Genomic DNA, 113812 nt, shown 5'->3' with positions numbered 1-113812 from the left:
CGCCAGCTTTTGCTCAAGCTGCTTGTGGCTGTCCTGCGTACCGCAGATAAAGCGAACGGAGGCCATACCGAAACCGTGGGTGTCCATGCCGTTTTTCGCCGCGGCAATTAGCTCAGGGTGATTCGCAAGACCTAAGTAGTTGTTCGCGCAAAAGTTGATCACATGGCTGCCGTCGGCAACGGTGATGTCCGCCTGCTGGGCAGACGTGATAATACGCTCTTCTTTGAACAACCCTTCCGCACGTGCGGTGTCGAGGTCGCTGTTTAACTGTTTGTAAAAATCACCACGCATTGCAATTCTCCAGACTCGGCAAATTTTGGCACATATTACCCAAACCAATAGTTCATGACGAGATGACGCAGTATCTCTTCTCGTTTTTGCAGCATAAATCACGCGTACCCCTGCTGCATATCGGTGAATGGCTGAAGCCTGAGCATTGTGATGATATGATAAAGAGATTAGCGTTCGGGATATTCCCCGACTCATACTTCAAAGGTTACAGTTATGATCATCGTTACTGGCGGCGCGGGCTTTATCGGCAGCAATATTGTTAAGGCCCTCAATGACAAAGGCATCACCGACATTCTGGTGGTGGACAACCTGAAAGACGGCACCAAGTTCGTGAACCTGGTGGATCTGAACATCGCTGACTACATGGATAAAGAAGACTTCCTTATCCAGATTATGGCGGGTGAAGAGTTCGGCGAGATCGAAGCCATCTTCCACGAAGGTGCGTGCTCCTCCACCACCGAGTGGGACGGCAAGTACATGATGGATAACAACTATCAGTACTCCAAAGAGCTCCTGCACTACTGCCTGGAGCGTGAAATTCCGTTCCTGTACGCCTCTTCCGCGGCAACTTACGGTGGGCGCACTTCAGATTTCATCGAATCCCGCGAATATGAGCAGCCGCTGAACGTTTACGGTTACTCCAAATTCCTGTTTGATGAGTACGTACGTCAGATCCTGCCAGAAGCGAACTCGCAGATTGTCGGCTTCCGCTACTTCAACGTCTACGGGCCGCGCGAAGGCCACAAAGGCAGCATGGCGAGCGTGGCGTTCCACCTGAACACCCAATTAAATAACGGCGAAAGCCCGAAACTGTTCGAAGGCAGCGACGGCTTCAAGCGTGACTTCGTCTACGTGGGCGATGTGGCGGCAGTAAACCTGTGGTTCCTGGAAAATGGCGTGTCCGGCATTTTCAACCTGGGCACTGGCCGCGCGGAATCCTTCCAGGCGGTGGCAGACGCGACGCTGGCGTACCATAAGAAAGGCAGCATCGAGTACATTCCGTTCCCGGATAAGCTGAAAGGCCGCTACCAGGCATTCACCCAGGCGGACCTGACTAACCTGCGCGCCGCAGGCTACGACAAGCCGTTCAAGACCGTTGCCGAAGGCGTAACGGAATATATGGCCTGGCTGAACCGCGACGCATAAGCATGAAAATTCTGGTGATCGGCCCGTCATGGGTGGGCGACATGATGATGTCGCAAAGTCTCTATCGCACGCTCAAGGCGCGTTATCCCCAGGCGATAATCGACGTGATGGCACCCACATGGTGCCGTCCGCTGTTATCGCGTATGCCGGAAGTGAACGAGGCGATCCCGATGCCGCTCGGACACGGGGCGCTGGAAATCGGTGAACGCCGCAAACTCGGCCACAGCCTGCGCGAGAAACGCTATGACCGCGCGTACGTGCTGCCTAACTCCTTCAAATCCGCCCTTGTGCCCTTCTTTGCGGGCATCCCGCACCGTACCGGCTGGCGCGGTGAAATGCGCTACGGCCTGCTGAACGACGCCCGGGTGCTGGATAAAGAGGCCTGGCCGCTGATGGTGGAGCGCTACGTGGCGCTGGCCTACGACAAAGGCGTGATGCGCAGCGCGAAAGATCTGCCGCAGCCGCTGCTGTGGCCGCAGCTCCAGGTAAGCGATGGGGAGAAATCCCACACCTGCAACGCATTTGGCATTTCGTCCGAACGCCCGATGATTGGGTTCTGCCCTGGCGCAGAATTCGGTCCGGCAAAACGCTGGCCGCACTATCACTATGCAGAGCTGGCGAAACAGCTTATCGATGAAGGCTATCAGATTGTGCTGTTTGGCTCGGCGAAAGATCATGAGGCGGGCAATGAAATTCTCGCCACGCTGAGCACCGAGCAACAGGCATGGTGCCGCAACCTGGCCGGGGAAACGCAACTCGAGCAGGCGGTTATCCTCATTGCCGCCTGTAAGGCCGTGGTCAGTAACGACTCTGGCCTGATGCACGTCGCCGCCGCGCTGGACCGCCCGCTGGTCGCGCTGTATGGCCCAAGCAGCCCGGACTTCACGCCGCCGCTGTCGCACAAGGCGCGCGTGATCCGTTTGATCACCGGCTACCACAAGGTGCGCAAAGGCGATGCCGCAGAAGGTTACCATCAGAGCCTGATCGACATTACCCCGCAGCGTGTTCTCGAAGAACTCAACGCACTGCTGTTGAGCGAAGAAGGATAACGGATGCGGGTATTGATCGTTAAAACCTCCTCAATGGGTGATGTTCTGCATACGCTGCCGTCGCTGACGGACGCCATGCGGGCCATTCCCGGCATCCGTTTTGACTGGGTGGTGGAAGAAGGCTTCGCGCAGATCCCCACCTGGCATGAAGCGGTTGATCGCGTGATCCCGGTGGCCATTCGCCGCTGGCGCAAAGCGTGGTTCTCCGCACAGATTAAAGCCGAACGCAAAGCCTTCCGCGAAGCGGTGCAGGCCCGGCGTTACGACGCGATCGTCGACGCCCAGGGGCTGGTGAAAAGCGCCGCGCTGGTCACGCGTCTGGCGCACGGCGTAAAGCACGGCATGGACTGGCAAACCGCCCGCGAACCGCTGGCGAGCCTGTTCTATAACCGTCGCCACCATATTGCGAAGCAGCAGCACGCCGTGGAACGTACCCGTGAGCTGTTCGCTAAGAGTCTCGGCTATGCAAAACCCGACCTCCAGGGTGACTACGCCATCGCACAGCATTTTCTGCGCGAAACGGACAAGGATAGCGCGCCCTATCTGGTCTTCCTGCATGCCACAACGCGCGACGATAAGCACTGGCCGGAAACGCACTGGAGAAGGCTGATTGAACTAATGCAACCTTGCGGTATCCATATTAAACTCCCGTGGGGCGCTGAACATGAGCGGCAGCGAGCGGAACGTCTGGCAGCAGGTTTTTCCCACGTCGAGGTGTTACCCAAACTCACGCTGGCGCAGGTTGCCGCACAGCTGGCGGGCGCTAACGCCGTCGTTTCTGTGGATACAGGGTTAAGCCATTTAACCGCCGCACTGGATCGTCCTAATATCACGATTTTCGGCCCGACCGATCCGGGGTTGATCGGGGGTTACGGTAAAAACCAGCATCAGATGGTCAGCCCTACGCAACAAACGAAGGATATTAGCGCAGATGCTATTTTTTCATTTTTACAGGGCAGCCATCGGCTTTCCAACAGGGATATTTAACCCATGAGTTATGTATTTCTGCTGATTTTACTCTTTCCGGTGAAACTCATCCGGAAGCTGTTTCGAAAAGACACGGGCAAGAACCTTGTCATTCAGACAGCCAAAATCGGTGACTTTATTAATGCGACGCCTCTTCTGGCATATCTGCAAAAAAGCGATGTGTTGATCAGTCGCAGCGTTGGCGCGCTGGCGAAGCATGATGAGACTATTGAGCAGATCTATTTTATTGAGCAGCATAAGCGCAACCTGTGGCGTAAACTGTGCTTCGCGTGCAGGATCATGAACCGCTACGACAACGTCTACCTGCTACAGCCCAACAGCGTGAACCTCTTTTTTGCCGCCGTCTGCAATGCCAAAAACAAACAATTTTTAAGCATTTACACGCGCAGGTGGTATCACGGGATTTTCTATCTCGCAGCCGACGGCACCGTTGAGCATGGCAAAAAAACGCTTTCGGTGACGAACTACCTGAAACTGGCCGACCGCTCGCTCACGTGGCAAGACTCTCCCAAGCACGCCACAAAGCCACTCTTCAAGCCGACGACCTGGCCGGCCATTCTTGATAAACCTGGCGTTATCCGCATCGGCATCAGTATTGCGGCGGGCAATAAAGCCAAAACCGTCCCTCCGGTTATCTGGAAGCGGATTGTTGATCAACTTGCTGATTTACCCTGCGAGTTTTATGTCTTCGGCGCGCCAAACGAACAGTCGTGGATGGACGATATCACCCGTCTTTACGGTGACATCCCCAATTTTATCAATCTTATTGGCAAAATTTCGCTGGAAGAGCTTCCCTGGGCCATTTCTAAGATGGACTGCTATATCGCGTCTGACTCGGGGAATGTCTACATCGCAGACGCCGTCGGCGTGCCGGTGGTCCTGCTGTTTGGACCGTGTTGTCACTATGAACAGCGTCCGCTTGGCAATGTGATGCTGATCGGGAATGACGATAACATTTGTTCTTATGTGTTTGAAACGCGCTATTACTTCCCGCAAGAACGGGAAGCGCTATTCTCTGTCACTGACTCCGCGTTACACGATCTTCAGCAGTTTATCCGTACATTACCAAAAGCCCGCTCACTGGCTAGCGCTACCGACGCTCAAGGAAACTAATTTTTATGGCTTTTTTAAGCGTCATTATTGCTGCGCATAACGCTGAAGCTACGCTGCACGCCACGCTTTCAAGCCTGCTGGCAGCAACCGATCAGGATACTGAAGTCATTATTTTCAATGACAGTTCTGAGGATGCCACGCAGGCAATAATTGATGAGTGGTCGCCGAAATTTCCTCAGATCATAACGCGCACCGTGAACTTTCGTAACGTTGGCCGGGTAAGAAACAGCGCTGTCGCACTGGCATCGGGTGAGTATATTACGATGCTCGACAGTGATGATTGCTTAAAGCCTGGCAGCCTCAGGGACGCAATGGCCTTCCTGAAAGCGCAACGTCCGGACATGTTACTGACTCGTTTGCTTGAGATTCGCGATCCCCGGAAAATGACTTCAGACTGGCAGGGATTTAAGCCTGTGCCATTGTCACAACATGAAGCAATTGCTCGTTTCTTACGTCATAAAGACTTTCAGGCACATCTCATTGGCCAGTTTATTCATCGTAGTCTTTACGAGAAAAATCCCATACCTCCGATGTTATGTTATGAGGATTTCGCTGTCTTCCCGGGAATGTTGATGCAATCGAGCAAAATAGCCTATCAACGCCAGGGGCATTATTATTACATCAAGCGTCGCGACAGTTTGTCGAGCAGTCTGGACGCCAGCAAAATTTCAACGCTTGTCGAATGCACGTTACAGATGGAAAGAACATTTCCGTCACGCTACAAACATCTCGTCAATTGCCACTGGTTTGATATTTACAGCAACCATCGGTCCTGTCTGACAGACCAACAATTGCAGCTCGTGAAACAACGCGTAAAGACCATGTATACATTGTCTTTTTTCCTGTCCACCGATGTTCGTTTTAGCTACAAAAAAAGGGTTATTGAGGCGTTATGGAAAAAATAAAACCACGGCTATATCAACTGACGATCGCTTTAAGCCTCATCTCCTTGATACTGGCTTTAGTCAGTTCTGGGAAGCAAAGAGAATTTTTCTATATCGCTATTTACGTCAGTATTATTGGCCTGGCTTTCGAATATAAAAAAATCACTCTGCGACCTTTTACTATAGCACTGCCCATTCTGCTGATTGGGTTACTTAACCTCGGCTGGTACTTACTCTATGAGTATCATAACGAGGGTCTCAACCTTTACAGCGACTACCTCGGTGCCAGCAAAAAGTTAATTTTAGCGAGTGTCCTGATTTTCTATATCGACCGCTTTAAGTTTTATATCGATAAGGATACCTTCAGGAAATTCTTCTTCTTCGCAACGGCCCTGGGGTTTGTGCTCGCCACAGGGTATGGCTTGTGGCAGGCCTCGCAAGGTATGACTCGCGTTGAGATGGCAATTAACCGTGCCACCGTTTCAGCTTATGTTTATTCTGTCCTGTCACTGGCTTTCGTATACAGTCTTTACCTTCAACAGAACGTGAAGCTGTATGTTGTTGCGGGCTTCACTATATTAATCTCTTACTTCGTCATACTGTTGACGGGGACCCGCGCTGCGATGGGTTTATATCTGCTTCTGGCAATTGTGCTCACGCTTTATCATTTCAGAAAGATTCATCTTAAATCAGCCCTCATCTTTTTATGCATTGTTGCAGGCGTTGTAATCGTTAGCTACAAACCATTGATTTCGCCAAAAATACAACAAACCCAACGTGAGGTTGAACGTTATCAACAAGGTTTTGACCGCACCTCACTCGGCGCACGTTTTTCGATGTGGACTATCGGGATCGAGAATGGTCTTGCCCATCCGTTAGGGCAATCGCTGGAAGAGCGTGAAGCGTGGACACGGCAGTATATAAAAGACGGCCATCCACATCTTGCTACCGCGCTCGTGTACATCAAAGTCCACCTGCATAATGAATTTATTGAGAAATACTCTTTGCAGGGGATCCCCGGCGTAGCGGTAATGCTCTTTTTCTTCGTTTCGATGATTGTGTATGCCTTACGAAACAGAAACGCACTGCTGCTGACGTCGATGCTTCTTTTGCTTTTGTATGGACTGACAGATGTCATACTGCTCAGTTCAGAAGCCTTAATCTTCTTTATGATTTTGTTTGCGCTAAGTACACCTTTCTCACAAACAAAACAGCAATAACAAATATGCCCGCCTGGCGGGCATAACTATTTTTTGTACTGGTAAAACTCCGCCAGCGTCATCCCAACGGTCTTATCTGATAACCAGGTAAAGAGCTGCTCCAGATCCTGATACAGCCCCTCAATCGCGACCTCGTCTTTAAAAGTAGGGCTCCCGCCAGGCATAAATTCCGACGAATGCAGCATGAATTCCACGTAGTCATTCCCCTGAGCCAGGCACTGCTGCGCAACCTTAATCATCTCCGCCGCATTTCCTCCGGACGGACGTAACCAGTTAACTGACGGAGAACGGTATTTACCGCGCAGACGATCATAACCCTGCTTCAGGGAATTCAGCCATGCCGGGTGTTTATACTGGATGCTCATCGGCACTTCGAGGAGAGGGCTGTTTCCCGGCCGGGAAATGTCGTCTACGTCCAAAAAGTAGGCACTATCGGGAAAATGCTGGTAATTCGTTCCGCCATTACCCTGCGGGGCACCTTTCGCGTTGCGCCAGTTCACGCGCGGCGTAACGGAACAATCTACCTGATACCCCAGCTCAATCAGCAACTGGGCGTAACGGCTGTCGAATGCCCAGCGCCCGGCGCGATGGCTGAGCATTTTTGTCTGGAAAGTCTCTTCCAGTAAGCGGGTCATGAAGAGCACTTTCTCACGCATGACCTCGTCTGAAAACTCAATCAGATAAGGCTGCCAGCGCCAGTCATCACCGGTCAGATCGTGCTCCGGAGGGCTGTTCCAGGCATGGAGATGCATTCCCACCTCACCCTGGCCGCGGGCTATGACCTCTTTCGCGAACTCAATGAATACCGGTTCGACGGCCATCTCGTAGTTGGTCAGCCAGACGGGCTTAAAGCCGAAACGTTCACAAAGCGCCTGAAACCGCGCCAGGTAGCGCGCGTTTTCCGTTTTGATCACCCGGTGGTTCTGCCAGAGATTATCCCCTTCGGTATCGATCGTGATGATAAACGCTGGTTTTTTCATAATGAGCCCGCAAGACAAAATAGTTAGCGCTATGTTACGCACGCCCGAAAGCAGGAGTAAACCCTTCCAGGGAAATTCCTGACATTATGGAGAAAGAGTGCAAGTCGTTACCAGGTCTATTAGAATTGCCAATAGTACAACGCCGATAAGATGATGATGAATAACTTACCTGACACGCCTGATTTGCGCATTTTACTGATCAAACTTCGCCATCATGGTGACATGTTACTCACCACCCCCGTCATCAATTCATTACGCCAGAAATGGCCTGACGCCCAAATCGACGTGCTTCTCTATGAAGAGACGCGAGACATGCTCGCCGCGCACCCGGCAATCGGGACGATCTATGGTATCGATCGTAAATGGAAGCAGCTGGGGACGCTGAAGCACCTGCAAAAAGAGTGGCAGTTGCTTCGTGCTTTACGTGCTCAGCATTATCATCTGGTGATCAATCTTGCCGATCAGTGGCGCAGCGCGATTGTCACCCGCTTCACCGGCGCACCGGTTCGACTCGGGTTCGCCTTTAACAAGCGCAATAACGCCTTCTGGCGTTTTTGTCACAGTGAACTGGTCTCGGTCGCCAGCCATCAGTCGTTGCACACCGTTGAACAAAATCTCTCCATACTGTCAGCGCTGCCGGTAATGGCCAACCCTACCGTGACCATGGCTTACAGCGCGGATGACTGGCGCCATGCTCACCAAAAGCTGTCGCAAAAGGGCGTGGGAGACCGCTACATCGTTATTCAACCCACTTCACGCTGGTTCTTTAAGTGCTGGGACGAAGGCAAAATGGCGCAAACTATCGCCGCGTTGCAGCAGGACGGCCACACTATCGTCCTCACGGCGGGACCGGACAAGAAAGAGCTGGCGATGATTGACCGCATTCTTGCCGCCTCCCCGCAGACGGGTGTTGTATCGCTGGCAGGGCAGTTAACCCTGCGCCAACTGGCCTCGCTAATCGATCACGCGATCCTGTTCATTGGCGTTGACTCCGTACCCATGCACATGGCCGCCGCTCTTCAGACGCCCTGCGTGGCGCTGTTTGGCCCGTCAAAATTGACGTTCTGGTCGCCATGGCAGGTTAACGGAGAGGTCATCTGGGCAGGTAACTACGGCCCGCTTCCCAACCCTGACGCCATTGATACAAAAACGACGGAACGTTATCTCGACGCCATCCCCGTTGATGCTGTCGTCTCCGCCGCAAGGAGATACCTGCAATGAAGCTTCATCGTCTGGCCATTGTGCGCCAAAAATATCGTCCGGATGGGGGAGCAGAACGTTTTGTCTCCAGGGCACTTACCGCGCTGAGCAATCAAAATCTTGAGCTCAACGTCATCACCCGCGAGTGGCAGGGCGAAAAGCAGGACGACTGGCATATTCATATTTGCGATCCACGAAAGTGGGGCCGCATCAGCCGTGAGCGCGGCTTTGCACACGCCGCGCGCACGCTGTGGCAGCAACAGCAGTTTGATATTGTCCAGAGCCACGAACGTATTCCGGGCTGCGATATTTACCGCGCCGGGGATGGTGTACATCGACGCTGGCTGCTACAGCGTACGCGTATTCTCCCCGCCTGGCGCGCGAAGCTGCTTATGCACGATCGCTATCACCGCTACGTGATGCACGCAGAACGTGAAATGTACCAGGCTCCCGAGTTGAAAGCCGTTATCTGTAATGCGGAGATGATCAAGCGCGAAATCGTCGAAGACTTTGATATTGACGCAAAAAAGATACATGTGATTTATAATTCAATAGATTCCAGCCGCTTCGTTCCGGCAGAAGAGAGACAACGCGCTGTACTGCGTCAGCAATTTGGCTTACCCGCTGATGCCGTCATTTTCTGCTTCGTGGGTTCAGGGTTTGAACGCAAGGGGCTGGCAAGCGCTATTCGGGCTATAGCAGGAACCTCGGCGTGGCTGGTTGTGGTCGGTCAGGATAAAGCGGAAAGCCGTTATCGCGACCTCGCCCGTTCATTAGGCTGTGAGGGGCAAATCCGTTTCCTGGGGATGCAAAAAGAGACGCTGCCATTTTATCAGCTTTCTGATGGTTTACTGCTGCCGACGCTGTATGATCCTTTCCCTAACGTCATACTTGAAGCAATGGCCTGTGGATTGCCCGTCATTACGTCAGAGAGTTGCGGTGGTTCAGAATTTATTGAGCAAGGCCAGAACGGGTTTTACTGTGATGCACTTGATATCCACACATTGAAGGAGGCCGTCATGTCCATCCCTTCACTGGAAAAAAATAACAATATGGGGCTTGCGGCGCGTGAACGCGTCAGAGAAGCAACCCCTGAAAAACTATCAAGTCAGCTTATTTCGCTTTATCAAAAATTACTGGATTAATAATGCGCATCCTAATGATTATTGATGGTTTACCCGGTGGAGGAGCCGAAAAGACGGTTCTTACCCTCTCCAGCGGACTGACAGAACTGGGGCATCAGGTCACCCTTTTCTCCTTACGGAAGGTGTGCGACTACGCCATTCCGGAAGGCATCGATTTTCAGGTTGTGCAGGATACCTGTAAAAAACCCTGGCGGAAGCTGACCGAGATCCCGCGTCGCGCCCGTTTGCTGGATCGCGCCATCGAGCAGGCAGAACGCAGCGGTAAATTTGATGTCGTGTTCTCACATCTGCATAAAACCGACCGTATCGTGGCGCACAGCCGCGTGCTGGATCGGGATAAGGTCTGGTTCTGCGTACACGGAATGTTCTCCTTCTCCTATTTGCGCCATCGCAGCGGGCTTTCTCGCTGGTTTAAGCATTATAAAATTCGTCATACCTATGAAAACCGCAACGTGGTGGCGGTTTCTGGCGCCGTGCTGCACGATCTGTCTGAAGTACTCGCGATCCCCCTGCGGCGCAAAGCGGTTATCCATAACCCCTTTGATATCCCTGAAATTCAGCGTCTGGCGGAAGCGCCCTTTGAGATGCAGGGGCAGGATTACATTATCCACGTTGGCCGTTTTCATGAACACAAACGTCACGACAGGCTGCTGCGGGCGTTTGCGCTGAGCAAGATCGACGCATCGCTGGTGTTGATAGGCAAAGGTTCTGACGCGAAAATAAATCAGCTCAAACAGCTTGCCGCTAAGCTGGGAATTGAAAACAAGATCGTCTTCCGCCCGTTCGAAACCAACCCCTACCCGTGGATCAAAGGGGCACGCCTTTTAGTGTTAAGTTCCGACTGCGAAGGTTTTGGTAATGTACTGGTAGAGTCCATTATCTGTCAGACCCCACCGGTGAGTACAAACTGCCCTGGCGGCCCTGCAGAGATCCTTACTGGCCCCCTGGCGCGTGGTCTGACAGCGTTAACCGACGAATCACTGGCGAAAACACTGGCAGAACTGTATGCCTCTCCGCCGGTTGTTGATCGCGAAACGATCGCATCGTTCGGTATCAACGCCATTTGCCAGCAATACATTGCTTTGGTCGACAACCAAAAATAATCAGGTTTCATATGCAAAATTCAGCGCCTTTATTAAGCGTGGTGGTGGCCGTTTATAACGGTGAAGCTTTTCTCGATCAGTTCTTTACCTGCCTTGTAAATCAACACATCGACAGTATGGAAGTCATCATCGTGAATGACGGTTCCACTGACCGCTCGATGCAGATTGTCGAAAAATGGCGCGAAAAGCTGCCACAGATGCAGGTTATTGAACAACCTAATCAGGGCGTGTCCATCGCGCGTAATACTGGCCTGGCCGTTGCGACCGGGCAGTATCTCTCTTTCCCGGATATTGATGATGTCTTCAAACCCGGCATGTACCAGCGTCTGCTGGATATGGCCGTCACGCAGAACCTGGATGTCGCCACCTGCAATGGCAACTACGTCTGGGAAAATAACAAAAAACCGTCTCGCCCTATTTTCCCTGAAGATAAGCTCGCCTCAACGGGCGTCATGAATGGCGCGGCATGGTTAAAAAAGGCGCTGGATTCACGTAAGTTCCTGCATGTGACCTGGCTGAATATCTATCGTCACGATTTTATTCGTCAGCACGGCTTCCGTTTCGAGCCAGGCCTGCGCCATCAGGATATCCCGTGGACGACTGAGGTGCTGCTTGCCGCGGAACGCGTTCAATACACCAGCGAACGCTTTTACGACTACTACATTCACTCCGCCTCGGTATCGCACACCCCGGATAATGACGACACGCTGATTCGCTCTGCGCGCCATTATATGAAGATCCTGAAGATGCTTGATGCCATTAACCAGCGCTACCCGGATAAAGTGAAAAATATCCCGGCCTGTTACTGGCAAATCGCTAAAGAGGGTCTGGGAATTATTCATACCTTCGACAACATGAAGGATGAGGCGAAGAAATCAATGATAATCAAAGAGTTCTTCGACACCGGGATCTGGAAGCTCATCTGGAAAAGTGCCAAAAGCCCGCGTTTGCGCTGGCGCCTGGGCCGGCGCTACTTCCGTTTAAAACGGTATCTGGCATAAGAGATAGCTTTAGCACGCTTAAATGCTTAGAATTTCCCGGCCGAAACTAAAAAAACGGATAATCGCTTGGAATTGTTGTATACCGCCCTGCTCTACATCATTCAGCCACTGGTGTGGCTGCGACTGTTGCTTCGTAGCCGTAAAGCGCCTGCGTACCGTAAACGCTGGGCCGAACGTTATGGCTACTGCCGCAATAAAGTGGCGCCGGACGGTATTCTGCTGCATTCCGTGTCAGTCGGGGAAACGCTGGCCGCCATTCCACTGGTGCGTGCCCTGCGCCACCGTTATCCGTCACTGCCCATCACCGTCACCACGATGACGCCAACCGGCTCAGAGCGCGTGATGTCTGCCTTCGGTAAAGACGTGCATCACGTCTACCTGCCGTACGATCTCCCCTGCGCCATGAACCGTTTCCTGAATACCGTGCGCCCAAAACTGGTGATCGTCATGGAAACCGAACTGTGGCCGAATATGATTTCCGCCCTGCATGCCCGTAAAATTCCTTTGGTTATCGCCAACGCGCGTCTGTCGGAACGCTCGGCGAAAGGGTACGGCAAGCTGGGTAAATTTATGCGTCGCCTCCTCAGCAAAATCACGCTGATCGCCGCGCAGAACGAAGAAGATGCCGCGCGCTTTATCGCCCTCGGCCTGAAGCGCAACCAGCTTGCGGTCACGGGTAGCCTGAAGTTCGATATTTCCGTCACCCCTGAACTCGCCGCCCGTGCGGTAACACTGCGTCGTCAGTGGGCGCCGCGTCGCCAGGTCTGGATTGCCACCAGCACCCATGATGGCGAAGAAGCCATTATTCTTCAGGCTCACCGCCAGCTGCTGGAAAAATTCCCTGATTTACTGCTGATTCTGGTTCCTCGCCATCCTGAGCGTTTTAAAGATGCCCGCGAGATGGTGCAAAAAGGCGGTTTCAGCTTCACCCTGCGCAGCAGCGGCGAAATCCCCTCTGGCAGCACGCAGGTGGTGATTGGCGATACGATGGGCGAACTGATGCTGCTGTACGGGATCGCCGATCTTGCTTTCGTTGGCGGAAGCCTGGTGGAGCGCGGTGGTCATAACCCGCTGGAGCCAGCAGCCCACGCCATTCCCGTGCTGATGGGGCCACACACGTTTAACTTCAAAGATATCTGCGCGAAATTGCAGCAAGCCGATGGCTTAATCACCGTGACCGACGCGGATTCGGTGGTCAAAGAGGTCTCTACCCTTCTGACTGACGAAGATTACCGCCTGTGGTACGGTCGTCACGCCGTTGAAGTCCTGCATCAGAACCAGGGGGCGCTGACCCGTCTGCTGCAACTTCTGCAACCTTACCTGCCGCAGCGGAGCCACTAATGTCAACGCGTCTGTCGGTCGTGATGATCGCCAAAAACGCCGCCGACCTGCTTCCGGATTGCCTGGCCTCTGTTGCCTGGGCTGACGAAATCGTCATTCTCGACTCCGGAAGTACGGACAACACGGCGGACGTTGCCCGTGCAGCCGGAGCAAAAGTCTTTACCGACACCGACTGGCAGGGCTACGGTATTCAGCGCCAGCGTGCGCAGGGTTACGCCACGGGCGATTACGTGTTGATGATCGATACCGATGAGCGCGTCACCCCGGAACTCCGACAGGCCATTCAAACGGTGCTTGCCGCGCCACAGCCCGGCGCGGTCTACAGTATCGCGCGTCGTAACTATTTCCTGGGCCGCTTTATGCGCCACAGCGGCTGGTACCCCGACCGCGTGATGCGCCTCTATGCGCGCGAGCGTTATCAGTACAACGACAACCTGGTCCATGAATCTCTGGCCTGCGATGGCGCTCAGGTCATCCCCCTGACGGGCGATCTGCTTCATCTGACCTGCCGCGATTTCGCCAGCTTCCAGCGTAAACAACTGAACTATGCCACCGCCTGGGCACAGGAGCGGCATACGCGCGGCAAGAAGGCCACGCTGACCGGCATCTTCACCCACACGCTGGGCGCGTTTCTGAAAACGCTGCTGCTGCGTGGCGGCGTGCTGGACGGCAAACAGGGCTGGTTACTGGCCGTAGTGAATGCCCAGTATACTTTCAACAAATACACCGAGCTGTGGGCGCTGAACCGCGGCTACTCAGAGAAAACGTGAGCCATGAGCACAAAAGCGATTTATCCGGGTACCTTCGATCCGATCACTAACGGTCATCTTGATATCATCACCCGTGCGGCGTGTATGTTCGACAAGGTGATTCTGGCCATTGCCGCCAGCCCGAGCAAAAAGCCGATGTTCGACCTGAACGAACGCGTGCAGCTTGCCACCGATGCGATTTCGCATCTGTCGAATGTTGAGGTCGTCGGATTCAGCGACTTGATGGCAAACTTTGCCCGTGACCGGCAGGCCAATATCCTGATCCGCGGTCTTCGCGCGGTAGCAGACTTCGAATATGAGATGCAGCTGGCACACATGAACCGCCATCTGATGCCGGAGCTGGAGAGCGTATTCCTGATGCCCTCCAAAGAGTGGTCCTTCATCTCTTCTTCGCTGGTGAAAGAGGTGGCGCGCCATCACGGGGACGTTACCCACTTCCTGCCGGTTAACGTCCACCAGGCGTTGATGGAAAAGCTAAAGTAACCCTACTTCTGGCACTGACGGCAGTAAAACGTGGCGCGCTGTGCGTGCTTCGTGGCAATAATCGGCGTCCCGCAGGCTCTGCACGGCTCACCCTTACGGCCATAAACCTGCAACTCCTGCGCAAAATAGCCCGGCTTCCCGTCGCTTTGCAGGAAATCCTTCAGCGTCGTCCCGCCCTGCTCAATTGAGCGCAGCAGTACCGCTTTAATTACTCTGACCAGCAGCTCGCACTCCTGCGCCGACAGCGAGGAGGCCAGCCGATCGGGATGGATCCCGGCGGCAAACAACGATTCGCTGGCATAGATATTTCCCACGCCCACCACCAGCTTGTTATCCATCAGCCAGGGTTTAATCGGGGTTTTCTTTTTCGCGCACTTCTCTTTGAGATAATCCGCGTTAAACGCCTCTGACAGCGGCTCAGGTCCGAGATGCGCCAGCACGTTGTGTCCTTCCAGCTCTTTGGTCCACAGCCATGCGCCAAAGCGACGCGGGTCGGTGTAACGCAGCACTTTGCCGTTACTCATCACCAGATCAACGTGGTCGTGCTTTTCCGCAGGCAACTCTTCGGTGAGGATGCGCAGGCTTCCCGACATGCCCAGATGGATAATGATCCAGCCGTCAGGCAGCTCCAGCAGCAGGTATTTCGCGCGGCGCTGCACGCTCAGGACGGGTTTGTCGCTTAACGCGTGGATCTCATCGGACACCGGCCAGCGCAGACGCCCGTTGCGAACGACAGCATGAAGAATAGTCGCGCCAACCAGATGGGGCTCAATGCCGCGGCGGCTGGTCTCTACCTCTGGTAATTCAGGCATGGTTCCTCCGTTGAGATGCAGAATGCAAAAAACCCCGCAGTTGCGGGGTTTTTCAATACAAGGAGACTAAAATTATTTGATTTTAGCTTCTTTGTACAGTACGTGCTGGCGTACAACTGGATCGAATTTTTTCAGTTCCAGTTTTTCCGGCTTAGTACGTTTGTTCTTCGTGGTGGTGTAGAAGTGACCTGTACCAGCAGAAGAAACCAGCTTGATTTTCTCGCGAATACCTTTAGCCATGATTTATTTCCTCTTTAAGTACTTAGTACTTTTCGCCACGGGCACGCAGTTCGGACAGAACTGTATCGATGCCTTTCTTATCGATTACACGCATACCTTTAGCAGATACGCGCAGGGTGACAAAACGCTTCTCGCTCTCAACCCAGAAACGGTGAGAGTGCAGGTTCGGCAGGAAACGGCGTTTAGTCGCGTTCAGTGCGTGGGAACGGTTGTTACCGGTCACCGGACGCTTGCCAGTAACTTGGCAGACTCGGGACATGTCTATTCTCCAAAAATCAAATTAGCTCGAGCTTCGTATGGGGTATCGGCGCCTCGTCAGGCTTTACAGCCCGGTCATCGCATAGTTCTATTGAACTCTCGATTGCCAGGCCCAAATGCCAAACCCGAGATTCTCAAAGGTGGCGTAGTATACGCTGACTCGGCGGTGTGCTCAAGTCCCGAACAGACAAAGATCCCGATGGATCGCGAGAAAAGGCCTAAATCCAGCCACGTTCGGCAAAAGAAATGTACTCTCCGCGGCCAATTATCAGATGGTCCAGCACACGAATGTCCATGAATTGACAGCATTTGATAATACGTTCGGTAATTGCTTTGTCAGCTCTGCTTGGTTCTGCACAGCCAGAGGGGTGATTATGCGCGAGGATCACGCCGGCTGCATTCACTTTTATCGCTTCCCGCACAATTTCACGCGGATGCACCTCAACGTGGCTCAATGTTCCCGAAAAAAGGCGGGTATGTTTCAGTACCCGGTTTTTGTTATCGAGAAAGATCACCATAAAGATCTCCCGCTCCAGATCGGAGAGCTGGCTTTGCAGAAATTCGCGGGTCATGTCGGGGGTGAGGATCGGGTCTTCTTCCTCCATACGCACGTTGTAAAATCGCCGGGCCAGCTCGGCAATGCCCCGTAACTGGGCATATTTCGCCACGCCAATGCCCTCAACGTGCGTAAACGCCTCCAGCTCAGCGGTCAGCAATCCATACAGTGAACCGAAATGGTCTATCAGTTCTTTCGCCAGCGTAAATACCGTTTTCCCCGGCGTGCCTGTGCGTAAAAAGAGCGCCAGCAGCTCGTCGTCCTTTAACAACGTGACGCCATGACGCAGCATTTTTTCACGCGGTAGCAGCAGTTCAGTCTCTTCCATGCCCGGCCTCCTTCTGTTTGCCATTATGCTGCCACAGGCAAATTCGGGGTTCGACGCTGGCATTTCGTTCTTGCGTAACGCCTCGCAAAGTGAATTAAGGACATCATCACCCCGTTTTAGGGATTGTGATAAAATGCCCGCTCTCTGGTGAAACCCAACAGGAAAGAATCATGATGAGCCTGGCCGGTAAAAAAATCGTTCTTGGCGTCAGCGGCGGTATTGCTGCCTATAAAACGCCAGACCTGGTGCGCCGTTTGCGCGAGCGCGGGGCCGACGTACGGGTCGCGATCACCGAAGGCGGCAAAGCCTTTATCACCCCGCTGAGCCTGCAAGCCGTCTCGGGATACCCGGTATCCGACAGCCTGCTCGACCCGGCAGCCGAAGCCGCAATGGGCCACATTGAGCTGGGGAAATGGGCCGATCTGGTTATCCTTGCCCCCGCCACGGCAGATTTAATTGCCCGCGTGGCAGCCGGTATGGCGAACGATCTGGTAACGACCATTTGCCTCGCCACGCCTGCGCCCGTCGCGGTTGTGCCGGCAATGAACCAGCAGATGTACCGCAACGCCGCTACCCAGCATAATCTGGACACGCTGGCCTCGCGCGGCCTGCTGATTTGGGGACCGGACAGTGGCAGCCAGGCCTGCGGCGACGTTGGGCCAGGGCGTATGCTCGACCCATTGACGATTGTTGATATGGCCGCCGCCCATTTCTCGCCTGTCAACGATCTGCAACATCTCAACATCATGATTACCGCGGGCCCCACGCGCGAGCCGCTGGATCCGGTGCGTTACATCACCAACCACAGCTCCGGCAAAATGGGCTTTGCGATTGCTGCCGCGGCAGCCAAACGCGGCGCGAACGTCACGCTGGTGAGCGGCCCGGTGTCGCTTACCACCCCTGCGTTTGTGCAGCGTATTGATGTAACGACCGCGCTGGAAATGGAAGCCGCCGTACAGGCACATGCTCAACAGCAGCATATTTTTATCGGCTGTGCGGCCGTCGCTGATTACCGCGCCGAAACCATTGCCGACGCCAAAATTAAAAAGCAAGGTGATGAATTAACAATAAAAATGGTGAAGAACCCGGATATCGTTGCCGGTGTCGCCGCATTGAAAACTCATCGACCTTACGTTGTTGGGTTTGCCGCAGAAACGAATAATGTGGAAGAATATGCCCGGCAAAAACGTACCCGCAAAAACCTCGATTTGATTTGCGCGAACGACGTATCGCTGTCCACGCAAGGATTTAACAGCGACAGCAACGCATTGCACCTTTTCTGGCAGGATGGAGATAAAGTCTTACCGCTTGAGCGCAAAGAACTCCTGGGCCAACACTTACTGGACGAGATCGTTACCCGTTATGATGAAAAAAATCGACGTTAAGATTCTGGACCCGCGCGTTGGCGAGCAATTTCCGCTGCCAACGTATGCCACCTCCGGCTCTGCCGGTCTTGACCTGCGCGCCTGTCTTGATGACGCCGTAGAACTGGCGCCAGGTGCAACGACCCTGATCCCGACCGGGCTGGCGATTCACATTGCTGACCCGTCACTGGCAGCGGTGATCCTGCCGCGCTCTGGCCTGGGCCACAAGCATGGCGTCGTGCTGGGTAATCTGGTCGGCCTGATCGATTCTGACTATCAGGGTCAGCTGATGGTATCCGTCTGGAACCGTGGCCAGGACAGCTTCACCATTGAGCCGGGCGAGCGTATCGCGCAGATGGTGTTTGTACCGGTGGTGCAGGCAGAATTTAACCTGGTGGCAGACTTCGACGCTACCGACCGTGGCGAAGGCGGCTTCGGCCATTCCGGGCGCAAATAACTGCCCGACAAACACGCATCTCACAGCGCCATAATGCAATAACAAACCGCAAACGTCAGTTTGCGGGTCGCTGTGTGGTTGCCAGCCTGACAAGTGCTTATTTTCAGGGGTATTTTGTAACATGGCAGAAAAACAAACCGCGAAAAGGAATCGTCGCGAAGAAATACTTCAATCTCTGGCTCTGATGCTTGAATCCAGCGACGGCAGTCAACGCATCACCACCGCAAAACTGGCGGCCTCTGTGGGCGTGTCAGAGGCGGCGCTGTATCGTCATTTCCCGAGCAAAACCCGGATGTTTGACAGCCTGATCGAGTTTATCGAAGACAGCCTGATCACGCGCATCAACCTGATTCTGAAGGATGAAAAAGACACCAGCACGCGTCTGCGTCTGATTGTGCTGCTGATTCTGGGCTTTGGTGAACGTAACCCGGGTCTGACCCGTATTCTGACCGGCCACGCGCTGATGTTTGAACAGGATCGTCTGCAAGGCCGTATAAACCAGCTTTTTGAGCGTATCGAAGCCCAGCTGCGTCAGGTTCTGCGCGAGAAGAAAATGCGGGAGGGCGAGGGATATAATACGGATGAAACCCTGCTGGCAAGCCAGATCCTGGCATTTTGCGAAGGGATGCTCTCCCGGTTTGTGCGCAGCGAGTTTAAATATCGACCAACGGACGATTTTGACGCCCGCTGGCCGTTAGTGGCTGCTCAGTTACAATAACGCCATCGCCGGATGGCGGCTTCGCCTTATCCGGCCTACGAACGGGTAGGCCCGGTAAGCGTAGCGCCGCCGGGCAATTGAATTATACGCCAAACTCTTCGCGGTATTGACGCACCGCCGCCAGATGATCAGCCATCTCAGGCTTCTCTTCCAGATACGCAATCAGGTCTTTCAGCGTGATAATCGACGTGACCTTGCAGCCATAATCGCGCTCCACTTCCTGAATAGCAGAGATGTCGCCGCGCCCGCGCTCCTGACGATCGAGCGAAATCAGCACACCCGCAAGCGTTGCGCCGTTAGCCTGGATAATCTCCATCGATTCACGGATCGCGGTACCTGCGGTGATCACGTCATCCACCAGCATCACACGCCCCTGCAACGCACTGCCTACCAGATTGCCGCCTTCACCGTGGGTTTTGGCCTCTTTACGGTTAAAGCAGTACGGTACGTCGCGGTCATGGTGCTCCGCCAGCGCTACCGCCGTGGTGGTTGCGATTGGAATGCCTTTGTACGCGGGGCCAAACAGCAGGTCGAAATCAATCCCGGAATCCACCAGCGCTTCGGCATAGAAGCGGCCTAACAGTGCCAGGTCGCGCCCGGTATTAAACAGTCCGGCGTTGAAGAAATACGGGCTTTTACGCCCGGATTTCAGCGTGAACTCGCCAAACTTAAGTACCTGCTTGTTAAGCGCAAACTCAATAAACTGGCGCTGATACGATTTCATGGATTTGCTCCTTTGTCTTTTCAGTCTTACAGGCAAAAAAAAGGCGACTCATTGGTCGCCTTAAAATCAATTTTCTAACGCCGCTTTCTGCGTCGCTACAATAGATTCGATTCCCCCTCGGGCCAACGCCAGCAAGGTGAGCAGTTCTTCGTGGGTGAATGGCTCGCCTTCTGCCGTACCCTGCACTTCAATGATGCGACCATCTTCGGTCATCACCACGTTCATGTCGGTTTCTGCGGCAGAATCTTCAACGTATTCCAGATCGCAAAGCGCCTCGCCGTTAACGATACCAACGGAGACAGCAGCAACCATCCCTTTCATTGGGTTGGTTTTCAGCTTACCGGCGGCAACCAGCTTGTTCAGGGCATCTGCCAGCGCCACACAGGCACCGGTAATAGAGGCCGTACGCGTGCCACCATCGGCCTGGATCACGTCGCAGTCCAGCGTGATGGTGAACTCACCCAGCGTTTTCAGGTCAACCGCGGCGCGGAGCGCACGCGCGATCAGGCGCTGGATCTCCATAGTACGGCCGCCCTGCTTACCTTTTGCCGCTTCACGGGCATTACGGGTATGGGTTGCGCGCGGCAACATACCGTATTCGGCGGTGATCCACCCCTGGCCCTGACCTTTCAGGAAGCGAGGCACGCCCTCTTCAATGGACGCGGTGCAAAGCACCTTGGTGTCACCAAACTCAACCAGCACGGAGCCTTCAGCGTGTTTTGTATAGTTACGGGTCAGGGTGACGGGACGCACCTGGTTGGCGCTACGACCTGCTGGACGCATGATGGATTCTCCGGCTTGAAACGAATGTGGCTGCGCATTATACGGATAAAGGACGCTTATTCCTATCCTGAGAAGCCCCTGAAAGCTATAATCCCCCCATCTCTCCTTTAAAAACGGGAATGTCTATGATCCGCAGTATGACCGCCTACGCCCGGCGTGAAATCAAGGGTAGCTGGGGTAGCGCTACCTGGGAAATGCGCTCGGTAAACCAGCGCTATCTGGAAACGTATTTCCGTATGCCGGAACAGTTCCGCAGCCTGGAGCCTGTGGTGCGTGAGCGTATCCGTACGCGTCTGACCCGCGGGAAAGTGGAATGTAATTTGCGTTTTGAGCCCGATGCCAGTGCACAGGGCGAACTGATCCTGAACGAAAAGCTGGCAAAACAGCTGGTTAATGCGGCGAACTGGGTCAAAATGCAAAGCGATGAAGGCGAGATCAACCCGGTTGATATTCTGCGCTGGCCTGGCGTGATGGCCGCCGGAGAGCAGGATCTGGACGCGATTACCGCTGAAATCCTGGCTGCACTCGACGGCACGCTGGACGACTTTATCGTTGCCCGCGAAACCGAAGGCCAGGCGCTGAAAGCGATGATTGAGCAACGCCTTGAAGGCGTGAGCGCCGAAGTCGCTAAAGTGCGCGCTCATATGCCAGAAGTGCTGCAATGGCAGCGTGAGCGTCTTGTCGCCAAACTGGAAGAGGCGGAAGTTCAGCTGGAAAACAACCGTCTGGAACAAGAGCTGGTGCTGATGGCGCAGCGTGTGGACGTGGCTGAAGAGCTGGATCGTCTGGAAGCGCACGTTAAAGAGACCTACAACATTCTGAAGAAGAAAGAAGCGGTAGGCCGCCGTCTCGACTTTATGATGCAGGAGTTCAACCGCGAGTCGAACACGCTGGCGTCTAAGTCTATCAATGCAGAGGTAACCAATTCAGCGATTGAGCTGAAGGTCCTGATTGAGCAGATGCGCGAGCAGATCCAGAATATCGAGTAATTCCTTTCAGGGTGGTGTTGCCTCGCACACCACCCATTACTTTTTCTAATCCTTATTTAGCCTTACTTTCTTTTCCTCCCGCCTTATCACAAGCCCGCCAGGCATGCGTTGATAAATTTCTGTAGGGCAAACCCCCTCGCCTTAGAAAATCTCAATCGTGATCTTCCGCACAAATCGCTAATCTCCTCCTCTTCATTCCGGAGGGTTTATGCTGCTTCACATTCTCTATCTTATTGGCATTACCGCAGAAGCCATGACCGGCGCGCTCGCTGCCGGACGTCGCCGTATGGACACCTTCGGCGTGATTATTATTGCCACGGCCACCGCGCTCGGCGGCGGGTCCGTGCGCGATATCCTGCTTGGCCATTATCCGCTCGGCTGGGTAAAAAACCCTGAGTACGTCATTATCGTGGCAACGGCAGCCGTGCTAACCACGATTGTGGCCCCGGTGATGCCTCATCTGCGCCGCGTGTTCCTGGTGCTGGATGCGCTTGGGCTGATTGTTTTTTCCATCATTGGCGCACAAATCGCTCTCGATATGGGTGAAGGCCCGGTTATCGCCATCATTGCTGCCGTGATCACGGGCGTGTTTGGCGGGGTGCTGCGGGATATGTTCTGCAAACGTATCCCGCTGGTTTTCCAGAAGGAACTGTATGCCGGCATCTCCTTTGCCGCGGCAGTGCTTTATGTCGCCTTGCAGCACTATGTCACCAGCCACGATGTGGTGGTTATCTCCACCCTGCTGTTTGGCTTCACCGCGCGTATGCTGGCATTGCGCCTTAAGCTGGGCCTGCCCGTTTTTCATTACAAACACAATGCGCATTAATGTCAGAACGGGCAGGCGCCGGATAATCAGTTACTCGAGTAGTTGTAACCGTAGTGATGGTAGCCGTAGCCGTAAGCGTTGCTTGCCCGCTTAACGACGCCGTTGAGAATCACCCCTTTGGTATTGACGCCACTCTGCTCCAGACGCTGTACACAGACCAGCATCTCCTTCACGCTGTTTATCCCGAAGCGGGCGACCAGCAGCGTGGTGCCTGCGCGACGACCGACAACAGCCGCGTCGGTGACCGCCAGGATCGGTGGCGTATCGATAATCACCAGATCGTAGCGTTCATTCGCCCAGTCCAGCAGCTGCTGGAAACGCGTATGCATCAGAAGCTCCGCCGGATTAGGGGGGATCTGCCCGCGCACGATGGTATCGAACCCGCCTTTATCGAAGGTCTGAACGCCCTGGGTATACTCCGCCTTACCGGACAACATCTCCGATAAGCCGCAGGTATTGTCGAGCTTAAACAGATCATGGGCATACCCGCGACGCATATCCGCATCAATATAGAGCACTTTCTGGCCCGCCTGCGCCACGACGGCCGCCAGGGTACTGCTGACAAAGGTTTTACCGCTGTCAGGCGTGGCGCCAGAGATCATCAGTATATTGTTCGCTGACTCCATCATCGCAAAATGCAGACTGGTGCGCAGGCCGCGAATCGCCTCCACGGAGAGATCGACCGGGTTATCCGCCGCCAGGAAGGGGATATGTTTGGTCTTATGGCGCAGCCCTGAGGACATAAAGTCTTTTTTGCGCAAACGCATCTTTTTAGCCAGCCATTCCGACAGCGGTACGGTGGCATAGACGTTAATCCCATGCTCCTCCAGCTGCTCCGGCGTTTCAATGCCCATACGCAGCATACTGCGCGCCAGGATCCAGCCCACAGAGACGAACAGACCCAGGAGAACCCCCAGAACGACGACCAGCGCTTTTTTCGGCTTGACTGGCTGCGGCCGGGTCACGGCCGGATCGATAATGCGGACGTTACCAATTGCGCTCGACCGGGCGATGCTCAGCTCCTGTTCGCGGTTAAGCAGCTGCTGGTAGATAACGCGTCCCGACTCCACATCACGGCTCAGGCGCAACACCTCCTGCTGGGTCGACGGCATGGACGATACCCGTTTATTCAGGCGGTTTTTTTCCTGCTCCAGCGTCTGGCGTTTCTCAATCAGCGCCCGGTAGGTGGGGTGATCTTTTTTGTAGAGCTGCGAAATTTCCGCTTCCCGGAAGGTCAGTTCATTGAGCTGATTGTCCGCATTTACAATCTGCTCCAGCACCGCTTTTGCCTCCAGGTTCAGGTCAACGGAGTCATTTTGCTGGCGATAGCGGTTGAGCTTCTCCTCGGCCTGGTCCAGCTCGCTGCGCACCTGCGGAAGCTGCTGCTTCAAAAATTGCAGGCTTTTCGCATCCTGCGCCGCCTGGCGAGCCACGTTCTGTTGTAAATAGTTATCGGCGATGCAGTTAAGCACGCGCGCCATCTCATCGGGATCTTCCCCCGTGATGGTCAGGCCAAGCATCCCACTGTCCTTGCTGCGCTCGCTCACGGAAAAACGCAGCTGTAGCGCGTCAATGGCCTCCAGCTCGCTCAGCTGTGTAATCGTAAATTGCGTACCCGGCTTCGCCTGGATAGCGGCAATGGTAATGGCGATATTCGCCGCGCTCAGCGGCTGTCCCACGACGCCCTGTAACGTCACGTTATCGCCTTCCAGCTGATAGTGGCCCTTCTCGCCGACGGTCAGCGTCAGCTTTTGCGCCCGACCCGCGACAGGGGGAAGATTGAGCATACGGATATCGACGATGCCAGGCTGTTGCCCGGTGAGTCGCGCCCAGCCGCGTCCGACAAGGGGAAAATAGTTTTCACTTACCTGCGTGCGCAGGTTCAGGTCATCAATCGTTTTACCGAGGATCATGCGCGACTGGAGAAGCTGAAGCTCCGGCGCCGACTCAGGCGAGGAGTCAGGGATGAACTCGCTAAGGTTACTGAGTAGCGCGTTGCCCTGCTTCTGTTCCACCTGTATCAGCGCATCGGCCTGATAAACTGGTGTGGCAAAGAGCGCATAAAGCAGTGCCGCCAGCGTGAACAGCGCGGTAAGGATGAGAATAAATTTTCGGTGGTCGAGCAGCTCACCCAACAGGCGCACCAAATCGATCTCGTTATTCGCGGCAGACGCATCATGGGCGTGAAGGTTATTTGTTGACATAAAACGTAACTATCCCGTGTGATTAACTGAGCCGTTTCGCCCATTCCAGACTGGCCTGCTCCAGCAGCCCATAAACATATTCAAATGCGTCCCGGTTTTTACGGTAGGGGTCCGGGATCTCTTTTCTGCCCGTCCAGTGACCAAAGAGCATCATTTTGCCGCGCGCCTCCGGTGCGATAGCCGTGACCTGCTCGATATGTTCCAGCTCCATCGCCAGAATCAGATCGTAGTCGCGCACCATGGCGGCGGTGAGCCTGCGCGCCACGTGGCCCTCAAGCAGGGTGCCGCGTTCGGCGGCGATCTCTGTCGCCTGTGAATCGGCGGTGCGCCCTTCCAGGCCACAAATTCCCGCTGAATCGACCCGGGCGGCGGGAAGCAGCCGGCGCAGCAGCCGTTCCCCAATGGGAGAGCGGCAGATATTGCCGGTACAGATCACCAGGATGGCGTTAAACGTTAGTTTGGCCATGTTCTGATATATCTCCCTGTTTCAGTCAGGTCATGTACGCCGGTAATGGTCGGCACAAGCTGAGAGATCACGCGGTTCCAGCGCACCAGCGGCGCGGTGGTGACATAGACGATGTCGTAAGGCTCAAGCTGAAATTCGGTGCTCAACACCATCGCGGTGGCATCCCGGGCGTTAAGCTGGTAGACGTTGGCGATTTTGCCGTTCTGCTTGCCCTGCAACGGACGAATCACAAAGATCCCCGTGGCGTCGGCCATATCCTGATTCACGCCCTGCGCATTACCCAGCGCTTCCGCCAGCGTCATGCCGCTACGGTCCATCTTCAGGGTGCTCTGTTTACCCACCTCGCCCATGACAAACACTTTCAGGTCGTCATTACGGGGAATGAAGAGAATATCGCCCGGATAGAGGAGTTTGTTCTGGGTGAGATCGCCGCGCTGCATCAGCGCGTAGAGCGAAATGTGCGTATCCTGGCCGTTATGGGTCAGCACCACGTGCCGCCAGTCCGCCTCTGACGTCAGGCCGCCTGCCGCATTGATCGCATCCATTATGGTCAGCGGAATGTTGGTGATGGGCTGCTGGCCCGACTTGGCCACTTCGCCCGTCACGTAGGCTTTTTGCGAGCGGAACGCCGCGACGCTGACATCCACCTGCGGGCTCTCAATCACCGAGTCCAGTCGGGCGGCGATCTCATCGCGCACCTGGGCCAGCGTTTTGCCGACGACGCGGATTTTGCCGATATAGGGGTAGAAGATCGTGCCATCGGCATTCACCCAGTTGCCCGTATCGCTGGCGCTACGGTACTGACCTGCGGGGGTGGTCAGCTCCGGGTGGTCCCAGACGGTAACCATCAGCACGTCGCCGACGCCGATGCGATATTGGTAGTTCTGAAGCTGGCGATCCAGTTCAGGATTCGCGCAGGAGTCGACTTTGCCAGGCAGCAACTGCTCCACCAGCCCCGGCGTGAGCGGATAGACGTTGACCATCTTATTCAGATCGTAATTGCTGTCAGGCAGATCGATAATATCTTTGCCCTGGGTGCTAAGTCCCTGGCCCGGTACGATAGTACAACCGCTTAACGCCATCATAGCCAACGCAAGCACGGAAAATTTAACGTTTTTCATTCAGGAAAATCATCTGGTTAAGTAATGCCTGTTTCATCCGGTACTACTGCCCTACCGGGGTTTCGCGTTCTGACGTCATGTCATAGAGCTGATATTTACGGCCTAACATCTGGCCGCCATCACGCGTGAGAGGCGTCCACGAGACCACCGCCCGGTTGCGATTTGGGCCGATCGTCATCAGATCAAGCGGGATCGAGATGTAGAAGCCTTTGCTAAAGCCACCTTCGCCATAATCCTCTTTCGAGACGTTGGTCAGCGCCGCCCAGACGCCTACCGTCACGCCGCTGTCGAATCGCTTCGCGACGTCGAGGGTGGCGCCTTTATCCTTCGCCAGGTACTGCCCGACGCTCAGCTTCATCAGCACGCTGTTGAGCTTCGCCGGGTTCCAGTAGGCGGTGATAAATCCGGTTGGCGCGCTGTAGTCGGTGAAGCGCATCATGTCGTCCCAGTCGCGCTGCTTGACGTAGTTCGCATCCACGCCCAGCGCCCAGTCGCTATCAAGCGGGCGCCAGAGCGCCTCTGCTCCCACGCCGCCGTACATGGTTTCGAGGTAGCCGCCATAAATCTGGGCATAGAAGCCGTGCCCCAGCGCATCGACATAGTTTGCCTGTAAGTTGTTGATGTAGACGTCATTGCTGACATAATCACGAATATGGGTTCTGACGCGCGGCAGGCTGGAGTCAGCGGGAAGCAGCGAGGATTTGAACTTGTCGTAGTTGTTATAGAGGTTGGCGAACACGCCGCCGTCGAGCAGCAGACGATCGGTCAGCCAGTAGCTGGCGCTGGCCATCACCCCCACCTGGAACATATAGAAATCTTCCGGACCGCCCAGCGACTGCGCCAGCGTCGGTTTGACGCTGTAGCTGAAGCGATCGGCGCGAATACGGTAGCCGCGCCCGAACGCTGTAGTATCCACAGGCTCGACGCGCTGCTGCCTGAGCGCCTCCTCCTGGCCGAGCGGCTCTCCCGCCAGCTGTTTGCGCAGGCTGGCGACGTCGGTTTGCGTCGTGACCAGCGGCAAATGGTCACGCCGCTGGGTGATAGCGATCGTGTCGACCCCGTCGGGCAGGTTATTGATCAGAATACGGTTGGCGCGATCCACCGCTTCGCGCGAATCGCGATAGCGATACTGTTCGCCGGTCATGTATAAGGTATTGCCGTGCTGAAGGATCTCCGGCGCATCGAAGCCTGCGTTGTACTTAAGCGCGGTGAGCTGGTTTGCCGCCGAGGTATAGTCCAGCGTCTCGCCTGCCGGTGCCGGTTGCCAGGCCGGTTTCGGGTTATCACGCAGCGCGGGGCGCAGATCGTTAAAGTTGGTCCGCAGGGTGAAGCCAAACATCAGCGTATTGCCGCGCTCGTAGCTGAGGTTGAGATCGGCCCAGTCGGCAACGCGATAGACTGCCCCCACGTTGATATGGCTCGACTGCTTAATGGAGCCGGCAAAATCATCGGCATAATTGTTGCCGTCATACTCGAGCTTCAGGCGCAGGGGCTGCCAGGGTGTCTGATACTGGAGGCCGCCAAACAGCGACGCCGGACCACGAAACATATCGCTAAAGCTGATATCCCCGGCATCATGTGATTCGCCGCGGGTGCAATACTTATTGTTGTCGTGGCACAGCGGGTTACCCACGTTGTCGCTATTACCGGGATATCCCCAGGCTATTCCAAAGGTAAAATCGACCGGTCCGGCCATTTTACTGGCAACCAGATATTCACCGTCGAACAGGCCGGTGCCCGCAATATCGCGCTTGCCGAGCGCCACCTGCGGCAGGCTATAGTCCTCTTCCCACAGACGAACCTTAAAATCGAACGACTTATCCTTGTAGCTTTGATCGCCGCTGAAATCCTCGTCGCTGCTGTATTTGCGGGTGCGGACGTCGGTATAACGAATCGTCCCTTCCAGCCACGGAAAGAGCACGACCGAAGAGGAGTAAAAACGATACTGGTCGTTATCGCGGTAGTTGACGCTGAATTCCCCTTCCCGACCAAAGCGCGCGTCGGGCATTTGCATCAGGCCGGTGCCGCCAAAGTCGGACTGTGAAGGTCCGGTCGGATCGGGCCAGGTACGCAGCTCCGCGTGGCAGGCAGAAGAGATAGCCAGAGCAAGGCCGCTCAGTAAAAAAAGTTTGTTCATCAGTCAGGTATCCGCCGCGTCAGGAGCGCAACGATTTGCTCATTCAGACCGGTAAAATCGTCCGGCACCGCCCGGGGATCAAACCCCACCCACAGAACAGCGCCCGGCTCTGCTTCAATATGGCGTGCGTTCCAGTACGCCACCGGCGCAACAACCGTACTGCCGTCAGGATCGATAACGGTCACGTTATTCCTGTCGGCGCCAGCCAGCCGCAGCTGCCCCTGTAAGTAATCCCTGATGCTTGCGCCCGGTCGCCAGGCCAGTTTCCCCGGTGTGGCGACCGCCCCCATCAGCGTGACGGTGCGGGGCGCAGGCGAGACCCACAGATCGTAACGGCCCTCAAGGGAACGATCGCCGCGGGCGTCGGTACGCACGGCGTCTGGATCGAGGCTGACAAACTGCCGCCCGACGATCCGCAGGGAGCGGATCTGTGCAGCGACAGCGCGAATGGTCGCGATCTGCTCGTCATCGGCACGATTCTGCCAGGCTGAAAGCGACGCCAGCACCTGCTGTTGCGTCTGTTGCGCTCGCCGCGTGGCGGAAGGGGTTGCGATGACAGCGCCCTGCCACCAGACGTTGTTCAGCTGCGGCTGGGTGACCAGCCGGGAGAGCGTATCGGCCTGTCCAGCAGACCACGTTTTGCCCGGCTGATGCACGGTAACGACGCTTGCACATAAGGCGGGCAGGCCGAAGAGAGATAGCCCTACGCCAGGTAACCATTTTCTGAGTCTGTTCATGGGGCGGGCTTCAACATCGTCATGGCGACAGGGAATACGCCCGCGCCGAGCATCTGTTCGCTCTGGCGTACCTGGCCGGTGGCGGAATCAATCCAGAAGGTGTTATGCCAGCGACGATCGAGGCCGTCGGCCTGCACCGTCTCCTGCCAGACCTGACAACGTAGCGTGTTTCCGGCAAGGGTCAGGTTTTCCGTCCCGCTCAGGGAGAAGCGCGAGGTCAGGTGTGCGGAGCGATACCGCCCCTCTTCCTGCCAGCGCACATCGCGCGACCACTGGCTGCCGTCGCGGAGCTGCGGCGTGTGGCGCAGCGGATCGTGCTCAAGGTTGGTTACCTCAAGCAGGTTATAAGGAAGCTTGAGCGTGTGGATAAGGCGACCGTTATGCGTGACGATCATCGCATTATCCTGCGATAACCACTTACTGTTTCCCTGTTCGATGTATCCGAGAACCACCAGGATCCTCGGGCCATTATCCAGACGCAGGTACATGGTTGAGTATGGGAGCACCTGAATCTGCCCGTCCGTTACCGTCACATCCTGGCGCCCGTCCAGGCTGGCGTTAAAGGTCTCAATAATGCTCTGCTGGCTCGGCGTACATCCCTGGATCAGCAGAGTCATAATGAGCAGAATAAACAGTCTCACCAGAAATCCTTGATTAAATAACATTGAAATCAATTAAATACCCGGCTTTGATATCGCCACCGGGTCAAGTCGTTGCGCTGTTCAGCGCAAGGCTATATCGCCTTGCGCACCAGCCTTAGCGGGTAACTGTCGTCGTGGAAGTACCATTGCCTGAGTCATCGCCACTGTCGCTTGCCGCGACAACGGCTAACGTCGCTACGCCGGCAATCGCAGCGGTGGTGACAACAGCGGTTGTCCCAATCGCGCCTGCCGCCAGTCCTCCCGTAGTGCCAGCGGTAGTTCCCACCGTTGCTCCGGTTGTTGTACCGGTTGTTGCTGCGCTGGTGCTACCTGCTTCGGTGGTAGCGCCTATAGCAGGCAGGGCAGTCGCCAGCGTGAGTGCCGTCAGCATTGTACAAAGCGTCCTTTTCATTTTTGGTCCTCATTCAAATGAAGGAAAATATGAGCACCTGGAAACCAGGTCCCGGTTAACGGGCATAAAGCCCGGGGCTGAATTCCGGCCCGACAGGGACGGAAAATCATCCATGTAAAAGCCCTGGGCTCTGAACACCAGCGCATATAAACCGCCAGGATATATTTCGGTACCCTTAATTGCTTCAATTGGAGTTCAGATAGTTAACTCCCTCACGGGGTGCAAAAAGAAAGGAAAACGCAGAAGTGATGCGAAATGCACCCCAGCGGTAACTACCTTAAAAATTTTGGATAAGATAATTCTTATAATAATTTGACGCAATGATTTCCGGCAGAATAAATATGACTAATTGTTAACCAGAAAACACTCAACATATTATTAATAAAATAGTTAAACAGCTGAAATTAAAAGCAAAAAAACGATCAACACTCAGGCTGCATCACCTATAACTCCTTCATTCCCGGCTATTGCTCTCGATTAATAGTGATTGAGATCAATTAAGCCGTTCTCTCAAAGAAAATAAAAACGCAAGCAGAGCAAATTCTGAAATTGGGTTCAGGGATAATATTTCCTCAAAATATATTTACCATGAATAATTCATTTATATTCATAATTATTGCGTATATAAACCGCGTCTCATAAATACGCTATTCACGGCAGCGGAAGTGTGCCCCCTCGCCAGTCTGTTCAGGAGCGCACGCAGATTAAAATCCACCGATGTGCTCTGCGGCCAGCCATTTTGCCAGGGCATCAATCTGAGGCTGATGCAGCCAGTTTACGATCTGGCGGGCCTTCTCCTGCCCGACACCCGGCAGCATCCGCCACTCCGCTTCGCTTCGCTGAATCAGCGCCTGCCAGGTGCGATCCCCTGCCGCCCTGAGCGTCGACCGGGCCAGCGGTATTCCCATCGCGGTGATCCAGCGGATAAAAGGTCGCTCCCGCGCCAGGTTAAACTGATGCCACAGCGCAGCGCCATGCGATGCCGATATCCCCGCCGTCGCGGTGAGCTGCGCCTGCGTGAGCTGTAGCCAGGAGAAGAGGTGCTCAAACCGATGCGCCTGATAGAGGGTCCGCCATCCTGATTCGCCCACTCCTTCGATATCTAACGCCTGCCTGGAACTTAGCCACGTCAGCCGGGCAAAAAATTGCTCCATGCACTCCGGGGAGGCATAGAAACAGGTTAAGCCGTTATAGCGCGATGAGGGCGGCTGCGGTTTACGGCGATCCACATTGCGCCACACCACGTTATCCAGCCGGGGAATACCTTGTCCCGCCAGGCTTACCAGCACCTGATCGCCGGGGGCAATATCCAGCCTCTGCCAGCGGTTAACCGACCCTAAGCTGACGCGCTGTACGCGTTTATCGTCGAGCATCAGCGGCTCAAGCTGCGCAATCGCGGTGATCCGCCCGGTACGGCCAACGGTAAAGTGAATCGCTTTGACTTCCGTCACCTGGGCCACAGGAAGGTATTTCCATGCGACGACCCAACTCCCTTCCCCCGGCAGCCATCGCTCGCCCGGCGGCTCTGCCGAGGCGCGAACCACAATGCCATCCGTGGCGAAAGGCAACGAAGCCTTAAACCAGGCCGTCCGCTGCGCTTCCACGTCAGCCGCGTTTTTAACCGGCAGGGTATAGCGGGCCGTCAGGGTAAAACCTGCCTCCGCCAGCGCGGAAAGGCGTGCTTTCATCGCTTTTGGGCCGTCCGGCCAGGCCCAGATAAAAATGCCTGTCTGCTTCAGCGCTGCGCGATCGGTCGCGCGCATCATCGCTCCCGCTACCTTCGCACGCGCGTTCATCCCTCCCATCCGCTGCTGGATATGCCCCTCGCGCAGCAGAAAAAGTTCACCCTGCAACACGCTGTTGGCAAGCGGCCCGGCCAGCGTTTGCGGAATAGCGGGGATCATTCGCGCCTGTGCCGTCCACTCTTCCCCCTGTAAGCCGTCGCCCCGGCTAATCGCCTGCACCAGCTTGCCGTTTTTGTAGACCAGGGTGACCGCAACACCATCCACCTTTGGCTGTACCCAGAGATCCTGCTTCGTCGCCATCCAGCGGCTAAGCGCCTGCTTGCTTTCTACCTTATGCACGCCGGTATGGGCGAAGGGATGTTTCACCGTCCCACTGGCAGCTGGAAGATCGTCGTGCAGCGGTTCATCGTGAAAACAGCGCTGCCACTGTTTTAAGCGGGCGTTAAGCCTGTCGTAAACGTCGTCGCTCACCTCGCTGCTGCCCTGCTTCCAGTAATCATCATTCCAGCGGGTCAGCTGCGCCTTCAGGGCCGCGATCTCCTGCCCGGCTTTAGCCGGTGACCAGACCGGGCAGATAGCCATCGCCCCGCTGCTTAAGAAGATCATCAGTATGCTTATCCATTTCACCATTATTACCCCTCCCTGTTTTGGAAGGGTATACCCTGCCCGGGAGCCGCAGACCAGCTGCAAAATTGCATTTTACGAGCGCGCTTCAGCGCATTGTTTTTATTGCAGCAAAAAGAAGGTAAAAGCTGAAAACGGCACGCAAAATTTAATCATCCAGGGGAAAAAGTGTGACAAAGGCTACGTCACACAGCGGCGACGTGTATAATAAGCCCGTATGTAGGACTTCTTCGTTAACACATACAAAAGACTCTCATGGCTCAAGGCACGCTTTATATTGTTTCTGCCCCTAGTGGCGCGGGTAAATCCAGCCTTATTCAGGCACTGTTAAAAACCCAACCGTTGTACGATACGCAGGTTTCTGTTTCTCACACCACGCGAGCACCGCGTCCGGGTGAAGTGCACGGTGAACACTATTTCTTTGTGAATCACGACGAATTCAGAGCGATGATTGGCAGAGACGCGTTTCTTGAACATGCAGAAGTTTTCGGTAACTACTACGGTACTTCGCGTGAAACCATTGAGCAGGTTCTGGCGACCGGCGTTAACGTGTTCCTGGATATCGACTGGCAGGGCGCGCAGCAAATTCGTAAGAAAATGCCTGATTCGCGCAGTATCTTTATTTTACCGCCATCGAAAGATGAACTGGATCGCCGCCTGCGTGGTCGCGGCCAGGACAGCGAAGAAGTTATCGCGAAGCGTATGGCGCAGGCAGTTGCAGAAATGAGCCATTACGCGGAATATGATTACCTTATTGTGAATGATGATTTTGATGCCGCGCTGAGCGATCTCAAAACTATCCTTCGCGCAGAACGTCTGCGTATGAGCCGCCAGAAGCAGCGACATGACGCATTAATCACCAAACTGTTGGCAGACTGAACCCACTTTCAGTATCATGCCCAGTCATTTCTTCACCTGTGGAGCATTTTAAGTATGGCACGCGTAACTGTTCAGGACGCTGTAGAGAAAATTGGTAACCGTTTTGACCTGGTGCTGGTCGCCGCGCGTCGCGCTCGTCAGATGCAGGTAGGCGGTAAAGATCCGCTGGTACCGGAAGAAAACGATAAAACCACCGTTATTGCACTTCGCGAAATCGAAGAAGGTCTGATCAACAACCAGATCCTCGACGTGCGTGAGCGCCAGGAGCAGCAAGAGCAGGAAGCCGCTGAATTACAAGCTGTTACCGCTATTGCTGAAGGTCGTCGTTAATTAAACCTGCGGGTCGCCCTTGTATCTGTTTGAAAGCCTGAATCAACTGATTCAAACCTACCTGCCTGAAGACCAGATTAAGCGTCTTCAGCAGGCGTATCTCGTTGCACGTGACGCTCACGAGGGCCAGACACGTTCAAGCGGTGAACCCTATATCACGCACCCGGTAGCGGTGGCCTGTATTCTGGCCGAGATGAAACTCGACTACGAAACGCTGATGGCCGCCCTGCTGCATGACGTGATTGAAGATACCCCTGCCACCTACCAGGACATGGAACAGCTGTTTGGCAAAAGCGTTGCCGAGCTGGTGGAAGGGGTCTCTAAGCTTGATAAGCTGAAATTCCGCGACAAGAAAGAGGCGCAGGCCGAAAACTTCCGCAAGATGATCATGGCGATGGTGCAGGATATCCGCGTCATTCTCATCAAACTGGCTGACCGCACCCACAATATGCGCACGCTGGGCTCACTTCGCCCGGATAAACGTCGCCGCATCGCCCGTGAAACCCTCGAAATTTACAGTCCGCTGGCGCACCGTTTAGGTATTCATCACATTAAAACCGAGCTGGAAGAGCTGGGTTTTGAGGCGTTGTACCCGAACCGCTATCGCGTGATTAAAGAGGTGGTGAAAGCCGCTCGCGGTAACCGTAAAGAGATGATTCAAAAGATCCTCTCTGAAATCGAAGGGCGTTTGCAGGAAGCGGGCATTCCGTGCCGCGTGAGCGGTCGCGAAAAGCATTTGTACTCTATCTACTGCAAAATGGTGCTTAAAGAGCAGCGTTTTCACTCGATTATGGATATCTACGCGTTCCGCGTCATCGTCCACGACTCAGACACCTGTTATCGCGTGCTGGGGCAGATGCACAGCCTGTACAAGCCGCGTCCGGGGCGCGTCAAAGATTACATCGCCATTCCAAAAGCGAACGGATACCAGTCTTTGCACACCTCCATGATTGGCCCGCACGGTGTCCCTGTTGAGGTGCAGATTCGTACCGAAGATATGGATCAGATGGCAGAGATGGGTGTCGCGGCGCACTGGGCTTATAAAGAGCACGGCGGCGAAAGCAGTACCACCGCGCAAATCCGCGCCCAGCGCTGGATGCAGAGCCTGCTGGAGCTGCAACAGAGCGCAGGTAGCTCGTTTGAATTTATCGAGAGCGTTAAATCCGATCTCTTCCCGGATGAGATTTACGTTTTCACGCCGGAAGGGCGCATTGTCGAACTGCCTGCGGGCGCGACACCAGTCGACTTCGCTTACGCCGTGCATACCGATATCGGCCATGCCTGCGTAGGTGCCCGCGTCGACAGGCAGCCTTATCCGCTGTCGCAGCCGCTTTTCAGCGGACAGACGGTGGAGATCATTACCGCGCCGGGGGCACGTCCTAACGCCGCCTGGCTGAACTTTGTCGTGAGCTCAAAAGCGCGCGCAAAAATCCGCCAGCTGCTGAAAAACCTCAAGCGCGACGACTCCGTTAGCCTGGGGCGTCGTCTGCTCAATCACGCGCTGGGTGGCAGCCGCAAACTGGCAGAGATCCCACCAGAAAACATTCAGCATGAGCTGGAGCGTATGAAGCTCGCCTCGCTGGATGACCTGCTGGCAGAGATTGGTCTCGGCAACGCCATGAGCGTGGTCGTGGCGAAGAATCTGCAACAAGGCGAAACGACAGCCGTTCCTACCACCACACAAAATCATGGTCACCTGCCGATCAAAGGCGCTGACGGGGTGCTCATCACCTTCGCCAAATGCTGCCGTCCTATCCCGGGCGACCCGATTATTGCGCACGTCAGCCCGGGTAAAGGGCTGGTGATCCACCATGAATCCTGCCGTAACATCCGTGGCTATCAGAAAGAGCCTGAGAAGTTCATGGCGGTCGAGTGGGATAAAGAGACGGCGCAGGAATTTATCACTGAAATCAAGGTGGATATGTTCAACCACCAGGGTGCCCTGGCGAACCTGACGGCAGCGATCAACACGGCCTCATCCAACATTCAAAGCCTGAATACGGAAGAAAAAGATGGCCGCGTTTATAGCGCCTTTATTCGCCTGACCGCCCGTGACCGCGTGCATCTGGCCAATATTATGCGCAAGATCCGCGTGATGCCGGATGTCATTAAAGTCACCCGTAACCGAAACTAGCATTATGAATTCAAAACGTTACGAGCGAATCTGCGAAATGCTCGCCAGGCGTCAGCCTGATCTGACGGTCTGCATGGAGCAGGTCCATAAACCTCATAACGTCTCTGCTATCGTCCGCACCGCAGATGCCGTCGGCGTGCATGAAGTCCACGCCGTCTGGCCTGGCGCACGTATGCGTACCATGGCCTCCACCGCCGCAGGCAGCAACAGCTGGGTATCCGTGAAAACTCACCAGACTATTGGTGAAGCGGTCTCGCACCTGAAAGGGCGTGGCATGCAGGTTCTGGCAACCAACCTCTCTGCTAAAGCCGTGGATTTCCGTGAGATCGACTACACCCATCCGACCTGTATTTTAATGGGCCAGGAGAAAACGGGGATCACGCAGGAAGCACTGGATTTGGCCGATCGGGACATCATCATTCCAATGATCGGCATGGTCCAGTCACTCAACGTGTCGGTCGCCTCGGCGCTGATCCTGTATGAAGCGCAGCGCCAGCGTCAGAATGCCGGAATGTACGAGCGCAGCAACAGCATGCTGCCGGAAGAGGAGCAGCAGCGCCTGCTGTTTGAAGGTGGCTATCCGGTGCTGGCTCGCGTTGCGAAGCAGAAGAAATTGCCTTACCCCCACGTCAACGCGCAGGGCGAAATTGAAGCCGATGCCGAGTGGTGGTCCACCATGCAGTACGCGGGGTAAATCATGAAAGGCCGCCTGCTGGACGCCATACCGCTCAACAGCCTGACGGGCGTGGGCGCGGCACAAAGCAGTAAACTGGCGAAGATAGGCCTGCACACCGTGCAGGATCTCCTGCTCCACCTCCCCCTGCGTTACGAAGACCGTACTCAGCTTTATAAGATTGGCGATCTGCTGCCCGCTATTTACGCCACCGTTGAAGGGGAAGTGCTGAACTGCAACATCACCTTTGGCGGACGCAGGATGATGACCTGCCAGATCAGCGACGGCACCGGCATTCTCACCATGCGCTTTTTCAACTTCAATGCGGCGATGAAAAATAGCCTTGCCACTGGACGACGCGTACTTGCGTACGGTGAAGCCAAACGGGGCAAATACGGCGCGGAGATGATCCACCCGGAATACCGCGTGCAGGGCGATCTCAGCTCACCTGAGCTACAGGAGACTCTCACGCCGGTCTATCCAACCACTGAAGGCATTAAGCAGGCTACGCTGCGCAAGCTCACCGACCAGGCGCTGGAGCTGCTCGATACCTGCGCCATTAACGAGCTGCTGCCGCCGGAGCTGGCGCAGGGCATGATGAGCCTGCCGGAGGCGTTGCGCACCCTGCACCGTCCACCGCCAACGCTTCAGCTTGTTGATTTAGAAAGCGGTAAACACCCTGCCCAACGGCGTCTTATCCTTGAGGAATTACTGGCTCACAACCTGAGCATGCTGGCCCTGCGCGCAGGTGCGCAGCGCTTCCACGCGCAGCCCTTAAGCCAGCGTGATGAGCTCAAAGATAAGCTGCTGGCCTCACTGCCGTTTAAACCCACCGGCGCCCAGGCGCGGGTGACTGCCGAGATCGAACGCGATATGGCGCTGGATGTGCCGATGATGCGTCTGGTGCAGGGCGACGTGGGTTCCGGGAAAACGCTGGTCGCCGCGCTGGCCGCTTTGCGCGCCATCGCCCACGGTAAGCAGGTGGCGCTGATGGCGCCGACGGAACTGCTGGCCGAGCAGCACGCCAACAATTTCCGGAACTGGTTTGCCCCGCTGGGAATTGAAGTGGGCTGGCTGGCCGGGAAGCAGAAGGGCAAAGCGCGCCTTGCGCAGCAGGAAGCCATTGCCAGCGGGCAGGTGCAGATGATTGTCGGCACGCACGCCATTTTCCAGGAACAGGTGCAGTTTAACGGCCTGGCGCTGGTGATTATCGACGAACAGCACCGCTTTGGTGTTCATCAGCGTCTGGCGCTGTGGGAGAAAGGTCTGCAACAGGGCTTCCACCCACATCAGCTGATCATGACCGCCACGCCGATTCCGCGCACCCTGGCGATGACGGCCTATGCCGATCTGGATACCTCCACCATCGACGAACTCCCCCCGGGTCGTACGCCGGTGACAACGGTCGCCATTCCGGACACGCGCCGCAGCGACATCATTGACCGCGTGCGCAACGCCTGCACCCACGAAGGACGTCAGGCTTACTGGGTCTGTACCCTGATTGAAGAGTCTGAGCTGCTGGAAGCGCAGGCTGCCGAAGCCACGTGGGAAGAGTTAAAGCTCGCCCTGCCGGAGCTGAACGTCGGTCTGGTTCACGGGCGCATGAAGCCTGCCGAGAAGCAGGCGGTGATGCAGTCGTTCAAACAGGGCGAGCTGCATTTGCTGGTCGCGACCACGGTCATCGAAGTGGGCGTGGACGTGCCGAACTCCAGCCTGATGATTATTGAGAACCCGGAGCGCCTGGGCCTGGCGCAGCTCCACCAGCTACGAGGCCGCGTGGGCCGTGGCGCGATCGCCTCTCACTGCGTGCTGCTCTACAAAGCCCCTCTGTCGAAAACCGCGCAGATGCGTTTGCAGGTATTACGCGACAGCAATGACGGCTTCGTCATTGCGCAAAAAGATCTGGAGATCCGCGGCCCGGGCGAACTGCTGGGCACGCGTCAGACGGGTAACGCCGAGTTTAAAGTGGCGGATTTATTGCGCGATCAGGCCATGATCCCCGAAGTACAACGCCTTGCGCGTCATATTCATGAACGCTACCCCGAACAGGCGGCAGCGTTAATTGAACGCTGGATGCCGGAAACCGAGCGGTATTCCAACGCCTGACGGTCAGCCAAACATCGGCAGCATCAGGTAGAGCTTAATGACCAGCGCGTTGACGATATCAATGAAGAATGCGCCCACCATCGGCACCACCAGAAACGCCATGTGCGACGGGCCGAACCGTTCGGTGATCGCCTGCATATTCGCGATGGCCGTTGGCGTCGCCCCCAGACCAAACCCACAGTGGCCCGCAGCCAGTACCGCCGCATCATAGTTTTTGCCCATCATGCGCCAGGTAACAAAGATGGCATACAGCGCCATGAACACGGCCTGCACCGCCAGGATCGCCACCATCGGCAGCGCCAGCGAGGCCAGTTCCCACAGCTTGAGGCTCATCAGCGCCATCGCCAGGAACAGCGACAGGCTGACGTTCCCCAGCACGGACACTGCGCGCTCAAAGACGCGGTAGAAGCCCATCTGCGCCAGACCGTTGCTCAGGATCACCCCGATAAAAAGCACGCAGACAAAGGTTGGCAGTTCGAAAGCCGTTCCCGCCAGCCATTGCGCAACGATTTTGCCCACGGTAAGGCAGATGGCAATCATGGCGATGGTTTCAATCATCACCAGCGAGGTGATGCTGCGGCCAACGTCCGGTTTTTCAAATGCGGTCGGCACCATTTCATCGTCTGGCCTGCCTTCCGGCGTGGTGGAGTGTTTCACCAGATAGCGCGCTACCGGGCCGCCAATCAGCCCGCCAAGCACCAGGCCAAAGGTCGCGCAGGCCATTGCCACTTCCGTTGCGTTTTCAAAGCCATAGCGTTCGATGAACAGCTTGCTCCACGCCGCGCCCGTTCCGTGGCCACCTGACAGGGTAATCGACCCCGCCAGCAGACCCATCAGCGGATCCAGCCCCAGCAGCGACGCCATACCGATGCCGATGGCGTTTTGCATCAGCAGCAGGCCCACCACAACAATCAGAAACACGCCCAGCACCTTGCCGCCCGAACGCAGGCTTGCGAGGTTAGCGTTCAGGCCGATAGTAGCAAAGAAGGCCAGCATCAACGGATCTTTCAGGGACATATCAAAATCGATTTCCCAGCCCATGCTTTTTTTCAGCACCAGCAGGGCCAGCGCCACCAGCAATCCACCGGCGACAGGTTCAGGAATGGTGTACTTTTTCAGAAAGGAAACACTGTGTACCAGCTTGCGACCAAGCAGAAGAACCAGCGTTGCGGCAACAAGGGTCGACAACGTATCGAGATGAATCATAAAAGGCTCCTGTTATGCGCGTGTTCCATACACACGCGGCGTTATCCTGGGCCGGGTGATGCTCGTCATGAGCCGCCGGCGCGAAAAGTGTAATTTTTTTTTCCTGTTCGTTGTAGAAAACCTGCTCACATCGGCAGATTTTCTCTCTTATTTTTGCTGGCAATCGTTTGCTTTTACCAGGTGGTCAGCTAAAATGCCCGCTTTTCCACCGTGGGATTGCCGCCGATGTCTGTTAACACTCTGGAGTCTGCTGATGCGCAACCGATTGCGCAGAAGCAAAACAGCGAACTGATTTACCGCCTTGAAGATCGTCCCCCGCTGCCTCAAACCCTGTTTGCCGCCTGCCAGCACCTGCTGGCGATGTTCGTTGCGGTCATCACGCCGGCTCTGCTGATTTGCCAGGCGCTGGGGTTACCGGCGCAGGATACGCAACACATCATCAGTATGTCTCTGTTCGCTTCCGGCGTGGCCTCCATCATTCAAATTAAAGCCTGGGGTCCGGTGGGCTCGGGTTTGCTGTCGATTCAGGGCACCAGCTTTAACTTTGTGGCGCCGCTGATCATGGGCGGTACGGCACTGAAAACCGGCGGCGCAGATGTCCCGACGATGATGGCGGCGCTTTTCGGCACCCTGATGCTGGCAAGCTGCACAGAGATGATCATTTCCCGCGTTCTGCACCTGGCGCGCCGGGTGATCACCCCGCTGGTCTCCGGCGTGGTGGTGATGATTATCGGCCTGTCACTGATCCAGGTGGGTCTGACCTCCATCGGGGGCGGCTACGCGGCAATGAGCGACCATACCTTCGGCGCGCCGAAAAACCTGCTGCTGGCAGGCGTCGTGCTGGCGATCATTATTCTGCTTAACCGCCAGCGTAACCCGTACCTGCGCGTGGCATCGCTGGTGATCGCCATGGCGGCCGGTTACCTGCTGGCGTGGGCGCTGGGCATGCTGCCGGAAAACACCACCCCAACCAACAGCGCGTTGATTACCGTGCCAACGCCGCTCTACTACGGCCTGGGCATTGACTGGAGTCTGCTCCTGCCGCTGATGCTGGTCTTTATGATCACTTCGCTGGAAACCATTGGCGATATCACCGCCACCTCCGACGTGTCCGAGCAGCCGGTCTCCGGCCCACTGTACATGAAACGTCTGAAAGGCGGCGTGCTGGCGAACGGACTGAACTCGTTTGTCTCGGCGGTGTTCAACACCTTCCCGAACTCCTGCTTTGGCCAGAACAACGGCGTGATCCAGCTGACCGGCGTGGCCAGCCGCTACGTGGGCTTCGTGGTAGCGCTGATGCTGGTGGTCCTCGGCCTGTTCCCGGCGGTGAGCGGGTTTGTGCAGCACATCCCTGAGCCGGTGCTGGGCGGCGCGACGCTGGTCATGTTCGGTACCATCGCGGCCTCTGGCGTGCGTATCGTCTCCCGCGAGCCGCTGAACCGCCGCGCAATCATGATTATTGCGCTGTCTCTCGCCGTAGGGCTTGGCGTCTCCCAGCAGCCGATGATTTTGCAGTTTGCCCCTGACTGGGTGAAAAACCTGCTCTCTTCCGGCATCGCCGCGGGCGGTATTACCGCTATTGTGCTGAATCTCATTTTCCCGCCTGAAAAGAACTGATCCCCACACGGCAGGCTGTCAATGCCTGCCGTGACATCTCTTTACACCATTCCCGCCTTGAGCATTGCGCATAAATCGTGCATAACACCCTTATGTGCGTTTCGCGGGAAGGAAGACCATGAAATTTATTGGAAAGCTGCTTATCTATCTTCTGGTAGCCCTGCTCATTGTAGTGCTCGCCTTTTATTTTCTGCTCCAGACCCGCTGGGGCGCATCGCAGGTCAGCAGCTGGATCACGGTGAATACCGATTACGAGCTCAACTTTGACCTGATGGATCACCGCTTTTCATCCCCTTCTCACATCCTTCTGGAAAACGTTACCTTCGGACGAGATGGCAAACCGGCCACGCTGGTCGCTAAAAAAGTGGATATTGGCTTAAGCAGCCGCCAGATCACCGACCCGCTGCATATGGATGCCATCACCCTGTTCGATGGCACGCTGAATTTATCGCCGCAGACGGCGCCGCTGCCGTTCCAGGCCGACCGTCTGCAACTGAATAACATGGCCTTTAACAGCCCGAATACGGAGTGGGATCTCAGTGCGCAAAAGGTGACCGGCGGCGTCAGCCCGTGGCAGCCCGAGGCGGGGAACGTACTGGGAAAAAATGCGCAAATCCAGATGAGCGCCGGGTCGCTCACGCTCAACGGCATACCGGCCAACAACGTGCTGATTCAGGGACAACTCAACGGCAAAGAGGTGGTGCTGAATACCATCGGTGCCGATATGGCGCGCGGCTCGCTGACGGGCTCGGCTCTGCGTAATGCCGACGGTGGCTGGGTTATCAACACCCTGCGTCTGAATGAGATCCGCCTGCAAAGCGACAAATCGCTGCTGGATTTCTTCGCCCCTCTCTCCACCCTGCCTTCGTTACAGATTGGGCGGCTGGAAGTGACCGATGCCCGTCTACAGGGGCCAGACTGGGCGGTAACCGACCTCGATCTCAGCCTGCGTAACCTCACCCTGAGTAAAGGTGACTGGCAAAGCCAGGAGGGACGGTTATCCATGAACGCCAGCGAATTTATCTACGGCTCGCTGCATCTGTTTGACCCTATCCTGAATGCGGAATTCTCCCCGCAGGGCATTGCGCTGCGTCAGTTCACCTCCCGCTGGGAAGGGGGCATGGTGCGCACCTCCGGCAACTGGCTGCGCGAGGGTCAGGCGCTGGTGCTGGACGACGTTGCCATTGCCGGGCTGGAATATACGCTTCCGGAAAACTGGAAAACGCTGTGGATGGACCCGCTTCCGGCATGGCTGAACAGCGTGACGCTAAAAAAATTCGGCCTGAGCCGCAACCTGGTGATCGACATCGATCCGGCGTTCCCGTGGCAGATCACCTCCCTCGACGGTTATGGCGCTAATCTGCGGCTGGCGCAGGATCACAAGTGGGGCGTGTGGGGCGGTAACGCAACCCTCAACGGGGCGGCAGCAACCTTTAACCGCGTCGACGTGCGTCGCCCGTCGCTGGCGCTGAATGCCAACGCCGCAACGGTAAATATTACCGATCTGAGCGCCTTTACCGAGAAAGGGATCCTGGAAGCGACCGCCACCGTGTCACAGCTGCCACAGCGACAAACCACCGTGAGCCTGAACGGGCGCGGTGTACCACTCAACGTTTTGCAGCAGTGGGGCTGGCCAGCGCTGCCGATTGCAGGCGACGGCAATGTTCAGCTCACCGCCAGCGGCAGCGTGCAGGCCAATGCGCCGCTGAAGCCGACGGTGAATGGGAAGCTGAGCGCGGTGAATATGGATAAACGGCAGGTACAACAGACGATGACCGGCGGGATGGTGTCGACGGTGGCTCCGGCACAGTAAATAGCCGGGTGGCGGCTTCGCCTTACCCGGCCTACGATCTAATGTAGGCCCGGTAAGCGAAGCGCCACCGGGCATTTTTCCAGCTCAGAGGTGAACCACCACCTCATCCCCCTCGGCTTTCACCACCACACCCCATTCGCTGCCCGCATGTGAACCGCCTTTTACGCCGCCGACCTTCTGCACGTTGCGCAAGCACACCGACCAGTTTTGCGCATCTCCCGCGCCGGTAAAGGTCACGACGTCGCCCTGACGTGACGCCTTCAGCGTAAACACCACAGAGCCTTCCGCCGCAGGCACTTCACTCACCGCCGTTGCGCCATCGCTCAGGTTAAAGAGCTGGAAGGCCGTCCCCTCGTGCCACGCATAGTCTGGCTTCTGGTTATTGTTACCCAGCGCCAGCAGCGTGTTGTCGCGCACATAGACCGGCAGGCTCTGGAAATCGTGCTGCTGCTTATGCCAGCGGCTACCCTCGATTTCATCGTTGTGCCACAGGTGCGTCCAGCGCCCTTCCGGCAGGTAGAACTGCACGTCGCCCGCCTCGGAGAACACCGGCGCCACCATCATTGAATCCCCCAACATGTACTGGCGGTCGAGGTAATCGCACGCCGGATCGTCCGGGAACTCCAGCATCATCGCCCGCAGCATCGGCGTGCCGAACTCGTGCGCCAGCGCCGCCTGACGATACAGGTACGGCATCAGCTGGCATTTCAGCTGCGTGAAGTGGCGCACCACATCGCAGGACTCGTCATCGTACGCCCACGGCACGCGGTAGGATTTGCTGCCGTGCAGGCGGCTGTGGCTGGAGAACAGCCCGAACGCGCACCAGCGTTTGTAGACGTGCGCCGGAGCGGTGTTTTCAAACCCGCCGATATCGTGGCTCCAGAACCCGAAGCCGGACAGCCCAATCGACAGCCCGCCGCGCAGGCTTTCGGCCATCGACTCATAGTTGGCGTAGCAGTCGCCACCCCAGTGTACCGGGAACTGTTGCGCACCCACGGAGGCAGAACGGGCAAACAGCACCGCCTCTTCATCTCCCACCGTCTCTTTCAGCACGTTCCACACCAGTTCGTTGTAGATGTAGGCGTAATGGTTATGCATCTTCTGCGGATCGGAACCGTCAAACCACTGGACCTCCGTCGGGATACGCTCGCCGAAGTCGGTCTTGAAGCAGTCGACGCCGATCTCCACCAGGCCTTTCAGTTTGTCCGCATACCACCTGCACGCGTCCGGGTTGGTGAAGTCGTAGATCGCCAGCCCCGGCTGCCATTTGTCCCACTGCCACAGGGAGCCGTCCGGGCGCTTCAGCAGGTAGCCCTTCTCTTTCAGCTCCCGGAAGATCGGCGATTTCTGGCCGATGTACGGGTTGATCCACACGCAGACCTTCAGCCCTTTCTCTTTCAGGCGGCGGATCATGCCTTCCGGATCGGGGAAGGTCACCGGGTCCCACTCGAAGTCGCACCACTGGAAGGCCTTCATCCAGAAGCAGTCGAAGTGGAACACGTGCAGCGGCAGGTCGCGCTCGGCCATGCCGTCGATAAAGCTGTTAACCGTGGCTTCGTCGTAGTTGGTGGTGAACGAGGTGGTCAGCCACAGGCCGAACGACCACGCAGGCGGCAGCGCCGGACTGCCGGTGAAGCGGGTATAGCGGTTCAGCACTTCTTTCGGCGTCGGGCCGTCGATCACGAAGTACTCCAGATACTCCCCTTCCACGCTGAACTGCACTTTGGAGACTTTTTCGGAGCCGACTTCAAACGAGACATTTTCCGGATGATTCACCAGCACGCCGTAGCCGCGGTTGGTCAGGTAGAACGGAATGTTTTTGTAGGACTGTTCGGTGCTGGTGCCGCCGTCGCGGTTCCAGGTTTCGACCGTCTGGCCGTTGCGCACCAGCGCGGTAAAGCGCTCGCCCAGACCGTAGACCGTTTCGCCCACGCCCAGATCCAGACGTTCGAACACGTAATTGCGGTCGGTATTGCTGTCCTGCACGTAGCCGTTGTTTTTCAGCTGGCTGCCGGTAATGCGCTGGCCGTTACGCAGGAAATCCAGCGCCCAGAACTCGCCTTTGGCGACGCGCACGCTGACGCTGCCGCTTTTCAGCTCGGCAAATTCGGCGTTGTTTTCAATCTCAACTTTTACATCCTTCAGAACGTTCAGCGGATAGTGCGGGCCGTTGTTCAGCGCACCCTGGAAGTGCTCAATGCGCACCCCGACAATCCCTTCCTGCGGGGCAAACAGGCGCACCGTGAACATCAACGTGTCGAGCTGCCAGGTGCGTTCGCGCACGTCACGCGGCGCCACATACACCACCAGGTCATTGCCCTGCTGCTCCACGTCGAACACCTGCACCGGATAGGTCACATTCAGGCCCGGTTGAATAAGCCAGTTTCCATCACTGATTTTCATGCTTACGTCCTCTTAGTTCTGCAATTCTTTGCTGACCGGCAGGTTTTCAAACTCCTGCTGATTGCGGCGCGCGCCCTGCGCCAGCTCGCGCAGAATTTTGGTCAGGAAGGGGGTTTTCAGCGTGTAGTAGCGTTTGGCGATGATGGCGCTCAGCACGTAACAGATCGCCGGTGCCAGGGTAAACAGGCCGATGATGATGCTGATGGTCGCGCTGTTCTGGGTTTTGGCTGCCGCGTCGTAGCCGCCGCCTGCCAGCATCCAGCCTATCATCGCCCCGCCCAGCGCCAGGCCGAGTTTCAGCACGAACAGCGTGCCCGCAAAGCTGATGCCGGTCAGACGTTTGCCGTTGGTCCATTCGCCGTAGTCGACGGTATCGGACATCATTACCCACTGAATCGGCGTCACCAGCTGGTGCAGCACGCCGATAACGAAGATGAAGCCGAACATCAGGACGGTGGCATGCATCGGCACGAAGAACATCGCCACGCTGACCACCGCCAGCGCGGCGTTGGTCCACCAGAAGATGCTGACCTTGCACTTCCAGTCGGTGAGCGGTTTCGCCAGCGCGGAGCCGATCAGGTTGCCGACGCAGTAGGTGGTGAGGAACGCGACGAACACTTCCGGCGAACCCATGATCCAGGTGCAGTAGTACATCATCGCGCCCCCGCGCACGCAGACGGCGAGAATGTTGAGGATGGTGAGCACGCCGACGATGCGCCACTGGTCGTTTTGCCAGATATCACGCAGATCTTCACGCATGGAGGTGGTGCTCGGCGGCACCTGGATGCGCTCTTTGGTGGTGAAGAAGCAGAACGCCAGCATCAGGAACGCGACCACCGACAGCACGGCGATCCCGCCCTGGAAGCCGAATGCCTTATCGTCGCCGCCAATCAGGTTCACCAGCGGCATCATCAGCACCGTGGAGAGCATGCCGCCCGCCGTCGCCAGCACAAAGCGCCAGGATTGAAGGGAGATACGCTGCGTCGGGTCGTTGGTGATCACGCCGCCCAGCGCGCAGTACGGGATATTGACCACGGTATAGAGCAGGGTCAGCAGCGTGTATGTGATGGCGGCGTAAACCATTTTTCCGTTAAGGCTGAGGTCCGGCGTGGTGTAGGCCAGCACGCAGACGATGCCGAACGGAATGGCGCCGAACAAAATCCACGGACGGAACTTGCCCCAGCGGCTGCGGGTGCGGTCGGCAATCAGGCCCATGCACGGGTCGGAGATCGCATCCAGCGCGCGGGCCAGCAGGAACATGGTGCCGACAAACCCGGCGGGAATACCAAAAATATCGGTGTAGAAAAACATCATATAAAGCATGACGTTATCAAAAATGATATGGCTGGCGGCGTCTCCCATGCCGTAGCCAATCTTCTCTTTTACTGACAGGACTTCGCTCATATTTTTATCCTTCACGCTGTAGGGGGCGCTGAGACCGGTTACCGTTTTTTAAACCATTGTTTCAGGAGCGGGTATTGCGTTTTCTGGTTAAGAGATTACGTTTCTTGTTTTTTGTGATCGGGATAAAAGTTGATGAGCACGAAATGCTAACCTGAGGATTTTCTTAAGAATTAGCTGAAACAGGGGGATTCAGGTCAAAAGAGAGGTGAAAAAAGTGGTGTGGGGTATGTGGTAAATGCCTGAAAGTAGCTATAATGCGCCCCGCCTCCATGTAGCAATGCAGGCGCGGAAGATCGTCATCTCCGGTGAGGTGGCTGGACTTCAAATCCAGTTGGGGGCGCCAGCGTTCCCGGGCAGGTTCGACTCCTGTGATCTTCCGCCAAAAATACAGCTAAATCTACTTTCAGAGTTAATAACATGTATAAATATCTTCCCTCAGAAAGAATCGATATACTTGAAAATAACTTAATATGTTTTAATAACCCTTTAAATTTTAACGACCCATTTGAATTCAATACTTCTTTTAACTTTAGTAGCTTTGAATCCAATTTATACGATTCGTTAAGCACTGTAGACCTTCTCAAAGAATTTCCAGCTGAATTATTAAATCAGATTGAAAAACTGCCTAAAGAAATTGTCAGTAATTTACTTAAAGATGCAAAAAAAACAATGCTCTCGATGTATAAAAAAGAAAGAGGAAATATAATAAGAGCAGCAGATACTACAATGCAAAGTTTTAACTCTAAGTTGATAGGAATAACGAGGATTCTATCATTAACAGAAACCCCTACGAATATTTTGATGTGGGGACACTACGCACAGGCCCACAGTGGGTTTATCATTGAATTTGATATCACTCATCCATTTTTCTCACAACGTCGCGGCCAAAAAGATGAATTTGGTTATTTACGAAAAGTTATATATCAGAAAGAATATCCATTCTTGGATCCATTCTCAGACGATCAAATAAATCATTTCCTAATAAAAAGCAAAGACTGGGAATATGAACATGAATGGCGAATGTTGTTACCACAGGCCAATTCTGGTAAAACAATTAATGTATGTGAAAAAGAATTTGATCTCTATGAACTACCATCCGATGCTATCAAAACGATAATTTTTGGTTGCAATACCTCAGAACATTTTAAAACTAAAATGTTCAGGTTAATAAGTTCACGAACCGACTATGAACATATCAGTTTTATACAGGCTAAAAAATCAAATTCAAGATTTGAGATTGTATTAGACCCGTTATGACTACTTTTTTAATCTATTTAATTCATTTCGACCTAAATTTTTTAACCAATTCCCCAAACTCATCCCTTCAGCCTTCGCCGCAGCCTCAAACTGGGCCTTCAACTCTGGCGTAATACGTATCTGAAAAGTCGGTGCTTTTCCGGATTTTGACTTATTAGGATCGCGTTTAGCTGTTGACATGTACGTACCTAAAAGAGCAGTATATCTTCATTGAGGTACGTACCTTAACATATAACGACCTCAGATTGGAACGCCCTCGCCAGGTGCTCGCAACACCAGACGAGAGCTAACCTCACCAACTATCAAGGAGTTGATTATGGCTGATTCGCATTCTACCCCAGACACCGACCAATCCGGAACCGAGCGTTCGTTAATTGTGGGATACCGCCCGAATGTTTACGACAAATCCACGCCGAAAATCATCCTTTCCGGTAAGTGGTTGCGCGCAGCGGGGTTTGATACCGGACAGCAGGTCACGGTAAAGGTCATGAAAGGATGCATCGTTCTGGTGGCGTATAACGAGCAGGAGCAGCGTTTGCAAGATGATTATAAACGGACGAAAGCAAAGCTTATTGAGATAGAGGACGCGCTTGCAGCGATCCAAATTCCGCATGCTGGAAAGCGACTCGCAAAATCAAATACAAACCACCTGGCTTAGCGGCTGTTTCTGGCATACTACGAGCTTACAGGCATCAACCTTATGAAGCGGAGGCAGCATGACATATGAGGAATTAATAAATTCTCCAGCCGGTGAGTTCGTCATGTTTGCCAGCAAGGATGGAAAAGTTCGCATTGAATGCCGCTTCGAAAGCGATACGTTGTGGCTCTCACAGGCCACGATCTGTGAGTTATACGGCAAAGCCAAAGCTACGATCAGCGGGCATATCAAGAATATTTTTGATGAGGGTGAGCTGGTCGAAAATTCAGTTGTTCGGTTTTACCGAACAACTGCCAGCGATGGTAAAGTATATAACGTTCAATACTTTAGCCTGCCCGTCATTCTCGCCATCGGCTATCGCGTCCGGTCCACGCGAGGTACGCAGTTCCGCCAGTGGGCCACCCAAACGCTCCAGGAATACCTGGTTAAAGGCTTCGTTATGGACGACGAGCGCCTGAAAAATCCGCCTGTGGGATCTTCCGCCGTCCCTGACTATTTCGATGAAATGCTGGAACGCATTCGCGATATACGTGCCAGCGAACGCCGGGTCTATCTTCGCGTGAGGGAGATTTTCGCATTAGCTGCTGACTATCAGCCGTCGCTCAAAGAAACCACGCAATTCTTTCAGACCATCCAGAATAAACTGCATTTTGCCTGCACTGGGCACACCGCTGCTGAGTTGATTCACCAACGTGCGGACGCCACTCAACCGCATATGGGGCTGACCAGCTATAAATGCGAAGAAGTCCGTAAAAGCGATGTCACCACCGCAAAAAATTATCTGTCTCAGGATGAGGTGAGCGAGCTTAATCGCGTCGTTAATATGTGGCTCGATTTTGCCGAAGATCAGGCCAAACGCCGCAAGCAGGTATTTTTACGAGACTGGCAAACCAAGCTCGATCAGTTTCTGCAATTTAATGACCGGGACGTTTTAGAAGGAGCAGGCAAAATCAGCAAGAAAACGGCTGATGAAAAGGCGTGCTCAGAATACCTCGAGTTTGAAAAAAAGCAGCGCCTGCTGAAAGAAGCCGAAGGTAAGAAAGATATCGCCAGCTTATTAAAATGGGATAAGCAGGCTAAGCGCTAATCCCGGCATAGGTTCATTATTCAATGATATTCATCATTTCAATATTTGATGCTTTTTTTAGTGACTATTATTCTTGCGATGGAAGAATAGTCATAAATCAACCTTATAAATTTTTAAACGTCAATTGATACCATCCATATCTCGCAACTACAACTTTCTATTAAACCAACCGAAATTCTTTAACATTCCTGTTTTGAAATGAAAGTCACAATTTAAATCCATTATGAAGAGTAGTTTCCCTCAGTCTATAAAAGGAGATTGAGATGGCTATACCTGTTTACTTATGGCTCGAGGATGATTCAGGCCGGAGGATTAATGGTTCTGTCGATATAAAATATCGCGAAGGTTCAATAGAAGTGATTGAATTTATGCACTCTATAGAACAACCTATAGATAAATTCTCCGGTAAAATCACTGCAAAACGCATTTGTAGTACCTATGCATTCATGAAAGAGATTGATTCATCATCCTCTTATCTATACAAAGCCTTATGCACTGGGCAAACACTTAAAAAAGCAGAGTTCATATTTTACAGAATCAACTATAACGGACTTGAAGAGGCTTACTTTAAGACAACTTTAGAAAATGCAAGAGTAGTTCAAATTGAACCACTCATGTTTGACATTAAACTACCGCGAAACGAACGCTATACACATTGTGAATATGTAGATCTAACATATGAAAAAATAACATGGCATTACATAGATGGAAACATCATTCATTCTGATACCTGGAAGGAACGCGCTTAAGGAGAAAGTATGTCCTGGGAATATGATGTAAAAGAGCACAAATTTTATCTTGATGGTGTTTATCAGTTCGATGCAGATTATGCAGGAGCAAGTGGTTACAAAAACGATCCATCTCAAGAATGTGTAAAAAACAGTGGGCCTCTACCTCGAGGGAAATACACAATTGGTTCCCCTCATAATTCAGCCCACACCGGGAAATATACTCTCAGCCTCACGCCCTACTCGACAAATGAGATGTGTGGTAGAGACTCATTTAAAATACATGGTAAAAGCAGTTTGCACCCTGACGACTCTTCAGAGGGCTGCATCATTGCTCCTCTGAGTGCCATAAGGAGTATCTGGAAAAGCAACGATACGGTATTGATAGTCAAATGAAGCGTTTATTTTGTTTATTGCCATTACTCGTTGCAGTCAGTTCGCACGTCTCAGCAACGGAAATGACCGGCTTCGCGACCGAGTATTACGATGAAGACGGATCATTGACGGAAATTTCTACAACAGTGCCCCTTTCACCGACCATCGCTATAGGCAAGCAAGCCGTACGAATGGAGGTTACTCACCTGTCAGATATCACCAGCACACCAGTTAACAAAGACAGCTCAGCACGCTGGGTCTGCCTTCATGACGACGATGGCACGAATTACTGGTTCATTTCTGATAACGAAATGGGTGCAGGATTGTTAACTGCGCTAGTTATTGCCAAAGATGGCATCCATAAAGAGTGTGCTAAAACAACGGAACCTGTCAGCGTCTCAGTCGCGAATGTTCCATTGTTGAATGCTACTCACAGGAATCTAATTGAAATATTCGGCAAGAAAGGGATCGCCAAAAAGAAAGCGATACTTTTTTATCAGGAGACGCCAGTACAGAATGGATTCATCCAGAGTAATACGGTCTCGTATTACTTTGATGGCGAAAAATTGCGCGGCGTAATTATCGGGCAAATAACCAGTAACTAGCTTGCAGGCTCCCTCTTTTACAGAAGAGGGCGTTAAGCCTGTCCACTCAACCGCATATGCAACAGCGGAAACGGATTCCCCTGCCCGTCCAGCTCCGAGCGCCCGACCGGCTCAAACCCCATATAACGATAAAACGCCACCCCCTGCGGATTCTGCTCGTTCACATCCACTTCATTTACGCCGAATTCTGCGATGGCATATTGCAGCAGCATTTTCCCGATACCCTTCCCCCGGCTCGCATCATCCACAAACAGCATTTCAATGCGATTTTTATCCACGCCCAAAAAGCCGTGAATAATACCCACGTCATCCCGGGCAATCACAACCCTGAGATTAGGCAAATATGCGTTGAGCAATAACGGACGCAGCGCCGCGATATCGCTTTCCTGCAAAAAGCGGTGCGTGGCGCGAACGGACGACTCCCAGACTGCGACGAGGCGTTCAAATTGTGAGGGGTGTGCGGCTTCTATTTTCATGATGATATTCCGGTTGAGTAAAGTTTCAGGGCAGCAATGTAATGATATTCAGCTCTGCGACGTGCGCCACACGCCAGGCGTACAACCATACTCCGTCTGAAAATGACGAATAAAGTGCGCGCAGTCGCTGAACCCCATCCGCTGCGCAATATCCGTCACGCTTTGCTGTGAGTTCTTCAGCAGCCAGCAAGCATAGCGCAGTCTGGCGCTGCGGATAAATTCGCGGGCCGTTTTGCCGAATTCTGCGTGGAACAGACGGTTGAGCTGGCGTTCACTCAATGCCACTTCTCGCGCAAGCCCGGCGGTGGTGAGCGGCCGGGTCAGGAACTGTTCTATCAGCATGACGGCGCGGCGCAACCGCGAGTCAGGGATAAGCGCAAAATTCGCCGGACGCGGGGTGGCAATTTCATGCGGAACGAGCGACAAACGCTGACAGGTGGTGCTGGCGATATCATCCCCGGCATGGGCGCGGATAAGCTCAGTTGCCAGCGTCAGGGTGGAAATACCGCCCGGGCAGGTCAGCACATCGCCATCGTCGATGAAATCATACCCTTGCTCAGCATAAACCAGCGGGAAAGCCTGCCGAAATGCATCAAGGTGGAAAGGATGGATGGACGCTCGTCGTTCATTCAGCAATCCTTCCTGTGCGAGGACAAAACTGCCGGTGCCAATGCCAATGAGCGGAACCCCGGCATGGTGGGCATGTGCCAGATACGCTTTATCCCCCTGATACCCTAAGTCCAGATACTGCAATTCACCGCCGATAACAGCAAGATAGTTAAAACTGTCCGGCGGCGCATGGGGGGAATCCGGTCTCATGATAATCCCCGCATTGCTGATAATCGGGATATCAGGAAATTCACTTATCAGGCTGATTTTAAATGCTAATTTATCCTGAGCTTTCGCTGCATAACGCAGCGCCTCCAGCAACCCGGAGACGGCCAGGAGTGAATAACGGGGCCATAATATCAACCCAATATGCAGACACTTTTCCGGTACTGATTTCCCCCCATCGGAGGAGTCAAATACACTTTTCATTTACTTGCCAAATTTAAAATTAATTACATTATCGCAACATGATCTGTCGCACTTTTTATTTCTAAGGTAATCCTGATATTTTAAATCAAGCATAAATGAGACGGGAGGAAAATATAATGTTTTTCTCGTTTATATCATTCTTTTTTTGAACCACGACACACATATGTCGGTAATGTTCCTAAGGTAAAGATATAGTTACCATTATGTTGTTCATTGATCCGCATATAAATACTCTTGCCCGGATAGACAAAGAATTGCGGTTCATATTTTTCCAGCCAGCTGTCTTCGACATTATCGTCCGGGAACGTCATATTTTTTTCTGACGCCAGCAAATAGAGATGATCTTGTCTCTCCACCCGAAAGGAAATTTTCCTGTCAATGGTTTTACCCGGATCGCTCTTTGCCCGGCCATTCATGCTCAGGGTGCCGAGTTTCCCGTCGAAGGTGTAATTCAGCCAGACCGTCAGCGTCTCATCCGGATGGTGCTGTACCAGATTAGCCTGGCATGAAAAAGGCTGAACGTAAGTTCGGTGCCACAGGTAATAGCCCGTCAGCACGCCTGCGGTGACGAGGCCCGTCACGATGATATACAGCATCTGCCGAAAACGAGTCATGCTAGGGAAGGTGCGAACAAGTTCCTGATATGAGATCATCATATTCATCCGGAGCGCATCCCAGAGGGACATCATGAGCCATCAACTCACCTTCGCCGATAGTGAATTCAGCACTAAGCGCCGTCAGACCCGAAAAGAGATTTTCCTCTCCCGCATGGAGCAGATTCTGCCATGGCAGAATATGACCGCTGTCATCAAGCCGTTTTATCCCAAGGCGGGCAATGGCCGACGGCCCTATCCGCTGGAGACCATGCTGCGTATTCACTGCATGCAGCATTGGTACAACCTGAGCGACGGTGCCATGGAAGATGCCCTGTACGAAATCGCCTCCATGCGTCTGTTTGCCCGGTTATCCCTGGATAGCGCCTTGCCGGACCGCACCACCATCATGAATTTCCGCCACCTGCTGGAGCAGCATCAACTGGCCCGCCAATTGTTCAAGACCATCAATCGCTGGCTGGCCGAAGCAGGCGTCATGATGACTCAAGGCACCTTGGTCGATGCCACCATCATTGAGGCACCCAGCTCGACCAAGAACAAAGAGCAGCAACGCGATCCGGAGATGCATCAGACCAAGAAAGGAAATCAGTGGCACTTTGGCATGAAGGCCCACATTGGTGTCGATGCCAAGAGTGGCCTGACCCACAGCCTAGTCACCACCGCGGCCAACGAGCATGACCTCAATCAGCTGGGTAATCTGCTGCATGGAGAGGAGCAATTTGTCTCAGCCGATGCCGGCTACCAAGGGGCGCCACAGCGCGAGGAGCTGGCCGAGGTGGATGTGGACTGGCTGATCGCCGAGCGCCCCGGCAAGGTAAGAACCTTGAAACAGCATCCACGCAAGAACAAAACGGCCATCAACATCGAATACATGAAAGCCAGCATCCGGGCCAAGGTGGAGCACCCATTTCGCATCATCAAGCGACAGTTCGGCTTCGTGAAAGCCAGATACAAGGGGTTGCTGAAAAACGATAACCAACTGGCGATGTTATTCACGCTGGCCAACCTGTTTCGGGCGGACCAAATGATACGTCAGTGGGAGAGATCTCACTAAAAACTGGGGATAACGCCTTAAATGGCGAAGAAACGGTCTAAATAGGCTGATTCAAGGCATTTACGGGAGAAAAAATCGGCTCAAACATGAAGAAATGAAATGACTGAGTCAGCCGAGAAGAATTTCCCCGCTTATTCGCACCTTCCCTAGCTATCCTTCAGGAAATAATCAGATATACAGCGGTTCGGCTCTTTCATTGGCCGGTCGCAGCGAATAACCGACGCACGAGGAAGCAGAGCGTACCAGCTGATGTAAACCCAGGGATATTGCGCGCATTCAGCCTTGAATTGTTCCACATAGGTCAGCGCTGAAGCGCGTTCAGCGTGAGTCTGAATGTCATTCGCAAGATAAACGCGACAGGCTCCGACGGATGCCGCAAAACGGTAATCCTCAACAAAACGGTTTTCTGTGGCGTTCATATATCCCGTCACGCCTGCCCCGGCCAGGACGATCAATAGCCCCATGACGACAGCCAGCCAGCGCGTGGGCTTCCTGGCAACGGGCGTTGCTGGCTCGGAGGATGCAGAGACCTCCTCGATCGCTGGCGCCTCCACACATTGTCCCTCTGCGGGTTGAGGCGCGACGGGTGAAGACTCTCTGACGGTTATTTGCGTGTCGCTTGCCAGCGTCAACCCAATCCGCGGAATGGTAACGATAGGGTCAGTTTCAAAACCAATCTTTTTGAGCCCTTTGCGCAGGATGGAGATGTTCTGGTAATAGGTATTGGAGGAGACAAGCATGCCGCGGCTTTGCCAGACAATATCAAGGAACTCTTGCTGAGTGACAATCGACCCCGCTCTGTCGATTAATAACAACAGGCATCGGCCTGCTGGCGAATTTAACACAACCACACGGTCAGGATTGTTGATATCACGTAACGTGCTGGCCGCAGGATGAAATTCGACGATATTATTTATAATGTAATGCTTATGCATAGGGGCAGTATGAATTCTCCGGTTAACAGATGTTGAACCTGGGTCACCGCATGTATGGGATGACATTCACGTCGGGATTAATGTGACTGATTAACGTCATGCTGTATATCTTCGCCATTGGCGAAAAATCTTAATTTATATTTCATCCCTTAAGCTTCACTGAACCTGCATAAGAACTCAACCCTTGTAGAATGCGGCTTGCAGAGCCGCTTCATCCGCGATCATCCTCATTATGATGTTTTGTGAAGTGAATTTCCGCTCCACAGAAGTATCTGACTACCGGCAGCATCTCATTTATCAGGGCCTCATCTTTTGGCGCACTCCTCGCCTCTTGACATTGACAAATATCTACATAAAAAAACATTGTACGCCACGGACATGCGTGTCTAAAATATTCAGCACCCTTAAGCCTTAAGTTTTCTCAACCTGACCAGTATCAATAACTTACATGGTTTTTGTATGCTTTTAAGCCACCTTTCTATCAGTTTTTATCGATGATAACATTCGTAAATTGTTATTCCCCGTCAGCAACTTCACACCCGCACTGACACCAGACGACAAACTCCTTACAAAACATTTATCAAAGCTAAATTTTCATTAAAAATAGCGGCTATCATAATTTACAGAAAGCGAAGCGGAATAAGACCAATCAGAGGGAAGCGTCGTAACCGGTCTCGATCTTAGTAATTAATACAATTTTAGATTAATTCAGATTACCTCTTTATTGGCCGACGTATAGTAGGCCTACAGTATGCAATACGTCATTGCTTCGAGAATACTGGCGATAACCTTATAAATAATTCGCCTGATTACTATTATAAATCGAGGAATAACATGACGAACAATAGCCAAATAACACAGCATATAACTGTTGCACTGATGGGCGGCGATCATTATGCAAGAAACGGCATTAAAACGTTATTAAGCAGCATCCGCGACGACCTTCACATCATTATCATCGAAGGAGGTTATCAGGAACTGGATAAGGCGCTGTCGTCGATTCGTATCGATATCTTATTTATATCCGGCGCAGAGAAATACCATACAGGGTATGACTCACTGAAATATTTAAAAAAAATCAAAGTCACGCAGCCTGAAGTGATTATCTGCCTTTACTCAACCTCTGCCCATTCCCTGTTATGGGTCCGGGAAGATATTGATGCCTATATCTCGCTACAGAACACGGTTTATCAGTGGCGGATAAAGCTAGCAAAAATGGTCGATAGCCATTATCGACCCCAAAAGCAGCCAGCGGCGTTATCGCTGACGCCTGGAGAAAGGAGGGTATTAAAGGAACTCAGGAACGGACTGGATATACGTTACATCGCAGAACTGGAGAAACTTTCTTATCGCCGCGTGAGCGCCTTAAAAAGCTCAGCGATAAGGAAACTCGGGCTCAGGAATAAGACAGATTTGCTGGTCTTTTTAACCAGTTAGACCTGCCGCTTTCAGAGCAAATCTCGTAATAAAAAAATCAAGGAACTATGAAATGAAAGCACGCCTTACTTGCCATTCTCTGCTGGCATTAAGCATTGCCGCCCTGCTGCCAGCGGGCTCAGCACTGGCCGCCACCACCAGCGGCGGCACGGTTAACTTCAGCGGTAAAGTGGTGACCTCCGCCTGTGCCATCAGCGCCGGTAGCGCCAATATCGACGTCGACATGGGTGAAGTGCGTACCGCCACGCTGGCTGCCGCAGGCAGTGAAGCCAGTACCGCAAAAGCCTTCTCCATCACCCTGGAAGATTGCGAAATCGCCGATACCTCCGCGTCCACGGAAGATAACCCTATTGCCGCAACGACCGTGGCTATCACCTTCACCGGTACACCGGACAGTACCGATGTGAATAGCCTGGCCGCGGGAGTAAACGGCGGCGCGGGCTCGGCGCAGCATGTCGCTATCCGTCTTTATGACGAACAGGGCAACGTCGTCAGGCTGGGTGAGCCGGCAGCAGCGATCCCCCTGCGTGCGGGGGCGAACATCCTGAACTTCAGCGCGAAATATTACTCCCCACTGGGCAACGCCACGGCGGGTGATGCCAGCGCGGTCGCCACCTACACCGTGACCTATTCGTAATCTTCAGGCCCGGTCTGCTGGCCGGGTCTGACTCAGCTTTCAGGAGACGCACTATGCGCGTAAACACATGGATTTGTCTGGCTGGCACGTTATGTTCATCCGCCGTGTACGCAGGCGGCGTGGGGTTAGGCGCAACGCGGCTGATTTACACCGGCGCGGCTACGCAGACGATGATGCAGGTAAGAAATACCCACCCTGATGCCACGTTTCTGATCCAGTCCTGGATGGAAGACGAGAAAGGGAGCCGTACCAACGACTTCGTCATCACGCCGCCGCTGTACGTCATGAAGCCCGCCAGCGAAAGCGCGGTGAAAATCATGTTCAGCGGCGACGCCCTGCCAGCCGATCGCGAGACGCTGTACTGGATGACGGTCAAAGCTATCCCACAGCAGGTTAAAAACGGTTCCGGCAATTCGCTGCAATTCGCCTCTGCCAACCGCATCAAGGTCTTTTATCGCCCGGAGCGGCTCAGGGAAGGTGCAGGGGAGGCATGGAAAAACCTTGCCGGCGCCTACCGCGCGGGCAAGGTCACGCTGACCAACCCAACGCCGTATTACCTCACCACCATTAACGTGAAAATTGATGGCAGGCCGGTGTCGCCCGTCATGGTACCGCCGAAATCCAGCGTGACGCTGGCAGACACCTTCAGCCATGCGAGCAGCTTAAGCTACCAGACGATTAACGATTATGGCGCCTGGACGCCCGTTACCCGCACGTCATTGTCCCAATAATAAAAACAGTAAGGCGTGACCACATGAAAATTAAAATCCTGTGCGCCACGGCGATCGCCCTGGTGATTCGGCAAGCCGTGGCTGCCGAAAGCGAGCTGCAATTTAATCCTGCGTTTCTCAACGGCGAGCGCGCCAACAGCGCCGATCTCGCCTGGGTCAACGCCGGGAGCGCGTTGCCGCCGGGCGAGTACAATCTTAACGTGTATATCAACACCCAGTTCGCGTTCACAGGTAACGTCACGTTTCGCGTCGCTGAAAACACCGCCGGTGAAGCCCTGCCGTGCCTTACGCCTGCGCAATTCGCCGCACTTGGCATCGACAGCCGTCAGGCTAAAGGGGGTGAGCTGCCGCCTGCGCAGCGCTGCATTTTTTTAACCCAGTCATTCGCCGATACCCGGTTTGATTTTGACCAGAGGACGCTTACCCTCAACTTCACCGTACCGCAAAGCGCGATGCGCGCTCTGCCGCGCGGGTACGTCAGCCCGGAGAGCTGGGAGTCCGGCATCCCTGCCGCGTGGCTGAACTATGTGGTCAATGGCGCGAATAATGACTACCGGGGCGAGACGCGCACGCGGGAACAACAGCTGTTTGTGAGCCTCAACAGCGGCGCCAACCTGGGCGCATGGCGGCTGCGTGATTTCACCACGTGGACCAAAGAGAGTAACGAGCTCACCCACGTCCAGACCTGGCTACAGCGGGATATCCGCGCCCTGCGTGCCCAGGTTTATGCCGGTGAAACGTTCACCTCATCGCAGGTGTTTGACGCCGTTGGCCTGCGTGGGGTTGCCCTGAAGACCGATGACAATATGTTGCCCGCCAGCCTGAGCGGTTACGCGCCCGAAGTGCGTGGCATCGCGCGCAGCAATGCCACGGTGACGGTTCGCCAGAACGGTAACGTCATCTATCAAACCTCCGTTCCGCCGGGGGCGTTTGTGCTGAAAGATCTCTATCCGACCTCTTCCGGCTGCGATCTCGCGGTCACCATTCAGGAGAGCGACGGTAGCCAGACGCAATACACCCTGCCCTTTGCCAGCGTGCCGAATCTGGTGCGTAACGGTCAGGTCAAATATGCTCTGGGGGCGGGGAAATACCGCCCTGCGGGCAATCAGATCTCGCCCTCCTTCGCGCAGGGCGAGCTGTTCCTGGGCTGGAGATACGGCCTCACGTTTTATGGCGGGGCGCAGTTTTCCGATCGCTACAACGGCCTGGCCTTCGGTATCGGGCAGAATCTCGGCCGCTTTGGCGCCTACTCCCTCGACCTCACCCATGCCCGCAGCCAGCTGGCTGATAACCAGCACTACACCGGTGATTCGGTGCGCCTGCGGTACAGCAAGCTGCTGAACGATATCGGTACGCGAGTCAATTTCTTCTCGCTGCGTTACTCAACGGCAGGGTTTTATACCCTCAGCGATACCACTTACAAAGGCATGGCGGGCGGAGCGCCAAAACAGACCGTGGAAGACGATGGCACCGTCACCACTCACTACGACACGGTTTACAACCTGCATATGTCGCGTAAGGCAAAAAATCAGCTGCTGTTGTCGCAGCCGATGGGCGAATACGGCGCGCTGTCGCTGTCCTGGGATCAACAAACCTACTGGAATACGTCAAAAACCACGCAAAGTTTGCAGTTCGCGTGGAACGCGACGTTTCGTAACCTGTCGCTTGGCATCAGCGCCCAGCGTAGCTCTGGCCTGTACGACAACAAGAAAGACAATATCCTCGCGTTGTCCCTGTCGGTGCCGCTGGGTAACCCGGCGCTGTCGACCCGTCTCCGTTTTACCGCTACCCATGCGGATCCCGCTGGCACCACCGCCAGTACCGGTGTCAGTGGTTATCTGCCGGGGCAGGAGAATCTTTTCTATAGCGTCAACCAGCGCTACAGCGCGCAGCAGCACTACGGCGGCGATGCCGCGCTGCAATACGAGGGCGCGTGGGGAGACTATAACCTGGGCTACAGCTACGCCGGTGACTCCCGCAACCTCAGTTACGGGATGAGCGGCGGTGCGGTGCTGCATGAGGATGGTCTGACGCTGAGCCAGCCGCTCGGGAACACCAATATTCTGGTGAAAGCCCCGGGCGCCAGCCATGTCGCCGTGCTCAACCACAAGGGCATCAAAACCGACAGCCGGGGCTATGCGGTGATCCCGTACGCCACGCCGTATCGCGTTAATCAGGTTGCGCTGGATGTCACCACCGTGGGCAATGACGTGGAACTTGAGAACGCCATCGCCAATAAAATCCCCACCGACGGGGCACTGGTTCGCGCCACCCTCACCACGCGTCAGGGGGCAAAAGCGATGTTTATCGTACGTCACGCTAAAGACGTGCTCCCCTTCGGCACGCTGGTCTCGTCAGAGGATGACAAAGCCAGCGGTATCGTCGGCGACGGCGGCAGCGTGTATCTGACCGGCCTGTCAGCGGAGGGAACATTGCATGCCGTATGGGGGCGCAACAGCGCCCAGCGCTGCACGATCCGCTATGCGTTGAACCCGCAGAATTATCACGCCCGCACCGGGCTTTATTCCCAGGAGGTCATATGTCAGTAACCATCCGGTTCCTCCCCCTGATCCTGCTGATGTTCATCACCGTTCCCGCGCGCGGCTATGACGTGCTGGTTTCCGTGACCGGCAACGTGATCGGCAATACCTGCATTGTCTCGGAAGATTCGAAGGAGCAAAACGTGCCGCTGGGCACCCTCGGCGTGAAGCAATTTAGCGAGGCGGGCGCGGTCAGCAATATCAAAACGCCCTTCACGCTCACCCTTGAAGCGTGCGGCCCCACCTTTGCTGGCGTGAAAATCCGCTTCAGCGGTACGCCGGATGACGAGAACCCGCAGCTTCTGAAAGTCGCTGACGGCGGCGCGACCGGCGTGGCGGTGCAGATTCTGGATAAAGACAGCGTACTTATCCCGCTGGACACCCAAACCGCTGCTTACGGCGCGGCGGGGGATGACAGCGTAAAAATGACCTTCTATGCGCGACTGGCCGCCACGGGTGCGCCGGTCAATGCCGGAGACGTTTCGGCAGTGGCAACCTGGACGACGGAGTATCAATAATGCGTTTACTGTTTTTAGCCCTGTTTTTCATGTCCTCTCAGGCACTTGCCCTCTCCTGGACATCGGATATCACCCTTTCGCCAACGCCTATGTCGTGGTCCGGCCCGGCAGACTCCATCGTGCCTGGAAAGACGATCGGCTCTGAATGGAGCGCCTCTGCGAGCGTCTCGGAAGTGTTCTGGTGCGGCCTGGTATTTACCTGCTCCAAAGGGACGCTGGAGCCGAGCAGCAGTATAACCGCCACCGGCATCACGGTTATTCTTGATGGCGCAAATTACATGGTATTTGAAACGGGCGTGCCCGGCATCGGCTTCATTCTTGGGCTTAAAGATTATAACGGCACCACCTATGTCCCGATGCAGACGGGCATTACGCAGAGCTATCCGGCCGATGGGACTAACGGTTACGCCACCGCACTGGGCTGGTCGGCAAAAGTGACGTTTATCAAGACCGGCGTTCCGCTGAAATCCGGCGTATACCAGACCCCGACCATTAACGCGGCGATCCTGACGGCCTATAACAACGAAGTGAAAACCGCGCAGGTGATCATCAACCCCACCACCATCACGGTGACGGCAAGCGGCTGCACGGTAGGCACAAAAAGCGCCAACGTCGACCTGGGCACCATTGATGTTCACACGCTGCCCAGCGTAGGCAGCACCTCGCCGTCGGGGGAGTTTAACGTCAGCCTGACCTGCGATGAGAACGTGGCGGTTAACGCAGTGATGACCGATCAGACCACACCGTCAAATACCTCGTCGGTCGTGACGCTGACCGGGGACTCCACGGCCTCCGGCATTGGCGTACAGTTTTTCTATAACGGTACCGGGCCGCTGATGATGGGACCGGACAGCTCGTCCGCAGGTACGACGGGACAGTTTTTCATCCAGACCACCAGCTCGGCACAAACGCTGTCCCTGCCGTTCCAGGCGCAGTACATCCGAACCGGTGAACTGGTCCCCGGCTCGGCCAACGCCCTGGCAAGCATCACCTTTTCGTATCAGTAGGTTAGTGCTTCACCCACACCAGCTGATCGACCCGGAAGCCCAGCTCGCGTGCGGTGTTCAGGTAGTCCTGTTTTACCGCATCCGGAATGGTCGGGGTGCGCGATAAAATCCACAGATAGTCGCGGTTCGGGCCGCTGACCAGCGCGTACTGGTACTTATCATCCAGCTTGATCACGTTATAGCCGCCGTAGAACGGGCCGAAGAACGATACCTTCAGCGCAGCCGTGGTCGGTTCGCCGGTAAAGTACGCCTTTCCTTCGCTCTCATTCCATTTTTTCTTCACCGGATCGTAGCCGCGGTTCAGTACGCTGATACCGCCATCGCTGCGATTGCCGTACGTCGCGGTGACCTGTTCCAGACCGCGCTCGAAGCGATTTTCCAGTCGGGCGACTTCATACCATTTGCCGAGATAGCGGCTGGCATCAAAGCCGGTAATGGGCTGCACGCCTTTCGGCGGCGTGGGAGATTTACAGGCAACCAGCGTCAGCGCAATGGCGACACCGGTAACGACAGGCCATAGCCTCATGAGAACTCCTTTCATTTACGCGGTTGGACGTTAAGTGTAGCGCACCCGTGCGGCGCTTCATCCCGTCGGGGAATATTCGTAGTATATTGAGACAACTCCTTCTCTTCGGATGCAGACATGGCTTACTCCATCGGCGAATTCGCCAGACTCAGCGGCATCACCGCCACCACGCTGCGGGCGTGGCAGCGACGCTATGGCTTGCTCAAACCCGAGCGTACGGACGGCGGTCACCGCCTGTACAGCGATGAGGACGTTCAGCAGGCGCTGAAAATCCTCGACTGGGTAAAAAAAGGCGTACCCATCGGTCAGGTAAAATCACTGCTGGAACGCCCTGCGCCGCGCCGCGCCAATAACTGGCAAACCCTGCAACAGGCCATGCTGCAAAAGTTGCAGGAGGGGAAAATTGAGTCCCTGCGTCAGATAATTTACGACGCCGGACGCGAATACCCAAGGCCAGAGCTGGTCACTAACGTGCTGCGTCCGTTGCGCAGCCAGATATCGGCCAACGTCGCCGCCGCCATGACGCTGCGTGAGATCCTCGACGGCATCCTCATCGCCTATACCTCGTTTTGCCTTGAGGGCGATAAAAAAGCGCCGGGCGATAACATCCTCATCAGCGGCTGGCATCTGAACGACCCCTGTGAGATCTGGCTTGAAGCTCTGACGCGCACCGGCCAGGGCCACCGCATCGACATACTGCCGGTTCCCCCTGCCGCGCTGGCCCCGGAAATTTTCCCGGACCGCAAATGGCTGCTGGTCACCAGCGGTAAACTTACCGCCGTGCGGAAAAAGCAGGTTGCGCAGTGGCAGCAGCAGGTTTCCCTTGAGGTGATTATCCTCTGATTATTTTCTGCTGAGGCAATCTTCACGAAAAGTTGAATATTTTTTCGCACAGCGAGTGCTAACGTTTTCCTGTCACCGACAACTCAACAGGAAAACACGATGAAAAAGACACTCCCTCTGATGATGCTGGCTACAATGGCTTTCGCGCCTGCCGCGTTCAGCGCCCCGGCAGGCACCCTGAGCGTCCACGTTCTGGACCAGCAAACCGGTATGCCGCCAGCGGATGTGGCCGTCACGCTGGAGAAGCAGGAGCAGGACAAGTGGACCCCGATTGCCAGCGGTAAAACCGACCACGACGGGCGCATCAAATCGCTCTATCCGCAGGATCAGGATATGGCGCCTGGCGTGTATAAAGTGACCTTCAAAACTGCCGATTACTTCCACGGTAAAAAGCTGGACTCCTTCTTCCCGGAAGTGCCGGTGCTGTTCACCGTCACCCGCACCAATGAAAAACTGCACATCCCGCTTCTGCTCAGCCAGTACGGTTACTCAACCTACAAGGGCAGCTGATTGCTCTTGATTTTAAAGACGATTTAAAAATAATCCCGCCAGTACTTGGACAAATACGCATTGTTGTGTAACTTTTAGGTATGAGATCGGGAGGTGCACACCATGACAACAAAACCTGTGCTGGGTATTAGCGGATGTTTGACCGGTTCCGCCGTTCGCTTTGACGGCGGGCATAAGCGTATGGGCTTTGTGATGGATGAGCTGGCGCAGTGGGTCGCTTTCCGTCCGGTATGCCCTGAAATGGCTATCGGCCTGCCCACGCCTCGTCCGGCGCTGCGTCTGGTGATGACCACCGGCGGCGAGACAGAAATGCGGTTCAGCAAAGCGCCGCACGATGACGTCACGCAGAAGATGGCCGCATTTACGGCAGATTATCTGCCGAAAATCGGCGATCTGGCGGGTTTTATCGTCTGTGCAAAATCCCCCAGCTGCGGCATGGAGCGCGTGCGGCTGTACGACGAAAACGGCAACCGGGGCCGCAAGGAGGGTGTCGGGCTGTTCACCGCCGCCCTCCTTGAAACTTTCCCCTGGCTGCCCGTCGAAGAAGACGGTCGCCTGCACGATCCGGTACTACGGGAAAACTTTGTTGAGCGCGTTTTCGCTCTCCACAAACTGAACGTAATGCGTAAAAATGGCCTGACGCGCCGTGCCCTGCTGGACTTTCACAGCCGCTATAAGCTTCAGCTTCTGGCGCACCATCAGGCAGGCTACCGTGAAATTGGCCCGTTCGTGGCATCACTGCACGAGTGGGACGATCTGGACGCGTTTTTCGTGGCCTATCGCGACAAGCTGATGACCATTCTGAAAAAACCCGCTTCGCGGAAGAATCACACTAACGTGCTGATGCACATTCAGGGCTATTTCCGTAACCAGCTGAACAGCCGCCAGCGTGGAGAACTGCGTGATGTGATCCTGCATTACCGGGACGGGCTGCTGCCGATCCTCGCGCCGCTGACGCTGCTGAAGCATTATCTGGCTGAATACCCTGACCGGTATCTGATGACGCAAAACTACTTTGATCCCTATCCTGATGATTTGGGTCTGCGTCTGGCCGTTACCTGATAAGAAAGAAGCGAAGGCCCTGTTGACCCACAGAGGCCCAAAGCAGTACCCCGTTTAGACGACACCCTCACTGTCGTCTTTTTTTTGCGCTCAGCGTAAAATACTGTAATTCTGTACAGGTTAAGCGTGCACAGCGGAGTACCCCGATGATCAAAAATTTGCATATTCAGAACTACCGCTCAATTCGCGATATGTCGCTTGAGCTGGAACAGCTCAATATCGTGTTCGGCCCCAACGGCACCGGAAAATCTAATATTTATAAAGCGATTTACCTGATGCACAGCGCGGCGCAGGGGCAATTCTCCCAGGCGCTGGCGAACGAGGGGGGAATTTTGAAAGTGTTCTGGGCGGGCAAAACCCGCAGCGACCAGCTACGACGCATGAACCTGGCGGTGGAAACGGAAACCTATGAATATGAGCTTCAGGTCGGGTTCGTGGAAAAGCTGCCCTACCCCTCACAGTTTCAGCTCGATCCGGTGATCAAGGAGGAATCTATCTGGCTCGGCGGACAGCACCGTCGCCCGTCGTCACAGCTGATGAAGCGTAAGAATCAGGCGGTATTCCTGAACAACGTGCATCACGAAAAAGTGACCCACAGCGGTACGCTGTATGAGAACGAGTCGGTGTTCGGTCAGCTCGGTGAACCGCACCTCTACCCCGAAGTCTCGCAGATGCGCGAGTCCCTGCGTAACTGGCGATTTTATCACGAGTTTTCCGTCTCATCCGGCTCGGCGATCCGTGCGCCGCAGGTGGGCTTTCGTTCCCCGGTGCTGGCCAGCGACGGCGCGAACCTGGCCGCCGCGTTTCAGACCATTGTCGAAATTGGCGACGAGCTGCTGCTGATGCGCATTCTCGACCAGGCCTTCCCCGGCTGCGTGTTTTACAGCGACAACACCGGCGGGCGCTTCCGCATGATGATGCAGCGCGAGGGGCTGAGCAGACCGCTGGAACCGGCAGAGTTCTCCGACGGCACGCTGCGTTTTTTGTGCCTGGCGGTGGCGCTGTTAAGCCCGCGGCCTCCCGCATTCATCGCCCTCAACGAACCGGAAAACAGCCTGCATCCGCAGATGCTGCCCGCCCTGGCAAGCCTTATTGCCGAGGCCAGCCGCTACTCGCAGATCTGGCTCACCAGCCACTCGCCGGAGCTGGCGCATTTGATTGAGAAGCACCGATCGTTTTCGCTGTATCAGCTGTCGATGGCGGAGGGGGAGACGAGGATGGAGAGGCTGGGGTAATTGCCAGGTGGCGCTACGCTTACCTGGCCTACTGGCGAGTACGAAACGTCTTGCGCCACTCCGCCGGGCTGACGCCAAAGCGCGCCTTAAATTGCTGCCGATACGTCACCGCTGATAAAAACCCCACCTGCCCGGCGACATTTTCGATTGGCAGGTTGCCGGACTCCAGCAGGATCTGGCTGCGCCGCAGGCGCTCGGCGGTAAGCCAGTCGGCAACGCTCATGCCCGTCGCCTTGATAAAATGGCGGGTCAGCGTGCGCCGGCTCATCGACACCACTTCCGCAAGAGAGTCCAGGTTATGCGGTTCGGAAATATGCTGCTGAAGGTAGTCAATCAGACAGTTAATCCGCCCATCACGGGTATCTTTCGGCACAGGTTGCGCAATAAACTGCGCCTGCCCGCCCTCTCGGTGCGGCGGGACGATCATCCGGCGGGCAATCTGATTGGCGACGACGCTGCCAAAGCGCTGACGGATGATGTACAAACAGCAGTCGAGCGCGGCGGCGGTACCCGCCGAGGTAATCATATTGCCGTCATCCACGTAGAGGGCGTTGATATCCAGTCGGACGTCCGGAAATAGCGACTGGAACTGGCGTTCAAACTCCCAGTGTGTGGCGGCCCGTTTGCCGCTGAGTATGCCCGCATAGCCCAGCACAAATGATCCCAGACACAGCCCAACAATTTCCGCCCCGTTGTCTCTGGCCTGAACCAGGCTGTCGAGCAGCGTCTGAGGCGGGCGCTCCAGAACGTGCTGCCAGTAGGGTACAACCACAATTTCAGCCGATGCGATCGCGGAAAAATCCTGCGTCGCATGCAGGGCAAAACCGTCTTTCGAGTTCAGGAATCCCGGTTTTTCAGCGCAGATCGTGACGTTAAAGCGCTTTTCCCCGGATACCGTGTCGCCAAACAGGATGCAGGGGACGGAGTAGTGGAACGGGCTAAACCCGTCCACCGCGACAATGGCAACGTTAATAAGCGGCATCTGTCTCTCCTGTCCCCTTTAACAGTCAGAATATAACGGTTTCGCCGTCCTGGGGAATGCTCACCGCGTCACCTGCCTCGTTGGCATCAACATACTCGCGCAGCGCGCGGCGGGTCAGCAGGCAGTGGTTGAGAGCTTCCATATGGGTCGCCACGATTTTCGCCTGCGGCAGCAGGAAATGCACGTTAAGCAGATCTTCTTCCCCCATGATAATCGGCCCAAACCCAATGACATGAGCGTAACCGGCGTTGAGCACGACGATATCCGGCTGGTGCTTTTGCAGATCGGCCGCCACCGCATCGCGCCAGATGGTATCCCCTGCGATATAAAGCGTCTTCTCATCGGGATGACGGAACACCACGCCGCAGGCTTCCCCCAGAAACTCTGCCAGCTCCGGCACGGCGTAAGCGCGGTCAGTACCGTGCTGGCCGCCGTGGGTTTTCACTATCCGGATATCGCCGTACGTTGTTTCCCCGGTCATGATCGTCAGGTTGGTAAATCCCTGGCTGCGCAGCAGCGCGGCATCACTATCATTTTGCACGTAGATCGGCTTGCCTTTGGCGATCAGCTCAACGGCGTACTGATCCCAGTGATCGGCATGGGTATGGGTGACGATCACCGCGTCAGCATCCAGAAGCGTTTGAACGTCAACGGGAAGATCGACCATCGGGTTGCGAATATCAGCCCGCGCCGTGCCGGGAAAACCCGGATAAGTGCCTTTTGGCGCCAGCATTGGGTCGATTAAAAAGCGTTTTCCCGCGTAAGTGATCAGCTGGGTGGCATTGCGAATTTGCGTAATGTTCATGGGCTATCCTCCGGTTGGTATGAGAAGGAGAATAGCCCCAGGGTGCCGTTAAGAATGTGGGCTAAAGGGCGATGATCGATGAAATCGGGTCAATCGATAAACCGCTTGCGTACCCTTTCCAGCGGCGCAATCAGCAGATTGATAAGCGGCTTACGATCGATAACGATATCGGCGTTCACCGTCATTCCGCCCATCAGCATGCGCTTTTTCTTGTCCGGGTCGGTAAACCAGGAGGGGACGCGCACTTTAGCCAGGTAGTAGTTCTGCCCCTCCTGGAGCGGGATCAGCGCCGAATGGGCATCAATGTTTACCTCATAGAAATCGGACAACGTCGCCTCCACGGAACCGTATTTGTCTACGGGCCACGAGTCGAAGCGCAGCTTGACCTTATCGCCTTTCGCCACGCGCCCCACCCCCGTTGCCGGAACATACAGGTACCCCTCCATCGTCGCCGCGGTATTTTTACGGATCACCACTACCACCTCGCTATTTTGCGTAATGGCCCGGCCAGGCGGGAAGTTAATCGCCACCACGTAACCATCGGAAGGGGCCAGCATCGCCATGGTGGAACTTCCCCGGCTGGACAGGTTGCGGTCAATTTCGCTGATGCGGTTTTTCACATACAGCTGCTCTTCGCTCAGAGAGTCAATTTGCGACTGGGTGCTGTCGGTCAGGCTGGTTTTTCGTGCCTCAAGCTCAAGAATAGTGCTCTCCTCCAGCGTCAGGTTGAGCTGCGCATTGAGCACATCGTTGTGGCTTTTATCGAGATCCACTTTGGAGACATAGCCCTTCCCGGAGACGGATTTCCACGCCTCGTAGGTGTCGGTGCTGTTTTTTAACAACGCGCGCAGCTTCTTCACCTTATCGCGGGAAACGGCGATCTGCTTGTCAGTGAGAGCCAGCTGCTGCGCCAGATTTTTGCGATACGACGCAATCGAGTCCTCAATGGCCTGGATGCGCTGCTCGCTGCGCTTCTTCTCCGCTTCCATCTGCTGGCGGTCAAACTGCACCACCGAGCCCTGCTTGCCGCCATAGTCCTGTGACACGGTGAACAGCGGATCGTTTTCCTTCACGTACTGACCTGGCCGTACGGCAAAATCCACAAGCGTACCGGACTCCCGGGCGCGGACTTCCACATCGCCCTGCGCCGGGATCAGCACCCCGCGTGCCAGCGTGGTTTCCGAAAAGTTAAAGACAATCGCAAAGACCAGCAGGCAGAGAAAAAAGGTGATGAACAAGGTCAGCACGGCTTTCAGCCGTGGCGCGTTGATGTGATAGCTTTTTGAGAAATGATGCGGGATCAGCGCCCGCCGCTGTCGGCTTCGGTTTTTTAATTTCACGATATGTCATCCATGATAAATCACTGAAAGATCGTCCCATGCACTCCAGAGCGTGGGGGTTTTGCGCAGCGCGTTCAGCGTGTCGGCGGCGGCCTGACGGTAATCCTCTGGCGCATACGCCTGACTCTCCAGCCCAAACTCCGCCGCGTGCAGCGAACAGATCGGCAGCAGCGTTCGGACGCTGTAGCCATAGCGCGATAAAAACCGCGTTGAGACATCCGTTAACCACGCCTTTTGATCCCCAGCCTGGGTGGAGAACAGCGGCGCATCCGGCAGGCGTTCGTCCATCAGCAGCACCGTCACCAGGCGGTGAGGGGCGAAAAACGAGCTGGCGCGTCGGCCTTCGTGCGCGGCCATTAGCTTATGCAGCGCAGGGTGACGGGTAATAAACTGAAAGCGCACATCGGCTGGCGCGGTGGCGAGCAGCGCATCCACGATCAGACCAAAGCCCGCCCAGCGCATTCCCAGAAGCAGGGTGCGAGATGAACTGTAAAACGCCTGCTCCTGCGTCCACTGCGCCACGTACGCGTGCAGATCGAAGCGGACGTTGCGCGCCCAAAGCGCGGGCGGGAAGATCTGCTCCACGAAGTTAAACCCGCTCAGCTCATGGGCGTTCTGATGCAGAAAATCAGCCGGGACATCGGTCTCCGGGCAGCGCATAAACTGGCTGTAGTTTTGCGTGATCCGGTTTGCCAGCAGCGTGCGCCCGGCCTGGCGCGCGCAGAGTCGCGCATAGAGACGCGGCAGAAACATCATTGCTCACTCTCCCGCAGGGTGCCGTTTTCCATGGTATAGAGACGCCCCTGGCAGCCCACCACGTCCGGCGAGTGGGTGACAAACACCAGGCCAATCCCCAGGCTACGCAGGTTCGCCAGCACTTTCTGCGCGGTCGTTTTATCCAGGTTCGCCGTCACTTCGTCACAGAGCAGAAGCTTAGGCTGGCTGTACAGGGCGCGCGCCAGAACCAGACGCTGCATCTCCCCGGCAGAGAAAAAGGTGTTCCCCGGCAGCATCTCCGTTTCGTAGCCGTGCGGCAGCCTGGCGACGACGTGGTCCACCTCCGCCAGCCGACACGCGGCAATGACCTGCTCTTTATCCGGTGCGCTGTCAAAGCAGGCGATGTTGTCCAGAATCGAGCCGGTGAAGAGAATATCGTCCGCATGGACGATGCGGATGTGCTGACGCAGCGAGGAAAGATCGCACTCCTCAATGGGGATCTTATTGATCCGCAGCGTGCCAGACGATGACAGCAACATGCCGGAGATCAGACGCAGCAGCGTGGTTTTTCCCGACCCGCTCTGGCCCACAATCACCGCTTCTTCGCCCTGCTTCAGGGTCATATTGATATGCTGTAGCGTGGCCTCCCGGCCAGGATAGGCAAATGAGACATCCTCAAATTGCAGACAGACCGGCGAGGTGACAATCCGCTTCCCAAACTGGCTGGTTTCAGAGGGGGCAAACAGCAGGTCGCCCACGCGATCCAGCGGCCCCTTGAGGGCATTTTTGTCCAGCAGCTTCTGCGCCACCTGCACCATGGCATCGGAAAAATAGCGCTTATAGCTGATATAGGCGTAAAGCATCCCGATGCTCATCTGCCCTTCCAGGATCAGCCACGCGCCAAAGCAGACCACCAGCAGCTGCTCGGCATTGATCACCAGCAGCGAAGCCACGTCAAAGCGGGCCAGCAGCCGCTCTTTACGCATCAGCCCGGCGATGTGCTCACGCTGTGATTTGTCCATCACCGCATCCCGGGCCTGCTCCATATTGTTCGCTTTGAGCGTAATGATCCCTTTCTGCGTCTCCACCAGCAGGGATTCATACTGGGCGGTGCGCTCGATGGAGTCATCCACCGCGCGTTGATAGGGGCCGATCAGCGAAAAGCGGATCAGGAAAAACACGCCCATCAGCAGCATCGTCAGCAGCGCAATTTTGACGTTATACAGCAGCATAAACAGCAGGCTGGTGACGGCGATCAGGCTGGAAAAGAGAATTTGCACGTAACCATTGCTGATGAACTCCGCGCAGGCGTGGAGCGATTTTTCAATGGCCAGCACGATGCCCGGCGGGCGCGAGCGGAACCAGCTGGTCTGGGTGCGCAGCATGTAGTGGCGCACGGACTGGCTTAAATCGTCATAGGCAATGTTACGCATCAGGATCTCAAGCAGCTGCTTGAGGAATTTACCGATGACTTCAAAGATAAAGACAATAGCGAAGATCGCGGTGAGCAGGATCACCAGATCGCTGTCGCTGCGGGAAATGGCCTCATCCATAATCAGCTGCACGTAGGTGGGGCTTGCCAGCATGGTGATGAGGGTAAAAATACAGAGCACAAACAGCAGCAGCTGGCGCTGGAACAGGCTCGGGGATTTATTGGCTAACCGGCCAAGCGTGAGCTTTTCATCCGGGGATTTCTTTTTGAAGCACGGCGTGGGCTTAAGCTCAAGAACATAGCCGGAAAAGAGTTTTTCCGCCTCTTTCAGACGGTAACGACGCACGCCGCTGGCGGGGTCGTGAACGGTCACGCTGCGGCTGTCGATCTTCACGATGACCACGAAATGGTTGCCGCGCCAGAAGGCGATGAGCGGCAGCTCAGACGTTTCTATTTCAGTGATTTCGCCTTTAAGCACCCGGCCAGACATATTTTTATCGCTGGCAAGGGTCATCAATTCCGCCATTGAGGTTCCCGCATCGGCGGAAACGGAAATCTCCCGGCGCAGCTGGCTGACGGAGACATGGTGGTCGTAGTGCCCCAACACCATCGCCAGGCAGGCCAGTCCACATTCGGTAAATTCATGCTGGCGAATAACAGGGGTCTTACCCTGTTTTTTATACTGAAAGAGCGAAAACATAATGATCCGTGGCTGAAATAAAAAAATGGCCCGGCAATGCGGGCCATGCGTACAACGTGCTTCTCGCTTAGGCGCTGAAGAAACCGCCGATGAAGCCGCCCACCAGGCCGAACACGCCGCCGATGGTGCCGCCCAGCGCGCCTAACATCTGGCTGCCCGCGTTATAGCCCGCGCTTGCGCCCTGAATAGCGGCAGCAAACGGATCCCAACCACCGATGATGGCCTGTGCTTTTTTGAAATCAATAACTTGCATGAGTCTTTTCCTGTTAACGTGAATTAGTTGTAGCTACCAACCAGCGCACCCAGGAAGCCCATTGCGCCACCCAGAATTCCGCCAACCACACCGCCAACCATGCCCATGATGCTTGCGCCGGTGTCGTAACCCAGCTGTGCACCTTTAACCAGACCAGCGAACGGGTTTAACGCGCCACCGATAATGTCTTTCGCTTCTACGAATGAAATCGCTTTCATTTTTATCTCCTGTAGTGATGGATCTTTAGCATGATGCTAAAGGCTAATTTCCTTTTATGAAGGAAAGCGGTTGCTACGGGCAGGTGGTAAGCGGAATGATTTTATTGCCATAAATAATCATCCGCCTTGCAGCCTGCCCGGCATTATCTATTTCCAGCCGTTGCCCCGGCGGAATATATTTTGAATTGTTGTATTGCGTACTGCACCCGACCGAGGAAACATATTTAAAATAGGTATTCCCGGTATTACTCACCACCCCGTTGCTAAACGCATAATCAAAATGTCGTGTCCATGGACGGACAATCAAAATAGCCTCAAGCGAGACCACCACATCCGACTGGATGCGCTGGCCTTTGCGCGTGATAACCTTTGCCTGGAGCGGCGTCTCGGTGAATTTTACGCGATAGTATCGCTCTTTGTTGTCATGCGGGCCGGTATAATAAAATTTAAAACCCGCGCGTTCACCGCTCCCCAGCGTTAATTGCTTAGGCGAATACATGACTTCGCCGTCTTTTATTTCGGTTTCTTTTCCCTTCTCTTTAGGAACGTCTACCTGAATAAGCGAAACGGTATAATTCTGACGCTCGCTGGTATCGTTTTTTATCGGCTGAAAAACAACTTCTCTTTCGGGAAGAAAATCAATATTCAGACTTTCGATAATTAAAGCATTTGCCCCTGTGGAAATGAAGCAATTTATTGCAAAAATAGCCAGGAATTTTCCAGTCATGGTTGATTAATTCCAGGATGCGCTAACATCTATTCTTCCCTGCGCGGTCACTTCGCCAAACCAGCTATTTCCGTCATAGGTGGTTTTCGATACCGGATTATCCATAACGAACTGGAGGATCAGCGGTGTTTTCCAGAGCCACATATCGGTCACGCCGGAACTCATTTTGTCCCACTCTTCCGCATGGGTGGCCGGCGCCGGGATCGACAGTACTTCGCCTTTACAGTTGTGCGCCATCAGCGTCTGGCTTTTCCCCACCAGCACGTTGCCCGGAATGGGAACCGTGAAACCGTTGCCGCTAAAGGCGCAGTAGTCCACCCCATTCAGGCTTTGGGTAGGCCCGGTGACTTTTACCGTGACCGCAATCGCCGCATCTTTTTGCGCCCCGCTGTAGGTGATGGTGTAGGGGATCTCAATGGGCGCTTCGCCGATAATGCCTTTCCCGGAGCCGCCCAGACCGTCAGGATCGAGGGTGTAATCCGGGTTGTCTGGCACAATCTCCAGCCCGGGCTCGATAGGGTTAATCACCAGGCCGCCCCCCGGCTGGAAGCAGAAATCCGCCGCCAGCGAGCTGTTGCCGGGCGTCAGACACAGGCTGACGATATTGCCAATGTTGCTGCCGTCCCCCGCCTGCGCCACGCTCAGAATTAACGCTTTCGGCAAAAAGATTTTAAGGGACGCTTTGCCGCCGTTTTTCTGCGGCGCTGCAAGGAAGGTGTTCGCCAGGACACGCGTATCGCTCAGGATACCGCCGGAGATACTGTACCAGGTGTTTTCATCGAAGGTCAGCTCGGCGGCAAGCCCGGTGCCGCCGCTCATGTGCGATTGCAGCACGCTGTTGACGCGGGAAGAGGTGAGCGCCAGCCCCCCGTTGTAACCGGAGATATCCTCCCCAACAAACGTGTATTCGAGCAGGTCGCACAGGACGCCAGAGACCGTGTTGCGGGTGTATTTGGTGCAGGTGGCCCCCGTTGATCCATCGACAATCGTCACCTCACCGCTGATCGGGTCAATCCCCAGGTTAAGCGCCCTGGCGTTGGTCATGGTCAGCGTGCCCACCTTGTGAAGCGTATTGGTGGTGGTCACTTTGTTGATGGAGCTGATTTGCGGCGTGGAGGTGATGGTCACTTCATCCCCTGGCGCGGCGTTGAGCAGATAGTTAAAGAACGGATCGCCCAGTACCCAGCGCCCGTATGACGTGCCGGGCTCCATCACCGGCGGCTTAACCACCATCGACGTGTCGGTATAGCTGGTCGTCGGGGTGTACCCCGTGTTGCCGCAGGACGAGGAACACGCCGTCCCTTTGAAGAACGGAGAGGCGCTGGAACCGGTCACCGAAAAGTCGATGGTCAGCGCGCTGCCTGCCGGACCGCTGTAGCTGTTGTCCGGGATGTAAGTGGCGATACCGTTATTCGTTTTCGCACTCAGGGTCGGCCACTCGCGCGAACCGTGTAAAAACGCGGTCGACGTGCTGTTCAGACTAAACAGCCCCGCGCTGTTTCCCGTACCGTTATTGTCCGGGTTATTAATGGCGAAATAGGGCAGCTCCTGCGCCTGGGCCGCCGCGCTCATCAGCAGTAAATTAAGAGCGAATATCTTTTTCATCGTCACGTTCCTGCGTTCCTTTTGCTTCCTGCCAGACAAAATCGCCTTTGTCGCAGGAGATGTCCCCGAGCCACAGCGCACCGCGGTTAGACTCGATGTCCAGGCGCACTTCGCAGACGCTGTCGTCCGGCGTGGCGATACTCAGGACAGGGTTGTTCTTATCAACGTCGATCACGAAGCGTCCGTCGTTTTCCGTCCGGGTCAGCCCGACATGGTTTTTGATCTGCATGGCGCCAACCGGGGCCCCGTTTGCATCCACAAGACGACCAAACAGGGTGACGATTTTCTTCACCTGCGGCTTCATCACCACGGTATTGCCCGGATAAACCGTGATATGGCGACGCGCATTCGCGCCAATCTCATAGCTTTCCGTACCGGTTTCACTGTTCATCACTTCCAGGTCATAAGCCTGGTATGCCGGCAGCGACAGCCAGGTCTTATCCCCTTTGATGCGTTCCGCCCGGCCGTTAAGCTTCAGGGTCAGTGCTTCATCAGATTTGAGACCGGTACTGACAATCACCCCTGCGCTTTCGGTGCCTTTCCCGGCGGCGATGGCCTCTTTGGACCAGCCCACGCTGCCGTCACTGGTCAGCGTGGAGTTCCAGCCTTTACTCATGCCGCTCTGGACGCTGAGGATGTTGCTGTTCCACGGCGTGTCGAAGTTCACGCTGCCGCCGCCGCTTACGCTGCGATCCTGGCGGCTGTTAAAGGCTTTCGAGACGTTGGCGGTAGCCGATTTCAGGTAATCGCCCTCAAACTGGCGGCTGGCGCTGACGTTCAACGCCGTGCCGGTATCGCGATTGTGGGAAACGCCAACCGACACGGTATTGCCGAGCGGTATGGCGAAATCGAGCATTACGTAACGATCTTTCTCTTCGTAATACCCGTCGTATTTGTTGCGCGACATCCCCACCCGCAGGCGCGCCGTACCGTAGCGACCGGCGTATAACCCCTGGGAGTAGTCCAGCTGATAGCGTTTATAGCGATAGAGGTCGTCTTCCTGACGCATCAGGCTCAGGTTGCCTGCCGAGGGCAGGCCGAATGACGGCAGGCTAAAGGAAGCGCCCCAGGTGTTGCCCTTGCTCTCATAGATATCCAGGAACTTGCCGCTGGAGAGCTGTTCATGGGAGTACCACACCGAGCCGATCTGCCACGGCAGGCTGAGATTCGCCCCATAGTTGGCGCGATACGTTCCGTCGGAGGCGGCCATGGTCTGGGTATTCACCGAGAAATAGTCCGTCAGGTTCAGGGAGGCCCACAGCTCGCTGACGATGTGTTCCCGCATCATGTAGGTAGAGGCGTTCCAGTCGACCATCCCGCTGCGCTTGCTGAACGAGGCTCCCACCAGCGACATGGTGTCTTTATGTTTGGTGTCGTAATCGTAGTAGTAGGTGTTATCCTGCTCGTTTTTGCGTTTCGCGTATTTTTTATAATTGACGACGGATTTATCGCGGCTATACATCCCGCCCCACATCTGCCAGCGCAGCGTTTCCGACACGTTGCTGGAGAACGGTTTATTTACGGTGTACATGCTGCGCGACACGGTGCGGCTTCCGCTCACCACTTCAACTTCGACGCTGTAGATCCCGTAGGGCAGGCTGCTGGTGTCAATTTCATGGTTGCCGACGTCAAAGCGCTGAATGCCGATAAGCTGCCCGTCACGACGAATACGGGCCTCGCCCGCCGTGGGAAAATAGACCACCACCGGCGTCAGAGAGAGTGTGTTATCGCGCTTGCGAGAGTTGGCCTGGTTGCCCATGGAAACGCCGTAGACTTCACCGCCGGAAATCCCGCTGACGCTCGCCAGAGACTGCATCGCCCAGCCGTTCAGCATGCCCGCGGCGTAGCGCATCCCCTGATAGTCGCGCTCCCACATAACCGCGTTCATCTGGGTATCGCTGCTGTTCTCGTTGACGTAGCCAGAGCCGTCGATCAGCACATGATCGACGCCCATTGAGATCCAGTTTCTCGCGTTCAGATAGCCCGACGACCAGCTGTCACCGTAGCCGCTCTCGGTGTGATACGCTCCGAGGTTGTAGGAGAACGTGCCGCTCAGGTCGTCAGACTCCGGCGCATCAATGTCCACCTCACGCGGGCGAATATTCACCCCGTAGTCGCTCTGCGACAGATTCAGCAACAGGCGCATTTTTTTCTGATCCAGTTCGAACGCCGAACCCGCGCTAACAGGAATACGCATCTGGTCATCAAACTGCTTATCGTTAATGCTTTGCAGTAACGCCCGCATCTCTTTTGACAGACGAATGCCGTTATCAGACTCCTGGACCTGAACATCCCTCAGCCCCAGCTTCAGATCTTTTGCAAAGAGCGTCACGTCACCGATACGAACATATTCGCTCGCCGTGCCTTCGTGGTTCCCTTGTTGTGCTGAGTGTGGACGCGTATTCACCAGATAGACGGGAATTTTGATCCCCTGCTCCAGCAGTGCATAAAGCGAGTCGGGAAAACGGTAATTAGCGATAACCACGGAGCTTGAGGCTGCATGCGCAAGCGCGGGCAGCGTGCCGGATGCGCAAGCCATCATCACCGGCAACACTAATTTATTTTTCACCATGCATCCTTACTTAACAGGAATGAACTGTTTCAGGTCCCATATTCCGAGATGAAAATGGTTATCCGTAACGTTGATATCCTCGATAGCGCGCGAGGTCTCTGGCATCAGGTAGAAGTTTTTGCTACACGGCGTGCCGGGGGATTCCGGATTCGGCTTCAGGCAGGTCCCGGTCGCATTGACGCGAAACGAGGTGTTCCCTTTATTGGTTATTTTTCCCGCCACATAGACGAAATCAATCTTCTTATCCCGGGGCTGAACCACCAGAATGGTGCTCACCACCGCACGCGTCATCCCGGTGCCGTTTTTTGGCGAACCGCTGTCCACCTCTTCGCTTACCCCTTCATCCGTGAAGGTAATGCGGTAGTAACGCTCTTTGTTATCGGCGTTCCCGTGATAGTAAAATTTGACGATATTGCTGGTACCGGCGGGCATTACCATGCGCGTGGGCGTCAGCAACAGTTCGTCCACTTTCTCCGGATTAATGACGATCCCTTCATCCATTGGGCTGCTGATCCGCTGTGCGCGAACAGAAACAATACGCACGCTGTCTGCTTCGTTTTTTATTTCCTTGGCGGTGGAGTCAGCATCCGCAGAAATAATGGTGGTGACTTTTCCCACATTAATGGCCAGCGCGGAGGAAGAGATAAATAATAAAAATAAGAAGGTGGATTTGAGGTTAAACATGCTATTTCCCTAAACAGGGGCTTGCGCCCCTGGATCGATCAGGCCTTAGCCCCAGGTTGCGCGGAACGCAACAGACACGGTCCCTTCCCACAGGCTGTTGGTCAGGTCTTTGAACTCTTTCGCAGTACCCGCGTTGTCCTGAGCGGAGTCAACGTAGAAGACGAATTTGTCCTGGCCGGTAATTTCGGTATCTGCCGCCGCGCCTGCGCTGGTGGTCAGGTTCCACAGGCCAGAAGAGACGCCGGTGTTAGAAGAAGAATCAACCAGCGTGGTCCATGCGGTCGATTTCGCCCCCACGGTGCCACCGATAGAGCCCAGGTCGTTACCGCCCCAACGCGCACCCACTTTCAGCTTGGTCGCTTCACCACCCACGCTGAACAGCGTGTTGTTTGAATCGTCGAGGATAGCTTCGAGTTTGAAGCTGGTCGCCGTAGAGTGATCGCCACGGATAGCCACATCAAACAGACCGGTATCGGTGTTGAAAGATTTGGTATTGGCGCTGTAAACGAAGTTCAAAGCACGCGTTGGCGTAACAACCAGATCGGATTCGCTGTCTTTGGTCGCGGTTGCCTGCCAGGTGGCAGAAGCCGTGGTTTCAGCTGCATTAACTGCGCTCAGGGCAGAAACAGACAGCAGGGAGCCCAGAACGATAGCGTTCAGTTTGTTCATTTATTTAGTCCTTCAAAAAAGAATCCACGTGTATAAAAAGGGGAGCCCCTTTTTCGAGGCGGAGTATAGACAGCCGCAAAATAACGAGGCAATACAGAAAAATTCACTCGACGGATAGCAACAATAAAAATATAAATAAATTTCTCGTATCTTATTGTTACGTATTGAGTAAATTACTCAATTTCCCGAGTAATAGATAAATATCGATTTTTCAATAAAGAGAAATATCAGGACGTCGGGACAGCTACACACATCATTACAGGCAACACCAGCCCCTTAATTAACCACGCATGTTTTTTTACGCTGGTAATATAGAAGAAGTTGATATTATCAAGTAACATTTCGTTTACAACGCCATCCGGCGCCGCATCATCTTCAGATTTATTCAGCTTTTTATCCTTAATATAAAAGATATTGCTGCCGTCGACCTTTTCCACGCTGAGCGTGTAATTTCTGTCAATCAGGTAGCTTTTGCCCTCTTTCTTGAGTACGCCTTTATGAATAACCGTCACAACATCTTTGTTGTTAAACAGGAAAAGCGTGGTTAGCGACATATCGGTTGACTCACCCGTGGAATAGGTTTTCCAGGAAATGGTATCTGACTGGCAGCCAAACCCCTCATCCTGCGTTCTGGTAAAATAGACCCATAACAACGCGATGACAGACAGCGCCAGTACGATACTGAACAGTACACTCATTTTAGTCCTTGACATATTTTAACTCCCGGTCAGGCTTCTGTAAGAAATGCAGTTCTTATAATCGTCGATACTGTCCTGCTGATAACAGATGGCCAGGAAATAATTTTCTATCTGCGACTTTTTAAACCTGGAATAGTAAGCATCTGCAACCTGATGCTGACAGTCGATATGTTGACTGGCGATGACCTCTTTTACGTGATTAAAGTAGTGCTGTCGCGGCTGATACATATTCTTATCGATCAGGTATATCGTACACCTGTCCACTTTACCGAGCAGATGCATATCAGAATCTTTCAGGCTCTCGGCATAGGAATCCCGTTGGTGCAACAGTAAAACAGCGGTGCCGGTAACAATAATCAGTAATAACGTGCAGAGAGAAATAAAGAGTCTGTGCAGCGATATTATTTGTTTAGGCGGATCGGCATCTTTCTTATGCGCTAGCGTATCGAATGCTTCAGAGGCAGATTCTTCGCTAAGCGTTGAAATAACCGGCGGCCTGACCGTGTGGTGTTCAATATGCGCGGCAAGGCTAAATCCCTTGCCACGTATCGTTTTTATCAGTAAAGGGTCGCAGCCTAATGTACGAAATGCTTTTCTGATTTCACTTATGGCAACATTTAGACTCACCGAAGAACCAGAGAAACCATGATCCTCCCAGACCTTCTTTATCAGGTCGTCTCTGTCGAGTGTTTTACCATTATTGATGATAAGTTCATAAAGCAGACGACCCGCCTGGTTAGATAACTTAATGGATGACTCTTCCTCTCCATTAATCATGATCATACCGGTGTCGACTTCATAAAGCATTGTAAGATCAATGAGATACTTCATATTATTATTACGCCATTGTTAAATTTTTGTGCATTTGCCAGGCAATAATAAGTCTAAAGTTTGTGTGGTCAAGTCGCGTGATATTAATTGAGAGATGAATTCATAAAGCTTCATTAATTAACGATTATTAAAGCATTAATAAAAATCTTCGAACCAACGTATTTAGGTTAAAACATTAAAAAAAACATACTGACAAGATTATAATCTTAAACTTTAGAAGTTATTGGAATAATGTTTTGTTATGTACTTTTTTAGTGCAACATAATATCGTCAAAGCATTCTCCCGAGTCGCCATGCGTCTAGCCGGTACATCAGGGACATGTGTAGCCGATTAACATTCATTTTAAATAACACAAATCTTCATGGAGTTTATCATGTTCAAATCGATCATGACCGTATCACTGCTGGCCGCCGCTATTGCCTCTACCAGCGCAGTGGCCGCAGACAATTCGGCGGGTGGTATCATTAACTTTACCGGCGCTATTACCGATACAACCTGTACCATTAACGGCGGTAAAAGCGCGGACTTTACCGTTGCGCTTTCCCCTATTTCGGTAAAAGATGCGGGCACAACGGTTGGCCTGATCACCCGAAATAAAAAATCTATTGCGCTGACATTCTCTGGTTGCTCACCAGCAGCCGGAACGACCGGTACCCCGCTGAAAGTTTATTTCTCCAGCGCGGATAATATTTCCACTGACGGTAAATACCTGCTGAATAACAGCGTGAACGAAAGCGATGCCAGCGTGGCACGTAATGTCGGCTTTGCGTTAGTGGAGCCAGGTTCGTCTACGCCTATTACCCTGAACCAGCCTTACACGACAAATATTATGGGTACAGCGACCGCGCCAGATTCCGAAACGCTGACGCTGGACGTTTATTACTATAAAACAAACGCCGCTGCCGCCACCGTGGGCGAGTTAAGCTCCAACGTAACGTATACCATTTCCTACCTGTAATAGTGATTATTCAGGCTCTGTTTTCGCAGAGCCTGTATTTAAGGTTGCAATCATGCGCAAGGCAATTTTGCTGGCAGGCTTACTGCTAAGCACGGGTCACTCATGGGCCAATATTGTCATTAATGGCACCCGTGTCCTTTATCCTGAAAATAACAAAGAGGTGATCGTCCAGTTAATGAATACGGGCGATGCGCCGGCTCTGGTACAATCCTGGATAGATGACGGTGATATTAATTCCACGCCGGAAACAGCCAATGTGCCGTTTCTGTTGTCGCCGCCGGTGATAAAGGTTAACGAACATAATGGTCAACAGCTTCGTATTAAAAAGCTGCCGTCCAGCTTGCCTGCGGATCGCGAATCCGTCTTTTTCCTGAATGTCCTCGACATTCCGCCCAGACCTGAAAATCTGCAAAACCAGAATACCGTTCAGCTGGCGATTAAATCCCGTATCAAACTTTTTTATCGGCCCGCTGCGCTGAAAGGCACGCTGGATGACGCGGTGGCGAAACTGACGCTCGCCGCCGACGGCGATCGCTTTCGCATTACAAATAACAGTCCGTTCCATATTACGGTCGCCAATATTTCGCTGGGTAAAACGAAATTGCTCCAGGAGTCCCCGATGGTTTCCCCGTTTGGGCAGCTGACGGTCGCCGCCAAAAATACGGTTAAGCGCGGACAGACCTTCCAGCTGATGTATGTGGACGATCTTGGCGCGTATAAAACCCGGACTTTCACCAGTCAGTGATCGGAAAGACTCACCATGAAAATGAAACAAAACAGACTCTGTCTGCTGGCAGTCTGCACGCTTCTGCTTTCGCATAAATCAGGGGCCGTCTCGTTTGATCCCTCCCTGCTTGCTGGCGCATCCGGTGAGTCCGATCTGTCTCGCTTTTCCGAAAACAACGCCATGCCTGCCGGCAGTCAGGAGATGGATATCTACGTAAACGGCAGCTGGAAGGGACGTTATACCGTCATCTACGGCGAGCAGCGTGACGACATCCGCCTTGCCTGGAAAGATGCCCGGTCGCTGGGCATCAACACCACGTCCGTGCCTGCGCCCGCCATTGCGCACGGGCAGGTCCAGCTGCGCGATCTGGTTCAGGGCGGTGAAGTCAAAACCGATACCAGCACCCTGAGTCTGGCGCTTACCGTTCCGCAGGCGGCCGTGCAGCGTACTGAAGAAGGTTACATTGCCCCCCAGTTCTGGGACGAGGGGATCCCGGCGCTGATGCTCTCGTGGAACACGACCTGGTACAACACCCGCGCGAAAGGCACTGCGAAAGACACAAATGATGATTTTTATGCCGGGCTGGATTCCGGCGCCAACCTGTTCGGCTGGCAGTTTCGCGACAGCAGCGCCTGGCGGAAAACCGCCAGCGGAGAGAGTAGCTGGCAGAATAATACCCGCTACCTGCGCCGTCCCCTGGCCTCGCTGAAATCCAACCTGACGCTGGGTGACTTTTATATTCCTGGCGATCTGTTTGATTCCCTGCGCGTGCGCGGCGTGTCGCTGGCGTCGGATATGAAGATGCGCCCAAATTCACAGCAGGGTTTTTCACCGGTGGTTCACGGCGTGGCAAGGACGAACGCCCTGGTGAAAGTTATCCAGAATGGCAACGTGATCTATCAGGAGAACGTGCCGCCGGGCCAGTTTACCCTCGACAGCATTCAGCCTACCGGGTCCGCGGGCGATTTGCTGGTGGTGGTGCGTGAAGCGGACGGTTCACAGCAGTCCTTCACGGTGCCGTTTTCCGCCGTGCCCGGGATGCTAAAAGAAGGGGTGAGCCAGTACAGCGTAGTGGCGGGTAAAGTGCATCAGAACACGCTCGATGCCGAACCCGCATTCATGCAGGCCACGCTGCGCTACGGGTTTAATAACCTCATCACCGGGTATACCGGGACGATTATTAGCGATAACTACCAGGCCGGGCTTATCGGTACCGGGTGGAACCTTCCCTTTGGCGCGGTCTCGTTTGATGTCACCCACGCCAAAACCACCCTACAGGATCGCACCAGCAGCGGTCAGAGTTATCGCGTGTCGTACAGCAAATTTATCGATACCACCGCCACCAACTTCACCCTGGCGGCCTATCGCTATTCCACTAAAGGCTATTACAGCTTCAGCGACGCGCTCTATTCGCGCGAAGGGTATCAGCGCCTGAGAGCGCAGTACGACGACTATGAAGATCGGTTTGGCGTTGCGCCCGACATGTCGCTAAGCACCTGGGACGCCCTGCGCGCGGCGCAGCCCAAGAATACCTTTACGCTTAACCTTAATCAGCGCCTGCTCAATAACTGGGGCACGGTGTTTGTCTCCGGCACACAGCGCGATTACTGGAACTCACAGCAAACCACGCGCGAGTATCAGATGGGCTATTCCAACGCCATCGGCCGCGCCAGCTATACCCTGTCGGCCAGCCGGGTATGGAACAGGGACAGTGAAGAAGAGACGCGCCTTTACCTCTCCCTCAGCCTGCCGTTCTCGCTGTTTGATAATAATGCGTGGATCACCTCCAGCCTGACGGCCAGCGATTCGCATTACGAACAGAGCAATATCAGCATGAGCGGGAACGCGCTGGCGTCGAACCGCCTGAGCTATACCCTCTCCGGCAGTAATGCGCGTGGGGGTAAAAATGCGGCAAGCGTTAACGCCGCGTACCGTTCGAACTTCGCGACACTCGGTGGCTCTTACAGCGAATCCTCCGACTACCGCCAGACCGGGCTCAGCGGGCGCGGAAGCCTGGTGGCCTACCCGTGGCACGTTCTCGCCTCAAACGAAACCGGCACAACCATGACTATCGTCGATGCGCCAAAGGCGGAGGGACTGATGGTGAACGGCGATGAAAGCATTATGACGAACCGCGATGGCGTGGCGCTGGTGCCTTACGCCACCCCGTATCGCAAAAACGCCATTACGTTAACTGAAACGGAAAACAGCGCTGGCGCGGAGGTGATCGGCAATATGGCTAACGTGGCTCCTTACGACGGGGCGGTGAGTTATATCCGCTTCGAAACCGATAAGCGCCAGTCATGGGTACTTCATGCGACGCGCACCGACGGCAAACCGCTGCCGTTTGGCACCGAAGTGCTGGATGAACACGGTGGATCTGTCGGGTATGTCGGCCAGGCCAGCGTACTGTATATCCGTGCTGAACAGCCGCCACGCGCGCTCAACGTGCATCTCCGCAGCGGAAAGTGCGAAATCTCCTCCCCGGCCTGGGGGCTGAACAGCCCCTCATCGGTTTGCCATTAATTACGGATTATCAAAATGTTACGATCATTCATGTTCCTGCTCCTCACCAGCATTAGCGGGATGAGCTATGCCACCTGCTCCGGCAGCAGCATCGTTTATGGCACACCGATTACCATTGATTTATCGGATAAGCTGAGCCCGGCCACGCCCACATGGACCGGCAGCTTCAGCACCCAGTACAGCGGCTCGTTCAACTGTACGACGGGTAACAGTGAATTTTCTTACACGCCGATCCTCTCGACCGACAGCAAATACGCGACCATCCTCGGGTTCAGCAATAACAAGTATATGGTGCGGGCGGAGATCACCGATCCCCCGGCCAATAAAACCCTGTCTGCCAGCGGTAGCCATACGGCGTCTGAGCTGAACACACCGTTTACGGTTCGCTTCACCCTCGTTAACCAGAGCGGTACCACCCTGACGGGGGATACGGCGAACATGAGCGACGTTCTGTTCGTCAGCGACATGAGCGGGTTATCCATCTGGGAAATCATCACCTGGCCAATCAATCAGGTCATCAAGATAGCGCAGTGGTTATTCAGCGGGTTCAAGTGGCCTTACGACAACCGAGATATGTTTGGTCAACCGATGATCATCAAATACGCGCCGAAACTGACTACCTGTTCCTTTGATAATGCGGGGCTGACCGTGGCGCTGCCGACGCTCGGCATTCCCCAGCTCAGTGCATCCTCACAGCCGGGGCTGACGCCTTTTTCACTGAACATGAGCTGTCAGAACGTCGGGGTTAATGGCAATTCCGATCGGGCAATTGAGATGTTTCTGTCCAGCACGCAGCTGCTCTCAACCGACAGCTCGGTGCTGATCGACAGCAGCAGTAGCGCGGCGCAGGGCGTGGGGCTCCGCCTGATAAAACGTGACGCCCCGCAAACGCCGGTGACCTTCTCTACCTCAACCACCAGCCGTGGCAACGCCACGATGATTTTCAGCGTGGCGGCTGGCGCGGCGCTGGACGAACATTTCACCCTTCCGATGGCGGCGTACTATTACGTGTGGGCGCCCGCCCAGGTGAGCCAGGGTAAGATCAATACATCGGCTACGCTGAATATTATCTATCCCTGATGTGAACTATTCCTCCATCTTTCCAACCGCTTGCACATACTTAATCAGTTCGCTGTGGTTGGAAAGATTCAGCTTTTTCATTGCATTGTGTTTCTGTGTCGCAATGGTACTGACCGAACGGTTTCGATGACGGGCAATCTCCGTCGTTGAAAATCCTTCCACGATAAGATGGAGCACCTCCCACTCTCTGGCCGAGAGGATGGAACGCGCCCGGGAGCCGGACCGCATTACCCGCCTGAGCCACGAAGAGATCGACGGTTTTTGCCCGTCCGCCATGAGCAACGCGGGTAATTCCTTTTTCAGTTCAGTCAATTCATCCTGCTGACTGATGGTTAATTCAAATTTCATCTCCAGAACTTTTTTTAACAGCCCGTAAGGCAGCTCGGGCACCAACAGAACACGCCTGACGTGATGGGTTTTACATAAAGATGTAAAACGGCTGCTGACCTCCGCACTCCACTCTTTATGATTAAGCAGATAATTAAATTCAGTGAAGAAAACATCCACGTTATTATCCGCCACCGCCGCCAGCGCCTGTTCTGTGGAATCGACCTGAGTAATGTTCAGTACGTAATCGGGTAAAAGATCCTGGAGCGCCCGGAATATTATCTCTTTAAATATATTTATTTTGTAAAACACCATTACCCTTACGATACGTTCAGTATTATTCATGTCTTTTCTAAATTCTCGTGACCGGAGGAAAATGATAATAGTTTATGTACTCACCACTCACAACCTCTTCGCGCCAGGATTTTATCCTTCTCAGGCTTAAAAATCTGAACAAGGACATTAAATTCATAGAAAAAATTCTATTTTATTCTGCGCGCCGTTTCCCCTCGCAGATAAAGCCCTGTCGATAACCCTGCCACGATCACAATTTTTCTTACAGAAACAGCAGTAAATCACTGAAAAGACGGTGGATTAACCCCATTAATCAACCTTCTGATGCTTATTATCCGCTCATTTACAGAATAAAAATCTGGCATGAATATTATTAGAAGATTAAAACAATTACATATACCATTAAAACCATTTTTCAATTTTATCTTCCGCTAATAATTGGCTTCAGCTTTACTCGACGGTTTGTATTGGCTTACATTGATGCCATCGCATCGCGTTATTTAAAAAAGTGCTCGCTATTCTTTTAATAAGAGAGTGCGAACCGCCATTTTCTCTTATATGGACTGTTTACTCAGCGAAAGGAGAATGCCAATGCAAAATAAAAAAACAATTCACGTTGCCGTTGTTGACAGCTGCGAATTCACGATGATTGGCCTGCAATCGCTTGGAAAGCGTGAGCCTGATGAAAAACACGACGTTATTTTCCATGGATTTACCCATATCGAAGAACTTGCTATGAGTGAACAACTCTTTGATATCATCATTTATGATCCGTTGAATACGCGTCATTTCCGGGTGACGACGAATGACGACATTCTCTGTATTAAACAGAAACAAGTGACGGCGAAGATCTATATCTATTCGTTATCCGCCGGCTATTTGAAATTCAAACATGTTGATGGAGTCATCAGCAAAAGAGTCTCCCTGGGGGATATCAAAGCGCTGTGGCAAATACTGATGAGCCAGACGCCGCAAGAGTCTGGCCGTTACAACGTAGGCATGACGACCCGCTTACGCACCCCGGCGAGGTTGTCCAGCGAGGAGGCCAGCGTATTGCGCGGCTATTCCTGTAATCTCAAAACCAAGCAAATCGCCCGTCAGCTGGGGTGTAACGTCAGGCTGGTTTACTTTTATAAGAACAACGCCATGAACAAGCTTAAGGCCGTGCGTGGCCCCTCGTTTTACCAGAGCATTCGCTGGATCCTGAATTAAGAATTTGACCGTGTGTCGTTTGCCTTTTGTTCCCGTGTCCGCGGGAACCTTTTTTCATTTCCTGAAGGCTGTTCCATGTATACCGTTCTTCCCTCTCCCCTGTTGCAACGTATCTCAGGGCTGCGATTCCAGCCTCTTGTCGATCTTCATTCGGGCCAGGTGTTCGCGCATGAAGTTCTCGTGGAGATCCATAACGTCAATCTTGAGGTGTTGTTTGCCTCGCTGCCCTCGCGCAGCGCGCTGCAAATCTTCTTCTGGCAGGCCAACACCCTGTTACAGATACCCGCCCGGGACGCTTACTGGCTAAACCTTCCGGCAGAACACCTTCTCAACGAACGCGCTATCCGGTTGTTGCTGGCGTTACGCCATCAGCAGCGGTTAACGATTGAAATTCAGGATCCCCTCACCATCACACGGCTGAGCGAGGATGAGCAACGTCGCCTTCATGCCACGCTTGTTCGGTTAAAAGAGGTGGGATGGCAAATCTGGCTGGACGATTTAACCCGGGAGTTGGCGGAGGCGTTCGCGCGGCTTGCGCTGCCGCTGGATGGGGTGAAAATTGACCGCTCAGCGCTGCGCGAGCGCGCGCCGCTTGCCCCGTTTGTACAGGAGGTCAGGGCAGGTATCGCGCAATCAATTCTTATAGAAGGCATCGAAAACTCGCGGGATCTGGCGCGCGCCCGCGCGTCCGGCGCACAGTCTGGTCAGGGTTTTCTGTGGCCCGAAAGCCGAACCGATGCCCGCGTAACGCTTTGACGGCCAGCGGAGCGCTGGCCTTTTTACCGGGGCTTACCAGCCCGGCACCGCGCCACCGTTAAAAAGGGTCTCCGCCGCTTTCGCCACTTCCGGCGACTGATAGGACTGGATAAATTCCTTCACGTTTTCGGCGTCTTTGTTCTCTTCACGCGTGACCACAATATTCACGTAGGGTGAGTTTTTGTCTTCGATAAAGACGCTGTCGTGTACCGGAGAAAGCCCCGTTTGCTGGAGATAGGTGGTACTGATGATGGCCACATCCACTTTCGGATCGTCCAGCACGCGCGGCAGCTGCGCCCCTTCCAGCTCCATAATCTGTAAGTTTTTCGGGTTCGCGGTAATATCCAGCGCCGTTGGCAGCAGCCCAACATCCGGTTTAAGGGTAATCAGCTTCTCTTTTTGCAGCAGCAACAGCGCGCGGCCAAGGTTGGTGGGATCGTTTGGAATCGCAATGGTTGCGCCGTCCTTCAGCTCAGAGACCGATTTAATCTTTCGGGAGTAACCCGCCATCGGGAAGACGAAGGTATTGGCCACGGCGACCAGCTTGTAATTGTGCGCCTTGTTATCTTCTGCGAGGAACGGGCGATGCTGGAAGACGTTGGCGTCCAGTTCGCCCTGGTTGGTGGCATCGTTGGGTAGCAGCGAGCCGCTAAAGCCCACCAGCTCAACATCCAGACCGTATTTCTCCTTTGCCACCTTTTTGGCGACTTCCGCCACGTCCTGCTCAGCGCCATTGATCACGCCGACTTTAATGTGTCTGGCATCATTGCCGCCCTGATCACAGCCCGCGAGCAGCAGGCCAGTCAGGAGAAGCGCACCCAATCGAAGTTTCACGAGACAGTTCCTTTTGATAGACGTTTTGAAGACTATATCGACAACGAGACGGCAGGCTAAAAAACGAAAAGGAATCAGTAAGACGGTTAAGTTATATGCGGCCTGTTGCCGGGTGGCGCTGCGCTTACCCGGCCTACGTGACGGGGGAAGTGTAGGCCCGGTAAGCGTAGCGCCACCGGGCGATGGGCATCAGGCTACGGTAGTCCAGGCGCAAGCAGAACCGCTTCCCTCACGCCTGCCGACGCAGCGGCGCTTCGCGCAAAAACCACGACAGCACAAACGCCAGCACCATAATCCCCGCCGCCAGCATGAATACCGCATGGATCGCCGAGCCGAACGCATCCAGATAGTCCAGACGCAGGGCATCAGGCAGATGGTGTATGGCAACGGGATTAAGTTCGCGCGGCAGTTCCGCCCCTTCCGGCAGCCTGTCGATCAGGCCTGATTGCAGAATATGGGTGAACACCGCGCCAAACAGCGCAACGCCAATCGCCCCGCCAATGGAACGGAACAGCGTCACCCCAGACGTCGCGACGCCGTATTGATCGGCTGACACGCTGTTCTGCACCGCCAGCACCAGCACCTGCATCACCAGTCCCAGCCCCATGCCCAGCACGCCGGTAAACAGGTACAGCTGCCAGGTTGGGGAGGTGATTGAAATGCGCGTCAGTAATACCATCCCCACCACGCCGAGCAGCGTGCCGAGGATCGGGAACAGACGATATTTCCCGGTACGGCTGATGATGCGCCCGCTGATGATGGAGGTGAGCAACAGCCCCCCCATCAGGGGGATCAGCTGCAAACCGGCCTGCGTCGGCGTGGCGTCTTTTACCACCTGTAAATAGAGCGGCAGGAAAGTGACGGAGCCAAACAGCGACATGCCGATAATAAAACCGATCAGGCTACAGAGCAGGAAGCTGCGGTCGCGGAAGAGCGACAGCGGGATAATCGGCTCCCACGCCAGCCGCTCTTCGTAGATAAACCCGGCGATCCCCGTCAGGCCGAAGGCCAGAATGCACCACAGCTGCGGGTCGCTCCATTGGCGGATCGTCCCGCTCTCGGTGGTAAACAGAATGATGCACAGCAACGCCATGCTGAGGTAAATCGCCCCCAGGTAGTCAATCTCATGCTTGCTGCGCCGCGCGCTGCCGTGGAAAACCGCGCCAATCACCAGCAGGGCAAACAGCCCCAGCGGCAGGTTGATGTAGAAAATCCAGCGCCAGGATGCGTGCTGAACGATAAACCCGCCGATCAGCGGCCCTATCACCGTCGCCAGGCCAAACACGCCGCCAAACAACCCCTGATAGCGACCCCGATCGGCAGGCGGGATCACGTCCGCCACGGCAGCCATGCTGATCACCATCAGACCGCCGCCCCCCAGACCTTGCAGGGCGCGCATCAGCACCAGCTGGGTCATGTTCTGCGCCAGACCGCACAGCGCGGACCCTACAAGAAACAGCACAATCGCGATTTGCAGAACGATTTTTCGGCCAAACAGATCGCCGAATTTGCCGTACAGCGGCACCACGATGGTCGAACTGAGGATATAGGCCGTTACCACCCACGAGAGCTTATCCAGCCCGCCCAGCTCACCGACGATGGTCGGCAGCGCGGTGGAAACAATGGTCTGATCCAGCGCCGAGAGCAGCATCACCAGCAGGAGTGCGCTGAACAGCAGCTTAATCGACGGCGCCTTTTTCGCAGGTTGAGTCATTACGTCGGACTCCATAAGACATCACTTGAAATTAATTAATCGTATAATTAATATTTGTGGAAGTGATGAATAAGATCAAGAGATACGGTGACCATGCCAGCACAAAAGGACAATTCTGAACCCCGCCGCCCCGGTCGGCCACGCGGCGGCAAGCGCGTTACCGCCAGCCGTGAACAGCTGCTGGACATCGCCCTGAACCTCTTTTCCCGCCAAGGGATCGCCAATACGTCGTTGAACGCCATCGCCCGCGAAGCAGGCGTGACGCCCGCCATGCTGCACTACTACTTCAACTCCAGAGAACAGTTACTGGATGCGATGATTGAGGAGCGCTTCCTGCCGTTACGCGAGCGGATCGGGGCGATTTTCGCCGACAACCGGGATTCGCCGGTGGATGCCCTGACGGAAATGGTCAGGGTGCTGGCCGAACTGGCGGAAAAGTATCGCTGGTTTGCCCCGCTGTGGATGCAGGAGGTGATTGGCGAGATGCCGGTACTGCGCACCCATTTGCAGGCACGCTTTGGCGATGAGAAATATCACACCACGCTGGCAACCATCAAAGGCTGGCAGCAGGAAGGAAAGCTGAATCCGGCGCTGGCCCCCGAACTGCTGTTCACAACGCTGCTGAGCCTGGTGCTGGTGCCGTTCTCCCGCATGCGCAATGACGAGAGGCTTAACGCCCTCTCGCCGGAGATCGTGGTGCGCCACGTGTTAGCCGTGATAGGCACCGGGATCGGCGGTTAAAGATTTTTGGACAGATAGTGTCTCTGCATTCCCTGATAAGGGTAGTCCTGCAAGGACATCTGCACCTGATAACCCTGTTTTTCATAGAACGGACGCGCCTGGAAGCTGACCGTATCCACCAGCGCGTGACGACAGCCTTTGCGACGGGCCTCCTCTTCAGCCGTTTTGATAAGCTGGCTTCCCACGCCCGTTCCCCGCACGCTGTCGCTGACCCACAGATAGTCGATGTTCAGCCAGTCGCCTTTCCGTACGCCGATTAACCCGCCCAGCATGACGCCATTGTCGTCTCGCATATATACGCCAATATCGCCGCCAAATGTCGACAGATCTAAAAACTGCGCGTTATAGGCTCTTAGCCCCGTTAATAATTCTTCTTTTTCTTCGGCTGTGACATTATCTGTAATGCTCAGATGCATAATTCTCTCCTTATTTTCAGCGCAATCTGAATATCTCACAGCTTAACCTTCATAAAAACTCCTTATTTTCTCCATTGTTTATACCTGGAAATATTCATTCAATATGTAAATAAAAAAAGCCTTTCCAATAGTCTCCGAAAACGTATAATGAGAACGATCATTCTCACTTTTTACGGTAGCCGACAATGAGTACAAAGCTGGAAGAACGACAAAAACTGCGGCAGGACGAAATCATTACCGCCGCGCGCCGCTGCTTTCGCGCCAGTGGATTTCACGCTGCCAGCATGTCGCAGATCGCCAGCGAAGCCAGGCTCAGCGTCGGACAAATCTATCGCTATTTCAGTAACAAAGACGCGATTATTGAAGAGATGATCCGGCGCATTATCGACTCACGTATTGAAGAGATGCAGGGCAAAACCCTGGTTGAAGGGATGCCGCAGGCGCTTGCCTGGCGCCAGACGCTTAACGAAGACGATGACGCGCTGATGCTCGAAATGTCCGCAGAGGCCACGCGCAATCCGCTGGTGGCAAACATGCTGATCGAAGCCGAAGCCCGCATGTTCGCCAACGCCTGTGAGCACCTGAAAAAGCAGTTCCCTCACCTGAGCGATGAGCATATTCGCTGCTGCGTGGAGATTACCGCCGTGATGATCGAAGGCACGATTTACCGTCGACTCACGCCTTTAAAAGTACCATCAGAACAATTAGAGCCTATATACCAGAATATTTTAAATATGATTTTCTCTGCGAAGTAATCGCATGTGAATAATTAGCGGAAATAAGTAATTTCCCTTTTTTCATTTCTGGCTCAGCCAGAGATGCGGGATCGCTGTGCTTTTAATTAGCCCTCCTCCCTGTTAAGCGATTAACAGGGCAGGCTTCGTTCACCCTGGAAAAAGATTATGAAAACCATAACAACCTCCATCGCGGCATTACTCCTCCTGACAGGGTGCGATAATGCGCAAACATCTGCTCCTCAACGTCCTCTTCCGGAAGTGGGGATTGTCACCCTCATGAGCCAGCCGGTGTCCGTCGTCAGCGAGCTGACCGGCCGCACCGCCGCCGCAATGAGCGCCGAAGTGCGCCCCCAGGTAGGTGGCATTATCCAGAAGCGCCTGTTCACCGAAGGCGATACGGTCAAGGCCGGGCAGGCGCTGTATCAGATCGATCCTTCCAGCTACCGCGCCGCGTATGATGAAGCCGCCGCCGCACTGAAACAGGCGCAGGCGCTGGTGCAGGCCGACTGCCAGAAAGCCCGGCGTTATGCGCAGCTGGTGAAGGACGACGGCGTATCACGTCAGGATGCGGAAGACGCGAAGTCCACCTGCGCGCAGGACAAGGCCAGCGTCGAGTCAAAGAAAGCCGCGCTGGAAAGCGCCCGCATTAACCTCAACTGGACCACCGTCACCGCGCCGATTGCCGGACGTATCGGCATCTCCTCTGTGACCCCCGGCGCGCTGGTGACCGCCCAGCAGGATACCGCGCTGGCCACCATTCGCGGGCTGGACAGTATGTACGTCGATTTAACCCGTTCCAGCGCCGATCTGCTGCGTTTACGCAAGCAAACCCTCGCCAGCAACAGCGATACGCTGAACGTGTCGTTGATTCTCGAAGACGGCAGCAGCTACAGCGAAAAAGGCCGCCTGGCGCTGACCGAAGTGGCGGTGGATGAGTCTACCGGCTCAGTCACCCTGCGCGCCGTCTTCCCGAACCCGCAGCATCAGCTTCTGCCGGGCATGTTCGTCCGCGCCAGAGTGGATGAAGGCATCATGAATGACGCGATCCTCGCCCCGCAGCAGGGCATCACCCGCGACGCCAAAGGCACCGCCACCGCGCTGGTGGTGAACGCCAGCAACAAGGTCGAACAGCGTCAGCTGGAGACGGGCGACACCTACGGCGACAAATGGCTGGTGCTGAGCGGTTTGAAGGCGGGCGATAAGCTGATTGTGGAAGGCACCGATAAAGTCACCGCCGGGCAGGAAGTGAAAGCTGAAGAGATGAAAACCAACGGAGGAAACGCCTGATGTTTTCCCGTTTCTTCGTGCGTCGCCCGGTCTTTGCCTGGGTTATCGCCATTCTCATCATGCTCGCCGGAATGCTGGCGATCCGCACGCTGCCCGTTGCGCAGTACCCGGACGTGGCTCCGCCGTCGATCAAAATCTCCGCCACCTATACCGGTGCCTCCGCACAGACGCTGGAAAACAGCGTGACGCAGGTGATCGAGCAGCAGCTCACCGGGCTGGATAACCTGCTCTACTTCACCTCCACCAGCAGCTCGGACGGGTCGGTGAGTATTAACGTCACGTTTGAACAGGGAACCGATCCGGACACCGCTCAGGTACAGGTGCAGAACAAAGTCCAGCAGGCGGAATCGCGCCTGCCGACCGAGGTGCAGCAGTCCGGGATCACCGTCGAAAAATCCCAGAGCAACTTCCTGCTGATCATGGGCGTATATGACAAAACCGACACCGCCAGCAGCTCGGATATCGCCGACTGGCTGGTGAGTAATATGCAGGATCCGCTGGCGCGCGTGGATGGCGTCGGTAGCCTACAGGTGTTCGGTGCAGAATACGCGATGCGCATCTGGCTCGACCCGGCGAAGCTGGCGTCGTACTCGCTGATGCCCTCCGACGTGCAGAGCGCGATTGAAGCGCAGAACGTGCAGGTCTCCGCCGGTAAAATCGGCGCACTGCCCTCGTCGAACGCCCAACAGCTGACCGCCACCGTCCGCGCTCAGTCGCGTCTGCAAACGGTCGATGAGTTCAAAAAGATCATCGTCAAGAGCCAGTCCAACGGTGCGGTGGTGCGCATCAGCGATGTCGCGCGCGTGGAGATGGGCAGCGAAGATTACACCGCCACCGCGAAGCTGAACGGCCACCCTGCGGCGGGTATGGCGGTGATGCTCTCGCCGGGCGCCAACGCGCTTAACACCGCCACGGCGGTAAAAGACAAGATTGCCGAGTTCAAAAAGTCGATGCCGGAAGGCTACGACGTGGCCTACCCGAAAGACAGCACCGAGTTCATCAAGATCTCCGTTGAGGACGTGATTCAGACGCTGTTCGAAGCCATTATCCTCGTGGTGGTGGTGATGTACCTGTTCCTGCAAAACATCCGCGCGACGCTGATCCCGGCGCTGGCGGTGCCGGTGGTGCTGCTGGGCACCTTCGGCGTGCTGGCGCTGTTCGGTTACTCCATCAACACCCTGACGCTGTTTGCGATGGTGCTGGCTATAGGGCTTTTGGTGGATGACGCCATCGTGGTGGTGGAAAACGTCGAGCGTATTATGCGCGACGAAGGGCTGCCCGCCCGGGAAGCGACCGAAAAATCGATGGGCGAAATTTCCGGCGCGCTGATCGCCATTGCGCTGGTGCTCTCTGCGGTATTCCTGCCGATGGCCTTCTTCGGCGGCTCTACCGGGGTCATTTACCGCCAGTTCTCGGTCACCATTATTTCGGCGATGTTCCTCTCCGTGGTGGTGGCGCTGACCCTGACGCCCGCGCTGTGCGGCTCGATCCTGAATCACACCGCTCCGCACAAAAAGGGCTTCTTCGGCGCGTTTAACCGCTTCTACAGTAAGACCGAGCACGGCTATCAGAACAAGGTGCTGCGCGCCCTGCGCCGTTCCGGTGGCATGCTGGTGATCTACGCCCTGCTCTGCGGCGCGATGGGGTTCGCCATGCTAAAACTGCCGTGCAGCTTCCTGCCAACCGAAGACCAGGGTGAAATCATGGTGCAGTACACCCTGCCTGCCGGCGCAACCGCGGTGCGTACCGCCGAGGTAAGCCGCCAGGTACGCGAGTGGTTCCTCACCAAAGAGAAAGCCAATACCGACGTGATCTTCACCATTGAAGGCTTCAGCTTCAGCGGCAGCGGCCAGAACGCCGGGATGGCGTTCGTCTCCCTGAAAAACTGGTCAGAGCGCAAAGGCGATGAGAATACCGCCCAGGCCATTGCCCTGCGCGCCACGCAGGAGCTGAGCACCATTCGGGATGCCACAATTTTCGCCATGACGCCCCCGGCGGTGGATGGTTTAGGCCAGAGCAACGGCTTTACCTTTGAACTGATGGCCAGCGGCGGCACCGACCGCGACGCGCTGCTGAAACTGCGTAACCAGCTGATTGGCGAAGCCAACCAGGACAACTCGCTGCACGCCGTGCGCGCCAACGATCTGCCGCAGATGCCGCAGCTTCAGGTGGATATCGATAACAACAAAGCCGTGTCGCTGGGGCTCTCCCTGAGCGATGTTACCGACACCCTCTCCAGCGCCTGGGGCGGCACCTACGTGAACGACTTCATTGACCGTGGCCGCGTGAAAAAGGTCTACATCCAGGGCGACAGCGACTATCGCGCGGTGCCATCGGATCTTAACAAATGGTATGTGCGCGGCAGCGACAGCACCATGACCCCGTTCTCCGCCTTCGCCACCACCCGCTGGGAGTATGGCCCGGAAAGCCTGGTGCGCTACAACGGCTCGGCGGCGTATGAGATTCAGGGCGAAAACGCCAGCGGCGCCAGCTCCGGTACGGCGATGAGCAAAATGGAGCAGCTGGCGAATAACCTGCCGTCCGGCAGCACCTGGGCATGGAGCGGTTTGTCGTTGCAGGAAAAACTGGCGAGCGGTCAGGCAATGAGCCTCTATGCCCTCTCGATCCTGGTGGTGTTCCTGTGCCTGGCGGCGCTGTATGAGAGCTGGTCGGTGCCGATTTCGGTCATCATGGTGATCCCGCTAGGGGTGCTGGGTGCGGCGGTTGCCGCCTCCCTGCGCGGCCTGAACAACGACGTCTATTTCCAGGTGGCGCTGCTGACCACCATCGGTCTGTCGTCGAAGAACGCCATTCTGATTGTCGAGTTTGCCGAAGCCAAAGTGGCCGAAGGCTACTCCCTGACGCGCGCCGCCCTGCGGGCCGCCCAGACGCGTCTGCGTCCGATCATCATGACCTCGCTGGCGTTTATCGCAGGCGTGACGCCGCTGGCGATTGCCACCGGCGCCGGGGCCAACAGCCGCGTGGCGATCGGTACCGGTATTATCGGCGGGACGCTGGCCGCGACGCTGCTGGCCATCTTCTTTGTTCCTTTATTCTTTGTACTGGTGAAACGTCTGTTCTCCGGTAAGCACGCAAACCGGAGGTCATAATGTTTCGTGTAACCGTATTAACGTTAGCGCTGCTGAGCGCGGGCTGTGTGTCATTAGATCCCACGTATCAGCGCCCGGACGCCCCCGTCCCGGCGACGTTGCCGGGCGCCCATGGCGAAGCCAACGCCGTGGTGAGCCAGTGGCAGCAGGTGATGAATGATGCGCGGTTGAAAAGTGTGGTGACGATGGCGCTCAACAGCAACCGCGACGTGCAAAAAGCGATTGCGGATATCGACGCCGCCCGTGCCCAGTATGGCGAAACGCGCTCGTCCCTGTTCCCGACGGTGGACGCGGAACTGAGCCACACCCGCAGCCGCACGCTGGCGAGCGGCGTCGCGACAAGTGACGAAGCCAACGGCGCGGTCTCCAGCTTCGAACTGGATCTGTTTGGCCGCAACCAGAGCCTGTCGCGCGCCGCGCGTGAAACCTGGCTTGCCAGCGAGTTCACCGCGCAGAACACGCGCCTGACGATGGTCAGCGAGCTGACCACGGCCTGGGTGACGCTGGCGGCGGATAACAGCAATCTGGCGCTGGCGAAGTCCACCCTGGAGAGCGCCGCAAACTCGCTCAAGATTGTGAAGCGCCAGCAGGAAGTGGGCGTGGCAGCGGCAACGGACGTCAGTGAAGCGATGGCGGTTTACCAGCAGGCGCGCGCCAGCGTGGCGAGCTACCAGACGCTGGTGATGCAGGACAAAAACGCTCTCAACCTGCTGGCGGGCGATACGGTGCCCGAGAACCTGCTGCCCGGCACGCTGGAGAGCCTGAGCGACAACGCCATCACGCTGATCCCGGCGGGCGTCAGCTCCAGCGCGCTGCTGCGTCGTCCGGACATTCAGGAGGCGGAACATAACCTGCTGAGCGCTAACGCCAACATCGGCGCGGCGCGCGCCAACTTCTTCCCGACCATCTCGCTCACCGCCAGCGCGGGCGTCGGCAGCGATTCGCTGTCGTCCTTGTTCAGCCACGGGATGAAGGTCTGGTCGTTTGCGCCGTCCATCACCCTGCCGCTGTTCAGCGGCGGCAACAATATGGCGCAGCTGCGCTATGCGGAAGCCGAGAAAAAAGGGTTAATTGCGACCTATGAGAAAACCATCCAGAGCGCGTTTAAGGACGTGGCCGACGCGCTGGCCCGGCGCGAAACGTTGAGTGAACAGCTTGATGCCCAGCGTGAATACGTGGCGGCGGAGCAAAAAACGCTGGATGTGGCGACGCGCAGTTACAAGGCTGGCGCAGGCGATTATCTGACGGTGCTCACCGCGCAGCGGTCGCTGTGGTCGGCGCAGGAATCACTGATTGCCTTGCAGCAAACCGACCTGGAAAACCGCATCACGCTGTGGCAGTCGCTGGGCGGCGGGATTCAGTAACATCACTGCCGGGCGGCGCAACGTTGCCCGGCCATCAGAGTAAATACCTATGGCAAAACTCTCTTTTTCTTTCGCGGCCATCCTTGGCCTGCTGACGGCGATCGGGCCGCTGTGTTCCGATTTTTATCTTCCGGCGCTGCCGGAGATCGCCACCCAGCTCAACACCTCCACAACGCTGACGCAGCTTTCTCTTACCTCGGCGCTGATTGGCCTGGGGCTGGGACAACTCTTTTTCGGCCCGCTAAGCGATCGCATCGGACGTAAAACGCCGCTGCTGTTCTCACTTTTGCTGTTTGTACTGGCTTCAGTGCTTTGTGCCAGCACGCAGAATATTTACGCCCTGATCGGCTGGCGATTTGTGCAGGGCGTTGCCGGGGCGGGCGGCTCCGTACTTGCCCGCTCCATCGCCCGTGATAACTATCATGGCACGATGCTAACGCAGTTTTTTGCCCTACTGATGACGGTCAACGGCATCGCGCCCGTGGTGTCCCCGGTACTCGGTGGCTATATCGCGTCGCATTTCGACTGGCGGATGCTGTTCTGGGTAATGGCAGGGGCGGGTCTGGCGCTGCTGATCGCCAGCCAGCTTTTTATCCGCGAGTCCCTCACAGAGAAACAGGGCGGGGGATCGCTGACGCAAACCGCCAGGACGGTACTTAAAAATCGTCGCTTTATGCGCTACTGCCTGATCCAGGCCTTCATGCTGGCGGGGCTGTTCGCCTATATCGGGGCATCCTCCTTTGTGATGCAAAACGAGTATGGCCTGAGCGCCATGCAGTTCAGCCTGCTGTTCGGTGTGAACGGTATCGGCCTGATCGTCTCAGCGCTGATTTTCTCCCGTCTGGCACGCCGACACCCGGCGGAAGGGTTAATGCAAATAGGTCTGGTTTTGGCCTTAACCTGCGCGGGGCTGACGTTGCTCTTTGCGTGGATGCAGCTTTCCGTTCCGGCACTAATTGCACTCTTTTTCACCGTCGCATTTAACAGCGGGATCAGCACCATTGCGGGTTCAGAAGCGATGAGCGCAGTCGACGCGAAGGAGTCCGGCACAGCGTCAGCCATTCTGGGCATGCTGATGTTTTTATTCGGCGGGATCGCAGCGCCTCTCGCGGGTATCGGCGGAGAAACGATGCTGAAAATGAGTCTCGCGGTGTTAGTAAGCTATGGCATTGCACTGGCGATCGGATCCCGCACGCAGAATGCGTAAATTCATACTTTTGGCTTGAATCACGTTGATGAATGTAACGATATATTTCAGGGGAAGCATGTGACTTTCAAAGGAGGTTTCGATGAAATCTGCACACCTGGTTTGCCTGCTCGTTTGCCTGATTTTCGCTGCGTTTGTTCACGCGCAGGAGCAGAGCGCTCCGGAGAAAGAGGCGCAAATAAAACAGCAGGTCCTGAAAGATGTGAAGAAAACCTGTACCCCGCAGAAAAAGCAGAGCGATAAGGCCTGGCAGGCGATGATTTTGTCGTCTGAGGCCAATCAGCTGCTGATCAAAAACGCCATCACCGCCGTGAAGCGTGACAACCTGGACGCCTACTGGGATGCAGTAAGTCAGGTGGATTGTATGGAAGATTACTGAGGGTTGAGCGCCGGGTGGCGCTGCGCTTACCCGGCCTACATCACACGTTTAACGCTTCCGCACATCCGGAATAATCAAATCCCCGCGCAGAACGTAGGACCCGAGCATCTGCGTTTTCTCTGTCAGCCAGCTCACGATGCGCGCCGCCATGGCGTCCATGGAATACTCAATGGCCGGGATCACCGGAATACCCGGCAGATGCAGCGAACCGCCGAGGCTGAAAACCATGATGTCTTCCGGTACCGATTTATTAAACGCCTGTAACTGCGGGATCACCCGCTGGGCTTCCTGCTCATCCGCCACCAGCAGCGCGTTGAAGTTCAGCGTGGACGCGTTGTTGAGTAATTCCTGAAGCGCAACGGACGATGAAGTCGCGTCCATAAACACGAGGTTGCGATTAAAGGGCAGGAAGTTTTTCTCCAGCGCGTGTTTGTAGCCCAGCAGCACCTGATCGGCAAAGCCGCTGCCGTGCGGGTGGATGAGCGCTATCTGGCGACGCCCCTGGCTGGTGAGATAGTTGCAGGCCGTTTCAGCCGCGAACGCGTGATCGAACTGAATGCTGTTGGCGTTATCGGCTTCCATACAGTCGACCAGAATTACGTTGTCCATGTCTACGTCCAGCGGGAAACGCGCGCCAATCACCAGAATGTCATCACATAAGCCGCAGGAGAGTTCTTCAAGGGCGTTCATCACTTCTGTTTTCGTGTGTGCGAAACGCAGCAGCAGATGTTTTTGATGCTGGCTGAGGTGTTTTTCCAGCGCGTACAGGTAACCGGTGGTCTGGTTAATGTTTTCCTGCGCGCAAATCACCCCAATGCAGCCCGTCGACTGGCTGAGCAGCGACTGGGCGATCACATTGGGACGATAGTTCAGCTCGTCCACCGCTTTCAGAACAGCCTGGCGGCTGGCTTCTTTAACGCCACGCGACCCGCTCAACACCCGTGATACCGTGGCTTTGGACACCCCGGCCAGACGCGATACATCGTTGATTGTAGACATCTCTCTCCCCTGTCAGACGCAACTGGCGTCTGTAATTTCCATCACCGCTACGGCTCACATTATAGCCAGAACGGAGTATATCCGTTTCCGTTTTCCATGGAAACAGATTTTCCGTTTCCACTCAATTTGATGCAAAAACAGCCAAATTTTGTGACCCACATCCGGTTAACTAGCCTCATAAGTATTGGATCTTGATGGTTGTCACACTTCTGTCTTTTATAAATGGAAACCGGTTTCCGTATCATGTCCAATCATCCTCGCAATAACTTTTTACATTTTGAGGATGGTTGTCGATGTTCAAGATTATGCTGTGCTGCTCTGCCGGGATGTCCACCAGCCTGCTGGTCAGCAAAATGATCGATGTTGCAAAAGAACGGGGCTTGCCCGTGAAGATAGATGCGTATGGCGTATCCGAATTTGATACGCAGTTTCCGCACTATCAGGTGGTGCTTCTCGGACCGCAAGTGAAATACATGTTAAAGACGCTCTCAGACAAGGCAGCGACGCAAGGCATTCCGGTGCAGCCCATCGACATGATGGATTACGGCATGCAGCGTGGCGATAAAGTACTGGACTATGCTCTGTCGCTCATCAAAGCGGCACACTAAAAGGTGTTCACATGAGTTCGTTATATCAATCCATGGTCGCGGTGATTGAGCAGTCAATTACGCCGCTGGCCGCGAAGCTCGGTCAGCAAAAGTATGTAATTGCCATCCGCGACGGCTTTACCGCCGCGCTGCCGTTTATGATCATCGGCTCGTTTATGCTGGTGTTTATCTTCCCGCCGTTTTCGGCGGATACCACCAACAGCTTCGCCCGCGGCTGGCTGGATTTCTCCGAGACCTACCGCGAACAGCTGATGCTGCCGTTTAACCTCAGCATGGGCGTGATGACCTTCTTCATCTCGGTGGGGATTGGGGCAAGCCTGGGGCGTCAGTTTAACCTCGATCCGGTGATGTCCGGCCTGCTGGCCTTTATGGCCTTCCTGCTGGTCGCCGCGCCCTATGCCGATGGCAAAATTTCGACCCAGTATCTCTCCGGTCAGGGGATCTTCACTGCGCTTATCACCGCGATCTACTCCACTCGCGTCTATGCGTGGCTGAAACAGAACAACGTCACCATCCGCCTGCCGAAGGAAGTGCCGACCGGCGTGGCGCGTTCGTTTGAGATCCTGATCCCGGTGATGGTGGTGATCGGAACGCTGCACCCGCTGAACCTGTTCATTGAAGCGCAGACCGGGATGATCATCCCGCAGGCGATTATGCACCTGCTGGAGCCGCTGGTGTCGGCGTCTGACTCGCTGCCCGCCATTCTGCTCTCCGTGCTGCTGTGCCAGATCTTCTGGTTCGCTGGTATCCACGGGTCGCTGATTGTCACCGGCATCATGAACCCGTTCTGGATGGCGAACCTCTCTGCAAACCAGGCGGCGCTGGCGGCGGGCGCGGCGCTGCCGCACGTTTATCTGCAAGGTTTCTGGGATCACTACCTGCTGATTGGCGGAGTAGGCTCCACCCTGCCGCTGGCGTTCCTGCTGCTGCGTAGCCGCGTTACCCACCTGCGCACCATCGGCAAAATGGGCGTGGTGCCAAGCTTCTTTAACATCAACGAACCGACTTTGTTCGGCGCACCGATCATCATGAACCCGATGCTGTTTATCCCGTTCGTGTTTGTTCCGCTGGTCAACGCCTGCCTGGCGTACGGCGCAACCAAACTCGGCTGGCTGGCTCAGGTGGTTTCGTTAACCCCGTGGACCACCCCCGCGCCGATTGGTGCGTCGTGGGCGGCGAACTGGGCGCTCAGCCCGGTGGTGATGTGCCTGGTCTGTATGGTGATGTCCGCGCTGATGTACCTGCCGTTCCTGCGTACCTATGAGCGTACGCTCATCAAAAACGAAGAGCAGAAAGCTCAGGCGACCGTCGGTAACGCTGAAGCCGCCAGCAATTAAGTCAAAGAGGAAGAGTCATGAAATACGCATTTCCCGATAACTTCTGGTGGGGCAGCGCAAGCTCCGCTCTCCAGACGGAAGGGACACGAGAGGGTGAAACCACGTGGGATTACTGGTTTGCCCGCGAGCCGAACCGTTTTCACAACGGCGTGGGGCCGCAGCACACCTCCACGTTTTATCAGCACTGGAAAACGGACATTCAGCTGTTAAAGCAGCTGAACCACAACAGCTTTCGCACATCGATTAGCTGGGCGCGCCTGATCCCCGACGGTATCGGTGAAGTGAGCCCGGACGCGGTCGATTTTTACAATCAGGTCATTGATGAGCTGAATGAACAGGGCATCACGCCGTTTATCACCCTGTTCCATTTCGACATGCCGATGGCGATGCAGGAGATTGGCGGCTGGGAAAACCGTGACGTGGCGGACGCGTACGCCCGCTATGCGCAGATTTGCTTCGAGCTGTTCGGCGACCGCGTGCTGCACTGGTTTACCTTCAACGAGCCGATTGTTCCGGTGGAAGGCGGTTATCTGTACGACTTCCACTACCCGAACGTGGTGGATTTTCGTCGGGCAGCCACCGTGGCGTATCACACCGTGCTGGCCCATGCGAAGGCCGTTCAGGCTTACCGCGCCGGACACTACGCGGGTGAAATCGGCATCGTGCTCAACCTGACGCCGTCGTACCCGCGCTCCCGGAACCCGGCGGACGTGAAGGCGGCGCACATAGCGGACCTGATGTTTAACCGCAGCTTCCTCGACCCGGTGCTGCGCGGGGAGTATCCAGCGGACCTGGTGGCATTGCTGAAATCTTACGATCAGCTGCCCGCCTGCAAGCCGGAAGACGGTTTCCTGATTGCGGAAGGGAAAATCGACCTGCTCGGCGTTAACTACTATCAGCCGCGTCGCGTGAAGTGTCGCGACAGCGCGGTGAACCCGCAGGCGCCGTTTATGCCGGAGTGGTTCTTTGATAATTACGAGATGCCGGGCCGTAAGATGAACCCGTACCGCGGCTGGGAAATCTACGCGCCGGGTATTTACGATATTCTGGTTAACCTGCGCGACAATTACGGCAACCCACGCTGCTTTATTTCTGAAAACGGCATGGGCGTCGAAAATGAGCAGCGCTTTATTGAAAATGGCCAGATTAACGATCACTACCGCATCGAGTTTATTTCCGAACATTTAGCCTGGCTGCATAAGGGTATTAGCGAAGGGTGCAATTGTCTTGGTTACCATATGTGGACGTTTATTGATAACTGGTCGTGGTGTAACGCGTATAAAAATCGCTACGGATTTATCCAGCTCGATTTAAAGACGCAGCAGCGCACCATTAAGAAAAGCGGAGAGTGGTTTGCCGCCACCGCCTTAAATAATAGCTTTGATAAAGAGTAATGATGATGATCGCACTAGAAGAAGCCGTAATGGAAATTATCGTCAACGCCGGGCAGTCCCGCAGCCTGTGCTTTGAAGCACTGCACGCGGCGCGTCAGGGCAACATTGACGAGGCCAAAAGCCTGCTGCGCGAAGCCGACGGCTATTCGCGCCAGGCGCACAAGATGCAGACCAAACTGATCGAGCAGGATGCGGGCGAAGGACGTCAGCCGATGACGTTAATCATGGTGCACGCGCAGGATCATTTAATGAATTCCTTATTAGCGCGTGAATTATCCGAAGAAATTATTCATTTATATCAGAGATAGTCTATGGCGAAATAAATTACTGTAATACCTCTTTACCTTAAATAGAATTCCACTTGTTCTGATGATAGCGACATACTCTGTCAGATCGGAGCGGGATGGTTATTGTCTGAATAAAATTAAACTATATTGAGATAACCATGAATACGATTAAAAAACTTCCATTAACCATGGCGGTTATCGCCGCGCTTTGCCCAATTTCCGTTCTCGCTCAGGAATTCACTCAGGAGCAAATCGACGCCATTGTGGCAAAAGCGGTGGATAAAGCCCTGGCCGAACGTCAGGCCAAAATGGATGCGGCGGTCGCGAAAAAAGCGGACGTGGTGACCGAGCCGCAGAGCGCGGCGCAATCTCCGGATATGGCGATCCCGTTCGGGGTTAAATTTACCGGCTACGCCCGCTACGGCGCGCACTTCCAGGCCGCCGATCAGAAATACGTGGCGGTGGACGGCTCCTACAACGGCGCGTCCGCCATTGGTCGTCTGGGTAACGAAGGCAACGGCGGCGAGTTCCAGCTCTCTAAAGCCTTCAAGGGCGAAAACGGCGCCATCTGGGACATCAACGTGATGATCGACCACTGGGGCGACGAAGTTAACCTCAAGAAAGCCTACGCCGGCGTGACCAACATTATGGCCTCCAACCCGAACGCCTACTTCTGGGCGGGTCGCGACTTCCACCAGCGTCCGCAGCAGGGCATCAACGATTACTTCTGGATGAACCACGACGGTCAGGGCGCCGGGGTGAAGAACTTCGACATCGGCGGCGTGCAGTTTGACGTGGCCACCGTGGCGGCAGTGGAATCCTGTAGCCCGGAAGTGATGGAGGACGAAGCGAACCCGTCGCGCATCACCTGTACCGGCGGGTCCGGCACGGGCGACAAAGGCAACTACGCCGCGACGTCTAAAATCCACGGTATGAAGCTCGGTCCGCTGGATCTGGAGCTGTACGCCAACTACGGCTTTGACTCGAAAGCGGTGGAGGGCGACGAACGTCTGAACGCCTGGCAGGGCGGCGTGGTGCTGAGCCACACCAACGACAGCGGCGTGAACAAGGTGATTGCCCGCTACTCCGATAACGCGGACAACAGCGTGTTCAACAAAACCGAGGATCTGACCACGGTCTACGCCAGCTTCGAAGGGCTGTACAAATTCACCCAGGCGACGCAGGTGGAGTACCTCCTCGCCTTCCATGACTACGACAACAGCCGCGATAAGACCGACAACCGCAAGAACTACAACGCCATCGTGCGCCCGATGCACTGGTGGAACGACGTTCACTCCACCTGGCTGGAAGCGGGCTGGCAGCACGTGGATTACGACAACGGCGGCGACAACAAGGGCTGGAAGCTGACCCTGTCGCAGAACATGTCCATCGCCATGGGGCCGGAGTTCCGTCCGATGCTGCGCTTCTACGTGACCGGCGGCAAGGTGGATAACGAACGTACCGCGCGCGTGAACAACACCAAAGATGAAACGCTGGACGACTTCAACGTCGGCGCGATGTGGGAGGCGTGGTTCTAAGGTCAACAACATGCCGGGTGGCGCTACGCTTACCCGGCCTACGGTTTTCCCCCTCTCCCCGTGGGAGAGGGTCGGGGTGAGGGCATCAGGCCGCACACAACCATGCTATGCTGTTGGCCAATTAACGACAACATAACAGGGGAGAACATGGGTTCCACACGCAAAGGGATGCTCAACGTCCTGATCGCCGCCGTTTTATGGGGCAGTTCCGGGGTTTGCGCGCAGTACATCATGGAGAAAAGCCACATCTCTTCGCCTTACCTGACCATGGTTCGTCTGCTGTTTACCGGCGTGATCCTGCTGACGCTCTCCTTCGTTCACGGCGACAAGATTTTCTCGGTCATCAAAAACCGCAAAGACGCCCTCAGCCTGCTGTTTTTCTCGCTGGCTGGCGCGCTTACCGTGCAGCTCACCTTCCTGCTGACAATTGAAAAATCCAACGCCGCGACGGCCACCGTGCTCCAGTTTCTGTCGCCGACCATTATCGTGGCATGGTTTGCGCTGGCGCGGAAAACGCGTCCCGGCATATTTGTCTTATCCGCGATTTTCACGTCGCTTGTGGGTACCTTCCTGCTGGTAACCCACGGCGACCCGACGTCGCTCTCCATCTCGCCGGCCGCGCTGTTCTTCGGTATCGCCTCGGCGTTTGCCGCGGCGTTTTATACGACGTACCCGTCGACGCTTATCGCCCGCTACGGCACGCTGCCGATTGTCGGCTGGAGTATGTTGATTGCGGGACTAATGCTGACGCCGTTCTACGCCGGACGCGGCACTACCTTCGTGATCGACGGCGGCCTGCTGCTGGCGTTTTTCTACCTGGTGGTGATAGGTACCGCGCTGACGTTCAGCCTGTATCTGAAAGGCGCACAGATGATCGGCGGGCCGAAGGCGAGCATTCTGAGCTGCGCCGAGCCGCTGAGCAGCGCGCTGCTGTCGGTGGTGTTGCTGGGGGTGGCATTCACCCTGCCGGACTGGCTGGGGACGCTGCTGATTGTGTCGTCGGTGGTGTTGATTTCGATGGATTCGAGAAGACGGGTTCAGACATCGGCGTAGCCTGATGCCCTCACCCCAACCCTCTCCCACGGGAGAGGGAGAAAAGCACTACTTCGCCTTAACCTTCCCCGCCACCAGCAGCGCGGTCAGCAGCATCAACGTGCCGGAAATTACCAGCGGCGAGGTCAGCCCCAGGTGGTCGAGCGCTACGCCGCCCACCGCCGCGCCGCAGGTATTCGCCAGCTGGATCACCGCCACCTGAATCGACCCGGCTTTTTCCGCCTGATCGGCAAGCGAGCGGGTGATCCACGTCGACCAGCCCACCGGCACCAGCGCAAAGGCAAAGCCCCAGATAATCGCGATCGCCGAAGCCACCCACTTATCGCTGCCCCACAACACCAGCACCGCGGCGCTGATCGCCAGCACCAGCGGGGCACCCGCCAGCGCCACCTTCAGGGAGCGCTTCAGGAACTGGGACGACAGCGAGGTGCCGACAAAACTGGCGATCCCGAAGCTCAGGAGCACCAGCGTCAGGCCGTCCACGTCAAAGCCCGCCATGGTCATATACACCGGGCGGATATAGGTGAAGAAAGCAAACTGCCCGGCAAAGGCCATGAAGATGGCGGTCATCCCCGCCAGCACGCCCGGGCGCTTCAGCAGCGCGAACATGTTCTGTTTGTGGTGCGCCGCTTCCCCCGGAAGGGACGGCAGCGCCTTCCACACCCAGATAATGCACAGCACGCCCATCACCGCCGCCGCGTTAAAGACGTTGCGCCAGCCGATAATTCCACCGAGGAAACTGCCCAGCGGCGCGGCGATCACCAGCGCGATCGAGACCGCACCGAAGATAACGGACAAGGCTTTTGGCACCGTACGCGCGGGCACCAGGCGCATGGTCAGCGAGGCGGACATCGCCCAGAAGCCGCCTAATCCCAGCCCCAGGCAGGCACGGCCGAGCAGCAGCAGGGTGAAGCTTTCAGCGAAAGAGACCAGCAGGCAGGAGAGCGTCAGCAGCACGCTGAACAGAATAACCACCTTGCGACGGTCAATGGTGCCGATCGCCTGCGTGATAAACAGGCTGGCGAACATCGCCACAAACGCGGTGACGGTCACGGACTGCCCCGCCACGCCCTCGGAAATGCCCAGATCCTGCGCCATCGGCGTCAGCAGGCTGACCGGCAGGAACTCGACGGTGATCAGGCAGGCGACGCAAAATGCCACGGAGAAAACCGCCGACCAGTTGGGGCGTGAAACCTCTTTGGCCTGCGGTGTAGTCGTGGGCTGGGTATGTTCTGTCATGGCATCACCTGAAGATAAAAACGTGCGGAAAAGTCGCGCAGTTTATCATCAAAAGTGTGACGAATTTAACGTTTCGACAACTTTTGTCGTTTTTTAATGCCGGGCGGCGCTGCGCTTGCGCCGGCCTACGGGCTTGTAGGCCCGGTAAGCAAAGCGCCACCGGGCAAAATTACCCGCGAGCCTTAAGAGCGGCATTCGCTAATCCCACGATCCACTCCTGATGCCCGTTAATCATTGGGTTTGGCACCGTGCGCGCTAATTCCTGCGCCGGCACGCCTTTCTGCGACTCCTGAGTCAGAATGCGCACGCGGTTTCCCGGCAGGTCTTCAAACAGCCAGGCGTGGATCACGTCCAGACGCGAATTTGCATCCCCTTCTACCCAGCCGTGCCACGCGATACGCGCGGCTTCGCCCTCCACGGGCGGAACATACTCCGTCACCTGCGCCTCAACCGGGAAGCCAAAGGTGGTGAAGCGGAAGCAGGCGTTGGCGCTCAGCGCCGGGCCGCTGCCGTCGTGAAAACGGATATCTTCGGCGTTGCTGTAGTAGTTCGGCCACAGGGTGGTGTCGTTGAGCTGCGCCCAAATCTCTTTTGCGCTCAGCCCGGCGACGATGATTTCGTTGGAGGCAAAGTTATCGGTGGTGCCGGGCAGGTAGTCGTTCGGCCAGATAATGGCGGATTGTTTCATGGTTCACCTCATCGGTTAGTTGATAAGGTGATGGTGCGCCTGCGGGTGATATAAATCTAATGACGATGCTTTATACTCTTCATCACGTTTTGTGATATCAGTGCAGGTAAAACACGCCCTCTTCCGGCAGGAAAAGTTGGTTGTAGCGCAGCTGGAAGGCGTTGAACTCCTGCGGGTCTGGCTCTATCTCGCGCATAAAGCCGAGCGCGAGGCGGATTTGCGCGTCGGTGATCGGCGCGGCCAGACGGGCTTTACGCAGCATGCGGTGCCAGGTATGCAGATTCTCTTCGCTGGCGTCGACGATGCAGACCTGCCAGATCAGCAGCACCTGGGCGGCATTTTGCAGATGCGCCTCGTCGGGGCGTTCAAGATAGCGGATAAACTCATTGCCCGGCGTTTTACCGAACTGGTCAATCATCGACTCGACCGGCATCGGGGTGATCCCCAGCCGCTCGCTTAAACGTTTGATGGCGCGGCGGGAGTCTGAGGTCAGGACACGAAATCCAACCACAAACACCACGGCAAGCGTTGCCAGCATTATCCAGACCATGCGTTCTCCTTAGACTAGCCGCCCATCATAGCGGGAAACGCAGCGCGTCAACAGCGGGCAGCGCCATAATAGTAAACGGAAAAGAGGTGGAAAAACGTCATGAAAGCGGATCTGCGCACGCTGGATCTTAACCTGCTGAAAACGCTGGATGCCCTGCTGGACGAACGCAGCGTCACCCGCGCGGCGGCGCGTCTTGCCCTGACCCAGCCAGCGGTAAGCGGCATGCTTAACCGCCTGCGGGATTACTTTGAAGACCCGCTGTTTATCCGCGCGCCGCACGGCATCGTGCCTACCACCCGGGCGGAAGCAATGGCGGCTCCCGTCAAACGCATTCTGGCAGATATCGACGAGCTGCTTCAGCCGATCGCCTTTGATCCGCTCACCGCAACGTTCACCTTCACGCTTGCCGCGACCGACTACGCCCTGCGCGCGGTCGTCGTGCCGTTTATCGCTGCGCTTAAGGTGCAGGCGCCGGGTATTCGCGTGCGCGTGGTGCCTGTGGAATCTGACCGTCTGGTCAGCCAGCTCGAACAAGGCTCTGTCGACGTGGCGCTGATCACCCCGCATACCACGCCTGACGAGCTTCACAGCCGGGCGCTTTATGATGAACGGTACGTTTGCATGATGCGTGCTGACCATCCGGATGCCGGACAGCCCATGACGTTAGACCGGTTTTGCGCCCTGGAGCATGTGCTGGTCTCTTACGAGGGCGACGGTTTTCGCGGCGTAACGGATGGCGCGCTGGAGAAAACTGGCCGAACGCGGCATGTTGGCTTATCGGTGAGTAACTTTTTAGTCCTGCCGGACGTGCTGGCCCTCAGCGATATGATTGCCGTTGTGCCATCACGCATAGCGGAAAAGCAGACGGGGATGTTCGTCTGCGAGACGCCGGTTCCCGTGCCCGGTTTTATCAAAAGCATGGCCTGGCACGGCAGAACGCACCGCAACCTCGCGCAGGCGTGGCTGCGCGGGCTGTTGCTGGAGACCAGTCAGCGCGCCTGAAGCCCTTTCAGCAGCGCCTCGTGGAAGCGTGCAGGATCCTGCATCTGCGGCGCGTGGCCCATGTCGTTAAATTCAACCAGCGTCGGGTGCGGGATACGCTTCGCCGTCTCTTTGCCCAGCACCGCGTAGTTACCGAGCGTCTTGCGGATCTCCGGTGGGGCGAGATCTTTCCCGATGGCGGTGTTGTCCTTCGTGCCGATCATCAATAATACTGGCATCTTCAGCTCGTTAAATTCATAGACGACCGGCTGGGTATAAATCATGTCGTAGAGCAGCGCCGAGTTCCACGCCACGCGCGCTTTGCCCGGCCCGTTGTTTAACCCGGCAAGCATGGTGACCCAGCGCTCGTACTCCGGCCTCCACTCCCCGGCGTAGTAGGTGTTTTTCTCGTACTGACGAATACCGTCGGCGCTGACTTTCAGCTCGCGCTGGTACCACTGGTCGACCGTAATATGCGGCACGCCGCGCGCTTTCCAGTCTTCAAGCCCTATTGGGTTCACCATCACCAGCTGCTCCACCTGCTGCGGCCACATCAGCGCGTAGCGGGTCGCCAGCATGCCGCCGGTCGAATGGCCGATAACCGTGACGCGATCGACGCCCAGCGTTTTCAGCAGCGCGTGGGTATTATCAGCCAGCTGCTGGAAGGTGTACTGATAATGCTCCGGCTTAGTGGATTTGCAGAAGCCGATCTGGTCGGGTGCGATCACGCGATACCCGCTGGCTGAAAGCGCGCGGATCGTGCCGTCCCAGGTGCCAGCGCAGAAGTTTTTGCCGTGCATCAGCACCACGGTGCGGCCGTTGGGTTTTTCCGGCTTCACGTCCAGGTAAGCCATATCCAGAGGCTGGTTCTGCGAGGTAAAGGTAAAGTGTTTTACCGGCCAGCCGTAGTCAAAACCTTCCAGCTTCTCGCCGTAGGTGGGGGCATCCGCGGCCATTGCGGGGGAGGCCAGCGCCATCAACAGCGCCAGGCAGGACAATCGTCGGGTCAACATGCAAGCTCTCCGTTAGCAAAAGGGGCTAAGGCTGCACGAAAGGCGGCAGCAAAAAAACTGTAGAGCATGGAGAAGGGCGGGTGTGTAAAGCGGGGTAAAGGTAAAAGGCAGGCCGTGAAAAATAAAAAAGCCCGGCATCACACACCGGGCAAAGAAGTTACCTGCACACTCAGGCTACTTTTAATTTCTGCGCACGATTCTCGCGGCGGATCTTACGCTCTTCCAGCACCGCAACCATCGCCATCAGGACGATACAGCCAATCGCTGCCGCATCCAGCGCGGCGAAGGTGCCCGCCCAGCCGGTGAGGCCGAAAATTGGCGTGCCGTCGGCGATCATGCCCAGACCGAGCTTGGCGAAGCTGTCGCCGATCAGGTAGGCGAAGGTGCCCTTAATCCCATCGGCTGCGCCGATCGCTTTTTTCGGCACAAAGCCAACCGCCGCCACGCCGATCAGCAGTTGCGGACCGAACACCAGGAAGCCGAGCGCAAACAGCGACGCCAGGTAAACGTACTGGTTGCTGGCGTGCTGGTAAACGCCGAGCGTGGCGATAATCAGCGCCAGCGCGACGCAGGCCACCAGCGCGCGACGGCCGTTGGCGAGGTCCGAGAGCCAGCCCCACAGCAGGGTACCGACCAGCGCGCCTACTTCGAACAGGGTGAAGCCCTGAATCGCCACCTCTTTCGAGAGCTTCAGCTCCTGGAAGGCATACACGGTGGACCACTGGTCGATACCGATACGCACCACGTACAGGAAGATGTTCGAGAAGCAGAGCAGCCAGATCACTTTGTTTTTCAGCACGTACTCAACAAAGATCTGCCATTTGGACATCTCGTTTTCTTCGGTCTCTTTGTCCTCCTCGCTGATCTCCTCCCCGAACAGCTCTTCAGCTTTGCCGAGGCCGTAGGATTCCGGGGAATCGCTGCCGTAG

The 113812-nt window shown here is 55.3% G+C and carries 111 protein-coding genes and 1 tRNA gene (2 of these 112 cut by a window edge); 63 read left to right on the top strand and 49 right to left on the bottom strand.

All coding sequences use genetic code 11. The features are described 5' to 3' along the window. Positions 1 to 291: the 5' portion of a glycine C-acetyltransferase gene (gene kbl / locus L379_RS21910; protein ID WP_015570030.1), read on the bottom strand. The gene continues 906 nt to the left of window position 1, outside the view; only the first 291 of its 1197 coding nucleotides appear in the window; the start codon lies at positions 289 to 291; its stop codon lies beyond the left edge, outside the window. 213 nt (positions 292 to 504) lie between these two features. On the opposite strand from kbl, the gene rfaD reads away from it, so the two are divergent. Genes rfaD through L379_RS21940 form a run of 6 tightly spaced genes read left to right on the top strand, consistent with a single transcriptional unit; the run spans position 505 to position 6690 of the window. Then, positions 505 to 1437: an ADP-glyceromanno-heptose 6-epimerase gene (gene rfaD, locus L379_RS21915; protein WP_003860858.1), complete on the top strand. Its 933-nt coding sequence runs from the start codon at positions 505 to 507 to the stop codon at positions 1435 to 1437. Positions 1438 to 1439: 2 nt separating this feature from the next. Continuing rightward, positions 1440 to 2486, top strand: a complete 1047-nt coding sequence (rfaF, locus tag L379_RS21920; protein ID WP_032652136.1) for an ADP-heptose--LPS heptosyltransferase RfaF — start codon at positions 1440 to 1442, stop codon at positions 2484 to 2486. Positions 2487 to 2489: 3 nt separating this feature from the next. Continuing rightward, on the top strand, positions 2490 to 3473 hold the full coding sequence (rfaC, locus tag L379_RS21925; protein ID WP_032652135.1) for a lipopolysaccharide heptosyltransferase RfaC: 984 nt from the start codon (positions 2490 to 2492) through the stop codon (positions 3471 to 3473). 3 nt (positions 3474 to 3476) lie between these two features. Next, positions 3477 to 4586 (top strand): glycosyltransferase family 9 protein, encoded by a 1110-nt coding sequence (locus L379_RS21930; protein ID WP_017693958.1) that lies wholly within the window; start codon positions 3477 to 3479, stop codon positions 4584 to 4586. A gap of 5 nt (positions 4587 to 4591) precedes the next feature. Beyond that, on the top strand, positions 4592 to 5491 hold the full coding sequence (locus tag L379_RS21935) for a glycosyltransferase family 2 protein (RefSeq protein ID WP_032652133.1): 900 nt from the start codon (positions 4592 to 4594) through the stop codon (positions 5489 to 5491). Continuing rightward, positions 5479 to 6690, top strand: a complete 1212-nt coding sequence (locus L379_RS21940) for an O-antigen ligase family protein (protein ID WP_032652131.1) — start codon at positions 5479 to 5481, stop codon at positions 6688 to 6690. Before L379_RS21935 ends, L379_RS21940 begins: the two co-directional genes overlap by 13 nt. Positions 6691 to 6716: 26 nt before the next feature. Here L379_RS21940 and L379_RS21945 read toward each other — a convergent pair whose 3' ends face one another. Next, the gene (locus L379_RS21945) at positions 6717 to 7670 is read right to left on the bottom strand and encodes a polysaccharide deacetylase family protein (RefSeq protein WP_032652128.1); all 954 of its coding nucleotides are present in this window, start codon (positions 7668 to 7670) and stop codon (positions 6717 to 6719) included. A gap of 150 nt (positions 7671 to 7820) precedes the next feature. Here L379_RS21945 and rfaQ point away from each other — a divergent pair, with 150 nt between their 5' ends. The 7 genes from rfaQ (at position 7821) to coaD (ending at position 14713) form a co-directional block, all read left to right on the top strand. Further along, the gene (gene rfaQ / locus L379_RS21950; RefSeq protein ID WP_017383615.1) at positions 7821 to 8891 is read left to right on the top strand and encodes a putative lipopolysaccharide heptosyltransferase III; all 1071 of its coding nucleotides are present in this window, start codon (positions 7821 to 7823) and stop codon (positions 8889 to 8891) included. Continuing rightward, positions 8888 to 10015 (top strand): glycosyltransferase family 4 protein, encoded by a 1128-nt coding sequence (locus tag L379_RS21955; protein WP_023295714.1) that lies wholly within the window; start codon positions 8888 to 8890, stop codon positions 10013 to 10015. The genes rfaQ and L379_RS21955 overlap by 4 nt, the downstream gene beginning before the upstream one ends. Positions 10016 to 10017: 2 nt before the next feature. Next, entirely contained in the window at positions 10018 to 11118 is a 1101-nt protein-coding gene (locus L379_RS21960) for a glycosyltransferase (RefSeq protein WP_032652125.1), read from the top strand. An 11-nt stretch (positions 11119 to 11129) separates the two neighbouring features. Then, positions 11130 to 12119 carry a glycosyltransferase gene (locus tag L379_RS21965; protein WP_015570038.1) on the top strand — a complete coding sequence of 330 codons (990 nt, stop codon included), beginning with the start codon at positions 11130 to 11132 and terminating at the stop codon, positions 12117 to 12119. Between the two features lie 66 nt (positions 12120 to 12185). Beyond that, a complete protein-coding gene (waaA, locus tag L379_RS21970) occupies positions 12186 to 13460 on the top strand; it encodes a lipid IV(A) 3-deoxy-D-manno-octulosonic acid transferase (RefSeq protein ID WP_003860874.1) in 1275 nt (424 codons plus the stop codon). After that, positions 13460 to 14230 (top strand): glycosyltransferase family 2 protein, encoded by a 771-nt coding sequence (locus L379_RS21975; protein WP_017693965.1) that lies wholly within the window; start codon positions 13460 to 13462, stop codon positions 14228 to 14230. The genes waaA and L379_RS21975 overlap by 1 nt, the downstream gene beginning before the upstream one ends. Before the next feature lie 3 nt (positions 14231 to 14233). Next, positions 14234 to 14713 carry a pantetheine-phosphate adenylyltransferase gene (gene coaD, locus L379_RS21980; RefSeq protein WP_015570040.1) on the top strand — a complete coding sequence of 160 codons (480 nt, stop codon included), beginning with the start codon at positions 14234 to 14236 and terminating at the stop codon, positions 14711 to 14713. Between the two features lie 2 nt (positions 14714 to 14715). Here coaD and mutM read toward each other — a convergent pair whose 3' ends face one another. The 4 genes from mutM to radC all read right to left on the bottom strand — a co-directional run bounded on the left by mutM (position 14716) and on the right by radC (position 16907). Next, complete coding sequence (mutM, locus tag L379_RS21985) at positions 14716 to 15525, bottom strand: bifunctional DNA-formamidopyrimidine glycosylase/DNA-(apurinic or apyrimidinic site) lyase (RefSeq protein WP_003860879.1); 810 nt, start codon at positions 15523 to 15525, stop codon at positions 14716 to 14718. A 72-nt stretch (positions 15526 to 15597) separates the two neighbouring features. Further along, positions 15598 to 15765, bottom strand: a complete 168-nt coding sequence (gene rpmG, locus L379_RS21990) for a 50S ribosomal protein L33 (RefSeq protein WP_003024094.1) — start codon at positions 15763 to 15765, stop codon at positions 15598 to 15600. Between the two features lie 22 nt (positions 15766 to 15787). After that, positions 15788 to 16024: a 50S ribosomal protein L28 gene (gene rpmB, locus L379_RS21995; protein WP_002436699.1), complete on the bottom strand. Its 237-nt coding sequence runs from the start codon at positions 16022 to 16024 to the stop codon at positions 15788 to 15790. Between the two features lie 217 nt (positions 16025 to 16241). Beyond that, positions 16242 to 16907 (bottom strand): RadC family protein, encoded by a 666-nt coding sequence (gene radC, locus L379_RS22000; protein WP_006812419.1) that lies wholly within the window; start codon positions 16905 to 16907, stop codon positions 16242 to 16244. Positions 16908 to 17080: 173 nt separating this feature from the next. On the opposite strand from radC, the gene coaBC reads away from it, so the two are divergent. The 3 genes from coaBC to slmA all read left to right on the top strand — a co-directional run bounded on the left by coaBC (position 17081) and on the right by slmA (position 19446). Then, positions 17081 to 18292 (top strand): bifunctional phosphopantothenoylcysteine decarboxylase/phosphopantothenate--cysteine ligase CoaBC, encoded by a 1212-nt coding sequence (gene coaBC, locus L379_RS22005; RefSeq protein ID WP_168728665.1) that lies wholly within the window; start codon positions 17081 to 17083, stop codon positions 18290 to 18292. Continuing rightward, on the top strand, positions 18270 to 18728 hold the full coding sequence (gene dut, locus L379_RS22010) for a dUTP diphosphatase (protein ID WP_015570042.1): 459 nt from the start codon (positions 18270 to 18272) through the stop codon (positions 18726 to 18728). Before coaBC ends, dut begins: the two co-directional genes overlap by 23 nt. Positions 18729 to 18849: 121 nt before the next feature. Beyond that, a complete protein-coding gene (slmA, locus tag L379_RS22015) occupies positions 18850 to 19446 on the top strand; it encodes a nucleoid occlusion factor SlmA (protein ID WP_003860901.1) in 597 nt (198 codons plus the stop codon). An 82-nt stretch (positions 19447 to 19528) separates the two neighbouring features. Here the strand turns inward: slmA and pyrE are convergent, their stop codons facing one another. Then, the gene (gene pyrE, locus L379_RS22020) at positions 19529 to 20170 is read right to left on the bottom strand and encodes an orotate phosphoribosyltransferase (RefSeq protein WP_015570043.1); all 642 of its coding nucleotides are present in this window, start codon (positions 20168 to 20170) and stop codon (positions 19529 to 19531) included. Between the two features lie 66 nt (positions 20171 to 20236). Continuing rightward, positions 20237 to 20953 (bottom strand): ribonuclease PH, encoded by a 717-nt coding sequence (rph, locus tag L379_RS22025; RefSeq protein WP_015570044.1) that lies wholly within the window; start codon positions 20951 to 20953, stop codon positions 20237 to 20239. Between the two features lie 125 nt (positions 20954 to 21078). Here rph and L379_RS22030 point away from each other — a divergent pair, with 125 nt between their 5' ends. After that, entirely contained in the window at positions 21079 to 21942 is an 864-nt protein-coding gene (locus tag L379_RS22030) for a YicC/YloC family endoribonuclease (RefSeq protein ID WP_003860907.1), read from the top strand. A gap of 208 nt (positions 21943 to 22150) precedes the next feature. After that, on the top strand, positions 22151 to 22768 hold the full coding sequence (locus L379_RS22035; RefSeq protein WP_032652122.1) for a trimeric intracellular cation channel family protein: 618 nt from the start codon (positions 22151 to 22153) through the stop codon (positions 22766 to 22768). A gap of 26 nt (positions 22769 to 22794) precedes the next feature. Here the strand turns inward: L379_RS22035 and etk are convergent, their stop codons facing one another. From etk to ligB, 8 genes are all read right to left on the bottom strand, one after another. Next, on the bottom strand, positions 22795 to 24972 hold the full coding sequence (gene etk / locus L379_RS22040) for a tyrosine-protein kinase (protein WP_032652120.1): 2178 nt from the start codon (positions 24970 to 24972) through the stop codon (positions 22795 to 22797). A 22-nt stretch (positions 24973 to 24994) separates the two neighbouring features. Continuing rightward, positions 24995 to 25438: an arsenate reductase/protein-tyrosine-phosphatase family protein gene (locus tag L379_RS22045; RefSeq protein ID WP_023295706.1), complete on the bottom strand. Its 444-nt coding sequence runs from the start codon at positions 25436 to 25438 to the stop codon at positions 24995 to 24997. Beyond that, positions 25426 to 26559, bottom strand: coding sequence for a polysaccharide export protein (locus L379_RS22050; RefSeq protein ID WP_032652117.1), 1134 nt, complete (start codon positions 26557 to 26559; stop codon positions 25426 to 25428). The genes L379_RS22045 and L379_RS22050 overlap by 13 nt, the downstream gene beginning before the upstream one ends. 43 nt (positions 26560 to 26602) lie before the next feature. Next, positions 26603 to 28696, bottom strand: coding sequence for a YjbH domain-containing protein (locus L379_RS22055; RefSeq protein ID WP_074174259.1), 2094 nt, complete (start codon positions 28694 to 28696; stop codon positions 26603 to 26605). Continuing rightward, positions 28696 to 29433: a capsule biosynthesis GfcC family protein gene (locus tag L379_RS22060; RefSeq protein ID WP_032652113.1), complete on the bottom strand. Its 738-nt coding sequence runs from the start codon at positions 29431 to 29433 to the stop codon at positions 28696 to 28698. The genes L379_RS22055 and L379_RS22060 overlap by 1 nt, the downstream gene beginning before the upstream one ends. Then, positions 29430 to 30074, bottom strand: coding sequence for a YjbF family lipoprotein (locus L379_RS22065; RefSeq protein WP_017383627.1), 645 nt, complete (start codon positions 30072 to 30074; stop codon positions 29430 to 29432). The genes L379_RS22060 and L379_RS22065 overlap by 4 nt, the downstream gene beginning before the upstream one ends. A gap of 115 nt (positions 30075 to 30189) precedes the next feature. Continuing rightward, positions 30190 to 30486 carry a hypothetical protein gene (locus L379_RS22070; protein WP_032652111.1) on the bottom strand — a complete coding sequence of 99 codons (297 nt, stop codon included), beginning with the start codon at positions 30484 to 30486 and terminating at the stop codon, positions 30190 to 30192. A gap of 704 nt (positions 30487 to 31190) precedes the next feature. Next, positions 31191 to 32861, bottom strand: a complete 1671-nt coding sequence (gene ligB, locus L379_RS22075) for an NAD-dependent DNA ligase LigB (protein WP_032652109.1) — start codon at positions 32859 to 32861, stop codon at positions 31191 to 31193. 249 nt (positions 32862 to 33110) lie between these two features. On the opposite strand from ligB, the gene gmk reads away from it, so the two are divergent. Genes gmk through recG form a run of 5 tightly spaced genes read left to right on the top strand, consistent with a single transcriptional unit; the run spans position 33111 to position 38977 of the window. Beyond that, positions 33111 to 33734, top strand: coding sequence for a guanylate kinase (gene gmk / locus L379_RS22080; RefSeq protein WP_006177710.1), 624 nt, complete (start codon positions 33111 to 33113; stop codon positions 33732 to 33734). A 54-nt stretch (positions 33735 to 33788) separates the two neighbouring features. Next, positions 33789 to 34064 carry a DNA-directed RNA polymerase subunit omega gene (gene rpoZ, locus L379_RS22085; RefSeq protein WP_000135058.1) on the top strand — a complete coding sequence of 92 codons (276 nt, stop codon included), beginning with the start codon at positions 33789 to 33791 and terminating at the stop codon, positions 34062 to 34064. Between the two features lie 19 nt (positions 34065 to 34083). Beyond that, the gene (gene spoT, locus L379_RS22090) at positions 34084 to 36198 is read left to right on the top strand and encodes a bifunctional GTP diphosphokinase/guanosine-3',5'-bis pyrophosphate 3'-pyrophosphohydrolase (protein ID WP_032652106.1); all 2115 of its coding nucleotides are present in this window, start codon (positions 34084 to 34086) and stop codon (positions 36196 to 36198) included. Between the two features lie 4 nt (positions 36199 to 36202). Continuing rightward, positions 36203 to 36892, top strand: coding sequence for a tRNA (guanosine(18)-2'-O)-methyltransferase TrmH (trmH, locus tag L379_RS22095; RefSeq protein WP_032652104.1), 690 nt, complete (start codon positions 36203 to 36205; stop codon positions 36890 to 36892). 3 nt (positions 36893 to 36895) lie between these two features. Further along, complete coding sequence (gene recG, locus L379_RS22100; RefSeq protein ID WP_015570052.1) at positions 36896 to 38977, top strand: ATP-dependent DNA helicase RecG; 2082 nt, start codon at positions 36896 to 36898, stop codon at positions 38975 to 38977. 3 nt (positions 38978 to 38980) lie between these two features. Here the strand turns inward: recG and gltS are convergent, their stop codons facing one another. Continuing rightward, entirely contained in the window at positions 38981 to 40183 is a 1203-nt protein-coding gene (gene gltS, locus L379_RS22105; RefSeq protein WP_006812438.1) for a sodium/glutamate symporter, read from the bottom strand. Between the two features lie 225 nt (positions 40184 to 40408). Here gltS and xanP point away from each other — a divergent pair, with 225 nt between their 5' ends. Beyond that, the gene (gene xanP / locus L379_RS22110) at positions 40409 to 41800 is read left to right on the top strand and encodes a xanthine/proton symporter XanP (RefSeq protein WP_015570053.1); all 1392 of its coding nucleotides are present in this window, start codon (positions 40409 to 40411) and stop codon (positions 41798 to 41800) included. 118 nt (positions 41801 to 41918) lie between these two features. Beyond that, on the top strand, positions 41919 to 43613 hold the full coding sequence (locus L379_RS22115) for an AsmA family protein (protein WP_032652101.1): 1695 nt from the start codon (positions 41919 to 41921) through the stop codon (positions 43611 to 43613). 84 nt (positions 43614 to 43697) lie between these two features. Here L379_RS22115 and yicI read toward each other — a convergent pair whose 3' ends face one another. Together yicI and L379_RS22125 are read right to left on the bottom strand one after the other, a co-directional pair. Then, positions 43698 to 46016, bottom strand: coding sequence for an alpha-xylosidase (yicI, locus tag L379_RS22120; protein ID WP_032652098.1), 2319 nt, complete (start codon positions 46014 to 46016; stop codon positions 43698 to 43700). Between the two features lie 12 nt (positions 46017 to 46028). Continuing rightward, the gene (locus L379_RS22125) at positions 46029 to 47420 is read right to left on the bottom strand and encodes a glycoside-pentoside-hexuronide family transporter (RefSeq protein ID WP_015570055.1); all 1392 of its coding nucleotides are present in this window, start codon (positions 47418 to 47420) and stop codon (positions 46029 to 46031) included. Positions 47421 to 47707: 287 nt separating this feature from the next. Here L379_RS22125 and L379_RS22130 point away from each other — a divergent pair. Both L379_RS22130 and L379_RS22135 read left to right on the top strand, forming a co-directional pair. Further along, positions 47708 to 47802 (top strand) — tRNA-Sec (locus L379_RS22130). A gap of 35 nt (positions 47803 to 47837) precedes the next feature. Then, positions 47838 to 48677, top strand: a complete 840-nt coding sequence (locus L379_RS22135; RefSeq protein ID WP_023302862.1) for a DUF2971 domain-containing protein — start codon at positions 47838 to 47840, stop codon at positions 48675 to 48677. Here L379_RS22135 and L379_RS24720 read toward each other — a convergent pair whose 3' ends face one another. Beyond that, positions 48678 to 48857, bottom strand: a complete 180-nt coding sequence (locus tag L379_RS24720; protein ID WP_071847017.1) for a toxin-antitoxin system HicB family antitoxin — start codon at positions 48855 to 48857, stop codon at positions 48678 to 48680. A gap of 136 nt (positions 48858 to 48993) precedes the next feature. On the opposite strand from L379_RS24720, the gene L379_RS22140 reads away from it, so the two are divergent. The 5 genes from L379_RS22140 (at position 48994) to L379_RS22155 (ending at position 52130) form a co-directional block, all read left to right on the top strand. Further along, positions 48994 to 49335, top strand: a complete 342-nt coding sequence (locus tag L379_RS22140) for a SymE family type I addiction module toxin (protein ID WP_006812446.1) — start codon at positions 48994 to 48996, stop codon at positions 49333 to 49335. Positions 49336 to 49393: 58 nt separating this feature from the next. Beyond that, positions 49394 to 50422, top strand: a complete 1029-nt coding sequence (locus L379_RS22145) for a virulence RhuM family protein (RefSeq protein WP_071992868.1) — start codon at positions 49394 to 49396, stop codon at positions 50420 to 50422. A gap of 263 nt (positions 50423 to 50685) precedes the next feature. Further along, positions 50686 to 51171 carry a type VI secretion system tube protein TssD gene (gene tssD, locus L379_RS22150; protein WP_032652094.1) on the top strand — a complete coding sequence of 162 codons (486 nt, stop codon included), beginning with the start codon at positions 50686 to 50688 and terminating at the stop codon, positions 51169 to 51171. 9 nt (positions 51172 to 51180) lie between these two features. Continuing rightward, the gene (locus tag L379_RS24715) at positions 51181 to 51546 is read left to right on the top strand and encodes a tlde1 domain-containing protein (RefSeq protein WP_071992867.1); all 366 of its coding nucleotides are present in this window, start codon (positions 51181 to 51183) and stop codon (positions 51544 to 51546) included. Then, positions 51543 to 52130, top strand: a complete 588-nt coding sequence (locus tag L379_RS22155; RefSeq protein ID WP_223826524.1) for a hypothetical protein — start codon at positions 51543 to 51545, stop codon at positions 52128 to 52130. Before L379_RS24715 ends, L379_RS22155 begins: the two co-directional genes overlap by 4 nt. 32 nt (positions 52131 to 52162) lie before the next feature. Here the strand turns inward: L379_RS22155 and L379_RS22160 are convergent, their stop codons facing one another. The 3 genes from L379_RS22160 to L379_RS22170 all read right to left on the bottom strand — a co-directional run bounded on the left by L379_RS22160 (position 52163) and on the right by L379_RS22170 (position 54258). Continuing rightward, positions 52163 to 52606: a GNAT family N-acetyltransferase gene (locus tag L379_RS22160; protein ID WP_032652089.1), complete on the bottom strand. Its 444-nt coding sequence runs from the start codon at positions 52604 to 52606 to the stop codon at positions 52163 to 52165. Between the two features lie 48 nt (positions 52607 to 52654). Next, complete coding sequence (locus tag L379_RS22165; RefSeq protein ID WP_223230145.1) at positions 52655 to 53425, bottom strand: GlxA family transcriptional regulator; 771 nt, start codon at positions 53423 to 53425, stop codon at positions 52655 to 52657. Positions 53426 to 53778: 353 nt separating this feature from the next. Next, positions 53779 to 54258: a hypothetical protein gene (locus tag L379_RS22170; RefSeq protein ID WP_032655497.1), complete on the bottom strand. Its 480-nt coding sequence runs from the start codon at positions 54256 to 54258 to the stop codon at positions 53779 to 53781. Positions 54259 to 54331: 73 nt separating this feature from the next. On the opposite strand from L379_RS22170, the gene L379_RS22175 reads away from it, so the two are divergent. Next, positions 54332 to 55312, top strand: a complete 981-nt coding sequence (locus L379_RS22175) for an IS5-like element IS5 family transposase (RefSeq protein WP_001575870.1) — start codon at positions 54332 to 54334, stop codon at positions 55310 to 55312. A gap of 146 nt (positions 55313 to 55458) precedes the next feature. Here L379_RS22175 and L379_RS22180 read toward each other — a convergent pair whose 3' ends face one another. Continuing rightward, entirely contained in the window at positions 55459 to 56247 is a 789-nt protein-coding gene (locus tag L379_RS22180) for a winged helix-turn-helix domain-containing protein (RefSeq protein WP_032652084.1), read from the bottom strand. Between the two features lie 834 nt (positions 56248 to 57081). Between L379_RS22180 and L379_RS22185 the strand changes: the two genes are divergently transcribed. Genes L379_RS22185 through L379_RS22210 form a run of 6 tightly spaced genes read left to right on the top strand, consistent with a single transcriptional unit; the run spans position 57082 to position 63117 of the window. Next, on the top strand, positions 57082 to 57684 hold the full coding sequence (locus L379_RS22185) for a helix-turn-helix domain-containing protein (RefSeq protein ID WP_015570068.1): 603 nt from the start codon (positions 57082 to 57084) through the stop codon (positions 57682 to 57684). Between the two features lie 52 nt (positions 57685 to 57736). Continuing rightward, positions 57737 to 58321 carry a fimbrial protein gene (locus tag L379_RS22190; RefSeq protein ID WP_015570069.1) on the top strand — a complete coding sequence of 195 codons (585 nt, stop codon included), beginning with the start codon at positions 57737 to 57739 and terminating at the stop codon, positions 58319 to 58321. A 53-nt stretch (positions 58322 to 58374) separates the two neighbouring features. Further along, a complete protein-coding gene (locus L379_RS22195; RefSeq protein WP_032104018.1) occupies positions 58375 to 59052 on the top strand; it encodes a fimbrial biogenesis chaperone in 678 nt (225 codons plus the stop codon). Positions 59053 to 59075: 23 nt separating this feature from the next. Beyond that, positions 59076 to 61601 carry a fimbria/pilus outer membrane usher protein gene (locus tag L379_RS22200; protein ID WP_032652082.1) on the top strand — a complete coding sequence of 842 codons (2526 nt, stop codon included), beginning with the start codon at positions 59076 to 59078 and terminating at the stop codon, positions 61599 to 61601. After that, positions 61592 to 62110 (top strand): fimbrial protein, encoded by a 519-nt coding sequence (locus L379_RS22205; RefSeq protein ID WP_015570071.1) that lies wholly within the window; start codon positions 61592 to 61594, stop codon positions 62108 to 62110. Before L379_RS22200 ends, L379_RS22205 begins: the two co-directional genes overlap by 10 nt. Next, complete coding sequence (locus L379_RS22210) at positions 62110 to 63117, top strand: fimbrial protein (RefSeq protein WP_032104015.1); 1008 nt, start codon at positions 62110 to 62112, stop codon at positions 63115 to 63117. The genes L379_RS22205 and L379_RS22210 overlap by 1 nt, the downstream gene beginning before the upstream one ends. A 1-nt stretch (position 63118) precedes the next feature. On the opposite strand, the gene L379_RS22215 is transcribed toward L379_RS22210, so the two are convergent. After that, a complete protein-coding gene (locus L379_RS22215) occupies positions 63119 to 63643 on the bottom strand; it encodes a lipocalin family protein (protein WP_032652079.1) in 525 nt (174 codons plus the stop codon). Positions 63644 to 63760: 117 nt separating this feature from the next. Between L379_RS22215 and L379_RS22220 the strand changes: the two genes are divergently transcribed. From L379_RS22220 to L379_RS22235, 4 genes are all read left to right on the top strand, one after another. Beyond that, complete coding sequence (locus L379_RS22220) at positions 63761 to 64486, top strand: MerR family transcriptional regulator (protein WP_015570074.1); 726 nt, start codon at positions 63761 to 63763, stop codon at positions 64484 to 64486. Positions 64487 to 64585: 99 nt separating this feature from the next. Continuing rightward, positions 64586 to 64996: a hydroxyisourate hydrolase gene (uraH, locus tag L379_RS22225; RefSeq protein ID WP_017383647.1), complete on the top strand. Its 411-nt coding sequence runs from the start codon at positions 64586 to 64588 to the stop codon at positions 64994 to 64996. 102 nt (positions 64997 to 65098) lie between these two features. After that, on the top strand, positions 65099 to 66058 hold the full coding sequence (locus tag L379_RS22230; protein ID WP_032652076.1) for a YbgA family protein: 960 nt from the start codon (positions 65099 to 65101) through the stop codon (positions 66056 to 66058). A gap of 146 nt (positions 66059 to 66204) precedes the next feature. After that, the gene (locus tag L379_RS22235) at positions 66205 to 67293 is read left to right on the top strand and encodes an AAA family ATPase (protein ID WP_023295682.1); all 1089 of its coding nucleotides are present in this window, start codon (positions 66205 to 66207) and stop codon (positions 67291 to 67293) included. Between the two features lie 28 nt (positions 67294 to 67321). On the opposite strand, the gene L379_RS22240 is transcribed toward L379_RS22235, so the two are convergent. From L379_RS22240 to L379_RS22305, 14 genes are all read right to left on the bottom strand, one after another. Beyond that, the gene (locus L379_RS22240) at positions 67322 to 68275 is read right to left on the bottom strand and encodes a GlxA family transcriptional regulator (protein WP_017383650.1); all 954 of its coding nucleotides are present in this window, start codon (positions 68273 to 68275) and stop codon (positions 67322 to 67324) included. A gap of 25 nt (positions 68276 to 68300) precedes the next feature. Next, positions 68301 to 69080, bottom strand: a complete 780-nt coding sequence (locus L379_RS22245) for an MBL fold metallo-hydrolase (protein WP_017693987.1) — start codon at positions 69078 to 69080, stop codon at positions 68301 to 68303. A gap of 89 nt (positions 69081 to 69169) precedes the next feature. After that, positions 69170 to 70420, bottom strand: coding sequence for an HlyD family secretion protein (locus tag L379_RS22250; protein WP_017693988.1), 1251 nt, complete (start codon positions 70418 to 70420; stop codon positions 69170 to 69172). Positions 70421 to 70426: 6 nt separating this feature from the next. Next, entirely contained in the window at positions 70427 to 71176 is a 750-nt protein-coding gene (locus L379_RS22255; RefSeq protein WP_017694789.1) for a hypothetical protein, read from the bottom strand. Next, positions 71173 to 73269: a peptidase domain-containing ABC transporter gene (locus L379_RS22260; protein WP_032652074.1), complete on the bottom strand. Its 2097-nt coding sequence runs from the start codon at positions 73267 to 73269 to the stop codon at positions 71173 to 71175. Before L379_RS22260 ends, L379_RS22255 begins: the two co-directional genes overlap by 4 nt. A gap of 67 nt (positions 73270 to 73336) precedes the next feature. Further along, on the bottom strand, positions 73337 to 73522 hold the full coding sequence (locus L379_RS22265) for a hypothetical protein (protein ID WP_001196016.1): 186 nt from the start codon (positions 73520 to 73522) through the stop codon (positions 73337 to 73339). A 23-nt stretch (positions 73523 to 73545) separates the two neighbouring features. Next, positions 73546 to 73740 carry a hypothetical protein gene (locus L379_RS22270; protein ID WP_013094846.1) on the bottom strand — a complete coding sequence of 65 codons (195 nt, stop codon included), beginning with the start codon at positions 73738 to 73740 and terminating at the stop codon, positions 73546 to 73548. Between the two features lie 73 nt (positions 73741 to 73813). Beyond that, positions 73814 to 74467 carry a hypothetical protein gene (locus L379_RS22275; protein WP_006812468.1) on the bottom strand — a complete coding sequence of 218 codons (654 nt, stop codon included), beginning with the start codon at positions 74465 to 74467 and terminating at the stop codon, positions 73814 to 73816. A 6-nt stretch (positions 74468 to 74473) separates the two neighbouring features. Next, a complete protein-coding gene (locus tag L379_RS22280) occupies positions 74474 to 76072 on the bottom strand; it encodes a hypothetical protein (protein WP_023302845.1) in 1599 nt (532 codons plus the stop codon). After that, on the bottom strand, positions 76050 to 78644 hold the full coding sequence (locus L379_RS22285; RefSeq protein WP_032652072.1) for a CS1-pili formation C-terminal domain-containing protein: 2595 nt from the start codon (positions 78642 to 78644) through the stop codon (positions 76050 to 76052). Before L379_RS22285 ends, L379_RS22280 begins: the two co-directional genes overlap by 23 nt. A 6-nt stretch (positions 78645 to 78650) precedes the next feature. After that, on the bottom strand, positions 78651 to 79328 hold the full coding sequence (locus L379_RS22290; protein WP_015570085.1) for an EcpB family pilus assembly chaperone: 678 nt from the start codon (positions 79326 to 79328) through the stop codon (positions 78651 to 78653). A gap of 45 nt (positions 79329 to 79373) precedes the next feature. Next, a complete protein-coding gene (locus L379_RS22295) occupies positions 79374 to 79997 on the bottom strand; it encodes a common pilus major fimbrillin subunit EcpA (protein WP_003860995.1) in 624 nt (207 codons plus the stop codon). Positions 79998 to 80224: 227 nt separating this feature from the next. Then, entirely contained in the window at positions 80225 to 80695 is a 471-nt protein-coding gene (locus L379_RS22300; protein WP_017383656.1) for a hypothetical protein, read from the bottom strand. An 18-nt stretch (positions 80696 to 80713) separates the two neighbouring features. Then, on the bottom strand, positions 80714 to 81526 hold the full coding sequence (locus L379_RS22305; protein ID WP_015570087.1) for a winged helix-turn-helix domain-containing protein: 813 nt from the start codon (positions 81524 to 81526) through the stop codon (positions 80714 to 80716). 374 nt (positions 81527 to 81900) lie between these two features. Between L379_RS22305 and L379_RS22310 the strand changes: the two genes are divergently transcribed. The 4 genes from L379_RS22310 to L379_RS22325 are packed head-to-tail and all read left to right on the top strand — an operon-like array spanning position 81901 to position 86818. After that, positions 81901 to 82485 (top strand): fimbrial protein, encoded by a 585-nt coding sequence (locus L379_RS22310; RefSeq protein ID WP_017383657.1) that lies wholly within the window; start codon positions 81901 to 81903, stop codon positions 82483 to 82485. Positions 82486 to 82537: 52 nt separating this feature from the next. Beyond that, a complete protein-coding gene (locus L379_RS22315) occupies positions 82538 to 83230 on the top strand; it encodes a fimbrial biogenesis chaperone (RefSeq protein ID WP_015570089.1) in 693 nt (230 codons plus the stop codon). A 15-nt stretch (positions 83231 to 83245) separates the two neighbouring features. Further along, entirely contained in the window at positions 83246 to 85738 is a 2493-nt protein-coding gene (locus L379_RS22320; protein ID WP_032652070.1) for a fimbria/pilus outer membrane usher protein, read from the top strand. Positions 85739 to 85753: 15 nt separating this feature from the next. Further along, the gene (locus tag L379_RS22325; protein WP_032103777.1) at positions 85754 to 86818 is read left to right on the top strand and encodes a fimbrial protein; all 1065 of its coding nucleotides are present in this window, start codon (positions 85754 to 85756) and stop codon (positions 86816 to 86818) included. 6 nt (positions 86819 to 86824) lie between these two features. Here L379_RS22325 and L379_RS22330 read toward each other — a convergent pair whose 3' ends face one another. Then, positions 86825 to 87460, bottom strand: a complete 636-nt coding sequence (locus L379_RS22330) for a LuxR C-terminal-related transcriptional regulator (protein ID WP_015570092.1) — start codon at positions 87458 to 87460, stop codon at positions 86825 to 86827. 570 nt (positions 87461 to 88030) lie between these two features. Between L379_RS22330 and L379_RS22335 the strand changes: the two genes are divergently transcribed. Both L379_RS22335 and L379_RS22340 read left to right on the top strand, forming a co-directional pair. Then, positions 88031 to 88651: a LuxR C-terminal-related transcriptional regulator gene (locus L379_RS22335; RefSeq protein ID WP_015570093.1), complete on the top strand. Its 621-nt coding sequence runs from the start codon at positions 88031 to 88033 to the stop codon at positions 88649 to 88651. A gap of 75 nt (positions 88652 to 88726) precedes the next feature. Continuing rightward, positions 88727 to 89407 carry an EAL domain-containing protein gene (locus L379_RS22340; protein WP_017383661.1) on the top strand — a complete coding sequence of 227 codons (681 nt, stop codon included), beginning with the start codon at positions 88727 to 88729 and terminating at the stop codon, positions 89405 to 89407. 33 nt (positions 89408 to 89440) lie between these two features. On the opposite strand, the gene nlpA is transcribed toward L379_RS22340, so the two are convergent. After that, complete coding sequence (gene nlpA, locus L379_RS22345) at positions 89441 to 90241, bottom strand: lipoprotein NlpA (RefSeq protein ID WP_023302839.1); 801 nt, start codon at positions 90239 to 90241, stop codon at positions 89441 to 89443. Positions 90242 to 90470: 229 nt separating this feature from the next. Further along, on the bottom strand, positions 90471 to 91970 hold the full coding sequence (locus tag L379_RS22350; protein WP_032652068.1) for an MDR family MFS transporter: 1500 nt from the start codon (positions 91968 to 91970) through the stop codon (positions 90471 to 90473). Between the two features lie 78 nt (positions 91971 to 92048). Between L379_RS22350 and L379_RS22355 the strand changes: the two genes are divergently transcribed. Further along, on the top strand, positions 92049 to 92696 hold the full coding sequence (locus tag L379_RS22355) for a TetR/AcrR family transcriptional regulator (protein WP_032103773.1): 648 nt from the start codon (positions 92049 to 92051) through the stop codon (positions 92694 to 92696). Here L379_RS22355 and L379_RS22360 read toward each other — a convergent pair. Continuing rightward, the gene (locus L379_RS22360; RefSeq protein ID WP_017383664.1) at positions 92693 to 93112 is read right to left on the bottom strand and encodes a GNAT family N-acetyltransferase; all 420 of its coding nucleotides are present in this window, start codon (positions 93110 to 93112) and stop codon (positions 92693 to 92695) included. The genes L379_RS22355 and L379_RS22360 overlap by 4 nt on opposite strands. Positions 93113 to 93297: 185 nt before the next feature. Here L379_RS22360 and L379_RS22365 point away from each other — a divergent pair, with 185 nt between their 5' ends. The 6 genes from L379_RS22365 to L379_RS22390 all read left to right on the top strand — a co-directional run bounded on the left by L379_RS22365 (position 93298) and on the right by L379_RS22390 (position 101196). Next, a complete protein-coding gene (locus L379_RS22365; protein ID WP_000104919.1) occupies positions 93298 to 93867 on the top strand; it encodes a TetR/AcrR family transcriptional regulator in 570 nt (189 codons plus the stop codon). Positions 93868 to 94014: 147 nt separating this feature from the next. Beyond that, positions 94015 to 95136, top strand: a complete 1122-nt coding sequence (locus L379_RS22370) for an efflux RND transporter periplasmic adaptor subunit (protein WP_017383665.1) — start codon at positions 94015 to 94017, stop codon at positions 95134 to 95136. Further along, on the top strand, positions 95136 to 98246 hold the full coding sequence (locus tag L379_RS22375; RefSeq protein WP_032652063.1) for an efflux RND transporter permease subunit: 3111 nt from the start codon (positions 95136 to 95138) through the stop codon (positions 98244 to 98246). Before L379_RS22370 ends, L379_RS22375 begins: the two co-directional genes overlap by 1 nt. Beyond that, positions 98246 to 99610: an efflux transporter outer membrane subunit gene (locus tag L379_RS22380; protein ID WP_017694001.1), complete on the top strand. Its 1365-nt coding sequence runs from the start codon at positions 98246 to 98248 to the stop codon at positions 99608 to 99610. The genes L379_RS22375 and L379_RS22380 overlap by 1 nt, the downstream gene beginning before the upstream one ends. A 49-nt stretch (positions 99611 to 99659) precedes the next feature. After that, complete coding sequence (locus tag L379_RS22385) at positions 99660 to 100817, top strand: multidrug effflux MFS transporter (RefSeq protein WP_017383668.1); 1158 nt, start codon at positions 99660 to 99662, stop codon at positions 100815 to 100817. 82 nt (positions 100818 to 100899) lie between these two features. Continuing rightward, positions 100900 to 101196 carry a YicS family protein gene (locus tag L379_RS22390; RefSeq protein WP_032652060.1) on the top strand — a complete coding sequence of 99 codons (297 nt, stop codon included), beginning with the start codon at positions 100900 to 100902 and terminating at the stop codon, positions 101194 to 101196. A 48-nt stretch (positions 101197 to 101244) separates the two neighbouring features. On the opposite strand, the gene L379_RS22395 is transcribed toward L379_RS22390, so the two are convergent. Then, the gene (locus L379_RS22395; RefSeq protein ID WP_003861033.1) at positions 101245 to 102195 is read right to left on the bottom strand and encodes a LacI family DNA-binding transcriptional regulator; all 951 of its coding nucleotides are present in this window, start codon (positions 102193 to 102195) and stop codon (positions 101245 to 101247) included. A gap of 293 nt (positions 102196 to 102488) precedes the next feature. Here L379_RS22395 and L379_RS22400 point away from each other — a divergent pair, with 293 nt between their 5' ends. From L379_RS22400 to L379_RS22425, 6 genes are all read left to right on the top strand, one after another. Next, positions 102489 to 102803, top strand: a complete 315-nt coding sequence (locus L379_RS22400) for a PTS sugar transporter subunit IIB (protein ID WP_032652058.1) — start codon at positions 102489 to 102491, stop codon at positions 102801 to 102803. A gap of 11 nt (positions 102804 to 102814) precedes the next feature. Then, positions 102815 to 104140, top strand: coding sequence for a PTS sugar transporter subunit IIC (locus L379_RS22405; RefSeq protein WP_032652055.1), 1326 nt, complete (start codon positions 102815 to 102817; stop codon positions 104138 to 104140). Positions 104141 to 104157: 17 nt separating this feature from the next. Continuing rightward, positions 104158 to 105534: a glycoside hydrolase family 1 protein gene (locus L379_RS22410; RefSeq protein ID WP_032652052.1), complete on the top strand. Its 1377-nt coding sequence runs from the start codon at positions 104158 to 104160 to the stop codon at positions 105532 to 105534. 5 nt (positions 105535 to 105539) lie between these two features. After that, on the top strand, positions 105540 to 105842 hold the full coding sequence (locus L379_RS22415) for a PTS lactose/cellobiose transporter subunit IIA (protein WP_010426515.1): 303 nt from the start codon (positions 105540 to 105542) through the stop codon (positions 105840 to 105842). A 137-nt stretch (positions 105843 to 105979) separates the two neighbouring features. Then, on the top strand, positions 105980 to 107359 hold the full coding sequence (locus L379_RS22420; protein ID WP_032652050.1) for a carbohydrate porin: 1380 nt from the start codon (positions 105980 to 105982) through the stop codon (positions 107357 to 107359). 147 nt (positions 107360 to 107506) lie between these two features. Further along, complete coding sequence (locus tag L379_RS22425; protein WP_032103766.1) at positions 107507 to 108412, top strand: EamA family transporter; 906 nt, start codon at positions 107507 to 107509, stop codon at positions 108410 to 108412. A gap of 48 nt (positions 108413 to 108460) precedes the next feature. Here the strand turns inward: L379_RS22425 and nepI are convergent, their stop codons facing one another. From nepI to L379_RS22440, 3 genes are all read right to left on the bottom strand, one after another. Then, complete coding sequence (gene nepI, locus L379_RS22430; protein WP_015570108.1) at positions 108461 to 109651, bottom strand: purine ribonucleoside efflux pump NepI; 1191 nt, start codon at positions 109649 to 109651, stop codon at positions 108461 to 108463. 169 nt (positions 109652 to 109820) lie between these two features. Continuing rightward, positions 109821 to 110339, bottom strand: a complete 519-nt coding sequence (locus L379_RS22435; RefSeq protein WP_032652049.1) for an SRPBCC domain-containing protein — start codon at positions 110337 to 110339, stop codon at positions 109821 to 109823. A gap of 97 nt (positions 110340 to 110436) precedes the next feature. Then, positions 110437 to 110889: a DUF1198 domain-containing protein gene (locus tag L379_RS22440; RefSeq protein ID WP_017383675.1), complete on the bottom strand. Its 453-nt coding sequence runs from the start codon at positions 110887 to 110889 to the stop codon at positions 110437 to 110439. A 99-nt stretch (positions 110890 to 110988) separates the two neighbouring features. On the opposite strand from L379_RS22440, the gene L379_RS22445 reads away from it, so the two are divergent. Beyond that, positions 110989 to 111891 (top strand): LysR family transcriptional regulator, encoded by a 903-nt coding sequence (locus L379_RS22445; RefSeq protein WP_032652046.1) that lies wholly within the window; start codon positions 110989 to 110991, stop codon positions 111889 to 111891. On the opposite strand, the gene L379_RS22450 is transcribed toward L379_RS22445, so the two are convergent. Both L379_RS22450 and uhpT read right to left on the bottom strand, forming a co-directional pair. Next, complete coding sequence (locus tag L379_RS22450; RefSeq protein WP_032652044.1) at positions 111879 to 112883, bottom strand: alpha/beta fold hydrolase; 1005 nt, start codon at positions 112881 to 112883, stop codon at positions 111879 to 111881. The genes L379_RS22445 and L379_RS22450 overlap by 13 nt on opposite strands. 169 nt (positions 112884 to 113052) lie before the next feature. Further along, positions 113053 to 113812, bottom strand: the 3' portion of a protein-coding gene (gene uhpT, locus L379_RS22455; protein WP_006808805.1) for a hexose-6-phosphate:phosphate antiporter. The gene runs 632 nt beyond the window's last position; only the last 760 of its 1392 coding nucleotides appear in the window; its start codon lies beyond the right edge, outside the window; it ends in the stop codon at positions 113053 to 113055.

Source organism: Enterobacter sp. MGH 33 (assembly GCF_000534535.1).
GTDB lineage: Bacteria > Pseudomonadota > Gammaproteobacteria > Enterobacterales > Enterobacteriaceae > Enterobacter > Enterobacter hormaechei_C.
This window is presented reverse-complemented; position numbering and strand designations above follow the sequence as displayed.

Excerpts from the sequence above, each read along its gene's own strand:
- rfaD (WP_003860858.1), top strand. The coding sequence starts at position 505 with ATGATCATCGTTACTGGCGGCGCGGGCTTTATCGGCAGCAATATTGTT.
- rfaF (WP_032652136.1), top strand. The coding sequence starts at position 1,440 with ATGAAAATTCTGGTGATCGGCCCGTCATGGGTGGGCGACATGATGATG.
- rfaC (WP_032652135.1), top strand. The coding sequence starts at position 2,490 with ATGCGGGTATTGATCGTTAAAACCTCCTCAATGGGTGATGTTCTGCAT.
- L379_RS21930 (WP_017693958.1), top strand. The coding sequence starts at position 3,477 with ATGAGTTATGTATTTCTGCTGATTTTACTCTTTCCGGTGAAACTCATC.
- L379_RS21935 (WP_032652133.1), top strand. The coding sequence starts at position 4,592 with ATGGCTTTTTTAAGCGTCATTATTGCTGCGCATAACGCTGAAGCTACG.
- L379_RS21940 (WP_032652131.1), top strand. The coding sequence starts at position 5,479 with ATGGAAAAAATAAAACCACGGCTATATCAACTGACGATCGCTTTAAGC.
- L379_RS21945 (WP_032652128.1), bottom strand. The coding sequence starts at position 7,670 with ATGAAAAAACCAGCGTTTATCATCACGATCGATACCGAAGGGGATAAT.
- rfaQ (WP_017383615.1), top strand. The coding sequence starts at position 7,821 with ATGATGATGAATAACTTACCTGACACGCCTGATTTGCGCATTTTACTG.
- L379_RS21955 (WP_023295714.1), top strand. The coding sequence starts at position 8,888 with ATGAAGCTTCATCGTCTGGCCATTGTGCGCCAAAAATATCGTCCGGAT.
- L379_RS21960 (WP_032652125.1), top strand. The coding sequence starts at position 10,018 with ATGCGCATCCTAATGATTATTGATGGTTTACCCGGTGGAGGAGCCGAA.
- L379_RS21965 (WP_015570038.1), top strand. The coding sequence starts at position 11,130 with ATGCAAAATTCAGCGCCTTTATTAAGCGTGGTGGTGGCCGTTTATAAC.
- L379_RS21975 (WP_017693965.1), top strand. The coding sequence starts at position 13,460 with ATGTCAACGCGTCTGTCGGTCGTGATGATCGCCAAAAACGCCGCCGAC.
- coaD (WP_015570040.1), top strand. The coding sequence starts at position 14,234 with ATGAGCACAAAAGCGATTTATCCGGGTACCTTCGATCCGATCACTAAC.
- mutM (WP_003860879.1), bottom strand. The coding sequence starts at position 15,525 with ATGCCTGAATTACCAGAGGTAGAGACCAGCCGCCGCGGCATTGAGCCC.
- rpmG (WP_003024094.1), bottom strand. The coding sequence starts at position 15,765 with ATGGCTAAAGGTATTCGCGAGAAAATCAAGCTGGTTTCTTCTGCTGGT.
- rpmB (WP_002436699.1), bottom strand. The coding sequence starts at position 16,024 with ATGTCCCGAGTCTGCCAAGTTACTGGCAAGCGTCCGGTGACCGGTAAC.
- radC (WP_006812419.1), bottom strand. The coding sequence starts at position 16,907 with ATGGAAGAGACTGAACTGCTGCTACCGCGTGAAAAAATGCTGCGTCAT.
- coaBC (WP_168728665.1), top strand. The coding sequence starts at position 17,081 with ATGAGCCTGGCCGGTAAAAAAATCGTTCTTGGCGTCAGCGGCGGTATT.
- dut (WP_015570042.1), top strand. The coding sequence starts at position 18,270 with ATGATGAAAAAAATCGACGTTAAGATTCTGGACCCGCGCGTTGGCGAG.
- slmA (WP_003860901.1), top strand. The coding sequence starts at position 18,850 with ATGGCAGAAAAACAAACCGCGAAAAGGAATCGTCGCGAAGAAATACTT.
- pyrE (WP_015570043.1), bottom strand. The coding sequence starts at position 20,170 with ATGAAATCGTATCAGCGCCAGTTTATTGAGTTTGCGCTTAACAAGCAG.
- rph (WP_015570044.1), bottom strand. The coding sequence starts at position 20,953 with ATGCGTCCAGCAGGTCGTAGCGCCAACCAGGTGCGTCCCGTCACCCTG.
- L379_RS22030 (WP_003860907.1), top strand. The coding sequence starts at position 21,079 with ATGATCCGCAGTATGACCGCCTACGCCCGGCGTGAAATCAAGGGTAGC.
- L379_RS22035 (WP_032652122.1), top strand. The coding sequence starts at position 22,151 with ATGCTGCTTCACATTCTCTATCTTATTGGCATTACCGCAGAAGCCATG.
- etk (WP_032652120.1), bottom strand. The coding sequence starts at position 24,972 with ATGTCAACAAATAACCTTCACGCCCATGATGCGTCTGCCGCGAATAAC.
- L379_RS22045 (WP_023295706.1), bottom strand. The coding sequence starts at position 25,438 with ATGGCCAAACTAACGTTTAACGCCATCCTGGTGATCTGTACCGGCAAT.
- L379_RS22050 (WP_032652117.1), bottom strand. The coding sequence starts at position 26,559 with ATGAAAAACGTTAAATTTTCCGTGCTTGCGTTGGCTATGATGGCGTTA.
- L379_RS22055 (WP_074174259.1), bottom strand. The coding sequence starts at position 28,696 with ATGAACAAACTTTTTTTACTGAGCGGCCTTGCTCTGGCTATCTCTTCT.
- L379_RS22060 (WP_032652113.1), bottom strand. The coding sequence starts at position 29,433 with ATGAACAGACTCAGAAAATGGTTACCTGGCGTAGGGCTATCTCTCTTC.
- L379_RS22070 (WP_032652111.1), bottom strand. The coding sequence starts at position 30,486 with ATGAAAAGGACGCTTTGTACAATGCTGACGGCACTCACGCTGGCGACT.
- ligB (WP_032652109.1), bottom strand. The coding sequence starts at position 32,861 with ATGGTGAAATGGATAAGCATACTGATGATCTTCTTAAGCAGCGGGGCG.
- gmk (WP_006177710.1), top strand. The coding sequence starts at position 33,111 with ATGGCTCAAGGCACGCTTTATATTGTTTCTGCCCCTAGTGGCGCGGGT.
- rpoZ (WP_000135058.1), top strand. The coding sequence starts at position 33,789 with ATGGCACGCGTAACTGTTCAGGACGCTGTAGAGAAAATTGGTAACCGT.
- trmH (WP_032652104.1), top strand. The coding sequence starts at position 36,203 with ATGAATTCAAAACGTTACGAGCGAATCTGCGAAATGCTCGCCAGGCGT.
- recG (WP_015570052.1), top strand. The coding sequence starts at position 36,896 with ATGAAAGGCCGCCTGCTGGACGCCATACCGCTCAACAGCCTGACGGGC.
- gltS (WP_006812438.1), bottom strand. The coding sequence starts at position 40,183 with ATGATTCATCTCGATACGTTGTCGACCCTTGTTGCCGCAACGCTGGTT.
- xanP (WP_015570053.1), top strand. The coding sequence starts at position 40,409 with ATGTCTGTTAACACTCTGGAGTCTGCTGATGCGCAACCGATTGCGCAG.
- L379_RS22115 (WP_032652101.1), top strand. The coding sequence starts at position 41,919 with ATGAAATTTATTGGAAAGCTGCTTATCTATCTTCTGGTAGCCCTGCTC.
- yicI (WP_032652098.1), bottom strand. The coding sequence starts at position 46,016 with ATGAAAATCAGTGATGGAAACTGGCTTATTCAACCGGGCCTGAATGTG.
- L379_RS22125 (WP_015570055.1), bottom strand. The coding sequence starts at position 47,420 with ATGAGCGAAGTCCTGTCAGTAAAAGAGAAGATTGGCTACGGCATGGGA.
- L379_RS22135 (WP_023302862.1), top strand. The coding sequence starts at position 47,838 with ATGTATAAATATCTTCCCTCAGAAAGAATCGATATACTTGAAAATAAC.
- L379_RS24720 (WP_071847017.1), bottom strand. The coding sequence starts at position 48,857 with ATGTCAACAGCTAAACGCGATCCTAATAAGTCAAAATCCGGAAAAGCA.
- L379_RS22140 (WP_006812446.1), top strand. The coding sequence starts at position 48,994 with ATGGCTGATTCGCATTCTACCCCAGACACCGACCAATCCGGAACCGAG.
- L379_RS22145 (WP_071992868.1), top strand. The coding sequence starts at position 49,394 with ATGACATATGAGGAATTAATAAATTCTCCAGCCGGTGAGTTCGTCATG.
- tssD (WP_032652094.1), top strand. The coding sequence starts at position 50,686 with ATGGCTATACCTGTTTACTTATGGCTCGAGGATGATTCAGGCCGGAGG.
- L379_RS24715 (WP_071992867.1), top strand. The coding sequence starts at position 51,181 with ATGTCCTGGGAATATGATGTAAAAGAGCACAAATTTTATCTTGATGGT.
- L379_RS22155 (WP_223826524.1), top strand. The coding sequence starts at position 51,543 with ATGAAGCGTTTATTTTGTTTATTGCCATTACTCGTTGCAGTCAGTTCG.
- L379_RS22160 (WP_032652089.1), bottom strand. The coding sequence starts at position 52,606 with ATGAAAATAGAAGCCGCACACCCCTCACAATTTGAACGCCTCGTCGCA.
- L379_RS22165 (WP_223230145.1), bottom strand. The coding sequence starts at position 53,425 with ATGAGACCGGATTCCCCCCATGCGCCGCCGGACAGTTTTAACTATCTT.
- L379_RS22170 (WP_032655497.1), bottom strand. The coding sequence starts at position 54,258 with ATGACTCGTTTTCGGCAGATGCTGTATATCATCGTGACGGGCCTCGTC.
- L379_RS22175 (WP_001575870.1), top strand. The coding sequence starts at position 54,332 with ATGAGCCATCAACTCACCTTCGCCGATAGTGAATTCAGCACTAAGCGC.
- L379_RS22180 (WP_032652084.1), bottom strand. The coding sequence starts at position 56,247 with ATGCATAAGCATTACATTATAAATAATATCGTCGAATTTCATCCTGCG.
- L379_RS22185 (WP_015570068.1), top strand. The coding sequence starts at position 57,082 with ATGACGAACAATAGCCAAATAACACAGCATATAACTGTTGCACTGATG.
- L379_RS22190 (WP_015570069.1), top strand. The coding sequence starts at position 57,737 with ATGAAAGCACGCCTTACTTGCCATTCTCTGCTGGCATTAAGCATTGCC.
- L379_RS22195 (WP_032104018.1), top strand. The coding sequence starts at position 58,375 with ATGCGCGTAAACACATGGATTTGTCTGGCTGGCACGTTATGTTCATCC.
- L379_RS22200 (WP_032652082.1), top strand. The coding sequence starts at position 59,076 with ATGAAAATTAAAATCCTGTGCGCCACGGCGATCGCCCTGGTGATTCGG.
- L379_RS22205 (WP_015570071.1), top strand. The coding sequence starts at position 61,592 with ATGTCAGTAACCATCCGGTTCCTCCCCCTGATCCTGCTGATGTTCATC.
- L379_RS22210 (WP_032104015.1), top strand. The coding sequence starts at position 62,110 with ATGCGTTTACTGTTTTTAGCCCTGTTTTTCATGTCCTCTCAGGCACTT.
- L379_RS22215 (WP_032652079.1), bottom strand. The coding sequence starts at position 63,643 with ATGAGGCTATGGCCTGTCGTTACCGGTGTCGCCATTGCGCTGACGCTG.
- L379_RS22220 (WP_015570074.1), top strand. The coding sequence starts at position 63,761 with ATGGCTTACTCCATCGGCGAATTCGCCAGACTCAGCGGCATCACCGCC.
- uraH (WP_017383647.1), top strand. The coding sequence starts at position 64,586 with ATGAAAAAGACACTCCCTCTGATGATGCTGGCTACAATGGCTTTCGCG.
- L379_RS22230 (WP_032652076.1), top strand. The coding sequence starts at position 65,099 with ATGACAACAAAACCTGTGCTGGGTATTAGCGGATGTTTGACCGGTTCC.
- L379_RS22235 (WP_023295682.1), top strand. The coding sequence starts at position 66,205 with ATGATCAAAAATTTGCATATTCAGAACTACCGCTCAATTCGCGATATG.
- L379_RS22240 (WP_017383650.1), bottom strand. The coding sequence starts at position 68,275 with ATGCCGCTTATTAACGTTGCCATTGTCGCGGTGGACGGGTTTAGCCCG.
- L379_RS22245 (WP_017693987.1), bottom strand. The coding sequence starts at position 69,080 with ATGAACATTACGCAAATTCGCAATGCCACCCAGCTGATCACTTACGCG.
- L379_RS22255 (WP_017694789.1), bottom strand. The coding sequence starts at position 71,176 with ATGATGTTTCTGCCGCGTCTCTATGCGCGACTCTGCGCGCGCCAGGCC.
- L379_RS22260 (WP_032652074.1), bottom strand. The coding sequence starts at position 73,269 with ATGTTTTCGCTCTTTCAGTATAAAAAACAGGGTAAGACCCCTGTTATT.
- L379_RS22265 (WP_001196016.1), bottom strand. The coding sequence starts at position 73,522 with ATGCAAGTTATTGATTTCAAAAAAGCACAGGCCATCATCGGTGGTTGG.
- L379_RS22270 (WP_013094846.1), bottom strand. The coding sequence starts at position 73,740 with ATGAAAGCGATTTCATTCGTAGAAGCGAAAGACATTATCGGTGGCGCG.
- L379_RS22275 (WP_006812468.1), bottom strand. The coding sequence starts at position 74,467 with ATGACTGGAAAATTCCTGGCTATTTTTGCAATAAATTGCTTCATTTCC.
- L379_RS22280 (WP_023302845.1), bottom strand. The coding sequence starts at position 76,072 with ATGAAAAAGATATTCGCTCTTAATTTACTGCTGATGAGCGCGGCGGCC.
- L379_RS22285 (WP_032652072.1), bottom strand. The coding sequence starts at position 78,644 with ATGGTGAAAAATAAATTAGTGTTGCCGGTGATGATGGCTTGCGCATCC.
- L379_RS22290 (WP_015570085.1), bottom strand. The coding sequence starts at position 79,328 with ATGTTTAACCTCAAATCCACCTTCTTATTTTTATTATTTATCTCTTCC.
- L379_RS22295 (WP_003860995.1), bottom strand. The coding sequence starts at position 79,997 with ATGAACAAACTGAACGCTATCGTTCTGGGCTCCCTGCTGTCTGTTTCT.
- L379_RS22300 (WP_017383656.1), bottom strand. The coding sequence starts at position 80,695 with ATGAGTGTACTGTTCAGTATCGTACTGGCGCTGTCTGTCATCGCGTTG.
- L379_RS22305 (WP_015570087.1), bottom strand. The coding sequence starts at position 81,526 with ATGAAGTATCTCATTGATCTTACAATGCTTTATGAAGTCGACACCGGT.
- L379_RS22310 (WP_017383657.1), top strand. The coding sequence starts at position 81,901 with ATGTTCAAATCGATCATGACCGTATCACTGCTGGCCGCCGCTATTGCC.
- L379_RS22315 (WP_015570089.1), top strand. The coding sequence starts at position 82,538 with ATGCGCAAGGCAATTTTGCTGGCAGGCTTACTGCTAAGCACGGGTCAC.
- L379_RS22320 (WP_032652070.1), top strand. The coding sequence starts at position 83,246 with ATGAAAATGAAACAAAACAGACTCTGTCTGCTGGCAGTCTGCACGCTT.
- L379_RS22325 (WP_032103777.1), top strand. The coding sequence starts at position 85,754 with ATGTTACGATCATTCATGTTCCTGCTCCTCACCAGCATTAGCGGGATG.
- L379_RS22330 (WP_015570092.1), bottom strand. The coding sequence starts at position 87,460 with ATGGTGTTTTACAAAATAAATATATTTAAAGAGATAATATTCCGGGCG.
- L379_RS22335 (WP_015570093.1), top strand. The coding sequence starts at position 88,031 with ATGCAAAATAAAAAAACAATTCACGTTGCCGTTGTTGACAGCTGCGAA.
- L379_RS22340 (WP_017383661.1), top strand. The coding sequence starts at position 88,727 with ATGTATACCGTTCTTCCCTCTCCCCTGTTGCAACGTATCTCAGGGCTG.
- L379_RS22350 (WP_032652068.1), bottom strand. The coding sequence starts at position 91,970 with ATGGAGTCCGACGTAATGACTCAACCTGCGAAAAAGGCGCCGTCGATT.
- L379_RS22355 (WP_032103773.1), top strand. The coding sequence starts at position 92,049 with ATGCCAGCACAAAAGGACAATTCTGAACCCCGCCGCCCCGGTCGGCCA.
- L379_RS22360 (WP_017383664.1), bottom strand. The coding sequence starts at position 93,112 with ATGCATCTGAGCATTACAGATAATGTCACAGCCGAAGAAAAAGAAGAA.
- L379_RS22365 (WP_000104919.1), top strand. The coding sequence starts at position 93,298 with ATGAGTACAAAGCTGGAAGAACGACAAAAACTGCGGCAGGACGAAATC.
- L379_RS22370 (WP_017383665.1), top strand. The coding sequence starts at position 94,015 with ATGAAAACCATAACAACCTCCATCGCGGCATTACTCCTCCTGACAGGG.
- L379_RS22375 (WP_032652063.1), top strand. The coding sequence starts at position 95,136 with ATGTTTTCCCGTTTCTTCGTGCGTCGCCCGGTCTTTGCCTGGGTTATC.
- L379_RS22380 (WP_017694001.1), top strand. The coding sequence starts at position 98,246 with ATGTTTCGTGTAACCGTATTAACGTTAGCGCTGCTGAGCGCGGGCTGT.
- L379_RS22385 (WP_017383668.1), top strand. The coding sequence starts at position 99,660 with ATGGCAAAACTCTCTTTTTCTTTCGCGGCCATCCTTGGCCTGCTGACG.
- L379_RS22390 (WP_032652060.1), top strand. The coding sequence starts at position 100,900 with ATGAAATCTGCACACCTGGTTTGCCTGCTCGTTTGCCTGATTTTCGCT.
- L379_RS22395 (WP_003861033.1), bottom strand. The coding sequence starts at position 102,195 with ATGTCTACAATCAACGATGTATCGCGTCTGGCCGGGGTGTCCAAAGCC.
- L379_RS22400 (WP_032652058.1), top strand. The coding sequence starts at position 102,489 with ATGTTCAAGATTATGCTGTGCTGCTCTGCCGGGATGTCCACCAGCCTG.
- L379_RS22405 (WP_032652055.1), top strand. The coding sequence starts at position 102,815 with ATGAGTTCGTTATATCAATCCATGGTCGCGGTGATTGAGCAGTCAATT.
- L379_RS22410 (WP_032652052.1), top strand. The coding sequence starts at position 104,158 with ATGAAATACGCATTTCCCGATAACTTCTGGTGGGGCAGCGCAAGCTCC.
- L379_RS22415 (WP_010426515.1), top strand. The coding sequence starts at position 105,540 with ATGATCGCACTAGAAGAAGCCGTAATGGAAATTATCGTCAACGCCGGG.
- L379_RS22420 (WP_032652050.1), top strand. The coding sequence starts at position 105,980 with ATGAATACGATTAAAAAACTTCCATTAACCATGGCGGTTATCGCCGCG.
- L379_RS22425 (WP_032103766.1), top strand. The coding sequence starts at position 107,507 with ATGGGTTCCACACGCAAAGGGATGCTCAACGTCCTGATCGCCGCCGTT.
- nepI (WP_015570108.1), bottom strand. The coding sequence starts at position 109,651 with ATGACAGAACATACCCAGCCCACGACTACACCGCAGGCCAAAGAGGTT.
- L379_RS22435 (WP_032652049.1), bottom strand. The coding sequence starts at position 110,339 with ATGAAACAATCCGCCATTATCTGGCCGAACGACTACCTGCCCGGCACC.
- L379_RS22440 (WP_017383675.1), bottom strand. The coding sequence starts at position 110,889 with ATGGTCTGGATAATGCTGGCAACGCTTGCCGTGGTGTTTGTGGTTGGA.
- L379_RS22445 (WP_032652046.1), top strand. The coding sequence starts at position 110,989 with ATGAAAGCGGATCTGCGCACGCTGGATCTTAACCTGCTGAAAACGCTG.
- L379_RS22450 (WP_032652044.1), bottom strand. The coding sequence starts at position 112,883 with ATGTTGACCCGACGATTGTCCTGCCTGGCGCTGTTGATGGCGCTGGCC.